The 114,797-nt window shown below is 63.4% G+C and carries 109 protein-coding genes, 3 tRNA genes, 1 pseudogene and 2 riboswitches (2 of these 115 running past the window's edge); of the genes and pseudogenes, 42 read left to right on the top strand and 71 right to left on the bottom strand.

The genetic code is table 11. The annotated features are described in order from the left end of the window. On the top strand, positions 1–84 hold the final stretch of the coding sequence (locus tag AQZ49_RS01510; protein ID WP_067611768.1) for a DNA adenine methylase. Its footprint begins 747 nt before the window's first position; 84 of the gene's 831 nt are visible here — the last part of the coding sequence; its start codon lies beyond the left edge, outside the window; the stop codon is at positions 82–84. Positions 85–290: 206 nt separating this feature from the next. On the opposite strand, the gene AQZ49_RS01505 is transcribed toward AQZ49_RS01510, so the two are convergent. The 3 genes from AQZ49_RS01505 to AQZ49_RS01495 all read right to left on the bottom strand — a co-directional run bounded on the left by AQZ49_RS01505 (position 291) and on the right by AQZ49_RS01495 (position 2,639). After that, the gene (locus AQZ49_RS01505; protein ID WP_067611765.1) at positions 291–1,106 is read right to left on the bottom strand and encodes a hypothetical protein; all 816 of its coding nucleotides are present in this window, start codon (positions 1,104–1,106) and stop codon (positions 291–293) included. Positions 1,107–1,125: 19 nt separating this feature from the next. Further along, on the bottom strand, positions 1,126–2,394 hold the full coding sequence (locus AQZ49_RS01500; protein ID WP_067611762.1) for a tyrosine-type recombinase/integrase: 1,269 nt from the start codon (positions 2,392–2,394) through the stop codon (positions 1,126–1,128). Between the two features lie 155 nt (positions 2,395–2,549). Next, positions 2,550–2,639 (bottom strand) — tRNA-Ser (locus AQZ49_RS01495). A 122-nt stretch (positions 2,640–2,761) separates the two neighbouring features. Here AQZ49_RS01495 and AQZ49_RS01490 point away from each other — a divergent pair. The 9 genes from AQZ49_RS01490 to AQZ49_RS01450 are packed head-to-tail and all read left to right on the top strand — an operon-like array spanning position 2,762 to position 10,956. Then, the gene (locus tag AQZ49_RS01490) at positions 2,762–3,817 is read left to right on the top strand and encodes a lytic murein transglycosylase (RefSeq protein WP_067611759.1); all 1,056 of its coding nucleotides are present in this window, start codon (positions 2,762–2,764) and stop codon (positions 3,815–3,817) included. Further along, positions 3,801–4,817 (top strand): SPOR domain-containing protein, encoded by a 1,017-nt coding sequence (locus AQZ49_RS01485; protein ID WP_067611756.1) that lies wholly within the window; start codon positions 3,801–3,803, stop codon positions 4,815–4,817. Before AQZ49_RS01490 ends, AQZ49_RS01485 begins: the two co-directional genes overlap by 17 nt. Before the next feature lie 39 nt (positions 4,818–4,856). After that, the gene (locus AQZ49_RS01480) at positions 4,857–6,041 is read left to right on the top strand and encodes a D-alanyl-D-alanine carboxypeptidase family protein (RefSeq protein WP_082701251.1); all 1,185 of its coding nucleotides are present in this window, start codon (positions 4,857–4,859) and stop codon (positions 6,039–6,041) included. Further along, positions 6,038–6,658, top strand: coding sequence for a dTMP kinase (gene tmk, locus AQZ49_RS01475; protein ID WP_067611753.1), 621 nt, complete (start codon positions 6,038–6,040; stop codon positions 6,656–6,658). The genes AQZ49_RS01480 and tmk overlap by 4 nt, the downstream gene beginning before the upstream one ends. Next, positions 6,655–7,614, top strand: a complete 960-nt coding sequence (locus tag AQZ49_RS01470) for a DNA polymerase III subunit delta' (protein ID WP_067611750.1) — start codon at positions 6,655–6,657, stop codon at positions 7,612–7,614. The genes tmk and AQZ49_RS01470 overlap by 4 nt, the downstream gene beginning before the upstream one ends. Before the next feature lie 30 nt (positions 7,615–7,644). Continuing rightward, the gene (gene metG, locus AQZ49_RS01465) at positions 7,645–9,216 is read left to right on the top strand and encodes a methionine--tRNA ligase (RefSeq protein WP_067611747.1); all 1,572 of its coding nucleotides are present in this window, start codon (positions 7,645–7,647) and stop codon (positions 9,214–9,216) included. Then, positions 9,216–9,992: a TatD family hydrolase gene (locus tag AQZ49_RS01460; RefSeq protein ID WP_067611744.1), complete on the top strand. Its 777-nt coding sequence runs from the start codon at positions 9,216–9,218 to the stop codon at positions 9,990–9,992. Before metG ends, AQZ49_RS01460 begins: the two co-directional genes overlap by 1 nt. Continuing rightward, positions 9,989–10,756 carry an MBL fold metallo-hydrolase gene (locus AQZ49_RS01455; RefSeq protein WP_067611741.1) on the top strand — a complete coding sequence of 256 codons (768 nt, stop codon included), beginning with the start codon at positions 9,989–9,991 and terminating at the stop codon, positions 10,754–10,756. The genes AQZ49_RS01460 and AQZ49_RS01455 overlap by 4 nt, the downstream gene beginning before the upstream one ends. Continuing rightward, positions 10,753–10,956, top strand: a complete 204-nt coding sequence (locus AQZ49_RS01450; RefSeq protein WP_067611738.1) for a hypothetical protein — start codon at positions 10,753–10,755, stop codon at positions 10,954–10,956. Before AQZ49_RS01455 ends, AQZ49_RS01450 begins: the two co-directional genes overlap by 4 nt. A gap of 9 nt (positions 10,957–10,965) precedes the next feature. On the opposite strand, the gene AQZ49_RS21665 is transcribed toward AQZ49_RS01450, so the two are convergent. The 9 genes from AQZ49_RS21665 to AQZ49_RS01410 form a co-directional block, all read right to left on the bottom strand. Beyond that, positions 10,966–12,792: a WavE lipopolysaccharide synthesis family protein gene (locus tag AQZ49_RS21665; protein ID WP_082701250.1), complete on the bottom strand. Its 1,827-nt coding sequence runs from the start codon at positions 12,790–12,792 to the stop codon at positions 10,966–10,968. Between the two features lie 26 nt (positions 12,793–12,818). After that, positions 12,819–13,535 carry a glycosyltransferase family 2 protein gene (locus AQZ49_RS01440; RefSeq protein WP_067611732.1) on the bottom strand — a complete coding sequence of 239 codons (717 nt, stop codon included), beginning with the start codon at positions 13,533–13,535 and terminating at the stop codon, positions 12,819–12,821. 1 nt (position 13,536) lies between these two features. Then, positions 13,537–15,162: a hypothetical protein gene (locus AQZ49_RS01435; protein ID WP_067611729.1), complete on the bottom strand. Its 1,626-nt coding sequence runs from the start codon at positions 15,160–15,162 to the stop codon at positions 13,537–13,539. Further along, the gene (locus AQZ49_RS21660) at positions 15,159–15,539 is read right to left on the bottom strand and encodes an HAD family hydrolase (RefSeq protein ID WP_082701249.1); all 381 of its coding nucleotides are present in this window, start codon (positions 15,537–15,539) and stop codon (positions 15,159–15,161) included. Before AQZ49_RS21660 ends, AQZ49_RS01435 begins: the two co-directional genes overlap by 4 nt. Before the next feature lie 219 nt (positions 15,540–15,758). Continuing rightward, positions 15,759–17,609 (bottom strand): glycosyltransferase, encoded by a 1,851-nt coding sequence (locus AQZ49_RS01430; RefSeq protein WP_197410875.1) that lies wholly within the window; start codon positions 17,607–17,609, stop codon positions 15,759–15,761. A gap of 34 nt (positions 17,610–17,643) precedes the next feature. After that, positions 17,644–19,878 carry a glycosyltransferase gene (locus AQZ49_RS01425; protein ID WP_231738589.1) on the bottom strand — a complete coding sequence of 745 codons (2,235 nt, stop codon included), beginning with the start codon at positions 19,876–19,878 and terminating at the stop codon, positions 17,644–17,646. A gap of 97 nt (positions 19,879–19,975) precedes the next feature. Next, on the bottom strand, positions 19,976–21,040 hold the full coding sequence (locus tag AQZ49_RS01420; protein ID WP_231738586.1) for a KpsE/RkpR family capsule polysaccharide export protein: 1,065 nt from the start codon (positions 21,038–21,040) through the stop codon (positions 19,976–19,978). Between the two features lie 131 nt (positions 21,041–21,171). Further along, positions 21,172–21,999, bottom strand: coding sequence for an ABC transporter permease (locus AQZ49_RS01415; RefSeq protein WP_197410874.1), 828 nt, complete (start codon positions 21,997–21,999; stop codon positions 21,172–21,174). A 9-nt stretch (positions 22,000–22,008) separates the two neighbouring features. After that, positions 22,009–23,094: a hypothetical protein gene (locus tag AQZ49_RS01410; RefSeq protein ID WP_067611720.1), complete on the bottom strand. Its 1,086-nt coding sequence runs from the start codon at positions 23,092–23,094 to the stop codon at positions 22,009–22,011. A gap of 711 nt (positions 23,095–23,805) precedes the next feature. Here AQZ49_RS01410 and AQZ49_RS01405 point away from each other — a divergent pair. Next, positions 23,806–25,201: pseudogene (locus tag AQZ49_RS01405) on the top strand (ISNCY family transposase). 235 nt (positions 25,202–25,436) lie between these two features. On the opposite strand, the gene AQZ49_RS22045 reads toward AQZ49_RS01405, so the two are convergent. Both AQZ49_RS22045 and AQZ49_RS01400 read right to left on the bottom strand, forming a co-directional pair. Further along, positions 25,437–25,598, bottom strand: coding sequence for a hypothetical protein (locus AQZ49_RS22045; RefSeq protein ID WP_156428064.1), 162 nt, complete (start codon positions 25,596–25,598; stop codon positions 25,437–25,439). 141 nt (positions 25,599–25,739) lie between these two features. Beyond that, a complete protein-coding gene (locus tag AQZ49_RS01400) occupies positions 25,740–26,504 on the bottom strand; it encodes a class I SAM-dependent methyltransferase (protein WP_231738583.1) in 765 nt (254 codons plus the stop codon). Between the two features lie 77 nt (positions 26,505–26,581). Here AQZ49_RS01400 and AQZ49_RS01395 point away from each other — a divergent pair, with 77 nt between their 5' ends. Together AQZ49_RS01395 and mazG are read left to right on the top strand one after the other, a co-directional pair. Beyond that, positions 26,582–27,421, top strand: coding sequence for a helix-turn-helix domain-containing protein (locus tag AQZ49_RS01395; protein ID WP_067611717.1), 840 nt, complete (start codon positions 26,582–26,584; stop codon positions 27,419–27,421). Further along, entirely contained in the window at positions 27,418–28,203 is a 786-nt protein-coding gene (gene mazG, locus AQZ49_RS01390) for a nucleoside triphosphate pyrophosphohydrolase (protein ID WP_067611716.1), read from the top strand. Before AQZ49_RS01395 ends, mazG begins: the two co-directional genes overlap by 4 nt. Here the strand turns inward: mazG and hflX are convergent. The 7 genes from hflX to dusB form a co-directional block, all read right to left on the bottom strand. Further along, entirely contained in the window at positions 28,191–29,537 is a 1,347-nt protein-coding gene (gene hflX, locus AQZ49_RS01385; protein ID WP_067611713.1) for a GTPase HflX, read from the bottom strand. The genes mazG and hflX overlap by 13 nt on opposite strands. A 28-nt stretch (positions 29,538–29,565) precedes the next feature. After that, positions 29,566–30,132 carry an RNA chaperone Hfq gene (gene hfq / locus AQZ49_RS01380; protein ID WP_197410873.1) on the bottom strand — a complete coding sequence of 189 codons (567 nt, stop codon included), beginning with the start codon at positions 30,130–30,132 and terminating at the stop codon, positions 29,566–29,568. Positions 30,133–30,336: 204 nt separating this feature from the next. Beyond that, positions 30,337–31,731, bottom strand: a complete 1,395-nt coding sequence (locus AQZ49_RS01375) for a nitrogen assimilation response regulator NtrX (RefSeq protein WP_067611710.1) — start codon at positions 31,729–31,731, stop codon at positions 30,337–30,339. 13 nt (positions 31,732–31,744) lie between these two features. Then, positions 31,745–34,021, bottom strand: a complete 2,277-nt coding sequence (locus AQZ49_RS01370; protein WP_082701247.1) for a sensor histidine kinase — start codon at positions 34,019–34,021, stop codon at positions 31,745–31,747. Positions 34,022–34,106: 85 nt separating this feature from the next. Then, the gene (locus tag AQZ49_RS01365; protein WP_067611707.1) at positions 34,107–35,540 is read right to left on the bottom strand and encodes a sigma-54-dependent transcriptional regulator; all 1,434 of its coding nucleotides are present in this window, start codon (positions 35,538–35,540) and stop codon (positions 34,107–34,109) included. Then, positions 35,537–36,676, bottom strand: a complete 1,140-nt coding sequence (locus tag AQZ49_RS01360; protein ID WP_067611704.1) for a two-component system sensor histidine kinase NtrB — start codon at positions 36,674–36,676, stop codon at positions 35,537–35,539. Before AQZ49_RS01360 ends, AQZ49_RS01365 begins: the two co-directional genes overlap by 4 nt. After that, on the bottom strand, positions 36,673–37,701 hold the full coding sequence (dusB, locus tag AQZ49_RS01355) for a tRNA dihydrouridine synthase DusB (RefSeq protein WP_067611701.1): 1,029 nt from the start codon (positions 37,699–37,701) through the stop codon (positions 36,673–36,675). Before dusB ends, AQZ49_RS01360 begins: the two co-directional genes overlap by 4 nt. Positions 37,702–37,783: 82 nt before the next feature. On the opposite strand from dusB, the gene AQZ49_RS01350 reads away from it, so the two are divergent. From AQZ49_RS01350 to AQZ49_RS01340, 3 genes are read left to right on the top strand one after another with little or no spacing between them, the layout of a single operon-like run. Further along, entirely contained in the window at positions 37,784–38,953 is a 1,170-nt protein-coding gene (locus AQZ49_RS01350; protein ID WP_067611697.1) for a bifunctional 2-C-methyl-D-erythritol 4-phosphate cytidylyltransferase/2-C-methyl-D-erythritol 2,4-cyclodiphosphate synthase, read from the top strand. After that, positions 38,950–39,552 (top strand): hypothetical protein, encoded by a 603-nt coding sequence (locus AQZ49_RS01345; protein ID WP_067611694.1) that lies wholly within the window; start codon positions 38,950–38,952, stop codon positions 39,550–39,552. Before AQZ49_RS01350 ends, AQZ49_RS01345 begins: the two co-directional genes overlap by 4 nt. A gap of 14 nt (positions 39,553–39,566) precedes the next feature. Then, the gene (locus AQZ49_RS01340; RefSeq protein ID WP_067611690.1) at positions 39,567–40,091 is read left to right on the top strand and encodes a CinA family protein; all 525 of its coding nucleotides are present in this window, start codon (positions 39,567–39,569) and stop codon (positions 40,089–40,091) included. Here AQZ49_RS01340 and AQZ49_RS01335 read toward each other — a convergent pair. Both AQZ49_RS01335 and lipA read right to left on the bottom strand, forming a co-directional pair. Beyond that, on the bottom strand, positions 40,031–40,513 hold the full coding sequence (locus tag AQZ49_RS01335; protein ID WP_067611687.1) for a type II toxin-antitoxin system RatA family toxin: 483 nt from the start codon (positions 40,511–40,513) through the stop codon (positions 40,031–40,033). The two genes, AQZ49_RS01340 and AQZ49_RS01335, sit on opposite strands and share 61 nt — an antisense overlap. A gap of 1 nt (position 40,514) precedes the next feature. Further along, positions 40,515–41,480 carry a lipoyl synthase gene (gene lipA / locus AQZ49_RS01330; protein ID WP_067611684.1) on the bottom strand — a complete coding sequence of 322 codons (966 nt, stop codon included), beginning with the start codon at positions 41,478–41,480 and terminating at the stop codon, positions 40,515–40,517. Positions 41,481–41,590: 110 nt separating this feature from the next. On the opposite strand from lipA, the gene AQZ49_RS01325 reads away from it, so the two are divergent. Further along, positions 41,591–42,244 (top strand): carbonic anhydrase, encoded by a 654-nt coding sequence (locus AQZ49_RS01325; RefSeq protein WP_067611681.1) that lies wholly within the window; start codon positions 41,591–41,593, stop codon positions 42,242–42,244. 40 nt (positions 42,245–42,284) lie between these two features. On the opposite strand, the gene AQZ49_RS01320 is transcribed toward AQZ49_RS01325, so the two are convergent. Beyond that, positions 42,285–43,604, bottom strand: coding sequence for a hypothetical protein (locus tag AQZ49_RS01320; protein WP_067611678.1), 1,320 nt, complete (start codon positions 43,602–43,604; stop codon positions 42,285–42,287). A gap of 340 nt (positions 43,605–43,944) precedes the next feature. Between AQZ49_RS01320 and gyrA the strand changes: the two genes are divergently transcribed. Then, positions 43,945–46,677, top strand: a complete 2,733-nt coding sequence (gene gyrA / locus AQZ49_RS01315) for a DNA gyrase subunit A (RefSeq protein ID WP_067611675.1) — start codon at positions 43,945–43,947, stop codon at positions 46,675–46,677. Further along, on the top strand, positions 46,674–47,042 hold the full coding sequence (locus AQZ49_RS01310; protein ID WP_067611672.1) for a DUF952 domain-containing protein: 369 nt from the start codon (positions 46,674–46,676) through the stop codon (positions 47,040–47,042). The genes gyrA and AQZ49_RS01310 overlap by 4 nt, the downstream gene beginning before the upstream one ends. Here AQZ49_RS01310 and AQZ49_RS01305 read toward each other — a convergent pair. Next, on the bottom strand, positions 46,961–47,653 hold the full coding sequence (locus AQZ49_RS01305; RefSeq protein WP_231738580.1) for a lysoplasmalogenase family protein: 693 nt from the start codon (positions 47,651–47,653) through the stop codon (positions 46,961–46,963). The genes AQZ49_RS01310 and AQZ49_RS01305 overlap by 82 nt on opposite strands. Before the next feature lie 65 nt (positions 47,654–47,718). Between AQZ49_RS01305 and trmFO the strand changes: the two genes are divergently transcribed. Continuing rightward, on the top strand, positions 47,719–49,029 hold the full coding sequence (gene trmFO / locus AQZ49_RS01300; protein WP_067611669.1) for a methylenetetrahydrofolate--tRNA-(uracil(54)-C(5))-methyltransferase (FADH(2)-oxidizing) TrmFO: 1,311 nt from the start codon (positions 47,719–47,721) through the stop codon (positions 49,027–49,029). A 4-nt stretch (positions 49,030–49,033) separates the two neighbouring features. Here trmFO and AQZ49_RS01295 read toward each other — a convergent pair whose 3' ends face one another. The 7 genes from AQZ49_RS01295 to AQZ49_RS01265 form a co-directional block, all read right to left on the bottom strand. Beyond that, the gene (locus tag AQZ49_RS01295) at positions 49,034–49,507 is read right to left on the bottom strand and encodes an EF-hand domain-containing protein (protein WP_067611666.1); all 474 of its coding nucleotides are present in this window, start codon (positions 49,505–49,507) and stop codon (positions 49,034–49,036) included. A 75-nt stretch (positions 49,508–49,582) separates the two neighbouring features. Further along, on the bottom strand, positions 49,583–50,098 hold the full coding sequence (locus AQZ49_RS01290; protein ID WP_231738578.1) for a hypothetical protein: 516 nt from the start codon (positions 50,096–50,098) through the stop codon (positions 49,583–49,585). A gap of 37 nt (positions 50,099–50,135) precedes the next feature. Then, entirely contained in the window at positions 50,136–51,485 is a 1,350-nt protein-coding gene (locus AQZ49_RS01285; protein WP_067611663.1) for a pyruvate dehydrogenase complex E1 component subunit beta, read from the bottom strand. A gap of 1 nt (position 51,486) precedes the next feature. Beyond that, positions 51,487–52,617: a pyruvate dehydrogenase (acetyl-transferring) E1 component subunit alpha gene (gene pdhA, locus AQZ49_RS01280; RefSeq protein ID WP_067611660.1), complete on the bottom strand. Its 1,131-nt coding sequence runs from the start codon at positions 52,615–52,617 to the stop codon at positions 51,487–51,489. A gap of 265 nt (positions 52,618–52,882) precedes the next feature. Beyond that, a tRNA-Arg gene (locus AQZ49_RS01275) sits at positions 52,883–52,959 on the bottom strand. A gap of 71 nt (positions 52,960–53,030) precedes the next feature. Next, positions 53,031–53,107: transfer RNA gene (locus tag AQZ49_RS01270), tRNA-Arg, on the bottom strand. 61 nt (positions 53,108–53,168) lie between these two features. Next, a complete protein-coding gene (locus AQZ49_RS01265; protein WP_067611657.1) occupies positions 53,169–53,609 on the bottom strand; it encodes a (deoxy)nucleoside triphosphate pyrophosphohydrolase in 441 nt (146 codons plus the stop codon). Positions 53,610–53,698: 89 nt separating this feature from the next. Here AQZ49_RS01265 and AQZ49_RS01260 point away from each other — a divergent pair, with 89 nt between their 5' ends. Next, on the top strand, positions 53,699–53,881 hold the full coding sequence (locus AQZ49_RS01260) for a Flp family type IVb pilin (RefSeq protein ID WP_067611654.1): 183 nt from the start codon (positions 53,699–53,701) through the stop codon (positions 53,879–53,881). Positions 53,882–53,989: 108 nt separating this feature from the next. After that, positions 53,990–54,232, top strand: coding sequence for a Flp family type IVb pilin (locus tag AQZ49_RS01255; protein WP_231738575.1), 243 nt, complete (start codon positions 53,990–53,992; stop codon positions 54,230–54,232). Here AQZ49_RS01255 and AQZ49_RS01250 read toward each other — a convergent pair. Genes AQZ49_RS01250 through AQZ49_RS22040 form a run of 4 tightly spaced genes read right to left on the bottom strand, consistent with a single transcriptional unit; the run spans position 54,176 to position 58,123 of the window. Then, a complete protein-coding gene (locus tag AQZ49_RS01250) occupies positions 54,176–55,132 on the bottom strand; it encodes an acetyl-CoA carboxylase carboxyltransferase subunit alpha (protein ID WP_067611651.1) in 957 nt (318 codons plus the stop codon). The two genes, AQZ49_RS01255 and AQZ49_RS01250, sit on opposite strands and share 57 nt — an antisense overlap. 32 nt (positions 55,133–55,164) lie before the next feature. Beyond that, complete coding sequence (locus AQZ49_RS01245) at positions 55,165–56,073, bottom strand: tyrosine recombinase (protein ID WP_255355389.1); 909 nt, start codon at positions 56,071–56,073, stop codon at positions 55,165–55,167. Positions 56,074–56,081: 8 nt separating this feature from the next. Further along, entirely contained in the window at positions 56,082–57,977 is a 1,896-nt protein-coding gene (locus tag AQZ49_RS01240; protein WP_231738573.1) for a hypothetical protein, read from the bottom strand. Next, positions 57,974–58,123 carry a hypothetical protein gene (locus tag AQZ49_RS22040; protein ID WP_156428063.1) on the bottom strand — a complete coding sequence of 50 codons (150 nt, stop codon included), beginning with the start codon at positions 58,121–58,123 and terminating at the stop codon, positions 57,974–57,976. The genes AQZ49_RS01240 and AQZ49_RS22040 overlap by 4 nt, the downstream gene beginning before the upstream one ends. Before the next feature lie 112 nt (positions 58,124–58,235). On the opposite strand from AQZ49_RS22040, the gene AQZ49_RS01235 reads away from it, so the two are divergent. Further along, complete coding sequence (locus AQZ49_RS01235) at positions 58,236–58,805, top strand: shikimate kinase (protein WP_067611648.1); 570 nt, start codon at positions 58,236–58,238, stop codon at positions 58,803–58,805. Further along, positions 58,796–59,917: a 3-dehydroquinate synthase gene (gene aroB, locus AQZ49_RS01230; RefSeq protein ID WP_067611644.1), complete on the top strand. Its 1,122-nt coding sequence runs from the start codon at positions 58,796–58,798 to the stop codon at positions 59,915–59,917. Before AQZ49_RS01235 ends, aroB begins: the two co-directional genes overlap by 10 nt. 492 nt (positions 59,918–60,409) lie before the next feature. Here the strand turns inward: aroB and AQZ49_RS22035 are convergent, their stop codons facing one another. The 9 genes from AQZ49_RS22035 to AQZ49_RS01190 form a co-directional block, all read right to left on the bottom strand. After that, a complete protein-coding gene (locus AQZ49_RS22035; RefSeq protein WP_156428062.1) occupies positions 60,410–60,808 on the bottom strand; it encodes a hypothetical protein in 399 nt (132 codons plus the stop codon). Positions 60,809–60,977: 169 nt separating this feature from the next. Beyond that, entirely contained in the window at positions 60,978–61,448 is a 471-nt protein-coding gene (locus tag AQZ49_RS01225) for a DUF488 domain-containing protein (protein ID WP_067611641.1), read from the bottom strand. Between the two features lie 2 nt (positions 61,449–61,450). Further along, positions 61,451–61,822: a tRNA-binding protein gene (locus AQZ49_RS01220; protein ID WP_067611639.1), complete on the bottom strand. Its 372-nt coding sequence runs from the start codon at positions 61,820–61,822 to the stop codon at positions 61,451–61,453. Positions 61,823–62,203: 381 nt separating this feature from the next. Next, complete coding sequence (locus tag AQZ49_RS01215) at positions 62,204–62,986, bottom strand: enoyl-CoA hydratase-related protein (protein WP_067611637.1); 783 nt, start codon at positions 62,984–62,986, stop codon at positions 62,204–62,206. A 70-nt stretch (positions 62,987–63,056) separates the two neighbouring features. Continuing rightward, positions 63,057–64,025, bottom strand: coding sequence for a glucokinase (locus AQZ49_RS01210; protein ID WP_067611635.1), 969 nt, complete (start codon positions 64,023–64,025; stop codon positions 63,057–63,059). A 21-nt stretch (positions 64,026–64,046) separates the two neighbouring features. Further along, positions 64,047–65,870 carry a phosphogluconate dehydratase gene (gene edd / locus AQZ49_RS01205; RefSeq protein ID WP_067611629.1) on the bottom strand — a complete coding sequence of 608 codons (1,824 nt, stop codon included), beginning with the start codon at positions 65,868–65,870 and terminating at the stop codon, positions 64,047–64,049. After that, the gene (locus AQZ49_RS01200) at positions 65,867–66,478 is read right to left on the bottom strand and encodes a 6-phosphogluconolactonase (RefSeq protein WP_067611626.1); all 612 of its coding nucleotides are present in this window, start codon (positions 66,476–66,478) and stop codon (positions 65,867–65,869) included. Before AQZ49_RS01200 ends, edd begins: the two co-directional genes overlap by 4 nt. Then, on the bottom strand, positions 66,471–67,919 hold the full coding sequence (gene zwf / locus AQZ49_RS01195) for a glucose-6-phosphate dehydrogenase (protein ID WP_067611623.1): 1,449 nt from the start codon (positions 67,917–67,919) through the stop codon (positions 66,471–66,473). The genes AQZ49_RS01200 and zwf overlap by 8 nt, the downstream gene beginning before the upstream one ends. A gap of 127 nt (positions 67,920–68,046) precedes the next feature. After that, the gene (locus AQZ49_RS01190; protein ID WP_067611620.1) at positions 68,047–68,382 is read right to left on the bottom strand and encodes an HNH endonuclease; all 336 of its coding nucleotides are present in this window, start codon (positions 68,380–68,382) and stop codon (positions 68,047–68,049) included. 153 nt (positions 68,383–68,535) lie between these two features. On the opposite strand from AQZ49_RS01190, the gene AQZ49_RS01185 reads away from it, so the two are divergent. Further along, the gene (locus tag AQZ49_RS01185; RefSeq protein WP_067611617.1) at positions 68,536–70,188 is read left to right on the top strand and encodes a hypothetical protein; all 1,653 of its coding nucleotides are present in this window, start codon (positions 68,536–68,538) and stop codon (positions 70,186–70,188) included. Positions 70,189–70,275: 87 nt separating this feature from the next. On the opposite strand, the gene AQZ49_RS01180 is transcribed toward AQZ49_RS01185, so the two are convergent. The 4 genes from AQZ49_RS01180 to AQZ49_RS01165 are packed head-to-tail and all read right to left on the bottom strand — an operon-like array spanning position 70,276 to position 73,739. Continuing rightward, positions 70,276–70,695, bottom strand: a complete 420-nt coding sequence (locus AQZ49_RS01180) for a GtrA family protein (RefSeq protein ID WP_197410872.1) — start codon at positions 70,693–70,695, stop codon at positions 70,276–70,278. 14 nt (positions 70,696–70,709) lie between these two features. Next, positions 70,710–71,651, bottom strand: a complete 942-nt coding sequence (locus tag AQZ49_RS01175) for a glycosyltransferase family 2 protein (RefSeq protein WP_067611614.1) — start codon at positions 71,649–71,651, stop codon at positions 70,710–70,712. Positions 71,652–71,661: 10 nt separating this feature from the next. Next, positions 71,662–72,510, bottom strand: coding sequence for a 2OG-Fe(II) oxygenase (locus tag AQZ49_RS01170; RefSeq protein ID WP_067611611.1), 849 nt, complete (start codon positions 72,508–72,510; stop codon positions 71,662–71,664). Positions 72,511–72,542: 32 nt separating this feature from the next. Beyond that, positions 72,543–73,739: a glycosyltransferase family 2 protein gene (locus AQZ49_RS01165; RefSeq protein WP_231738647.1), complete on the bottom strand. Its 1,197-nt coding sequence runs from the start codon at positions 73,737–73,739 to the stop codon at positions 72,543–72,545. Positions 73,740–74,056: 317 nt separating this feature from the next. Between AQZ49_RS01165 and AQZ49_RS01160 the strand changes: the two genes are divergently transcribed. From AQZ49_RS01160 to AQZ49_RS01145, 4 genes are all read left to right on the top strand, one after another. After that, entirely contained in the window at positions 74,057–75,610 is a 1,554-nt protein-coding gene (locus AQZ49_RS01160) for a hypothetical protein (RefSeq protein ID WP_067611605.1), read from the top strand. Between the two features lie 169 nt (positions 75,611–75,779). Next, complete coding sequence (locus AQZ49_RS01155) at positions 75,780–77,201, top strand: hypothetical protein (protein ID WP_067611597.1); 1,422 nt, start codon at positions 75,780–75,782, stop codon at positions 77,199–77,201. Positions 77,202–77,366: 165 nt separating this feature from the next. Beyond that, positions 77,367–78,878 (top strand): TadA family conjugal transfer-associated ATPase, encoded by a 1,512-nt coding sequence (locus tag AQZ49_RS01150; protein ID WP_197410870.1) that lies wholly within the window; start codon positions 77,367–77,369, stop codon positions 78,876–78,878. A 185-nt stretch (positions 78,879–79,063) separates the two neighbouring features. Then, the gene (locus AQZ49_RS01145; protein ID WP_231738571.1) at positions 79,064–80,032 is read left to right on the top strand and encodes a DMT family transporter; all 969 of its coding nucleotides are present in this window, start codon (positions 79,064–79,066) and stop codon (positions 80,030–80,032) included. A gap of 233 nt (positions 80,033–80,265) precedes the next feature. On the opposite strand, the gene AQZ49_RS22940 is transcribed toward AQZ49_RS01145, so the two are convergent. Then, entirely contained in the window at positions 80,266–81,357 is a 1,092-nt protein-coding gene (locus tag AQZ49_RS22940; RefSeq protein ID WP_369819060.1) for a polymorphic toxin type 43 domain-containing protein, read from the bottom strand. On the opposite strand from AQZ49_RS22940, the gene AQZ49_RS22935 reads away from it, so the two are divergent. Beyond that, the gene (locus AQZ49_RS22935; RefSeq protein WP_369819059.1) at positions 81,340–82,032 is read left to right on the top strand and encodes an alpha/beta hydrolase family protein; all 693 of its coding nucleotides are present in this window, start codon (positions 81,340–81,342) and stop codon (positions 82,030–82,032) included. The two genes, AQZ49_RS22940 and AQZ49_RS22935, sit on opposite strands and share 18 nt — an antisense overlap. Here the strand turns inward: AQZ49_RS22935 and AQZ49_RS01135 are convergent. From AQZ49_RS01135 to AQZ49_RS21655, 12 genes are all read right to left on the bottom strand, one after another. Further along, complete coding sequence (locus AQZ49_RS01135; RefSeq protein ID WP_067611591.1) at positions 82,029–83,585, bottom strand: long-chain-fatty-acid--CoA ligase; 1,557 nt, start codon at positions 83,583–83,585, stop codon at positions 82,029–82,031. The genes AQZ49_RS22935 and AQZ49_RS01135 overlap by 4 nt on opposite strands. Before the next feature lie 66 nt (positions 83,586–83,651). Continuing rightward, positions 83,652–85,184, bottom strand: a complete 1,533-nt coding sequence (gcvPB, locus tag AQZ49_RS01130) for an aminomethyl-transferring glycine dehydrogenase subunit GcvPB (RefSeq protein WP_369819058.1) — start codon at positions 85,182–85,184, stop codon at positions 83,652–83,654. Positions 85,185–85,189: 5 nt separating this feature from the next. Then, complete coding sequence (gene gcvPA / locus AQZ49_RS01125) at positions 85,190–86,548, bottom strand: aminomethyl-transferring glycine dehydrogenase subunit GcvPA (protein WP_067611581.1); 1,359 nt, start codon at positions 86,546–86,548, stop codon at positions 85,190–85,192. Then, positions 86,548–86,919, bottom strand: coding sequence for a glycine cleavage system protein GcvH (gene gcvH, locus AQZ49_RS01120; RefSeq protein WP_067611578.1), 372 nt, complete (start codon positions 86,917–86,919; stop codon positions 86,548–86,550). The genes gcvPA and gcvH overlap by 1 nt, the downstream gene beginning before the upstream one ends. Next, a complete protein-coding gene (gene gcvT / locus AQZ49_RS01115; RefSeq protein ID WP_082701273.1) occupies positions 86,919–88,094 on the bottom strand; it encodes a glycine cleavage system aminomethyltransferase GcvT in 1,176 nt (391 codons plus the stop codon). The genes gcvH and gcvT overlap by 1 nt, the downstream gene beginning before the upstream one ends. 33 nt (positions 88,095–88,127) lie before the next feature. Further along, positions 88,128–88,252, bottom strand: a riboswitch (glycine riboswitch). Beyond that, positions 88,253–88,367: riboswitch (glycine riboswitch) on the bottom strand. A gap of 32 nt (positions 88,368–88,399) precedes the next feature. Then, positions 88,400–89,083: an NAD(P)H-binding protein gene (locus tag AQZ49_RS01110; RefSeq protein ID WP_067611572.1), complete on the bottom strand. Its 684-nt coding sequence runs from the start codon at positions 89,081–89,083 to the stop codon at positions 88,400–88,402. Next, a complete protein-coding gene (locus AQZ49_RS01105; protein WP_067611569.1) occupies positions 89,076–90,245 on the bottom strand; it encodes a deoxyguanosinetriphosphate triphosphohydrolase in 1,170 nt (389 codons plus the stop codon). The genes AQZ49_RS01110 and AQZ49_RS01105 overlap by 8 nt, the downstream gene beginning before the upstream one ends. Before the next feature lie 6 nt (positions 90,246–90,251). Continuing rightward, positions 90,252–91,664, bottom strand: coding sequence for an NAD(P)(+) transhydrogenase (Re/Si-specific) subunit beta (locus AQZ49_RS01100; protein WP_067611566.1), 1,413 nt, complete (start codon positions 91,662–91,664; stop codon positions 90,252–90,254). Continuing rightward, entirely contained in the window at positions 91,664–91,948 is a 285-nt protein-coding gene (locus AQZ49_RS01095) for an NAD(P) transhydrogenase subunit alpha part 2 (protein WP_067611564.1), read from the bottom strand. Before AQZ49_RS01095 ends, AQZ49_RS01100 begins: the two co-directional genes overlap by 1 nt. A 2-nt stretch (positions 91,949–91,950) precedes the next feature. Next, positions 91,951–92,403 carry an endonuclease domain-containing protein gene (locus AQZ49_RS01090; RefSeq protein WP_255355387.1) on the bottom strand — a complete coding sequence of 151 codons (453 nt, stop codon included), beginning with the start codon at positions 92,401–92,403 and terminating at the stop codon, positions 91,951–91,953. Then, complete coding sequence (locus AQZ49_RS01085; RefSeq protein ID WP_067612535.1) at positions 92,400–93,530, bottom strand: NAD(P) transhydrogenase subunit alpha; 1,131 nt, start codon at positions 93,528–93,530, stop codon at positions 92,400–92,402. Before AQZ49_RS01085 ends, AQZ49_RS01090 begins: the two co-directional genes overlap by 4 nt. A gap of 8 nt (positions 93,531–93,538) precedes the next feature. Next, on the bottom strand, positions 93,539–93,661 hold the full coding sequence (locus AQZ49_RS21655) for an aa3-type cytochrome c oxidase subunit IV (protein ID WP_082701245.1): 123 nt from the start codon (positions 93,659–93,661) through the stop codon (positions 93,539–93,541). 219 nt (positions 93,662–93,880) lie between these two features. On the opposite strand from AQZ49_RS21655, the gene AQZ49_RS01080 reads away from it, so the two are divergent. After that, positions 93,881–95,299, top strand: coding sequence for a sigma-54-dependent transcriptional regulator (locus AQZ49_RS01080; RefSeq protein ID WP_067612532.1), 1,419 nt, complete (start codon positions 93,881–93,883; stop codon positions 95,297–95,299). A 9-nt stretch (positions 95,300–95,308) separates the two neighbouring features. On the opposite strand, the gene folP is transcribed toward AQZ49_RS01080, so the two are convergent. The 4 genes from folP to AQZ49_RS01060 all read right to left on the bottom strand — a co-directional run bounded on the left by folP (position 95,309) and on the right by AQZ49_RS01060 (position 98,855). Continuing rightward, a complete protein-coding gene (gene folP / locus AQZ49_RS01075; RefSeq protein WP_067612529.1) occupies positions 95,309–96,421 on the bottom strand; it encodes a dihydropteroate synthase in 1,113 nt (370 codons plus the stop codon). A gap of 8 nt (positions 96,422–96,429) precedes the next feature. Next, positions 96,430–97,557: a site-specific DNA-methyltransferase gene (locus tag AQZ49_RS01070; protein ID WP_067611550.1), complete on the bottom strand. Its 1,128-nt coding sequence runs from the start codon at positions 97,555–97,557 to the stop codon at positions 96,430–96,432. A gap of 208 nt (positions 97,558–97,765) precedes the next feature. Continuing rightward, positions 97,766–98,212: a GFA family protein gene (locus AQZ49_RS01065; protein WP_067611548.1), complete on the bottom strand. Its 447-nt coding sequence runs from the start codon at positions 98,210–98,212 to the stop codon at positions 97,766–97,768. 31 nt (positions 98,213–98,243) lie between these two features. Further along, a complete protein-coding gene (locus AQZ49_RS01060; protein WP_067611547.1) occupies positions 98,244–98,855 on the bottom strand; it encodes a ribonuclease HII in 612 nt (203 codons plus the stop codon). Positions 98,856–98,909: 54 nt separating this feature from the next. On the opposite strand from AQZ49_RS01060, the gene AQZ49_RS01055 reads away from it, so the two are divergent. The 3 genes from AQZ49_RS01055 to AQZ49_RS01045 all read left to right on the top strand — a co-directional run bounded on the left by AQZ49_RS01055 (position 98,910) and on the right by AQZ49_RS01045 (position 101,009). Next, positions 98,910–99,599: a pyrimidine 5'-nucleotidase gene (locus AQZ49_RS01055; RefSeq protein ID WP_067611541.1), complete on the top strand. Its 690-nt coding sequence runs from the start codon at positions 98,910–98,912 to the stop codon at positions 99,597–99,599. 33 nt (positions 99,600–99,632) lie between these two features. Beyond that, entirely contained in the window at positions 99,633–100,469 is an 837-nt protein-coding gene (dapD, locus tag AQZ49_RS01050; RefSeq protein ID WP_067611539.1) for a 2,3,4,5-tetrahydropyridine-2,6-dicarboxylate N-succinyltransferase, read from the top strand. Positions 100,470–100,721: 252 nt separating this feature from the next. Further along, on the top strand, positions 100,722–101,009 hold the full coding sequence (locus tag AQZ49_RS01045) for a hypothetical protein (RefSeq protein ID WP_067611536.1): 288 nt from the start codon (positions 100,722–100,724) through the stop codon (positions 101,007–101,009). Positions 101,010–101,085: 76 nt separating this feature from the next. On the opposite strand, the gene AQZ49_RS01040 is transcribed toward AQZ49_RS01045, so the two are convergent. Next, complete coding sequence (locus tag AQZ49_RS01040) at positions 101,086–102,591, bottom strand: flavin-containing monooxygenase (protein WP_067611533.1); 1,506 nt, start codon at positions 102,589–102,591, stop codon at positions 101,086–101,088. Between the two features lie 255 nt (positions 102,592–102,846). Between AQZ49_RS01040 and crtY the strand changes: the two genes are divergently transcribed. The 7 genes from crtY to AQZ49_RS01005 all read left to right on the top strand — a co-directional run bounded on the left by crtY (position 102,847) and on the right by AQZ49_RS01005 (position 109,363). Next, positions 102,847–104,028: a lycopene beta-cyclase CrtY gene (gene crtY, locus AQZ49_RS01035; protein ID WP_067611529.1), complete on the top strand. Its 1,182-nt coding sequence runs from the start codon at positions 102,847–102,849 to the stop codon at positions 104,026–104,028. 34 nt (positions 104,029–104,062) lie between these two features. Then, positions 104,063–105,541 carry a phytoene desaturase gene (locus tag AQZ49_RS01030; protein WP_067612527.1) on the top strand — a complete coding sequence of 493 codons (1,479 nt, stop codon included), beginning with the start codon at positions 104,063–104,065 and terminating at the stop codon, positions 105,539–105,541. Beyond that, positions 105,538–106,119, top strand: a complete 582-nt coding sequence (locus tag AQZ49_RS01025) for an LOG family protein (protein WP_067611526.1) — start codon at positions 105,538–105,540, stop codon at positions 106,117–106,119. Before AQZ49_RS01030 ends, AQZ49_RS01025 begins: the two co-directional genes overlap by 4 nt. A 7-nt stretch (positions 106,120–106,126) precedes the next feature. Further along, the gene (locus AQZ49_RS01020; protein ID WP_067611523.1) at positions 106,127–107,080 is read left to right on the top strand and encodes a phytoene/squalene synthase family protein; all 954 of its coding nucleotides are present in this window, start codon (positions 106,127–106,129) and stop codon (positions 107,078–107,080) included. 63 nt (positions 107,081–107,143) lie between these two features. Next, a complete protein-coding gene (locus AQZ49_RS01015; RefSeq protein WP_067611521.1) occupies positions 107,144–107,965 on the top strand; it encodes a cytochrome b/b6 domain-containing protein in 822 nt (273 codons plus the stop codon). Next, positions 107,962–108,717, top strand: a complete 756-nt coding sequence (locus AQZ49_RS01010) for a molybdopterin-dependent oxidoreductase (protein ID WP_067611516.1) — start codon at positions 107,962–107,964, stop codon at positions 108,715–108,717. The genes AQZ49_RS01015 and AQZ49_RS01010 overlap by 4 nt, the downstream gene beginning before the upstream one ends. Before the next feature lies 1 nt (position 108,718). After that, positions 108,719–109,363 (top strand): glutathione S-transferase family protein, encoded by a 645-nt coding sequence (locus tag AQZ49_RS01005; protein ID WP_067611513.1) that lies wholly within the window; start codon positions 108,719–108,721, stop codon positions 109,361–109,363. On the opposite strand, the gene AQZ49_RS01000 is transcribed toward AQZ49_RS01005, so the two are convergent. The 4 genes from AQZ49_RS01000 to pgi form a co-directional block, all read right to left on the bottom strand. After that, positions 109,360–110,379 carry an SDR family oxidoreductase gene (locus AQZ49_RS01000; RefSeq protein WP_067611510.1) on the bottom strand — a complete coding sequence of 340 codons (1,020 nt, stop codon included), beginning with the start codon at positions 110,377–110,379 and terminating at the stop codon, positions 109,360–109,362. The two genes, AQZ49_RS01005 and AQZ49_RS01000, sit on opposite strands and share 4 nt — an antisense overlap. A gap of 1 nt (position 110,380) precedes the next feature. Then, complete coding sequence (locus tag AQZ49_RS00995) at positions 110,381–111,103, bottom strand: SDR family oxidoreductase (protein WP_067611509.1); 723 nt, start codon at positions 111,101–111,103, stop codon at positions 110,381–110,383. Positions 111,104–111,168: 65 nt separating this feature from the next. After that, entirely contained in the window at positions 111,169–112,527 is a 1,359-nt protein-coding gene (gene gorA / locus AQZ49_RS00990; RefSeq protein ID WP_067611507.1) for a glutathione-disulfide reductase, read from the bottom strand. Positions 112,528–112,529: 2 nt separating this feature from the next. Then, complete coding sequence (gene pgi / locus AQZ49_RS00985) at positions 112,530–114,050, bottom strand: glucose-6-phosphate isomerase (RefSeq protein WP_067611505.1); 1,521 nt, start codon at positions 114,048–114,050, stop codon at positions 112,530–112,532. Between the two features lie 202 nt (positions 114,051–114,252). On the opposite strand from pgi, the gene lepB reads away from it, so the two are divergent. Beyond that, positions 114,253–114,797 carry the 5' portion of a signal peptidase I gene (lepB, locus tag AQZ49_RS00980; protein ID WP_067612524.1) on the top strand. Its footprint extends 325 nt past the window's final position, so only the first 545 of its 870 coding nucleotides appear in the window; the start codon lies at positions 114,253–114,255; its stop codon lies beyond the right edge, outside the window.

Genomic DNA, 114,797 nt, shown 5'->3' with positions numbered 1-114,797 from the left:
TCGATCGGCACGCTGTCTGCTGGCGACACACGGCGGGGAGAGCTGTTGATCAGCAACTTCCCTCTGCCCGGTCGCGCTGCTTAGGGCGCTGCGCGCGCACCAGGCGCAAGGGTGGTGACCTGGCACAGACCTTGCGCCTCGGCCCCCTGCCGAGCCCCGGGGCGGCCTGCGCCGCCCCGTCTGCCGGTGCCTCCGGCAGTGTTTTTTCATCTTTCGGTGGCATCAGGTCGGGGGTGACGGGGATCAAATCCACGCATCGGGCGACGATGTCGCCCGATTCATCACATGGATCAGAATGATCCCCCGGTTTCTCCATTCCTCCCGGATTCGCGCTCCTGCCGATCGCGCGCATCGAGGAGCGCCGCGATTCGACCGAATTGCTCGCCGCGCAGGCGATCGCCGGCCCAGAAATCCTTGTGGAAATCCGTGGCGGCCAACTGGTCGAGCATGGCCTTCAGGTCGCGCTGCGCGGCCTCGCGCGCGTGGTCGGCGTCATCCGGCGCCGGGCTGTCGCCCAGCAGGCGGCGCGCCAGATCCTCGAACTCCTGAGGCAGCAGCAGCACATAGGCGTTGGTGATCTGTTCCACCTGCGGCCCGGCCTCTCCCTTGTTTTCGGTCGGCCGCGATCGGCGTATCCATTGCAGAAATCCGTGCTGTCGCAATCGCACCAGCGCCTCGTGGATCGCTGAGTACGAATGGCCGACCATGCCTGCGATCGTCGCGATCGCGGGCTCAAGGCGTCCGGTGGCGTAATCGACGATTTCGTACAGCGCCTCCAGGACCTGCACGCCGACTGCACCGAGCGCGCCGTTGCGGGCACCTGGCTGATCCTTTTGCCGTGCCGCGCGCGTGCGCAGCTCGAACGACTTGGCCATCTTGATCGAGATCGCCGCATAGCGCTTGCCCGCACGCCGCGTGCCGCGCGCCCGGCCGACGCCGATCGGCCGCCACAGCCGGTCCTCCAGTTGCCCCTCGGTATAGCTGTTGCGCCATACCGGTTGGCCGCCGCGAAACTCCTTCGACGGCTTCAGGCCTGCGGCGATCTCGCCGAATGACCGCGGTGCGCCGCCCCGCTGCGGCAGTCCCGGGACTGCGGGGGCCGTCATGCGAAGACCCCCGTAACAGTCAGCGCCTGGGTAAATCCAGCAACGAGGCGGCGGGTGCCACGCCCTCCATCAACAGGTCGGCCCAGGCCTGCGCCAGTTCGCGCCGACGCGGCATATAGGCGGCGCGGTTGTACCGCGATTCGACCCCTTCGGGCTCGTGCGCCAGCATCAGATCGATGATCGCACGATCGCCAGGCCGATCCTCGGCGATGGCGCGTTCGTTCATGATGGTCGAAAACGTCGCGCGCCACCCGTGCGGGACATGCCGGCCGGCGATGCCCGGCATCCGGCGATAGGCCGCGTTCAGCGCATTGTCGGTAATCGGCCGACGCGAATGGCGCGCCGACGGGAACAGATAGTTGCGCCCGCGCGAAAGCGCCGCCGCGACCTGGACCACCTGGACCGCCTGGCGCGACAGCGGGACAAGGAACTCGAATTCCTCTTGTTCCGACTTCGCCTTCGACAGCTTCATCTTGGCTGCAGGAATGCGCCACACAGGGTCGCTGCCCTCCAGCCCCTCGAACTCGCCGATCTGGGCGATCCGGATCACGCCGGGTCGTACCGCTGTCAGCGCCAGCAGCCGCGATGCAAGCCTGGTGGTCGGGTGACCTGGCTCCGCCTCGAACGCTGTCAAGAATGCGCGCGCGTCGGCCAGCTTCAGCAGCGCGGGCTGCTTGCCCTTCACCACAGGCCGCAGCGCCGCACTCACCCGCGCCGCCGGATCGACCTCGACCAAATCGTTCGCGATGGCATAGCCAAACACCGCGGAGATCCGCTGCCGGATCCTGTGCGCCGTCTCGATTGCCCCGCGCTGCTGCACCGCGTCGAGCAAATCGCGGATCGCCGCCGGCTTGATCTCGCCGATATCCATCGCGCCGATCACCGGAAACACTTCGGCCGTCAGGCTGGTCAGCACGTCGTGTGCATGCCGCACCTTCCAGAGCGGCGCCTGGTGCGCGTGCCAGCGCTTCGCCACTGTCTCGAACGAGCGCCACGGATCCGCCGATCCATTGCGCCGCGTTGCCCGCCGCCGAAACTCGGCCCCCGGGTCGTGCCCGTCGCGCAAATCCTTGCGCGCATCGAGGCGCATGTCGCGCGCCATGCGCAGCGACACATCGGGGTAGGGGCCGAATACAATCCGCTGCTCTTTGCCGCCAAACCGATATTTCAGCCGCCAGCTTTTGAATCCGGTCGGCGTGACATAGAGATACAGCCCGCGCTCGTCGGCGAGCTTGTACGGCTTCGCCGCCGGCTTCGCCGCGCGGCATTGTTGATCGGTCAGCGCCAAGTGCCCCCACTTTCCCGACACGATGCCCCAAAAGTGCCCCCGCGACCGGCAAGCACTCCTGAGAACAACTGGTAACGTATGAGAAAGCTAAATGGCGGATTTCTGCGGATTGTCCAGCCAGATAAGCACATTTGAGAACACCCAGGAACTTGCCTTGGCGGACAGGGTGGGATTCGAACCCACGGTGAGCTTGCACCCACGGCGGTTTTCAAGACCGCTGCCTTAAACCACTCGGCCACCTGTCCGTTTGCAGGCCGCCGTCGATAGCCGCGCGGGCGATGAAGGCAAGGTCTTTTTCCATCGCGATAGGCCGACCGGGGCACAATGGGGATTCCCAGCCGCGATGCGCTGTGCGACAAGTCGGCGGATGAGCGGAATATTGAAAACGCTGGGGCTGGCGATGGCGATGGTGTCGGGCACGACGTCGGCGGGCGCGCAGGCGGTCGTTCAGCCGGGGCTGACCGCGCCGGACGGCCAGGCGGGGTTTGCCGCCTTTCTGCAAGTGCTGGCGGCGCGCGCGCGGGCCGAAGGGGTGCGCGAGGCGACCATCCATGCGGTGATCGACACGCTGACCTATGATCCCGACGTGGTGTGGCACGATCGCAGTCAACCGGGCGTTTCGACCACCGTGACGCCGCGTTTCGAACCCTATCGCCGCACCCATGTCGATACCGGGCGGATCGCGCGCGGGCGGGCGATCTATAGTGCGTCGCTGCCGTTGATCGAGCAGATCGAGGGCCGCTATGGCGTGCCGGGGCCGATCGTGTTGGCAATCTGGGGCCATGAAACCAATTATGGCAGCTATACCGGCACCTATGATCTGCCGCGATCGATCGCCACGCTTGCCTATGAAGGGCGGCGGCGCACGCTGTTTGCCGATGAATTCATCGCCTTGCTGAAAATGATCGATCGCGGCGTGCCGCGATCGCGGTTGCGCGGCAGTTGGGCCGGGGCGTTCGGCAATCCGCAATTCCTGCCCAGCGTCTATTTGCGTGTGGCACAGGATGCCGACGGCGACGGACTGGCCGATATCTGGACCGACCGCGCGGACACGCTAGCCTCGATCGCCAATTATTTTCGCGACGCCGGCTGGCGGCGCGGCGAACCGTGGGGCGTGTCGGTAACAGTGCCTGCCGGTTTCGACCGGGCCGCGCTGGCCACGCGGCTGGTCTCGCCGCGCTGCCCGCAAGTGTTTGCCCGCCATTCGCGCTGGCGCACGATGGCCGAATGGCGCGCCGCCGGGATCGTGCCGAGCCGGGGCACCTGGCCCGGTGATCGCGTGCAGGCCACGTTGTTCGAACCCGATGGTCCCGGCCACGGCGCCTGGCTGCTAACCGGAAATTATCGAGTCATCCTCGATTACAACTGTTCGAACTTCTATGCTCTTTCGGTAGGATTGCTCGCCGATGAAATCAGTCATTAGCACGGCGGCCCTGGTGGTCGCGCTTGTCGGGCTGGGCCTGTCCCCGACGCTGGCGCATGCCGGGCACCCGGCGGCGCCTGTCAGTACCGGCTATGGTCCAGAGGCGGACTATCCGGTGACCATCGGCGATCCCTATGTGATCGGCGGGGTGACCTATACGCCCGCCGACACGCTCAACTACGATGCGGTCGGTTATGCCCATGCCGGAACCCAGGGCAGCGGGATCAGCGGCGCGCACCATGTGCTGCCGCTGCCCTGCTATGTCGAGGTCACCTCGCTCGACAGCGGACACACCATTCTGGTCCGGCTCGACCGGCGCGGGCCGATGAATGGCAAGCAATTGATCGAACTGTCGCCCGCTGCCTGGGCGCAATTGGGCCTGCCGGCAGGGGCCGATGCGGCGGTGCGCGTGCGCCGGGTCAATCCGCCCGAGCCCGAACGCGCAGCCCTGCGGATGGGCAATCGCGCGCCCGAACGCATGGAAACTCCGCCAGGCCTGCGTACCGCGCTGCGCCGCAGGCTAGTGCAGGCCGCGCCGCGCACACCCGACGAGCCGCCATCGGCCACGCTGTCGGGCAGCGCCAGCCAGACTGCCGCCCACGCCATGCTGACGGCGACAAACCCAGCCCCGCCGCATCCCGTGCCGGCCAGGCCACCGGTTTCTGTGCCCACCCCGACGGCGGTGGCGACGCCAAAGCCTGTCGTGGCAAAGCCTGCCGCCCCCAAACCGGCCCCGCCAACGCCGCCCAAGCCGAAACCCGTGGAAGCACGTGCCGAATCGCACCACGCGGAGGCGAAACACCTGGTCGTGCAAGTCGCCGCCTTTTCATCCCGCGAACACGCCGAAAAGGCCGCCGAGGAAGTGGGTGGCAAAGTCGAGGCAGCCGGAAAGCTGTGGCGTGTACGGATTGTGGCGACCAGCGACGAAGCCGCACAGGCCGCACTGGCGAAGGCCAGGCACTCGGGCTATGCCGGGGCGATCATCCTCCACCACGACTGATTGCGGTCGGGGGTCAGCCGAAGATTGCCACATTTGTCGATGAAAAGCCTGACTTTGCCCGCTTGTGCGGCGTTTGCCCTGATGGCCGGTCCCGCCGTGGCGCGCGGCGGCCACGGCGCGCCGGTCGATCCCGCCGCCATGCCCGTGATCAGCGCGCCGACCGCTTATATGGTCGATGCCAATTCGGGCCGCGTGCTGTTTGCGCGCGATGCCCATCGCCGGTTTGTGCCCGCATCGCTGACCAAGATCATGACCAGCTATGTCGCGTTCGAACTGATCGCACAGGGCAAGCTGTCGCTGAACCAGACATTCGAGATGCGGCCCGAAACCTTTCGCCAGTGGCATGGCGTGGGCAGCACCATGTTCCTTGGCAATCAAAGCCGCACCACCGTGGCCGACCTGCTGGAAGGGATCGTGACCGTTTCGGCCAACGACGGCTGCGTCGTGCTGGCCGAAGGGATCGCCGGATCGGTACCCGGCTTTACCGACATGATGAATGCCAAGGCGCGCGAACTGGGCATGCATGACACGCATTACCACACCCCCAATGGCTGGATGGATCAGGGCCAGACCTATGTTTCGGCCGCGGATCTGACCACGCTGGCCACCGCGCTGATCACCCGCCATCCCGATCTCTACCATCGCTTCTACGGCCACGAACGCGCTGAATTCAACGGGATACAGCAGAACAATCACAATCCGCTTTATGGTCACACACCAGGCGCCGACGGGGTAAAGACCGGGTTTACCGGCGAAGCGGGCTATGGCTTTGTCGGCTCGGTCGCGCGCGACGGACGGCGCATCATCTTTGTGCTGGGCGGCTATCCGCGGCCCAAGGAACGCACCGACGAATCGCGCCGCTTTGCCGAATGGGGCTTTGCCGCGTGGGACACCCGCCCGATCGTCGCCGCCGGCGCCACAGTGGGCACCGCGCACGTGCAGGGCGGGACCGCGCGGTCGGTCGCGCTGATCGCGCCGCGCGGGTTTGGCATCACCGTGCCGCATGGCGAAACCCCGCGTTATACGCTGGCGATCCGCTACAAGGCGCCGTTGACCGCACCGATTGCCAAAGGGCAAGAGGTCGCCAGCCTGATCGTGCGCGCGCCCGGCCAACCGATCGAACATCTGCCGCTGGTGGCCGCGTCCGCAGTGGGCGCGGGCACGATGGTCGATCGCCTGCGCGATGGTTTTGCCGCGCTGACCACCCGGGCCGCAAAACCATGAGCATGGGCAGGTTCATCGCGCTGGAAGGCGGCGAGGGCGTCGGCAAATCGACGCAAGTGCGGCTGCTGGCCGACGCGTTGCGGGCGCGCGGGCACGGCGTGGTCACCACCCGCGAACCCGGCGGCACGCCTGGCGCAGAGGCGATCCGCGCGATGCTGCTCGATCCGGCGGGCGAGGGGTGGGGCCCGCGCGCAGAGGCCCTGCTGTTTGCCGCCGCGCGGGCCGACCATGTCGACCGGCTGATCCGCCCGGCGCTGGCGCGCGGCGAATGGGTGCTGACCGACCGGTATCTCGATTCGAGCCGCGCCTATCAGGGCGGTGGCAGCGGGCTGGACGATACCGATCTGTTGACCCTGCATCGCATCGGCAGCGGGGGGTTGCTGCCCGATCGCACCATTCTGCTCGAACTCCATCCAGACGAGGTGGCGCAACGCCTGGCTGTGCGCGACCGGGGCGTCAGCGATCGGATTGGTGGACGCGATGTTGCCTATCACGCGCGCGTGGCCATGGCCTTTCGCCGGATTGCCGCCGCCGACCCTGCGCGGTTTGCGGTGGTCGAGGCCGGTGGTTCGCCCGACGCCGTGCATGCGCGCGTGCTGGCGGCGGTCGGGGCATGAACGATTGGATCGGCCACGATGCGGTGTGGCGCGAATGGCATGCCGCGCGGGCGGGGCGGCGCATGCACCATGCGTGGATGCTGGTCGGCCGCGAAGGCCTGGGCAAATCCGCCTTTGCGCAGGCCGCCGCGCTGGAACTGGTGGCCGAGCCGGGCACGCATCAGCCGCCGATCGAGCATCATCCCGATATCCTGTGGCTGGCACAATTGCCCGCCAACGACGACGAAGCCAAAAAGCGCGACGATGGCCGCGCCTATGCCACCAAGCGCAACATCAGCGTCGATCAGGTGCGCGAGATGCAGCGTCGTCTGGTGACCCGGCCCACGCTGGGATCGCGGCGCGCGGTGATCCTCGATCCCGCCGATGTGCTGGAAAAGGGCGCCGCCAACGCCTTGCTCAAAAGCCTGGAAGAACCACCCGAAGGCACGTTTTTCCTGCTGGTCGTGCACCAGCCGGGGCGGCTGTTGCCGACGATCCGTTCGCGGTGCCAGGTGCTGCGCTTTCGCACGCTCGATGCCGATGACATGAACCGCGCGCTGGATATCCACGCGCCCGACAGCGATGCGCTGACCCGCGCGGCGGCGATTGCCGTCGGTGCCGGATCGCCCGGCGCGGCGCTGGCGTTTGCCGCGCAGGATCTGGGCAGGGCATGGCAGATCATGCGCCAGATCGTGGCGCAGGGCGATCCCGATCTGGTCTTGCGTGCCGCGCTGGCCGCCGCAATCGGCCAACGCCCCGATCGGGACCGGCAGATGGCGGCGCTGACCGCCGCGCGCATGGTGCTGGTCGATGCGATGGGCACGCACCCGGCGCATGGCGCGCTGGCCGATGCACACACCGCACTGGTGCACCTGGCGCGCGAGGCGCCCACCTACAACTATGATGCCGGGCTGCTGATGCTGGAAATCGGTGCCTTGCTGGCGGGCGTGGCGCATACTAGGGAAGGCGCTCGTTAAAAGCCTATCCATAAGGAAGTGACCGTCCCGATGGGCGAACCTTATTACCTGACCACCGCAATTTCCTATCCCAATGGCCGCCCGCATATCGGGCATGCGTATGAGGCGATTGCCGCCGACACGATCGTGCGGTTCATGCGCTCGATCGGCCGTGACGCGCGGCTGCAGACCGGAACTGACGAACACGGCCTGAAAATGGCGCAAAAGGCGCGCGAACTGGGCGTGACGCCGATCGAGCTTGCCGATGAAATGGCACAGCATTTCAAAGATATGTGCGCGGCACTGCATATCGAACATGATGTGTTCATCCGCACGTCCGAACCGCGCCACCACACCGCGAGCAAGGAATTGTGGCGCCGCATGGAGGCCAATGGCGATCTCTATCTCGATCGTTACGAAGGCTGGTATTCGGTTCGCGACGAAGCCTATTACGACGAAAGCGAACTGGTCGCGGGCGAGGGCGGGGCAAAGTTGTCGCCGCAAGGCACTCCGGTCGAATGGACCGTAGAGGAAAGCTGGTTTTTCCGGCTGTCGAACTATGCTGATCGCCTGCTGGCGCACTATGCGGAAAATCCTGATTTCATCCGGCCCGAAACCCGCCGCAACGAAATTGCGCGGTTTGTCGAGGGCGGCCTGCGCGATCTGTCGGTTTCGCGCACCAGTTTCGACTGGGGCGTCAAAGTGCCCACGGCCGATGGCGATGACGATGCCCATGTGATGTATGTCTGGGTCGATGCACTGACCAATTATCTGACCGGGCTGGGCTGGCCCGACGATACCGAGGAATTCCGGCGGTTCTGGCCGGCCGATCTGCATCTGATCGGCAAGGATATCGTGCGATTCCACACCGTTTATTGGCCCGCCTTCCTGATGAGCTCGGGCCTGCCGCTGCCCAGATCGGTGTTCGGCCACGGGTTCCTGCTCAATCGCGGGCAAAAGGAATCCAAATCGCTGGGCAATGTCACCGATCCGCTCGATCTGGCGGCGCGGTTCGGGGTCGATCCGCTGCGCTATTTCCTGATGCGCGAAGTGGTATTCGGGCAGGACGGATCCTATTCGCCCGAGGCGATCGCCACGCGCTGCAACGCCGAACTTGCCAACAGCTATGGCAATCTGGTGCAGCGCACGCTGTCGATGATTTTCAAGAATTGCGGCGGCGAACTGGGCCTGTTTGCCAGCACCGATGCCGATGATACGCTGCTTGCCACGGTGGCGGCGGCCACGCGTGACGATCTGCCGCGCGAATTTGCCGCGCTGAATTTTACCGCCGGGATCGATGCGTGGATGCGCGCGGTGTTTGCGTGCAACGCCTATGTCGACGAACAGGCGCCCTGGGCCTTGCGCAAGACCGATCCCGAACGGATGCGCGCGGTTCTCTACACGCTGTTCATGGCGATCCGCGACCTGACCATCGCGATTGCCCCGGTGGTACCGTCAACCGCGCACAAAGTGCTCGATCAATTGGGAATTCCGGTTGATCAGCGCCATATTGCCAATTTGGGACAGGCGGACTGGTATATGGCCCGCGTAGCCACTGGCGAACCGCTCGGCGCACCGGTACCCGCCTTTCCGCGCATCGAAATCGATGCCGAGGTTGCCTGATGCTGATCGATTCGCATTGTCATCTCAATTACAAAGGGCTGGTCGAACAGCAGGCGGCGATGCTCGGCCGTGCGCGGGCGCGCGGCGTGCGCGGCTTTCTCAACATTTCGACACGGCAAAGCGAATGGGACGCGGTGATTGCCACCGCCCACCGCGAAAGCGATGTCTGGGCCAGCGTCGGCATTCACCCGCACGAGGCCGATGAACATGCCGATCTGGGCGCGGCTGTGCTCCATGCCGCGACGCAGGACCCGCGCGTGATCGCGATCGGCGAAACCGGGCTCGATTATTACTATGATCATTCCGATCGCCAGGTGCAGCAGGCGCTGTTCCGCACCCATATCGGCGTGGCGCGCGACACCGGCCTGCCGCTGATCATCCACACTCGCGATGCAGAGGCCGACACACTGACGATCCTGGCCGATGAAATGGGGAAGGGGGCGTTTCCCGCGCTGATCCACTGTTTCACCGCCTCGCCCGAATTTGGCCGCGCGGTGCTCGATCTGGGGCTGACGATTTCGCTGTCGGGCATTGTCACGTTCAAAAGCGCCAGGGACTTGGCGGCGTTTGCTGCGGAAATACCCGAGAATCGTCTGCTGGTCGAAACCGATGCGCCGTTTCTGGCGCCAGTGCCCCACCGAGGCAAGACGTGTGAGCCCGCTTTTGTGGCCGACACGCTGGCCCATGTGGCAGATTTGCGCGGGGTGACCAGCGCGGACCTGGCCGAAACCACCGGTGCCAATTTCCGCGCGTTGTTTGCGAAAGCCGGTCTGTGAAGCTGATCATGCTCGGATCGGGCACATCGACCGGTGTGCCGCGCATCGGCAACGACTGGGGGGAATGCGACCCGGCCGAACCGCGCAACCGCCGCACCCGCGTGGCGATCGTGGTGGAGGGCGACGACGGCGCGCGACTGCTGGTGGATACGCCGCCCGATCTGCGCACACAGTTGCTGGCCACCAACATCGGCCGCATCGATGCCGTGCTGTGGACACACGATCACGCCGACCATACCCATGGCATCGACGATCTGCGCGCCCTACGGATGGGCCGCGCCGCGCCACTGCCGGCCTATGCCGCCGATGAAACGGTGCGCCGCCTGCGCATGCGCTTTGGCTATGTGTTTGCCGGGCAACATGGCTATCCTACGATCTGCAACATCGACAATCTGGATCGCGTGCGAATTGTTGCGGGCATCGGCGTCAGCCACTGCGAAATGCCCCACGGCCCCGCGCAATCGACCGCCTATCGCTTTGAACAGGGCGGCAAATCAATCGGTTACGCAACAGACTTCAGCGAAATTACCGAACCGATGGTCGAACTGTTCTATCGGGTCGACGTGCTGGTGGTCGATGCACTGCGCCGCAACCCGCACCCCACGCACGCGCATCTGGCGATGGCACTCGACCTGGCCGAACGCACACGCGCCGGCCGCGCCATCCTGACCCATCTCGACAAGTCGATGGATTACCACGCCCTGTGCGAAGAACTGCCATCGCACATCGAGCCCGGCTACGATGGTTTGGAACGCCTGGTATGACCGGCCTGACCACCGACGACTGGGTCCGCGTGCTCGGTATCCTGATGGCGCTGACCGTGGTAATCGGCACCGGCATGACACGCGGATTTCGCATGCCCCGCGCAAACTGGATCGCGCTGGCCTGGATGGCACTGGTCTGGGCAGCCATCATCGCCACCGCCGCACTGGCGTTCCGCCACTTCAGACCCGGCGGGATGTAGTCGTTCGCGTCAGTATTGCCGCAACTCTATGGCTCCGATCACGAAATCGGCGCTCGCATCCGCCTGTATCCGGAACTCGACAGCTTCAGTCATTGCTTTCAACAGGAATGGGACTTCAAAAAATCCATTCTGACAGTCTTGTCTTGTGATGAAATATTTTGGAGCGCAGCGACGATTCTTGCTGCCCACAACCTCCAGATAGGCTTTCCCCGATGATACGACTTTGGGCAAGTTAACGCGCAGGATGTAACGACCTGCATCCAACGCAATATAGGGGCCGAATAAAAGATGTCCTGCCCGACCTGATGTCGCAAGACCGAGTTCACACTTTTGCCCCACGATCGTCTTCAGTGGCGGCATTGCGGGCGATAGGAGCATGCTGGACTTGGGTGCAGCGCGCTCCTCTCGCTTAACAACCGTAACGTCTTTGATTTCTGCAAATTGGAAGGCAGGAACATCGACAACAACTTCAAATTGCTTGCCAGATTCAACCTGAACGTCAAAGTCGATTTCGATATTGCAACCTTCACAATCTTTTACAAATACTTGACGTGAAGCTAGCTTTCGCGCGCCTTCTTCAAGCGTCAAGTGAATATTGATCAATCCATGGCCTTCGATCCGGATAATTTCGACGATAGCGGTATAACTACCGCGCGGAAGAATATCGTAGGGCCCATGGACCAAAATACCGGACTTGCCATGGGCAATGATTGTTCCGCGCTCGACCCTCCCAATCTTTGTTCTTAACGCAATTCCCGGATAATGCCGGGGGAAGGGCGCCAACACCGGTTCGCGCGCAATTCGCCCCTTCTCAAGCAAGAATGCTTCACGCTCAGCCGGCGCGGACAGCGTCAAGGTTCGCCAATCTTCTGGCGGGATGCAGTGCAGTCGCTTCGCCGGATTTTCAAAATCCATAGCATATTTATCAAATATGCACTTTGCTTTGATCAAATCGCAAACGATGAAATTATCACAAAGAACATCTATAGATTTTTTTCGCTGCGATAGGTCGTTATGATAATCCAGTGACACCTCACTATTAAGTTTTACGAGTGCATTAAAGGTAATATGCTGCTCTACTGCTCTCTTGGTTAAAACCAAGCGCTCTTGATGGTTGGAATATTCGGCATACGGGTGCGTCTTATAGAAAGTTGCATCCGCGAGAGTGACGAACGGCACGTCCCAAAGGGCGCGAACGTCCTCAGCCAACCCAAAATGGAACCAGTCGCTGTAGTGGTATGGCATCCGTTCAAATGTATAGGGATTGAGCGTATACAGGTAAGAGATCAAAACCCGCTTGCGCAACAATTGATGGTCGCCACGTTGAAGGCCGTTACCATCAATCCACTGGCCAATGAAGCTGTCGTCCGCAAATATCAAGTCGGCGCGCGTGCGCAGAATATGGGTGCCGGTTGCAGCAGCAAGCCCGGCCTGCGCAGCAGATATCTGTAAATTGCCATTGTTGGGGCCAGGAGAGTCCGTTTTGATCGGAGGCAGCGGCAACGCGCCTTGGGCTTGGACAACTTTGTCGCAAGACGTTTTGATGAGCGCAAGAGCGATCTTTGCAAGATTACGATCTCTTACAGGCCCGGCGAGGGTGAGGTCATCTGTCGAACCGTCGGCATGCGTACCCCTGATGACATCCGGGGTAGATATGGACAAAATGATCTCTGCATCGGGAAAAATGTCCCGCCAATGCCTGCAATGGATGGCCACCATCGACAGTGTATCCTGACTGACGCCGCCCTGCATGACCACGCTCAATCGAGATCGACTGTCATTCGAAAAGAGTTCGTCAGAATATCGATGACGAGGGGCTTGATGAAGCGAGGTCATATTATCAATCTCTGTGCAAAATCGTATCAGGAAATCAACGCTTCATATTCGCTGGGCACGCCGCAAAATACGACTTCGGAACGTGCAATTTCATGGAAATGGATTTTTCCACCATCGGCAATGATATGATTGTACAATGGCGCAACAAATAGCTCCTTTGACGACGGCGCCATACGTTCGCGCTGCAGGGCCACGCGGAAATCTCCGGCCCGCGCAAAGTGATAAAGTCCGGTGCAGCACAAGTCCGAAATCGGTCGTTTTTCTGCCACCTCCAGTGCCAAATTGCCGGCTCCTTCTGCTGGGCGAACATACGACCAGTTGTCTCCGCTTCCGCGAAACACTTCGAGATAGCCCGCTGCGCCATCCATCCACGAATCTGTGGGAAAGGAAAATCCTGGCCTGAACGTGTCGATGTTAAAGATCGTCAGCGCCGCATCGTCTCCAATATCTGCACCGTCAATGGCAAGGCTGACGGTTTCAGCCTGTCCATCGGTTGGTGCATCGAGCGTTACGACATGAAAATCGGCAATACCCAACGCACGGCACCGCTCGGTCACAAAATCCCGCGTGCCCATCACGTCACGCACGGCCAGGACAAATGTCTGGTCAGTAAAATACTTCGAAAAACTCTTGAGTGCCGAATCGAACACGGTTCCGCCGTCGAGTGGCAGCATGTACTTGGGCAAAGTGTAGCCAGCTTCAGCAAACCGGCGCGAGAGGCCTGCCATTGGAATGATAATCATCTCAGGAACGCTCCTTGAACAAGCGTAGGGCATTGGCAATAAACGCTTGCTGACGGTCTGGGCGATCAGCATGCAAAGGCAGCATGGATAAAAACAACCCAGTCATAATCGCGTTGACTTCTTCACTACAAAGGTATTGGCCATCGATGCAAATGCCGCCAAATACATCTGCGATCCAGGTGCGAATTTCTGTGCTTTCAAAATCGAGCGAAAACGCATTCGCACCAAGTCGGTCACAACGATAACGGCCACCAATGATTAGATCATAGTAACCGATCGCCGAATGTGCGAGCTTTGCCATATCATAACGCGTATCGCCAAAATGAGTAAAGTCTCCTTCTCGGACATATCCACGAGGATCGATGACGCGTACACGCCTTGCGCGCGTATTATAAAAAATATTGCTGAAGCAAAAGTCACCATGCATGACTTTTTGCTTGCGTGGCTCATCCAGATTTATGCGCGCTTGAACCTGCTCCGCAATCTGCATCAGCGAGGGCAGAGGTTTTCCATCGAGATGGTTTGGCGTAGTTATGTCAAAACCAGTTTCTGTAGCGAAGCGCTCAAGCCGACCATACATGTTGTTGGTCAATTGGCGAAGATCGGCATGACCGGTCTCGCCGCCTTCAACGGAGGCAAGCGCTTCGAGAAAATCACTACAGGCACTGACTATTCGTGTCCATCCCGACCGGCTGATATTGCCAAACAGGTAAAGTTCCGACAGCGTCAGCATGTATTCATATTCGGTTTCGTAATATGGCCCTTCCGGCCCCTCTCCACTGTCGATCACGCGGCTACAGAACGGCTTTGTTACTGCTGGCGCGTTGGACAACCAATGCGTTTCAGCCCTGATCTTTTGGGCATTGGATAGACTCGACTTGCGTACCGTGTATTGGCCAAGCTGCACTTCGTTGAAGGCGCGCGCTGTCGAGACGCTGCGCCGGGACTGGAAAAAAGTTTGGATGTGGCCAAAATCCAGCCATTCCTCCACAGTCGAGGCTGTCAATGGGCGTTGGTTGGCATACTCTTGCAAACCAGCGATGAAGCGGCCTTTAGCGAAAATGATCGAGCGCAGAAGCGTCGAGCAGGATGAGCAAGCGAAATAACCGCATGCCACCAGACGGTCTGCGCCGTTGGTGGCAGCCGGTCCGGTCTTGATGGATTTGACAATGTTGTCGGCCACCGTGACATCAGCCCATTGGTAGTCATCGTTGCTGATGGCAACCGCAATCACATCTTCGCCGGCAGGCAGATCGCGAATAAGTGTATCGCCATGCAGAATACGCGCAGGTGTGTTGCCTGCACCAATATAATTGAATGCATAGACCACTGCCGTACCAAGCGTCAGCCCTTCGGGCATCGGCACAATCTGAACGCCACGCTCGCTCAGGCGGCGCAAGTCCTCGATCGGCGGCGTATATTGGGCGGGCAGCGCCATATACACGCGGTCATTTGGGCCGATCGTATCGAGTTGCATTTCATAAAGGCGTTTGTTTCCGACCGGTATCATCGCTGGTGGCAACTGCCCCAGTTCAAACGCCAATTCCTGGCCCACATAAGTGCCAGACATGATCAGCCAGATTGCGGCGCCTTCTGGCGGCGTCGCCTTGAGATCGTTCACCGTCATTGGGCATCACCTTCGCCAAGCAGAACAGCAATCTGCTGGCGACTCATGGACACAAATTCGCTAGGCCGAATAGCGCGATCATCAACATAGAAACCCTCAGTGCCACACCATGGCTTCCCGATATGGATTTCATCATAAGGAATTCCGTGCCGGTTCAGCCATTCAATCACAACGGGCAGGGTATGCGCGGTTATTTTTCCTACCGAATTGTTATATGTACGCATGTTACGCGCTGTCTGAATAATTATTTCAAAGCCGTCGTCATGATATTCTTTCAACCGCGCCACTACCGCCATGTCCGGTGCTTTTTGGTCATAAGACGTTCCCGGATCATCGACGGTCAGCGTGCCGTCAAGATCAATCACAAGTCGTTTCATCAAAGACTCCTGCCCTCATTGGCGTAGATAGCCTCGGCAGAGGCCAACAATCTTCCCTGGAAATTGCTGCTAGATTTCCTGTCGCTCATCGTCACACGAAACTCGCCAGCGCGCCCCCCGTGCACGACGGTTGGCTGGCCTGGTTCGATGCGAGCGATCGGGCATATGCATCTGGCGGCCGCTTCACCACAAATTGCAGGTCAATCATGCCGTTTTTGTTCACCCGTGAAACAATTGTATCCTGACAACGTCCTCCGAAAGACCGAGATTTTCGAGCTCGCGTTTGGCATGAACGTTGGATTTGTCGTAAACCAACGACCGGCGATAACAGTGGGTCGTCTGATCCAGATCACCGCGCAGTTTGTTGAGATGGCCGATCTGGAGATAGAGGTCAGAATTGAATGGCATCAAGTGCGTGGCGCGCCCGTAAGCGGCCTCGGCGTCCGAAAATGCACCCGCTTCCTTGTATGCATGCCCCAGTTGCACCCAGATGCCGCCCAGCTTGGGATTAATGTCCAGCGCTTTGGTATAGTGCGTGATGGCTTCCGGCCAGTTCCGGCAATTTCTCGCAGCATTGCCCTTTGCGATCGGACCGCGTGCCGGCCCGAAGACGTAGGCGCGTTTGCTCGCCAGTTCACGCGCAAAGCGAAGCGCCCGCCGCAATCGGCCATGTGCCGGGCCAAGCCAGCGCAAGGGCGTCCTACGATCCTCGATCTGCAGATCGACGCACAATGTATCGACCGCATGGTGGGTACTGGCGCCGGCTGTGCTTTGGGCAAACGATCGGTCAGGGGAGGGGACGGGGACCACTGGCTGGCGCCTTGTGCGCCGTTGGTCAGCGTGCGCCTGGGCGGCCTGGCCGACCACCGCGCCAAGCACTGCCTGGTCGAACCGATGCGCCATCGTCGCACCCGGCACATAAGTTTGCGCATCGGCCAAGGCTTGCCTCATCGTCTCGTCCCAGCTTGCCGTCGGTTGCAACAGCGTGTCGAAGTGTTCGACCATGCGGTTGACATAGCTTTCACGCGTATAGGTCCGGGCGTGGTCGGTGGCCATTACGTGCCAATCCTCTGGGGGGAACACCCCGCGGTCGCACGCAATCATGCCGGTGCCGTGTGACACCACAAAGTCTTGCAACACGCGGGCTAGTTCGGCGGCATCGCCGGCAGGAAACGTCAGCGCAAATCCCCCCGCAACCTCTGGCAGGGCACCCGCATCGGAGCAGACCACCGGGGTTCCGGCGATCAGGGCCTCGGTCACGGTCATGCCAAACCCTTCATGCAGCGATGGCAGCACGAACGCGTCGGCCTGGGCAAACAGCGGACGGATCGCATCCGGTTCCAGATCAAACGCAAACCGCACCGTGGTCGTGGCGGGCAGGCGCGCGGCCTCGATCCGCAGCGTGTCGATATAGTCGGCATCGGAATACTGCGTCTGCCCGGCCAGGGTGAGTTCGATCGGGTGGGGCAGGGATGTGCCTAGCGCGTTGAGCGCGTCAATCAGCGTTGCCACGCCTTTGCTCGACACGAACCTGCCACAATAGAGCAGGTGCAAGGGCCTGTCGGTATCGATCGGGTGCGGGGCCTCCACCGGCGCATCGGGCGCGTTGGGGCCGAACAGGGGAACCACTGTCACGGGCCTGTCCAGATCGTATCCGGCCAGTTGCCGTGCCGAAAACGCGGACGCGGTGAGCACGAGATCGGCCGTGCGGAAATTCCGGATCTGCCGGTACGAGGCGTGAATCAGCGCTTCATCGGTGGCTGCGCAATATTGCGGTTGGGTAATGTTGTGGAAAAACACCACGACTTTGGCATCGCGGCGCACGTGATGCATCAGGTGGTGCATGTCGCTGTAGATACCGAAGTGAAAACAATAGACGTCCGACGTTCTGAAGTGTTCGTCGGCCAGAACATTGCGCCAATCGCGCGTGACATGAATGCGGGTGTCTTCACACCAGGATTCCATGCAGAAGATCTGCACGTCGAGATTGCGGCGCTGTTGTCTGCGCAGCCGGTCGATCGCGGCGACATCGGCCAACAGCGTTTCGCTGATGGCGTCTCCGGGGTTCACGATCCCGGTTATGAACGATATGCGCGGGGTGTAATTATGCAGGGGCATCGGCAAACTTCAGCGCTTCGAGGGTTGCATCGATAACCACGTCATTTTCAAACCGGCGTTCATAGCGGTCGCGTCCCGCCAGTCCCATGCGGTGGCGGCGGGGCCGGTCGGTGACAAGGTCTCCCAGAAGATCGGCCAACGGTTGGGTCTCTTCGCCATGGGCCAGCAGCCCGGTCACGCCATGTTCGACAATATCGCGCGCGCCACCCACATCGAGCGTGACCACCGGCAGGCCATAGCGCATCGCTTCCACGAAAATGATGCCGAAAGATTCATAGCGCGAGGGGACGAAAAATATGTCCGCACGCCGGTACAGATCAGCCAGCATCGCGTCGGTCACTTCGCCATGCCGCACAAAGCGGGTGCCGAAATCGCGGGCGAGGTCGGACAGGATGGCATCATAGCCTTGCGCGTCGCCGTCCTGATAGGAATCGCGGCCGGCCATTTCAAAAATGACATCGGGGTGTTGTTTCAGCACCTGCGCGGCGACCGCCAGGAAAATATCGGTGCCCTTGCGCCGTTCAAGCCTGCTGACATAGAGCACCCTGACCGGATCGCCCGACTGGCTGCGCCGATGCGCGATGTTCTGCCGAATCGCGGGATCGATATCGGTAACGCCGTGCGGCACCTCGACAATCCTGGCAGCCGCGTCGAGCGGAAAGTCGTGGCGCAGATGCGCCGTGGAAGATGCCGAATTGGAAAGGAAATACCCCGCGTTGCGAATATAGGCCTGCTCCAGCGCTGCCAATTCGCGCTGGGTGCTGCGGTCGATCCGATCCGTTTCGATCGTGGCATAGCGGTGAAACGTGGTGTTCATCGAAATCACCGTGTCGAGCCGCCGGTCGAGCGCGCAATAGAGGCCTTCCTGATCCCACACCGGGGCGATGACCTGATCGATGTAGCGATCCTGCCGCAGCCGCAACACCTCACCATGCGCGGCCTTTGCCCAGGCGGTGTTCATGCGCGCCGCAGACGACAGCAGCGGCGAGGCGGCATCGCCAAGATGCGGGTTGGAGCCGGGTGAAACCAGTTCGCCGCGCGAAAGATGGCGTATCCACAGACCGTCGGCAAATTCGATGGCCGAAGGCCCGTCGGTCAGGGTGATCAGGTGCGTTTCGTGCCCGCGCTGCGCAAAACCTGTCGCCAGGTCCCAGATATAGCGGGAAATGCCATTGGGCGCGTGGCGGGGAATATAGCGCGAGATGAAGCAGAATGTCTTGCGCCCGTCCTTGGGCGATCTGGTGGGGAAGACGACGGGACTGGCATGGTGTGCCGGGCGCACAACGATCGATTTGCGCGCCTGCGTTGCCGCGCGCACCTGTCCGTCATGTGCCCCCCGCTCAAGATCGGACACGAAGGAATCGTATTCCTTGCGGGTGATCTTGCCGTCGGCCAAGTGCGATTTGGCTTCGCTGACAAGGCCTGCGCGCCAGGTGTCACAGGCGTTCATATATTCCGCCCAGTTGCCGCCTTTGCGCTGGCAATCAGACAGGCACACGTAATATTTGTTTTTGACCACCGGATAGGGATGGGTCAGCAGTCGGCGTTCATCGCGCGTAACGCCGGCGGCGAACTGGTGGTGAACGCTGGCCCCGGCATTGATGAAGCGGATCTTGTAGCCTTGCTCCACCACACGGCGGCACATTTCTGACTCATCGAGAAAATACTCGATCTCTTCGTCAAAGCCACCAATTCTGGCCAGGGCCTCTCGGGTAAAGGAACTCGATGCGCCCAAAATATGCGGGATCGTGTCGGAGTCAGCATATTCGAACGCCCATAGCGGCGGTTCGCGATGGAAATTCGGCGAATAGAACTTGTCGATCAGAAAGGGATTGGTCTGCCAACGGAAACCGGTGTGATCATGCACGCGTGTCCCCACGCCCCCAATGTCCGGACTGTCATATCCGGAAACCACGTTGGCGATCCAGTCCGGCTCGGCAAAGGCGTCATCGTCGAGAAACAAAACCAGTTCGCCCGACGATGCGTTGATCCCCTTGTTTCGTGATTTCGAAAGGTTGGCCTCGTCGATGACGTCATAGACCAGCTCACCGCGATATTTTTGGCAAACCGCATCGGTGTCGTCGCCAGAAGGGCCGTTGACGACCACGACCTCGAAATTTCCGTAGTTCTGAAATTCAAGCGAGGTTAGAGTCTTTTCAAGCAATCGGGCGCGATTGAGCGTCGAAATCACAACGCTGACCGCCGGCATTTTTGATGACAAGGCCGCGTTCTGCATAGATCCTCTAAGAGTTGTGGCCACCGGCCGCCCATGGTGCCCTCACGGCTGAGGCACCATGGGCCGATCTGGCCGGGCAGTCTTACAGCCCGTGTTCCTTCACCCCAGCCAACAGCAACCAGCCAATAGCATAGGCAAAAACGAGCGCGCCAAACAGGGTAAGGATCAGTTGGCCGCGTTGTGGGAATTCCGATTTTACCGGTAAGTTGGGTTCGACCACGCGGATAAGATAGAGCTTTTTGCGCTTGGCCTCTTCCTTGGCCTGGGTTAATTGCCCCGCTGCAACAGCGTAGACTTGCGCCACTTCCTGCCGCCTGATCACAAGCTTGTCGTAGTCGCCCAGGCGATTTGCGATCGAGTGGTCATCGCCGACAATTTTGGCGGATTGGCCGTTGACTTGCGCTTCCAACGTCCTGACTTGACGCTCCATCGCCCTATATTGGGGGCTGGATTCGCTAATCACGCCGTGCATCGCGTTGAGCCGCGCGCGCGCCGCAACCAAATTTGGCGTGAGGCCGGCAACCATTGTCACTTGCGCCTTGCCCGTATCGGCGGGATCCACGTCCTTGTGAATCTGGCGATAGGCAGTCAATTCCGCCTCGATGGTATTCAACTCGTGACTGGCCTCGTCGTACGCCCGCTGCGCGCTCGCGATTTGATCGAGCGAGGTCCGCTGATTGATCGCATTGACTTGCTGTTCACCCATTACCAGCAGTTTTGTAGCGAGCGTTTGGGCATCGGCAGGCCGAAATGCATGCACCGTAAGGTGGGTGATCCCTGTCTCTTCGTCGGCCCGCACGGTGACCATCTTGCGATAATACGTTAGCAGACGCTCGGGTGTGGGCGATGCAAACCACAGTCGGCTTAACCAGTCAGTGCCATCCCGGGTGAAAACACCGACAAGATCGTTTTCCGATCGCAAGCGCGCCACCGCATCGTGCGACAGCAAATAGGCCTGGACGATTGACGCATCGCCCTCGCTTCCGTCCGAGCCCAGGGAAAATCCAAGCAATTGGCCAACATCGACGGGCGACTTGGCCGCATCGGCGCGGCGCACCACAAAGTCAGCACTGCTTTCATACTGATTCGATGCAAACAGTCCCAAATAGATGGCGAAGACCAACGTTGGCGCAATGACCAGCGTCAAGAATGCCCGGCTGGACCATGCAAAGGCCTTGGCCCTCGACCACAGGCCACCATGGAGTCCAGCCTCTGGCCGGGTCGAGTTGGGAAGAAGAACGCCGCTCACCTTGGTCAATATTCCTGTTACTTGAAAATTTATGAGACGTGAATACGCGTCCGGATGCGACGGATTTCGAGCAGCCCCCAATACGTCAGGACGACATTGATCTTGACGACATAAGCAATGAAAAAATATTTCGTCGATGCATTCTTGAACTGGCCGTATCGTGCCATTTCAAAGATCGAAACCATCGGATTCCATGACAGGAAATGGTGAGTCCACATAGGCAGGATGCTCATGGACACGAATGCCCCGCTGACCGGGAGCGCAAAATAGGCAAACGGATGCGCCAATCGCCCAACCAATGGATAGAGATAGCCATAAGCGGCCACGATCATCGACATGGCAAAGGCCATCCAGGCGAACAGCGAAACGGCCCCCATCAGATAGAGCGGGCGGAACGGCAGTTCCGATACCCCCAGCATGATTCCCACCGTTTGCAGAACCACCAGCGCGGATACGCAGCCAATCGTTTCAACCAGTGACTTGCATGCCACGATATCAAACGGGGTGATCATGCCGTGATAGAACAGATTGTCCGACTGGTGCAGCGAACTTTCCGCACGATTGAAGGAGTTGCGAAAGATGATGTAGATACTGTAGCCGGTCAACATGAAGGTAAACGGGCTGCTTTCGCCACTGCCGCTCTTGCTGACCGCCGCGTGCAGCAGGGTGATGACCGATGCGAGCATCATCGGTTCAGCCACGACCCAGAGATAGCCGATGTTATCCCGGCCAAAGCGCTGTTGCAATTCGCGCAAAGACATCGCCTTGATCACGGCGGCCTGCGTGGCCAGGCCGCGCAGGAACACCGAACCGCCGGATTGCTGGGCATGGGCACCACTCATCTGATCAAACCCCATCGCACCGTATCATATCCGTTTCGCAATCAGCGCAAAGCGGGCAAGGCCATCCGCGTCAAGCACAAGATCATCCGCAGCGGAGAATGCCAGCGGTGCCACGGAATATCCGTCGCCGATCAATCGCAAAGCCCACCGGCCGATCTCGTTCTGGTTGATGTTGCGCGCGGCAGTGTTGCTGGCGCTCGGAATCTCGTTTGGACGATAGCGGCAAGTTATCATACCCAAGCCGCCGATCTTCAGTCGGGCGAACCAGCCTTTCACCGTCTCCCACCGTTGCGCGGCGTCGTCAATTTCCCCAAGCCCTTGCGGCCAGACCATAAAATCGCCGAACAAGCCGAAATCGGGCGGTGGAACTGGTTCCGCAGGAACCTCCACTATGGAAAATCGCGCGTCGGTCAATGCTGTGCAAAACTGTTGCGAGCAGGGCCCAACGACCACACCTTCGAGCGCAGGAACAGTCACGCCAAATGCTTTCAGCGCGTTCAACGCCAATGCTTCGGCCCATTCGTCAGCGCTTTCGCCATGCCCGCTCGCTTTGAGTTCACGTTGCTGGATCCGGGTGAAATCCTGCGACACAGGCGCGGTCAGGCGCGGGGGCACGACATGGATAAGCGCGTTGGCCGGACGAACTTCACGTTTCATCTGCTGAGATGCCAGAATCGAACGCGGTGGTTCGATGTAGTCGCCCGCTTCCCCATCGGATTCATGCAAGACGACCTTGACGCCATCGGCGCGCATGTCGGAACCTTGGTCAAAATAGCCGTAGAGTGCATATTGAACGTTGCGTAACGCAAAAAATGCAATCGTAGCATGCAAATCCGAGGGCTTGTCAGTCACAACGTCGACCCTGCTGCCAGCAACCAGGCTGGCATTTTCGTCAGAATCGCGGCGCTGGGCATGGACGCACAACATCAGCTCGCCAAACGAGGCACGGACATTGTGCATTTGGACTTCGAACTTCGCTGGCCCTGCCTGCATGTCCATATAGTACGTGTGCAGACAATATAGCGGGTTCGGCGACAGTTCTCCGCCACCAAACCCTCCAATGGCGCTCGCATGGTGCGCATAATAGGCAAAGGGATCGACTTCACGCATAAGTCAACTGCCTGACCTCATGGTCTGCCGCATAATGCCGCGGTTCATTGCCCTTGTTTCCCGACTCGAGGTCTGTGGCCTTGCCAGTCGGCCAACCGACCGTTTTCGCGTTGGCAAAGGAAGCTGGGGGGGGCCATACTCCACGCATCTAACGGTCTGAAGTGGAATCACAACGCTCCTGTGCGCGGAACTGGACGAGAAAAATCTGTCGTGCATACTCCATGCGCGCATTGTTAGCGCAGGCTCGAATGGCAATCCAGTGGCCTGGTGGAAGAAACCCGTCGGTTGCAGCCAACGCCAAGCCACGCGAAAACCAGACCAATTTTGGGTGGCGCTTCGCGGTTTGGATCATTTGGATGGCCAGGATTCGCGCCACACAGAGGGCTACCGCGATGAGGCTAAAAGGTCCGGGTGGCCGCGAATGGATGCAACGCTCGCTTCGCAAGCTTGGGGATAAGGTTGCTCAGTTCAAATGCTTTTCGAGGATAGGGCATCGAAGCGGGAGATGCCGCGAGGGCATGTGAGGCTATGCCGATCGACGCCCCAAACCCTGTTCACACCGTCAATTTAACATAATCATTATTATCGAACTTGCATTGTGTAAGCCCCAGATAGAAATGACACACCTCCGCTAGATAGAAATGACACACTGTGTCGTGGATTGCGGAGCGACGGTGGCATGGTTCTCCCTGCGAGACGGGAGAACGCATGATGGTGGTGCTTGCGATGAGCCACGGTGAGCTTTCGCGGTTTGACACGATGATGCGCGTGGAGCGCGGCGAGCTTCGGGTCCCGGATGCGGCGGCGCTGCTCGGGCTCAAGCGTCGGCCAGGTTTATCGCTTGCTGGACCGGGTGCGAGAAGACGGTGCCGAAGGCATGATTTCGCGCAAACGCAGTCGACCGGGCAACCGGCGGCACAGCGACGCGCTGCGTGACCGGATTGTCGCGATCGTGCGCGAACATTATCACGATTTCGGCCCGACGCTGGCGCGCGAATATCTGATCGAGCGGCATGGCATCCGGGTTTCGTGCGAGGCGCTGCGCCAGATGATGATCCAGGCGGGCCTGTGGCATGACCGCGCAGCGCGGCGCCCTCGTCCGTATCAACCCCGTTATCGGCGCGAATGCCGCGGCGAACTGATCCAGGTCGATGGCTCGAAGCACTGGTGGTTCGAGGATCGCGGGCCGCAGTGCACGCTGCTGGTCTATATCGATGATGCGACCAGCGAGCTGATGCACCTGAAGATGGTCGAGAGCGAGAGCACCTTCGCTTACATGGACGCGACGCGCGAATATATCGAAGCGCACGGCAAGCCGGTGGCACTTTACTCGGACAAACACACGGTTTTCCGCAATCCGAAGGCATCGGCGCTGGGCGATGGCATGTCGCATTTCGGGCGGGCCATGGAAGCGCTGAATATCGAGATTATCTGCGCCAACTCGCCACAGGCCAAGGGTCGCGTCGAGCGGGCGAATGCGACTTTGCAGGATCGGTTGGTCAAGGCGATGCGACTTGAGGGCATTGCGACGATTGCACAGGCCAATGCGTTTCTGCCCGCGTACGTAGCACAGCATAATGCGCGGTTTGCCAAGCCTGCGTTTGATGCGCGAGACCTTCACCGCCCCCTCGCCTCGCATGATGACTTGCGCGTTGTGATGGTCTGGCGCGAGGAGCGTTCGGTAACGCGCGCGCTGACGTTGCATTACAACAAGATACTGTTCATCCTGGAGCCTGGTCCGATCAGCAACGCATTGGCGGGCAAGCGTGTGGATGTGTGCGAATATCCTGACGGCAGCCTGGAGATCAGACACGGCGATCACGTGCTGCCATATCGGGTGTTCGACAAGATCCGGCAGGTGAACCAGGCAGCGATCGTCGAGAACAAGCATCTGGATGCCGCGCTGATGATGGCCAAGCTGATGCAGGAGCAGCTGCCGCCAAGGAAGCGCAACAACAACTCACCGGGTCGCAGGTCGCAGGGGGCTCATATGTTTGCGGTGCCGGAACCGAATTCCTTGCCTCCGGTCAAACGCAAGCGCGGACGCCCTCCCCTGCGCCAATTGACGGCTGAAGAGAAAGCAGCTCGGGTGATGGCGATGGCGTGAGCGGGCCCACTGCTGACGCAGCGGGTCCAGGGTGCGTCCATGCCAACCCAGCGCATCAGCAGGGTCTGCGCTGCACAATCTGGAGGGTTCCGCGCAGCCCCTGCTGGAACGATCTGTGTCTTTTCTATTTGGCGGAAATTGTGTCTTCTCTAAATGGCGGGAACACATTGCGATCAAGCACGAGCGTTACGACCGTCGGCGGATCAGGCTCCCCTGCGTGGGCGCCAAGGCCGGATCAGTCGTTGTTGGCTGCTTTGCGCAACGAATTGCGTGCCTCGTCCACTTTCGCCGCCGCGATCAGCAGATCTTCGCCATCGAGGATGGTCAAGGCCTGATCGAGCAGTTCGAGCGCGTGTTCCACCGAGTCTCCGATGTGGAGCGTCGTTGCGTTGTCCATCGCCGGATCTCCCTGGGCGAAATGTGCGATTCCCGTTGCCGGAACAAGACGCCCAAATCGCCCGGAATTCGAGGGCAACTCCTTCCAAAATGAGCGCGAAAGCGCAGATATGCGACCATTATGGGTGTGTGCGGTGCAGCATTACACCGCCTCGATCAGCACCGTATCAAGCGTGAACGAGCCATCCGGCTCGATCGCAAAATGGTGTGCGACTTCGGCGGGGGCCAGCGCCTGCACCGCGCGGATCGCGGCGGCTTGTACAGGTGGCGTGCGCTGGCGGGCGGTCCATTCGGCAAAATCCATGCGCAGCTGCGCGGGAACGATCGCGGTGATGGCAAATCCGGCCTCGGCCAGCATCGCCTGCCACTCGCGCACGGTGAAGTCTCGCACGTGCGAGGGATCGCGCAACAGCTCGACCGTCTGCAGGTGGGTGTCTGCGGCAGGCGCGGCCGGGGCGATCACATCGACAAACACTGCCGGTCCGCCGGGCCGCAACACGCGGCGCGCCTGGGCCAGGCCCGCCGCCGGGTCGCGCCAGTGATGCAGCGAAAACCGGCAGGCCACCATGTCGCACGCTGCGTCGGCCATCGGCAGATCACCCACCGATGCGGCCAGCGTGGCGATTGTGGGCAGGCCACGCCGTACCGCTTCATCGGCCACCACCGCCAGCATGGCCTCGGACAAGTCGCAGGCGGTTACCCGTGTGGCGTGCGGCGCCAGGGCATAGGCGACATGCCCGCCCCCGGTGCCCAGATCGAGCGCATGTTCGGGCCGGATCTTGGCGGCGATGGCCGCGATCCGCGCCAGATCGGCGCCACCGGCATGCACCGGGCTGGTCACATAGTCGGCGGCGGCGGCACCGAACTGGCGCTGGATAACATGGTCCTGATCGGGTGTGGTCATCATCGGTCTCCTTGGCCAGTATGGTGCACGCGCCGATTGCCTGTTACCATGGACAAAGTTATCCTGGTATAAGGCATGCCATGAACGATGAGGAACAGCGCCGCCAATTGGGTGCCTTTGTACGCGCACGGCGCGAAAGCATGACCCCTGCCCTGGCGGGCGGACGGCGCCGCACGCCCGGCCTGCGCCGCGAGGAGCTGGCTGAGCGTGCCGGCATCGGCGCGACCTGGGTGACATGGATCGAACAGGGTCGCGCGGTGCGACCTTCGGCAACGACGTTTGCGCGGCTTGCCGATGCGCTCAATCTCGGCCCGGCGGAGCGGACGTATCTGTTCACGCTGGCGGCGCGGCACGATCCTGCCGATCCGTTCGGGCGGTCGGCGCAACGCGCGCCCGATGCCATCGCGGCCATCGTCGCGGCACTGGCCTGCCCCGCCTACGGCCTCGATCCCGCATGGGATGTGGTGGTCGCCAATGCGGCGGCACAACGCCTGTTCGTCGGGCTGTTCGATCACGATGCTGCGCCCAACTTGTTGCGTTATGTGTTTACCCATCCCGCCGCCCGCGCGCTCCTGCCCGATTGGGAAGGGCGTTGCGCACGGGTTCTGGCCGAATTTCGCCGCGATTATGGGCGCGGCCTGCATGATCCGCGCGTGCGGGGGGTGGTCGATTGGCTGACTCGCGAAAGCCCGCTGTTCGCCACGTTGTGGGCGCGGCAGGGCGTGCTCGGTCGCGAGGGCGGGCAACGGCGGTTTGACCATCCCGCGCAAGGCCCCCTGGCATTTGACCAGCATGTGCTGGCCGACGTGGCGCGCGGCGATTTTCGCCTGATTGCGCTGGTTCCCGCCGACACGGGCTTGCCAAGCCTGTCCGAACTTGCCAGCGCAGACGCGAAGACAGCAGCACGGGGCCAGCCATGACCACAACGTCCGATCCGCTTTCCCGCCTCCTGACGATCATGGCGCGGCTGCGCGATCCCGACCATGGCTGCGAATGGGATCTAGCGCAAAGTTTTGCGACGATCGCGCCCTATACGATCGAGGAAGCCTATGAAGTGGCCGATGCGATCGAGCGTGACGACATGGCCGCCTTGCGCGAAGAACTTGGCGATCTGCTGCTGCAAGTGGTGTTTCACAGCCGCATCGCCGAAGAGGCCGGGCAATTCGCGTTTGGCGATGTGGCCGACGCCATCTCCGCCAAGATGGAGGCACGCCACCCGCATATCTTTGGCGGCGCCGACGATGAGGGACAATCGCGCGAGGAACGCTGGGAAAACACCAAGGCCGCCGAACGTGCCGCCAAGGGCGCACAGAGCGCGCTCGATGGGGTCGCCACCGCCCTGCCCGCGCTGATGCGCGCCGAAAAGCTGCAAAAACGCGCGGCTCGGGTCGGATTCGACTGGCCCGATCCGGCCGGCCCGGAGGCCAAACTGGTCGAGGAAACCGCCGAACTCGCCGCCGCGACGACCGAGGCGGATCGTTTTGAGGAAGCCGGCGACTTGCTGTTTGCGGCGGCAAACCTGGTGCGCGCGCACGGCATCGCCCCCGAAGACGCGCTGCGCTATGCCAATGCCAAGTTCCAACGCCGGTTTCAGGCCATGGAGGCGCTGGCCGGTGGCAGCATCGCCGGGCGCGATCTCAATTCGCAAGAGGCGCTGTGGCAGGCGGTGAAGGCCGCCGAACGCGCCGGTCAGAGCGCGTAGAACCGCCCGAGTTCGCGCGGTGTCAGCCGTACGCGCAGATGCGCGGCGGGTTGGCCCTGCTGGTCTTGCGCCGCCTCTTCCAGCAAGACTTCGCCATGGGCGTGCAGCCAGGCCAGTTTCTGGCCATCGTGCATCGGCACGGTCAGATCGAGTGTCTGTGCCTCTCCAGTCAGCATCACGCCAAGCCGTTCGATCAGCGCGTCGACCCCCTCGCCCGTCACGGCCGAGATCGGCACGACCGGGCGATCGGCGATATCATGTGCGATCAGGTCTTCGCGCATCGCCCGATCGTCGGGCGGCAGCAGGTCGATCTTGTTCCACGCCTCGATAATCGGAATCGCAGGGCCGTCTTCGCCGCCCACGCCCAGATCGGCCAGGATGGCTTCAACTTCGCGTTTCTGTTCGGCGCTGGCAGGGTTCGCAACATCGCGCACATGCACGATCACGTCGGCGGCGGTCACTTCTTCGAGCGTGGCGCGAAACGCTGCGACAAGTTGCGTCGGCAAGTCGGAGATGAACCCGACAGTGTCGGACAGGATTGCCTTGTCGACCGCCGGCAGGCGGATCGCACGCATCGTCGGATCGAGCGTGGCGAACAGCAAGTCCTGCGCCATCACGTCGGCGCCGGTCAGGCGGTTGAACAGCGTCGATTTGCCCGCGTTGGTATAGCCGACCAGCGCGATCACCGGCCACGGCGCGCGCTGGCGCCGTTCGCGATGCAGCCCGCGCGTGCGGCGCACCTGATCCAGTTCGCGGCGGATGCGCGCCATGCGCCCGCGAATCAGGCGACGGTCGGCTTCGATCTGGGTTTCGCCAGGGCCGCCCAGAAAGCCGAAGCCGCCGCGTTGCCGTTCGAGGTGGGTCCATGACCGCACCAGTCGCCCGGCCTGGTAATCGAGGTGGGCCAATTCGACTTGCAGCCGCCCTTCGGCGGTGGCGGCGCGTTCGCCAAAGATTTCGAGGATCAGCCCGGTGCGATCGATCACCTTGCGCCCAAGCCGGGTTTCCAGATTGCGCTGCTGAATTGCCGACAGCGCGCCGTCGACAATCACCAGATCGGCGCCCGATTGTTCGCAGGCCACCGCGATCTTGTCGACCTGGCCTTCGCCAAACAGCGTCGCCGGGCGGATTGCGCGGATCGGCAACGCAAAGCTGTCGACCACGTCCAGTCCGATCGCGCGTGCCAGGCCCTCGGCCTCTTCCAGCCGTGATTCGGCATCGAGACCGAGGTTGCCCTTCTGACGGACATCGGGCAGCGCCACGAGCACTTTCGCGCCGCGCGTCACTTCGCCCTTCAAATCCTCCGGATTGCGTCCGAATTCAAAGCCGGTCATGCAGACCGGCCATTTTTATGGTTGGAAATCAAGCGGTCTCACCGTCCCAATCGCCCGACAGATCGACATGCCCGGCGGGCTGAATGGTCGAAACCGCGTGCTTGTAGGCCAATTGCACATAGCCTTCGCGTTCCAGCAACATGCAGAACAGGTCATAAGCGGCGACTTTGCCTTGCAGCATCACACCGTTGACCAGGAACATCGTCACTTGCACGCCGGCATCGCGCACGCTCGACAGGAACACTTCCTGCAACAGGCGCTTGCGGTTGGATTCGTCGGCCGGGGCCTGGAAATGCGCCACCGAAAGCTGCTGCCCGGGCATGATCGTGCTGATCGCGTGCTTGTAGACAAGCTGCGACTGCCCGTCGCGGCGCAACAGGATCGAAAAATTGTCAAACCAGGTGACGATGCCCTGCAGCTTGACGCCCTTCACCAGGAACATCGTGACGGGAATCTTGTTCTTGCGCAAATGGTTGAGGAACACGTCCTGCAAATTCTGCCCTTTGGCACCGGTCGGCATCGGCAGCGCAGAGGCTTCCAATTCGGGCTCGGCCTTGGTTGCGCGCGGGCGTGCGGTGAGTGTGCGTCCGGTCACGTGTTTGACTCCTTTTGTTTTGGCTGGGCACGATCATGCAACGCGTGTGTTGCATCTGTGCCTTCGCGATCTGGCGCAACGACGACCCGTGGCGGGGGGTGGTCGACATCACGCCGCTGTTTTTTGCTCTATAACGGCCAATGCCCCTCCGCGTAAACCGCGAACTGGGCTGGTCGTCACCTTTGCAAGAAATTCTCTAGTTAATCAGTTGATCTCTTCCTCTTCCTCGTCCTCGCGACGGTCGGCCATGCCAAGCAGCTTCAGTTTGCGATGAAGGGCCGACCGTTCCATGCCGATGAAGCTGGCAGTCTTGGAAATATTGCCCGAAAAGCGCCGAATCTGCACACGCAAGTATTCGCGTTCAAAGTTTTCGCGCGCCTCGCGCAGCGGCGCACCCATCAGGGCCGCGGTGTTGCTGTCGCCCACCAGCGGCGTGCTGAGAATTTCGGTCGGCAACATGTCGCCCTCGATTCTGGCGAGGCGACCACGCGGGGCCAGGATCATCGTGCGTTCGACGACATTGCGCAATTGGCGAACATTGCCCGGCCAGTCATAGCTTTGCAGTGCCGCCATCGCTTCAGAGGCAACTGCCGGCGCGGGCAAGCCCTGTTCGCTGGCAAAGCGCGCAAAGAAATGGTCGATCAGCGCGGGGATATCGTCGCGCCGGTCTGACAACGGAGGGATCGCCACCGGCACGACATTGAGCCGATAGTACAAGTCCTCGCGAAAGCGCCGTTCGGCAATTTCCTTTTCGAGTGGGCGCGAACTCGATGACACCACGCGCACATCGACGCGGATCTGACGGTGCCCGCCCACCCGCACAAAGGCCTGTTCGGTCAGCACGCGCAAGATGCGCGCCTGGCTCGACGCGGGCATGTCGGCCACTTCATCGAGGAACAGCGTGCCGCCATCGGCCATTTCGAGCAGGCCCGCGCGCACCAGCTTGCCATCGGCTTCTTCGCCAAACAGTTCCTGTTCAAACCGTTCGGGGGTGATCCGCGCCGAATTGACCGTGACAAACGGGCTGTCGTTGCGGGTGCTCCAGCTATGCAGCAACCGCGCCGCGACTTCCTTGCCCGAACCGGCCGGGCCGGTGATCAGCACCCGGCTGCCGGTGTGGGCCACGCGCTTGAGCGTGGCGCGCACAGTGTTGATCGACGAGGAATTGCCGGTGAATTCGTCGGACATCACGAAATCGCGCCGCAACCGGGCATTTTCGCGCCGCAACCGCTCGGTTTCGGTGGCGCGTTCGACCAGCAGCAGCAGGCGTTCGGCCTCGAACGGCTTTTCGATGAAATCCATCGCGCCCCGGCTGATCGCCGAAACCGCAGTATCGATATTACCGTGGCCCGAAAAGATCAGCACCGGCAATTCGGGTTCACGTTTCTTGATTTCGTCCAGCACTTCAAGCCCGTCCATCGGGCTGCCGTGCAGCCACACGTCGAGCAGCACCAGGCTGGGGCGGCGTTCGTCGATCGCGGCGAGCGCGCCCACGCTGTCGCCCGCCAGGCGACACGAATACCCTTCGTCGCTCAGCACACCCGCGACGAGTTCGCGGATATCGCGCTCATCATCGACGATCAGGATATCAAGAGCCATGGGTAATCGTCCTTCAACGCGTCGGTTCGGATGCGGGGGCCGTGTGGGCCAGGCGGTTCGGTTCGGCGGATTCGGCGGATGACATCACCGGTGCGCGCGCAAACCGCATGGTCATGCGCGTGCCGCCACCCGGTTCGGGGGCAAAGGTCATTTCCCCGCCGTGCTCCTCGACAATCTTGTTGACGATGGCGAGGCCAAGACCGGTGCCTTTTTCCCGTGTGGTGACATAGGGTTCGAGGATGCGGTCGCGTTCGGCGGGCAAGCCGATGCCGTTGTCGACCACGTGGATGGTAATTGCCTCGCCATCGGCGATCAGGTGCACGGCGATCCGCCCCTTGTAATCGATATCCTCGTTGCGCGCGCGCGCCTCGACTGCCTCGACCGCGTTTTTCAGGACATTGGTCATTGCCTGGCCAAACTGATGACGATCGGCCTCGAACGGTTCGTTGGTCGGCCCCTCGAACGTGAAGGCAATGCGGGTATGCGCGATTTCCTGCAGAAAAATCGCCTGGCGCACCAGTTCACCCGCGTCCTCGGGGCGAAACACCGGCTTTGGCAGGCGCGCGAACGACGAGAATTCATCGACCATCTTGCGCAAGTCACCCACCTGCCGGATGATTGTGGCGGTCAATTCCTCGAACAGTTCGGGATCGGTGGTGATCTGGCGCAGATAGCGGCGCTTCAGCCGCTCGGTGGCGAGCTGGATCGGTGTCAGCGGGTTCTTGATTTCGTGCGCGATGCGGCGCGCGACATCGGACCATGCCGCGCGACGCTGGTCGACCAGTTGCCGGGTGATGTCTTCGAACGTCACCACATAGCCATTGGGATCGGCCGCGACTTTCACCGCCAGGGTCAACAGATCGCCCGCCTTTGCATAGTGCACGATCCCGCTCGGATCGCCCGATTGCACGAGCTGGTGCAGTTGCGGGGCAAACGTGGCGAGCGGGGTGCCGGTGACATCGCTGGCGCCGTCGCCCAGCAGTTTCTGCGCCGAACTGTTGATCAGCCTGATGTTGCCGTCGCGGTCGATTGAAACGATCCCGGCCGTGATCGATTCGATAACCGCCTCGATAAATGCGCGGCGCACATCGAGCTGGGCATTGGCGTTCACCAGCGCCTGGGTCTGGGTTTCCAGTTGCGCAGTCATACGGTTGAACGCGCGCGCCAGCATGCCGACTTCGTCGGCGCCCCGCCCCGATTGCACGCGCATCGCAAAATTGCCGCTGCCGACCTTGCGCGCGGCGGATACCAGTTCGATCAATGGAGCAACTTGCCGATCGGCAATGCGCAGCGCGGCCCACACCGCCAGCATGACCAGCGCCAGTGATATCACCAGTAGCGCCAGATTGAACCGCACCTGCAGTGCGCGCGCGCGCCGGGTGAGCATGTCATAGGCGGCCACCACGGATTCGGCCCGCTTCCACTGGCTGAACGCCAGCGGGTCGGAATTGCGCGCGGTATAGAGATAGATCCCGCGCGCCGGATCGATGGTGGTGACCGCCTCGATCTTGGCCGCCGACGCGTTGACGACAACTTGTTCGCCGCGCGCCAGTCGTTGCACTTCGTCATTGGTCACGCGCTGACGCTGATCGTTGCGGTTGGGATCGACAATCGCGTCTGTGCGCAAAGTGCCGTCTTCGCCACGTTCGACGATCGCGGATTCATCCAGCTTGCGCGTGATCACCTGCCAGGCATAGCCCTCGCGGAAATCCTGGCTCGTGATCGGCGACTGGCCCAGATACGTGCGGATATCGCCCGCCATGGCGATGCTTTCCTTGCCCACGTCGCGCAATTTGTCGTCATAATAGCCTTTGGCCAGGCTGTTGGCGTTTTCCAGCATGCCGCGCGAATTGTCGGAAAACCAGAATTCCACCCCCTGCTGGAACAACAGCGAGGCAAAGATCGCCACCAGCAGTGTCGGCACAGCCGCGATCAGCGAAAACAGCCAGACCAGCCGCACATGCAGGCGGCCATTGCTGGCCAGCGCATCGCGCGCCGCGCGGGCCAGGGCGATGCGCCGTCCGAACAGCACGATCAGCGCCAGCGCGGGCACCAGCGTGCCGATCAGCAAAGTCGACGTCAGCTTGGCCGGCAGCAGTTGATCGCCCGGCGTATGCTGCGGGTTCAGTTTGTACCAACTGAGCGTGACCATCATCACCAGCGCAATCGCGCAGGCGGTCTCGACCAACAGGAAAACGTTTGCACGACGCAGGATTACCAACAGGCGCCGCCACCACCGCGGCAGGCGTCGGGCCCGCTGGGGCGAGTGACCTGCTGATTGATCGACCATAGTTGCCGTTTAACAACACCCCTGTTGCCCGAATGCAAGGGAATTTACGCAGATTTCGCGCAAATGCACGATGGGCCGAGCGCAATCAGGCCCGAATGGTGGCATCTTCGGGATGAATGCCCAGATCCGACAGCCGTTTGCGCAGCGTATTGCGGTTGATGCCCAGAATCTGTGCGGCACGCAGTTGGTTGCCACCAGTCTGGCCGAGCAGGTACAGGAACAGCGGTCGTTCGAACGCCGCCAGCGCCTCGTCATAGATCCGCCCCGGCGCCGGGTTGTTGTCGGTCAGCCATTGTTCGAGCGCCGCGCCAATGTCGGCCCTTGGCGGCGGCCCCTCAACCGTGCGCAAGGCCCCGCCCGGCCCACTGGCCAGCATCGGTTCGATCGCGCTGACATCGATCGCTTCATCGCGCGCCATCAGCGCCAGGCGATAGATCAGGTTGCGCAATTCGCGCACATTGCCCCGCCAGGGCTGGCGCGCCAGCAACGCGGCCCCCGCCGGGGTCAATTGCCGACGTGGCAGGCCTTCGCTGGCCGCGGCGGCGAGGAAATGGCGCGACAGGGCCTCGATATCTTCGGCGCGGTCGCGCAAGGGGGGCAATTCGATTGGCACGACGGCCAGGCGATAATAGAGATCCTCGCGAAACAGGCCGGCCGCGATCATCGGCAGAAGATCGCGGTTGGTGGCGGCAATGATCCGGCAATCGAGGCGGATTTCCTCGGCCCCACCAACCCGGCGGATGCGTCCCGATTGCAACGCGCGCAGCAGCCGCGTCTGGGCCTCGATCGGCATGTCGCCGATTTCGTCAAGAAACAGCGTACCGCCTGCAGCCTGTTCGAACTTGCCGACATGGCGCGCGATCGCCCCGGTAAAGGCGCCTTTTTCGTGGCCGAACAGTTCGCTTTCGATCAGGTCGTGGGGGATTGCGGCGGCGTTGACGGCAACGAACGGCCCGCTGCCGCGATTGCCCAACTGGTGGATCGCTTCGGCCACCAGTTCCTTGCCAGTGCCGGATTCGCCCAGGATCAGCACCGTCAGATCGTTGCGCAATACGCGCGTGATCATGCGATAGACCGCCTGCATCGGTGCGCTGCGCCCGACCAGCGGCAGGCCCTGCGGCACCATATCGGCGGGTTCATCGCGGTCGCCGGTGCTGGCCTGATCGATGCCCTGATGGACCGCCGCAACCAGTTCATCGAGGTCAAACGGTTTGGGGAAATATTCGAACGCGCCGGTGTCGCTGGCGCGTACGGCAGTGTCGAGCGTGTTCTGCGCCGACAGGATGATCACCGGCATTTGCGCAAACCGTGCGTGCACCGCCGCCAGAGTCTCGATGCCATCACCGTCGGTAAGCACGACATCGGTAAGCATCAGCGCATAGCTGCGCTGTTCGAGCAGGCGGTCACGCCCGGCCACCGAATCGGTGCGCGCCACTGCAAACCCTTCGGCCTCGAGCGCGGCGGTGATCACCGTGGCGATCGATTCGTCGTCTTCGACCAGCAGAATTGTGCGGGTCATGTGCGCGCCCCCTGTGGTACCGATCCGGCCACCGGCAGGTGTAACCGGAAATGCGTAAGGCCCTTGGCCTCATCACGGTCGTGCGTCACCCGCCCGTTCATTTCGCGCACCAGTTTCTGCACCAGTGCCAGCCCCAACCCCTGCCCGCTTTTCTTGTTTGACACAAACGGCTCGAAAATATGATCGCGCAACGCCGGTGGCACGCCCGGCCCATTGTCGCTGACGCGCAGTTCGATCGGCAGGCGCAAGGCCTTGCCCCCCGCCCCGACATGCACCTGAATCCCGCTGGCGAATCGCGTGCGCACGATGATCCTTGGCTTTTCAAGTGCTTCACAGGCATCCCTGGCATTGGCCAGCAAGTTCAGCAGCACCTGGACAAGCGCATCAGGGTTGGCAGTGACGGTCGGCAGACTGGGGTCGAATTCCTCTTCGACCACAAACCGCCCGGCCCGACCGGCGGCGTGCCCGGCGGCCAGGATGGCCTGCGCATGGCGGGCCGCCTCATGCAGATTGCATTCGGTCGCCGGTTCGATGCTGCGGCGGCTGAGCGATTGCATCTGATCGATCAGCTTGGCGATTCGATCGACTTCGGTGGTGATCAACCCGGTCAGCGCGCGATCGGCATCGCTGATCCGCCGGTCGAGCAATTGCGCCGCGCCGCGAATCCCCGCCAGCGGGTTCTTGATCTCGTGCGCCAGCACGTCGGGTGCGCGCAGGGCCACCCCCGCATCGTCGCCGGCGCCGGCCATGCCCATGGTCAATGCCTCGACCCCGACTGGTTCGTGCAGCACCAAAATCTGCCAGCCGGGGTAATGCAGCACGGGCGCGGTCACCACATCGATCGGCCGTGCAGGCTGTTCAAAAATGCGCACCAGCGCGCCGGGCGCCACCAGATGCGCCTCGCGGTCGGCCAGACGTTCGAGAATCAGTGGCTCTTCAAACACGAACACATCGTGGACAACCCGTCCGAGCAACCGGCTGGCGCCCTGCCCGACCAGTTGTTCCGCCGCCGGATTGACCGAGGCGATGGTCAGATCGGGCGCCAGCAGGACAAAGCCCTGCGGCAGGCTGGCGATCAGCCGTTTGGGGTCCGGTCGACCGGTCTCGCCGCGCCGCCAGTCGAACGGATTGTTCACGCAGCCGCCCGCCGCTGCGCCGCCGGATCGAACCGCGCATAGAATTCCGCCAGGCTGGCCAGCACTGCACGATGGTCATCGATGAAATTGACGGTGTTGCGAAACTCCGCCGAACCATGCAGCCCCTTGGTGTACCAGCCCAGGTGCTTGCGCGCCATGTTGACCCCGGTTACATTGCCGTAGATTTCGAGCATGTCGTGATAATGCTCTACAATTACTTGATATTGTTCGCCAATGGTGGGGTCTTCCAGCAAGTCGCCAGTGGCCAGCCAATGCATCACCTGGCCCAGCAGCCACGGGCGGCCATAGGCCCCGCGCCCGATCATCACGCCATCGGCGCCGCTTTGTGCAATCGCGGTGGCAACATCCTCGACCGAACAGATATCGCCGTTGACGATGACCGGAATATCGACCGCGTCCTTGACCCGGCGAACAAACGCCCAGTCTGCCGACCCCTTGTACATCTGGTTGCGCGTACGCCCGTGGACAGTGATCATCCGCGCGCCCAGATCCTGGGCAATCCGCGCCAGTTCGGGCGCGTTCAGGCTGTCGTGGCACCAGCCCATGCGCATCTTTACCGTCACCGGCACCGACACCGCCTTGACCGTTGCCTCGATCAATGCCGCCGCCAGCGGCACATCGCGCATCAGCGCCGATCCGGCATCGCCGTTGACCACCTTGCGCACCGGGCAGCCCATGTTGATATCGATGATCGCCGCGCCGCGATCTTCCGACAGTTTGGCCGCCTCGGCCATCTGCGCGGGTTCACACCCGACCAGTTGCATCGACACCGGTTCCTCGATCGGGTCCCACGCCGCCTTTTGAATCGACTGGCGCGTTTCGCGGATCGCCGCGGGGCTGGCGATCATCTCGGTGACATTGAGCCCCGACCCATAGCGGCGCACCACGCGGCGAAACGGCAGATCCGACACCCCCGTCATCGGCGCCAGCACGACCGGGCAATCGATCCGCACGGGGCCGACGGCAATGGGGCCAAGAACAGGAGGTTTGGGTACAATGCTCATTTGTGTATCGCTCGATGCCTAAAAAACAGGCAGGGGTTAGCCAATTGTCGGGACGCGGGCAAGTTTGTAAGGGCCATGCCTGATGATTGATCCCGCACCTGTACCGCCGGCCCCGTTTGCCGCTGTTGTCGTTGCCGCCGGAAAAGGGCTGCGCGCGGGCGGCACCGTGCCCAAACAGTTTGCCCCGTGGCGCGGCCTGCCGCTGGTGCGCCACAGTGTCGAACGCCTGATCGCCGCCGGTGCGGCGCCAGTGGTGGTGGCCATCCCCGCCGATTGCCGGGCCGAGGCTGAAACGGCGCTGGCGGGCCTTGGTCCGCTGGTGCTGGTGCCGGGCGGCGTGACTCGGCAGGGGTCAGTCTGTGCCGCGCTCGATCATCTGGCCGCGCAGGGCGGAATCGATCGCGTGCTGATCCACGATGCCGCGCGACCCGACCTGCCGCTCGCGGTGATTGCCGCGCTGGTCCATGCGCTCGATACGGTGCCCGGCGCGATCCCCGTGCTGCCGGTGGTCGACAGCGTGGTGCGCGGTGCCGAGGGCCTGCGCGTGGCCGCCGTGGCACGCGACGGGCTCTATCGCGTGCAGACCCCGCAGGCGTTCCGCTTTGCCCCCATTCTGGCCGCCCACCACGCCTGGGCCCAGGCGCACGAAGCCACCGACGATGCCTCTGTGGCCGAAGCGGCGGGGCTTGCCATCGCGCTCGTTTCGGGCGACGAGCGGCTGCGCAAAGTGACGTTCGCCAGCGATTTCAAGGATGAAGCTATGATCTGCCGCACCGGAACGGGATTCGATGTGCATCGCCTTGCCGATGGCGAAGAGCTGTGGCTGTGCGGCGTGAAGATCGACCATCCGCAGGGGTTGGCCGGGCACAGCGACGCCGATGTCGCGATCCACGCGCTCGTCGATGCCTTGCTCGGCGCGATTGCGGCGGGCGATATCGGGGATCATTTTCCGCCCAGTGACCCGCAGTGGAAAGGCGCCGCCTCCGACCGGTTTCTTGCCCATGCGATGGCACTGGTGCGCGCATCGGGCCATGCCCTGGCCAATGTCGATGTGACGATCATCTGTGAAGCCCCGCGCATCGGCCCGCACAAACTGACGATGCGCGAACGGCTGGCCGCGATCATGGACGTTCCGCTCGATCTGGTCAGCGTCAAGGCAACCACCACCGAGCGACTGGGGCTGACCGGTCGGGGTGAAGGCATTGCCGCGCAAGCCGTCGCCACCGTCATGCGTGCGCAGGAGGTTGCATGATCGTCACCCGCAAAAGTCTGGCGGCGACACTGGCACTGATCGCGCTGACATCGGCAACCGGCGCGCGCGCCGCGCAGGATGCGTGCCTGACACCGTCGGATCTCGACGCGGTGTTCGCTTATGCCCTGCCCACGGTGATCGATTCGGCCGCGCAGGCCTGCCGCCCGGTGCTGGCGCCCGACGGATATCTGGCGAGCCAGGGCGCGGACATGGCCGCACGTTATCGCATGGGCCAGGCTGCGGCCTGGCCGCTGGCCAAAGCTGCGGTGCTGAAAGTCGGCGTCGGGGCGTTCGGCGGCAAGGGCGCCGGGGGGCTGGGCAAATTTGCGTCGATGTTGCCTGATGGGGCGCTGCAGGGTTTTGCCTCGGGCTTTGTCAGCCAGTTCGTGATACAAGCGGTGCATCCGGGTGATTGCCGGGATATCGAATTCGCCTTGCGCATGATCGCGCCCTTGCCGCCGGAAAATGCCGCCGGGCTGATCACGCTTGTGGTCGAACGGCTGGAACACCATCATGCCGAAACCGGCCAGACCGGTCACCGTCTGACATTGCCGTTGTGCCCGGTACACCCCGTTGCCCCGCCGCCAGCAGACCATTGAAGGATCGCGTTGCCATGGATAGCCTGCTTCCCGCCGATCTGGTCGGCTTGGCCGCGCGTGTCATCGCCGCCAACGCGGCGATCGGCCGCACCGTGGCCGTGGCCGAAAGCTGCACCGGCGGCCTGGTCGCCGCCGCACTGACCGAAATCGCCGGCAGTTCGGCGGTGGTCGATCGCGGCTTTGTAACATATTCGAACGCCGCCAAGATCGAGATGCTGGGCGTACCCGAAGATCTGATCGATACGTTCGGCGCGGTATCGGTGGCAGTGGCCTGGTCGATGGCGCAAGGCGCGCTGGCGCATTCGTCCGCCGATGTCGCGGTGGCGATTACCGGGATTGCCGGACCCGATGGTGGATCGGCACAGAAACCGGTGGGCACCGTGATCTTTGCAGTGGCCCGGCGCGGGCAGGACATGGAAGATGCCGAGGCGGAAATGAAGCTGTTTACCGGCGCCCTCAGCCGCGCTGAAGTGCGGCGTCAGGCCGCGCTGGTCGCGCTCGAACTGCTGTTGCCGGCGCCAGACCCTTCCGCACCGTAAAGCTTGGCAGCGCGCGTTTCGAACGCGCCGACCATCTTGCGAAAGGCGCGGTCGAGGTATTGCCCGGCCAGCTTTTCGAACAAGGCATTGCGAAAGCTGAAGTCGCACACAAAATCGATGCGGCACCCGCCGTCTTCGCCGGGCGAGAAATGCCACACGTTCGACAGGCTTTTCATCGGCCCGTCGAGGTATTCCACGGTGATCGCGCCCGGGCGGTGCTTGTGCACTTTGCTGGTGAACTTTTCGCGCAAGGCGCTGAACCCCACCAGCATGTCGGCGACCATCTGTTCGCCATCGTCTGACCGGATGCGCGTGCCGACCACCCAGGGCAGGAATTCGCCATAGCGCTTCACGTCCGCCACCAGATCGAACATCTGTTCGGGCGACCACGGCAACAGGCGCGTTTCGGCGATATGCGCCATCTCAGCGCGCCGCTTTGGCCAGTTGCGCCTCGCGCGCGGCACGCATCTGCGCAAAATCGTCGCCCGCGTGATAGCTTGACCGAGTCAGCGGGCTGGCCGCGACTTGCAGAAAGCCTTTGGCCCGCGCGATCGCGCCATAGGCGGAAAACGCCTTGGGATTGACGAATTCGATCACTTTGGTGTGCTTGGGCGTGGGCTGCAGATATTGCCCCATGGTCAGGAAGTCGATCCCCGCCGAACGCATGTCGTCCATCACCTGGTGCACTTCGAGCCGCGCCTCGCCCAGCCCGAGCATGATGCCCGATTTGGTGAACACGCGCGGGTCCTGGCGCTTGACTTCCTCCAGCAGGCGCAAGGACGCGTAATAGCGCGCGCCGGGCCGGATGGTCGGATAGAGCCGGGGCACGGTTTCCAGATTGTGGTTATAGACATCGGGCCCGGCGGCAACGATCGCTTCGACCGCGGCCGCCATCTTGCCCCGGAAATCGGGGGTGAGAATTTCGATCGTGGTGTTGGGCGTCATTTCGCGCAGGGCGCGGATCACCTTGACGAACTGCCCCGCCCCGCCATCGGGCAGATCGTCGCGATCGACCGAAGTGATCACGATATGCTCCAGCCCCAGCTTGGCCGCCGCCTCGGCAACATGGCCCGGTTCGGTGGCATCGACCGCGCGCGGCATGCCGGTTTTGACGTTGCAGAACGCACAGGCGCGCGTGCACACATCGCCCAGGATCATCACCGTGGCGTGCTTCTTGGTCCAGCATTCGCCGATATTGGGGCACGCGGCCTCTTCACACACGGTGTTGAGCTTCAGGTCGCGCATCAGTTGCCGCGTTTCGCCATAGCCCTTGCTGGTCGGCGCCTTGACGCGAATCCAGTCCGGTTTGCGCTGGCGGGCGGGCGCGGCCCCGGCCTCCGCTGAAGACGGTTCGACAGACAGGGCGGGCGCGGTGGAAAGTTCGCTCATGGCAAGCCAGATAGGCGTTTGGCGCGAGAAATTCCACCCCTCTCGGGACACTTGCACCCGCAGGCGCTTGGCGTCATGGGAACCGCGAAGTGGATGAGGGAGAATATTCCATGCCAGATTCGCCATCCCCCGAACTCGATCATCTGATCGCGGGCTATCGCCGTTTTCGTGAACAGGGCTGGACGCCAAAGCTCGAACGCTGGCGCGAACTGGGTGAAGGTCAGCATCCCAAAGTGATGATCATCGCCTGTTCCGACAGCCGGGTCGATCCGGCGCAGATCTTCGACACCGATCCGGGTGAAATGTTCGTGGTCCGCAATGTCGCCGCGATGGTCCCGCCGTTCGAAACCGCACCGGGGTTGCACGGTGTGTCGGCCGCGCTGGAATTTGCGGTACAAGTGCTCAAGGTCCGCGAAATTGTCGTGCTGGGCCATGGCATGTGCGGCGGCTGTCAGGCCGCGCTGTCGCAAAATCTGCAGGGCAGCGAGCCGGGCCATGGCGGGTTTATCGCCAACTGGATCGCGTTGCTTGATGAGGCGCGCGGGCCGGTTGTCGCGCAATATGGCACCACCGGGCGCGAGGCAGAGCGCGCGATGGAACACGCCGGGGTGCGCACCAGTCTGGCCAATCTGCGCACATTCCCCTGCGTGGCGCAAAAGGAAGAACGCGGATCGTTGCGGCTGACCGGGGCGTTTTTCGCGATCAGCGACGGCGTGCTGCACGTGATGGACGAAACGACCGGCGCGTTCGCACCGGTCGTCTGATCAGAGATTTGCCTCCCCGCGCTGCGGGGAGGCAAATGGCTTACTTGCCGGCGGCTTTCTGGTCGGCATAGACCGTCCACAACTGGGCAATCGGCACGCGCACTCCGCCAACTTTGGCCAGCGTCGCCTTGGCATCGGCATATTTGCCTTCTTCGACCTGGGCCATCCCGAGACGGGTCAGCGCACGGTCCTTGTCGGCATCGATGCCGCCCTTGCTCAGCGCCAGCGTGTAAAGTTCGTCGGCCTTCGCCGCATCGCCATACGACAGGAAGGTGTCAGCGGCAGCCAGCGCCACTTTGCCCGTCGGCGCCGCAGCGGCATCCTTGGCCAGACCGGGCAGCGAGGCCTTGTCGGCGGCAACGCGCGGACGGGCCTGTGCCAGCGCATCCTTGACGAAAGTGTCTTCGGCCTTGAGCGCGCCGGTGGCGATGCCCTGCTCGGCAATCCGCACCGCTTCGCCGGGATAGCGGCGGGGATCGATCAACTGGACATAGGCGACAAACTTGCGGTCGGTATATTTGGGTTCGAGCTTGAGCGAACCGGTCGCTTCCATCAGGCGATAGACGTCGAGTTCTTCCTGGCTGGTGAAGTTGGTCTGGTTGAACAGCACCAGCTCGGTCGCGCTCAGCCAGTTGAGCGGGGTCGGGCTGGCCTGAACCAGCAACAGGCCCCATTCGACCGATTCGGCCGGCAGCTTCGCGTTATAGGCGATCAGCTTGCCACGGTTGTACCAATCGTCGGGAATGGCGACATTGGCCGCCTTGCGCGCGGCGATCGCGGATTTGAGCGAATCGAGGCCCTGCTTGGCCTGACCGGTCGAGGCATAGGCTTCGGCAACCATTTCCGGCACGACATCCTGCACCGCGGTGTTGGTGACCAGCGGGCCCAGAATCTTGATCGCGCCCGCCCAATCCTTGCTGGCATAGGCGGTCTGGCCCAGGATTGAGCTGACCAGGAGGACTTTGTCGGGCGGCAACTGGCCGCTGTCGAGCATGTTCTGCATACCCTTGGTCGTCACAGCCTGATCACCCGCCATGTTGCCCACGGCATAGAGCCACTGGCCATAGATGATGCGATCGAGCGGGGTTTTCACCGAGGCTTCCATCGTAGCAAGCTGCGGCAGCAGCGCGCTGGCCTTCGCCTTGAGGTCGTCGGGCGCCAGCTTGGCCTTTTGCGCGTCGAGATCCATCAGGGTCTTTTGAAAGGGCCCTGCGACTTTGCTGAATTCGGGCGAATTGGTCACCTTTGGCGGCGGCGCATCCTTGGCCATGACCGGCGACACGGCGACCAGCGATGCCCCGATGGCAAGCGCGACGGCGGCGACGGTGGACCGGCCGAATGAAGCAAAACTGACCCGCATTGTCCTAAATCTCCTGTTCGGACCCGGGACGCGCGATGCAAAGGACAATCGCCCTCGTCACCCCTCGCCCCCGTGTTTGTTCTGTCGCTCGTGTGGCGCGATTTGGGCCCGTTTGCAACGTCTTCCAATTGGCCCCGGCGCGCCGAACCGCAATTGCGCGCCGTTTCACCGCAATGGGCAGCGAAATGTGGAAAAACCGGGCCGAATGCGGCCACTCCGACTGGTCTTCCCCGGATCGAGGGTCTAGGGCCAAAGGCTTGATCAGACCGGGACGCGCGCCTTTGGGCCCGTAAAGACGCGCGAGCGCCCCGGACATTCCAGTAGCGAAAGCGCCGATACCGTGAGCGACGACAACACGCCGATCGATCCCACCAACCCCACGGGGGTTCCGGAATTTCAACGGATCGACATCGTCGATGAAATGAAGTCCAGCTATCTCGATTACGCGATGAGCGTGATCGTCAGCCGCGCGCTGCCCGATGTGCGCGACGGGCTGAAGCCGGTGCACCGGCGCATCTTGTGGACCAGCCACGAAAACGGTTTCACCGCGGGCAAGCCCTATCGCAAATCGGCGCGCATCGTCGGCGATTGCATGGGCAAATACCATCCGCACGGCGATTCCGCGATCTATGACGCGCTGGCGCGCATGACGCAGGATTGGTCGATGCGGCTGCCGCTGATCGACGGCCAGGGCAATTTCGGCTCGATGGACCCCGATCCGCCAGCCTCGATGCGCTATACCGAGGCGCGTCTGGCCAAAGTCGCCGATGCGCTGCTGGGTGATATCGAAAAAGACACGGTCGATTTCCAGCCCAACTATGACGGCGCGGAAAACGAGCCGCAAGTGCTGCCCGCACGCTTTCCCAATCTGCTGGTCAACGGCGCGGGCGGGATTGCGGTGGGCATGGCCACCAACATCCCGCCGCACAATCTGGGCGAAGTGATCGACGGCTGTTTCGCCTATATGGACAACCCGCTGATCAGCATCGACGAGCTGATCCGCATCATTCCGGGCCCCGATTTCCCCACCGCACCGCTGATCCTGGGCACGGCCGGCGCACGCAAGGCCTATACCGAAGGGCGCGGGTCAATCATCATGCGGGCCCGCCACGCCATCGAGGATGCGCGCGGGCGCCGCTCGATCGTGCTGACATCGATCCCCTATCAGGTTGGCAAATCCAACCTGGTCGAAAAGATCGCCGAAGCGGCCAAGGACAAGCGGATCGAAGGCGTTGCCGACATCCGCGATGAATCCAACCGCGAAGGCGTGCGCGTGGTGATCGACCTCAAGCGCGACGCCACGCCCGAAGTCGTGCTCAACCAGTTGTGGCGCAACACCCCGGCGCAGTCGAATTTCCCCGCCAACATGCTGGCCATTCGCGGCGGTCGGCCCGAAACGCTCAGCCTGAAGGATATCATCGAATGCTTCGTGCGCTTCCGCGAGGAAGTGATCACGCGGCGCACCAAGTTCGAACTGATGAAGGCGCGCGATCGCGCCCACATCCTGCTCGGGCTGGTGATCGCGGTTACCAATCTGGACGAAGTGGTGCGGATCATCCGCGGTTCGGCCAATCCCGGCATCGCGCGCGAGGCCTTGCTGACGCGCGAATGGCCGATCCAGGAAATCGCCTCTTACATCAAGCTGGTCGAGGCGATCGAGGACGACGAACTGGAAGACACGCTGACCTATCGGTTGTCGGAAACCCAGGTGCGCGCGATACTCGATCTGCGCCTGCACCGGCTTACCGCGCTGGGCCGCGATGAAATCGGCGGCGAGCTGGAAACGCTGGCCAAGGCAATTGCCGAATACCTGTCGATCCTGGCTGACCGCGAAAAGCTGTATGGCGTGATGCGCGACGAACTGATGGCGGTGCGCACGCAATTTGCCACGCCACGCCTGTCGGAAATCACCGCGCCTGCCGATGGCATCGAAGACGAAGACCTGATCGAGCGCGAAGACATGGTCGTGACGATCACGCTCGACGGCTATATCAAGCGCACCCCGCTTTCGACGTTCCGCGCGCAGAACCGGGGCGGCAAGGGCCGCTCGGGCATGGCCACCAAGGATGAAGACGCAGTCGGCACGATGTTCGTCGCCAGCACGCATACCCCCGTGCTGTTCTTCTCCACCGCGGGCAAAGTCTATCGTCTGAAAGTGTGGCGTCTGCCAGAAGGCGGCGCCGCCACGCGCGGCCGCCCGGTGGTCAACCTGTTGCCCGCGCTCGACCAGGGCGAAACCATCGCCGCCGTGCTCGCTCTGCCCGAGGACGAGGCCGAATGGGGCAAGCTGGACGTGATGTTCGCCACGGCGCTGGGCAATGTGCGGCGCAACGCGATGGACGCCTTTGCCAATATCCCGTCGAACGGCAAATATGCGATGCGGTTCGAAGAAGGCGATGAAGATCGCCTGATCGGTGTCGCGTTGTTGTCCGAAGGCGACGATGTGCTGCTGGCCAGTCGTCAGGGCAAGGCGATCCGTTTTGCCGCCGACGATGTGCGCGAATTCCAGAGCCGCACCTCGACCGGGGTGCGCGGCATGCTGCTGAAGGATGGCGACGAAGTGATTTCGCTGTCGATCCTGCACCGCACCAGCTTGCGCGATCAGGACGAACGCGACGAATATCTGCGCTTTGCCCCGTGGAAAGCCGAACGCGAGGGCGAACCTGGCATCGATCCGGCACGGTTTGCCGAATTGGCCGAGGGCGAACAGTTCATCCTGACGGTCTGTGCCAATGGCTATGGCAAATTGTCGTCGGCCTATGAATATCGCCGCACCGGGCGCGGTGGCCAGGGCATCACCAATATCGACAATATCGAACGCAACGGTCCGGTGGTTGCCAGCTTCCCCGCCGTGCAGGCCGACCAGTTGATGCTGGTGACCGATCAGGCCAAGCTTATCCGCCTGCCACTGACCACCTTGCGCGTGATCGGGCGCGGCAGCGCCGGGGTGCGGCTGTTCAACGTGTCCGACAGCGAACACGTGGTCAGCGCCGCGCGTCTCGACGAACCCGAGGAAGAGGAAACCACCGAAGCCACCGCCAGCGATGATGGCGTGGACACCGCGGGCGAATGAGCGCGCCGGACCACGCCGACGCGGCCGGGCGCGATCGGGTCGCCTACAAGATCCTGACTGCGCCGCAGTGGGCGCAATGGCAGGCTGCCGGGGTGTTCACCGGCGCGCCGGTCGATCTGACCGACGGCTATATCCACTTGTCGACGGCCGATCAGGTGACCGAAACCGCCAACAAGCACTTCGCCGGGCAAAGCGACCTGTTTGTGGTCGCGGTCGATCTGGTTGCGCTGGGCGATCTGGTGCGGTGGGAACCGTCACGCGGCGGTGCGCTGTTTCCCCATGTCTATGGCGCCCTGCCACTTTCGGTGGCGATCGCCACCCGTCCGCTGACACGCGATGCCCGCGACGCGGTGATCATCAACTGAGGGCGGTTGACCACGCCATCGACGATCAGCACCTGGCCGAAATAATACAGCGGCCAGACCAGCAATCCGGGAACGACGCTGCCTGCCAAGGGCCCGAGATGCGCAAACAACAGCAAGTCCGACACCGCGAACAGCACGGCGCCGGCTGCCACGCGGTCGCGGCGAAACCGGCTGATCCACGCGCCCACAGTCATCGCCGCCAGCCCGCAGGCATAGGCCAGCACCCCGGTCCGTTCGGGAAGCAACAGCGCGGTCAACGCCGGAATGCCGATCAGCAACGCGGCCCCGACCGGCGCATCGACCCAGCGCAGGCGGCGACGGTTGGTGACATAGAACCAGCAGGCAAAACAGTGCCCGCACAGGAATGCCAGCGCCCCGATCTCCAGGTCGATCTCGATCAGCACATCGCCGAGCGCGCCGAACACCATCACCATTGCTATCGGCCGGCTGACGCTGTTGGCGCGTTCGAACGCGAACACCGCCAACGCAGCGACCGCACAGCCCTTCACCGCCATATGCCACGGCCCATCGGGGATCAGCCAACCCAGCAGCCAGAACCCGATCCCGAATGCCAGACTGACGACCAGCCACCGATATTTGCGTGCACCCATCGTCCTGCCCCCCAAAGCCCCGGCCCATCTTGCCGATTCGTTCCCCCGGTGCCAAGGCCTTAACTATGCAACATCAGGTACACATTATCGGCGGCGGAATGGCCGGCACCGAGGCAGCATGGCAACTGGCGCGGCGCGGCATTCGCGTGCGTCTGTCCGAAATGCGCGGCAGCGGCGACACCACGCCCGCACATCAGGGCATCGGCCTTGCCGAACTGGTCTGTTCAAATTCATTCCGGTCGGATGACGATACCGCCAACGCGGTGGGTTTGCTGCATCATGACATGCGCCGCTGCGACAGCGTGATAATGGCCGCCGCCGCACAGGCGCAAGTGCCTGCCGGATCGGCGCTGGCGGTCGATCGCGACGTGTTTTCCGCCACTGTCGAGGCAATGCTGGCCAGCCTGCCCAATTTGACCGTGGTGCGCGAACGCATCGACGCGATCCCGCCCGAAGGCCATGTCATCATTGCCACCGGGCCGCTGACCGCGCCCGCGCTGGCGGGGGCGATCGGTGCAGCCACCGGCGCCGACGCGCTGGCCTTTTTCGACGCGATTGCGCCGATCGTGCATCACGACAGCATCGATATGGACGTGTGCTGGAAAGCCTCGCGCTGGGACAAGGGCGAGGCCGACTACATCAACTGCCCGATGACCGAAGAACAATACCGCGCGTTTCACCAGGGCCTGCTCGACGGCGAAAAGACCGAATTTCGCGAATGGGAAGCCAACACCCCCTATTTCGAGGGCTGCATGCCGATCGAGGTGATGGCGGCGCGCGGGCTGGATACCTTGCGGTTTGGCCCGATGAAGCCGGTCGGGCTCGACAATCCGCGCACCGGGCGCTGGCCCCATGCCGTGGTGCAATTGCGCCAGGACAACAAGCTGGGCACATTGTGGAACATTGTCGGGTTTCAGACCAAGCTGAAGCATGCCGAACAAGTCCGCCTGTTCCGTACCATTCCGGGACTCGAACGCGCAGAATTTGCCCGGCTCGGCGGACTGCATCGCAACACCTTCATCCAGTCGCCGCGCGTGCTCGACCATCAGTTGCGACTGCTGCGCGATCCACGCCTGCGCTTTGCCGGACAGATCACCGGGTGCGAAGGCTATGTCGAAAGCGCGGCGATCGGCCTGCTGGCAGGGCTGATGACAGCCGCCGAACTGGCTGGCCAGGACTGGGCCCCGCCCCCGCGCACGACCGCGCTGGGTGCACTGCTGGCGCATGTCACGGGCGATGCCGAAGTCGAAACCTATCAGCCGATGAACGTCAATTTCGGCCTGTTTCCGCCACTCGGCCCCGATGTGAAGAAAAAGCAGCGCAAAGAGGCCTATACCTCGCGCGGCAAGGCCGACCTGACGGCGTGGCTGGGGTAGCGCGCTATTTGCACTGACATTTGGGCGCCTTGGGCTTGGCGCGGGTGGTCGCGAAATCTGCGCGCGTCAGATAACCCTTGCCGTCTTTGTCGGCGGCCTTGAACTTGTTGATCGTGCGCACCGCCCATTCGTCGAACGTCAGCAGATTGTTGCCATCCACATCCAGCTTGCGGAATTCGCGTGCGCGCGGGGCCAGCATTTCGGGCAGACTGATCTTGCCGTCGCGATTGCGATCGAGCCGGTCAAACCGTTTCTGCTCCTTCGTTTCCTCGGGCACTTCGGGCAAGTCGGCGCCGATCGCATCGCCCGCGTCGGTTTCGGGCAGATCGTCGGCCGCGCTGTCGCTGGCTTGTGGCGCGGCCGGTTGCAGTTGCGGCACCGGCGGCGCATTGTCGGTGGCGGCGCGCCCCTGCCACCAGAACACCCCCGCCGCCACGAGCAGCAGTGCACCAAGCGCGCCAAGGATCACCCTGTTCATCGCCCGCGAGGGTAGGCTCGCAGTACCGGCCTGACGAGGCGGAGATCATGCCGATTTGGCGTGACCAGCCCGCGCTCAGGCGCCGAACCAGCCCTTGCGAATGGCCCCGAGCATGACCCGCCAGGGCGGCTGATCCGTTCCGTTTTCAAAGTGTTGCAGCAGCACCAGCGGGCGCAGCGCGCGCGGCAGCGTGGTCTGGACCGCGCGGCCTTCCGCCCAATCGGTGGCGGCGGCGATCACCGCCGGGCTATCGCCCAGACCTGCCATCCGCGCCAGCGCCATGATCGCACCCGCGCGCGCACGATCGAGCGCAACGCCGCCATCTTCGCCCACCACTTGCGCTTCCCACCCGTCGACCAACGCGGTCAACGCCGGACGCTCGCTGTCCCACACGCCAAGCGTGGCCAGCAGCGGTTCTCCGCGCGGCCATTTGGCGGCAGGTTCGGCCAGGCGATCGCGCCACCACGCCAGTCGCAACTGGATCATGATGGCATCGCGCCCCGCTCGCGCCGCATCGGCCAGGCGATGGTCTAGCGCCAGCAGCCCGGTCCACGCGGGGCGCAGCCGGGCCGGGGCATAGGCTATCGCCAACCGCTCGGGCGGCGACAGCCATTCCTGCGCAACCGGATCAGCGATAGCACACCTTGCGCACCGCCGCGGCGATCCGCTCTGCGTCGATCAGCGCCAGCTTTTCCAGATTGGCCGCGTAAGGCAGCGGCACGTCTTCGTCGCACACGCGCAGCACAGGAGCGTCGAGATAGTCGAAGCCTTCTTCCATCGCGATGGCGATGATTTCCGACGCGATCGAACAGACCGGAAAACCTTCCTCGGCCACAACCATGCGATTGGTGCGCGACAGGCTTTCCAGCACGGTTGCCTTGTCGAGCGGACGCAGCGTGCGCAGATCGATCACTTCGGCATCGATCCCTTCGGCGGCCAGCGTCGCGGCGGCTTCGAGCGCCAGGCCGACCCCGATCGAATAAGTCACGATGGTCACGTCCTTGCCGGGACGTACGATCCGCGCCTTGCCGATCGGCAGCACGAAATCATCGACTTGCGGCACGTCGAAGCTGCGCCCGTAGACCAGTTCGTTTTCCAGGAACACCACCGGATCGTCGCTGCGGATCGCCGCCTTGAGCAGGCCCTTGGCGTCGGCGGCATCATAAGGCGCGATCACCACCAGACCGGGGACCGCGGCATACCACGGGCCATAGTTCTGGCTGTGCTGTGCCCCCACGCGCGCGGCGGCGCCGTTAGGACCGCGAAACACGATCGGACACCGCATCTGGCCGCCCGACATATAGTTCGTCTTGGCCGCCGAGTTGATGATGTGGTCGATCGCCTGCATGGCAAAGTTGAACGTCATGAATTCGACCACCGGGCGCAGACCGCCCATCGCCGCGCCCGTGCCGATCCCGGCAAAGCCATATTCGGTGATCGGCGTGTCGATCACGCGGCGCGGTCCGAATTCTTCGAGCAGGCCCTGGGTCACTTTGTAGGCGCCCTGGTATTCGGCGACTTCTTCGCCCATCACGAACACGCGATCGTCAGCGCGCATTTCTTCGGCCATGGCGTCGCGCAAGGCTTCGCGCACCGTGGTGGCAACCAGCGCGGTTCCGGCGGGCACTTCGGGCTCGGTCGGGCGCACCGTTGCCACCGGTGCAGCAACCGGCGTGGCAGCGACAGGCGCGGGAGCCGGAGCGGCAACCGGCTGCGGCGCGGGGGCGGCGTCTTCGCCCTCGCCTTGCAGGGTGGCGATGATCGTGCCGACTTTAACCCCTTCGGTTCCTTCGGCAACCAGCAGCGCACCAATCACGCCTTCGTCGACGGCTTCGAATTCCATCGTCGCCTTGTCTGTTTCAATCTCGGCCAGAATGTCGCCGGATTTCACTTCGTCGCCGGGCTTGACCAGCCACTTGGCCAGGGTGCCTTCCTCCATGGTCGGGGAAAGCGCGGGCATTTTCAGATCGATCGCCATCTCAGTAAGTTCCCACCAGCACATCGGTGTAAAGCTCGGCATGGGCCGGCTCGGGCGAATTTTCGGCAAAGTCGGCAGCTTCGGCCACGGTCTGCCGGATCTTCTTGTCGATATCCTTCAGCGCATCTTCGCTGACACCGCGTTTCAGCAGTTCCAGCTTGGCCGCTTCGATCGGATCGTGCTTTTCGCGCATTTCCTGCACTTCTTCACGGCTGCGGTATTTGGCCGGGTCAGACATCGAATGGCCGCGATAGCGATAGGTGTTCAGTTCCATCAGCACCGGGCCATTGCCCGCGCGGACGAAATCGAGCGCCACTTCGGTGGCCTGGCGCACTTCGAGCACGTCCATCCCGTTGACATCCATGCCGGGGATGCGGAACCCCGTGCCGCGCCGATAGAAATGCGTTTCGGCCGACCCGCGCTTGACCGCGGTGCCCATGGCATAACCGTTGTTTTCGACCACAAACACGATCGGCAGCTTCCACAGCGCGGCCATGTTGAACGTCTCGTAGACCTGGCCCTGGTTGGCCGCGCCATCACCGAAATAGGCGACGCACACGCCGCCATCGTCGCGATACTTGTGCCCGAACGCCAAGCCGGCGCCCAGCGGCACTTGCGCGCCGACGATGCCGTGCCCGCCAAAGAATTTGTGCTCGGTCGAGAACATGTGCATCGACCCGCCCTTGCCGTGCGAGATGCCCGCCTGGCGCCCGGTCAGTTCGGCCATGATCACGCGCGGATCGATGCCATAGGCCAGCATGTGGCCATGGTCGCGATAGCCGGTGATCACGCTGTCGTGCCCGGCGTTCAGGGCCGACTGCACACCGACTGCAACCGCTTCCTGACCGATGTAAAGATGGCAGAACCCGCCAATCAACCCGAGCCCGTAAAGCTGCCCCGCGCGTTCCTCGAACCGGCGGATCAGCACCATCTGCTCATAGAAATGCAGCAGTTCGGCATCGCTGGCGTCATAGCGGCGGTTGTTGGCATGGGCCTGTTGCAGGCTGCGCAGCGCAAACACCGCCTCTTCTTCGCCGGCGATCGTATCGGTTTCGATGATCGCGGGCGTGGCAGGGGTAGACGTGGCGGGTTTCGCGGCTCTGGGTGCACGCGGCCGGGCGGGTTTGGCCAAGGTGGGGAGTCCCTTTCTTCTGGCAGCCTCTGGTCGTGCGCGCGATTGTCGCGGGCATCGGACCACTGCCCTGCTCTATAAGGCGAAGCATCGGGCGCGCGCAACGTGCAACGCATGCCCTGCGGGGCCAATGGATAGCTATTCCCTGATTTAACCAAACTAACCAAACGTCATAATCGAATTGGCGATAAGCTGAGGCTCAGCGCATTTTCGGCAGGCAAAGCCGCAATGCAGCACAGCGCGATCTCCTGCGCCGGCATGGCAATGGTGCGCCCGGAACGATTCGAACGTCCGACCCTCAGATTCGTAGTCTGATGCTCTATCCAGCTGAGCTACGGGCGCATGGCCATTGCCCCGACCATCAAGGTCGGATCCCCCGCATATTACCCGGCACCAATCTTGGTGCGGGGTAATGGTGCGCCCGGAACGATTCGAACGTCCGACCCTCAGATTCGTAGTCTGATGCTCTATCCAGCTGAGCTACGGGCGCCGGGGAGACGCGCACTTAGGGGCGCGTGCAGAGCTTGGCAAGAGGTTTTCGAACCTGATTGCTAGACTTGTGCAAAACTGTGCAGCAGTTGCGCCAGAGGCACGTCGAGGGGCGGCATCGGCACGCCGGCAAGGTCTCCGGGATCGTACCACTGGCACCGTGCCCCTTCCTGGCTGACCGGCTGTCCTTGCCATGTGCGGCAACCATAGAGCAGCAAAACCACCGGCCTGGCCCCTGCATGCCCCTCGCTCGCCGCGAAGCCCAGCGGGACAAGTGCCTGTGGGTCCACGACAATAGCCAATTCCTCGATCAGTTCGCGCACCAGCGCAGTGGCCGGGCCCTCACCGGGCTCCAGCTTGCCGCCGGGGAATTCCCACAGCCCGCCATGCTGGCGCGACAGCGGGCGTTGCTGCATCAGCACGCGGCCTGCGCGATCAACCAGCGCCGCCGCGACGACGAGCAGTGCCGGGGCATCGACACGGTCAATAGGGGTTTGTGGCATGTGCGGGTATGTCCGGAATGCGAAGCCTAACGTTTTGTTAGGCGCGTTGCCCTAGTCTAATCTCGGGCTGTTATAATGGGAAATCGCGGGTGCAAAAGTACTGCCAAAGGCTGCTGCACGACCGCACGGGGGCAACCGCGATCGAATATGGCATGATCATCGGCCTGATCGCTGCCGCTGTCGTGTTTGGCCTAAGCGATTTTTCGAACCAGCTGGTCAACACCTATCTGATCGTCAACACCTTTACGAGCGATGCCCAGGGCAGTCACTAGCGCATCGCCAAACACCGAAACACTAAGACTAATTTAGGGGCTATGGGCGTAACAGCGTGTGGTTCGGGAACGTCGGAGCCATGATCGGCCCCGACAAGGGAGACGGCAATGAAGCTGCTGCGTGCATTGATGGCCGACCGCCAGGCGGCCACCGCCGTCGAATATGGCCTGCTCGCGGCGCCGGTGTCGGTCGCGGCGCTGACCGCGATCGGCCGATGCCCTGTCGAACACGTTTGTCGCGGTGGCCAACGATATGAGCAACGCGTCGGACGGATCGCTGTAACCCGTCGCGGATCAGGCGCCGATCCGCAGGAACCGTTCTTCGCGCATCGTCCGCAACGCCTGCGGTGACTGCCCCGCCAGCGCATCCAGCTCTTCGCCAATCGCCTGACCCAGTGCAATCGCCATCGTGCCGGGATTGCGGTGCGCGCCACCGATCGGTTCGGCAATGATGCGGTCGATCACGCCCAGTTGCAGCAAGTCCTGCGCGGTCACTTTCATCGCCTCGGCCGCATCGGCAGCCTTTTCAGAGGTGCGCCACAGGATCGAGGCACACCCTTCGGGCGAAATCACCGAATAGACTGCATGTTCCAGCATCAGCACGCGTTCGGCGCTGGCCAGCGCCACCGCGCCGCCCGAACCGCCCTCGCCCACGATCGTCGCGACCATTGGCACACCCAGCGCGAGGCAGGCCTCGGTCGACCGCGCGATCGCCTCGGCCTGGCCGCGCTCTTCGGCCTCGACCCCCGGAAACGCACCCGATGTATCGACCAGCGTAACCACCGGCAGGCCAAACCGGCTGGCCATTTCCATCAGGCGCACCGCCTTGCGATACCCTTCGGGTTTGCCCATGCCGAAATTGTGGCGGATGCGGCTTTGCGTATCGTTGCCCTTTTCATGGCCGATCAGCATCACGCGCCGGTCGCCGAGCCGCGCCAGCCCGCCGACAATCGCCTGGTCTTCACCAAAGCAGCGATCGCCGCCCAGCGGCACAAAGTCGGCAAAGGCGCGCGCGACATAATCGCGAAAATGCGGCCGCGACGGATGGCGGGCGACTTGCGTCTTTTGCCACGGGCTGAGCGAACGGTAGGTCTGCGCCAGCAGTTCGGCCGACTTGGCCTCCAGCTTGCGCACTTCGGAGCCGATATCGAGATCACCGGCAAAGTCCGCGGCCTCTGCCGTGTCGCGCAATTCGGCGATGCGCGCATCGAGTGCGGCGATCGGCTTTTCGAATTCGAGATAGGAAATCATGCCGTCCGCGCTAGGCAAGCGCGCGGATTTGGTCAATGGGAACTGTTGCTGGCGAGCGGATGACGCTGATTGACCAATGCCACCAGCCTTGCCCCGTCAACATGGGTATAGATCTGGGTGGTGGCGATATCGGCATGCCCCAACAGCGTCTGCAACACGCGCAGATCGGCCCCGCCTTCGAGCAGATGCGTCGCAAAGGCATGGCGCAGCACGTGCGGACTAACCTTTTCGGGATCGAGCCCTGCGCGCAAGGCCAGATCGCGCAGCAGTTGAAACAGCCGCACCCGCGACAGATGCCCGCCACGCGGGCTGGGAAACACATGCCGCCCCCCGGCCGGCCGCACGCGCAACCACTGCCGCAGCGCCGCACCCGCGCGTTCGCCCACCGGCACCATGCGCTGTTGCCCGCCTTTGCCGGTGATGGTCAGAAACGGGGCATCGCGCGGCACGGCCGCCATGGCCAGCGACACCAGCTCCGTCGCGCGCAAGCCCGATCCATAGAGCAATTCGATCAGCGCGAGCAGGCGGATCGCCGCCGGATCACCCGTTGCAGCATCATTTTCCGCCAGCGCAAACAACGCCGCCAGGTCCTGGTGTCCCAACAGGCGCGGCAACGGTCGGCGCGGGCGCAGGCGCGGCAGCGCATCGCCGGGATCGTCGGCGCGCCGCCCGTCGGCAACCAGAAAGCCATAGAACTGGCGCAACGCCGAGGCCTTGCGCGCCAGGCTCGATGGTGCAAGCCCGGCCCAGGCCTCGCCCAGCCGCGCCAATGCGGTGCGATCGGCCAGGGTAAGATCGCCGATCAGCGCCGCTGCTCCGGTCAGATCGCGGGCATAGGCGCTCAGCGTGTTGGCCGCTGCGCCGCGTTCGGCCGACAGCATTGCCAGAAATGCGGCAATCGCCGGATCGCTGACCAGTCCGGGCCGGGCCGCGCCAGCCACCGCGCCGCTCAGGTCCGCGCCACGGCCTCGGCCGCGATCATCCGGGCCTCGGCATCGAGCCCGACCTGCCGCAGCGCGCCGATGATGTGATAGAGGTGCATCGGCGTCATGCGATGCCAGCCCGATCCTTGCATGCCATAGCCCGCCAGCATCGCCACCAGTGCCGGATTGTTCGACGCGGCGGCGGCATCGATAGCATCGCTCCACCGGCTGCGGCGGGCCAGATCGATCCCCAGCTTGCCTGCGAAGCCTTGCCCGGTTTGCGGATCGATGCGGCCCAGCCCCATCAGCCCGGCGAGCAGCAGGCCAGAGCGCAAGGTCCCGTCGCTGGTGTCGGACGATTTGAACGCAGCCAGCGCATCCCCGCCAACCGGCGCCAGTTTGGCCGGTGACGCCACCGCCAGAATGCCCCAGGCCTGGCTGCCGACCGCGACATAGGGCGCCCAACGCACCGCATTGCGATCGAGCCCGGCGCTGAGCATCGAGGTCAGCAAGGCCGCCGCATCGCTATCAAGCGCAGCCGAAGGTTCGATCCGAGCGGCGGCATAGGCTGTCAACACCTGGCGCGAAACCTGGCGCACCGGATCGCTGCTATCGCCCCACAACGCCTTGATCGCGCTCAGCCGGTCGGCGGCGCTCGCCGCGACATAGGCATTGTGCAATTGCGTGGCGAGCGGGCCCCAGGTCGCGTCGGGTTCCTGCAATGTCGCAATCTCGGCATAGAGATCGACCATCGCTGCACTCGACAGCACGCCCATCGCCGCGCTCTGGTCTGCCGCCGTCGCGCGCGAGGCCAGCCCGAGCATCGGCGCGCGGGTCGCCAGCAGCGCATAATTGCCCCAGTCTTTGCGCCGCAGGCTTTCGGGCGGTTCGATGCCGCTGGCAAAGGCCAGCCCGGTGCGCCACGGCGTCAGGCTGTCGACATCGCCCCATTCAATCTGCACCGCGCGATGCGTGGTGTTGGCGGACCCTGCAAATTTCTGCGCCAGCAGCACGTCGAGCTTGTTGATCTGCCCGGCCTTCAGATCGTGGTCGAGTTGCGCCAGTGCGGGTGATCCTTCGCTGCCGTTGAAGGCGAGGCAGATCGATCGCGACAGATCCCAGTTCCATTCCACACGGTCCGCCGCTGTCAGCGCATCGATCGGGCACAAGCCTGCCGGATCGGCCGTCGCCAGATAGCTGTCCATCGCCGCGTCTTCGAGCTGGCGGGTATAGAAACCGCTGTCGACTTCCTGCACCAGCGCGCGCGCCGCATCGGCCTCGTCCATGCGCAGCAGCAGTGCCGCCCGCAGCGCCGCCCAATCCGCGCCGTTCATCCCGACCGGGGTATCCAGCCGACTGGCCAGCACCCGCCGCATCAGGATATGGCCCCAACGCGACACCAGCGGGCCCTGCATCTTGCCCAGCAGCGCCGCGACATAATCGCCGCTGAGATAATGCGTGGAAACCGCAGGGAAACCGCCATCCATTTCGGCCAGAACGCCGACCCGATCGAGGCTGCGCCGCGCGGACAGCGGAATGTCGAATTTGGGCGCCGATTTCTGCACCAGCAGGTCGATCACCGCCGGATCGATGGCATCGATCGGATCGACCTCAGGCGCTGCCGCCGGTGCAGGCGTGCCGGCGGTAACCGCCGTATCTTCGGGCAGGGTCGCGCGGGTGGGCACGGCCAGCGCAGGATGGGCGGGCGCCGCAGAGGCGTGCGGCACAGGCGCCGTGGCGTGCGCTGCCGGGGCACTGGTCGGGTGTGCGGTCGGGCGCGGACTGGGCGTTGCACGTGGGCGCGGCGCGGGGCGCTCGTCAAATCCGGGCGGCAACAGCGATTCCTGTGCAGCCAGTGCACCGGTCAGCCCGGCAGACAGCGCCAGGCCGATCACGATCAGGCGAAACCGGGGCCGCATCATGCGCCGCCCGCCTGCGGGGTGGCGATCTGAACCGGAATTTCCACCATCTGCGCCGGCTGCACGCCGCCCCTGACCCATGCCACCACCATGATCGCCAATGCCAGAACGATCACCAGTCCGGCGGCCAATGCAATCCCGATCTTCACCAGTCGCCTTTTCGTTCGCTCGCCGTGCCAAACGGGGTGCCACATCGCTGTGGCGTTGCGCGTGCGCTGCCCTGCTTGCATCTGCCCTAGCGCAAGTATAGGCGACCCGGCAATGGAGCACGACACCCTCTCGCACACGCAGATCCAGCGGATCGCCGGACGGCTCGACCGTTCGGTGGTGCTGGTGGGCATGATGGGGGTCGGCAAGACCACGGTCGGGCGCAAGCTGGCCGGGCTGCTCGGCCTGTCGTTTGTCGATGCGGACGAGGAAATCGAACGCGCCGCGCATATGACCATCCCCGACATCTTTGCCCAATACGGCGAACCTTATTTTCGTGATGGCGAACGCCGGGTGATCGCGCGGCTGGTCGGCAACAGCGAAACGCACCAAGTGCTGGCAACCGGTGGCGGGGCGTTTGTCGATCCCGCCACGCGGCAATTGATTCTCGACCGCGCGATCGCGGTGTGGATCGACAGCGATCTCGACACGCTGGTCGAACGGGTCGGCCGCAAGGACAATCGCCCCTTGTTGCGGGGCGGCAATCCGCGCGAGATCCTGGCGCGGCTGCACGCCGAACGCGCGCCGCTCTATGCCCATGCGCCGATCCGCGTAATCAGCGCGCACCAACCCCACGGTGTGACCGCACACATGATCCTGAAGGCAATCGACGCATGGCTGTAACCCCGTCCGAACAGATCCGCGTAGATATTGCCGGGGCGCCCTATGACGTGCGCATCGCGCCAGGCCTGATCGATCGGCTGGGCAAGGAAGTGCGGCCGTTTGTGCGCAAGGACAGCCTGCCGATCGTGACCGATGTCCACGTCGCGGCGGCGTGGCGCCCGCGAGTCGATGCGGCGCTGGGTGCGGCCGGGATCACCGGCCACTGGCTGGTGCTGCCTGCGGGCGAATCCACCAAATCGTGGGCGTTTTTGGCCCAGGTGGCCGATTTCCTGATTGCCCACGATATCGAACGGCGCGACCGCGTGCTGGCGCTGGGGGGCGGGGTGATCGGCGATCTGACCGGATTTGCCGCATCGATGGTCAAGCGCGGCTGCGGCTTTATCCAGGTGCCGACGACCTTGCTCGCGCAAGTCGATTCGAGCGTCGGAGGCAAGACCGCGATCAACACCGCAGCGGGCAAGAACCTGGTGGGCGCGTTCCACCAGCCCGCGCTGGTGCTGGCCGACCCTGCCACGCTCGATACCCTGCCCCTGCGCGAAGTGCGCGCGGGCTATGCCGAAGTGATCAAATATGGCCTGATCGACGATGCCGATTTCTTCGACTGGTGCGAAGTCCACGGCCCCGCACTGATCGCGGGCGATCCGCAGGCCCGCGTCAGCGCCATCGCGCGCAGCGTGGCGGCCAAGGCGCGGATCGTCGCCGCCGACGAAAAGGAGCTGACCGGGGTGCGCGCGCTGCTCAACCTCGGCCACACGTTCGGCCATGCGCTGGAAGCCGAAACCGGCTTTTCCGACCGCCTGCTGCATGGCGAGGGCGTCGCGCTGGGGATGATGCTGGCGGCGCGCTATTCGGTGCGCCGGGGATTGATGCACGGGCAGGATGCGCAGCGCCTTGTCGCGCACCTGGCCGCGGTGGGCCTGCCATCATCGCTCGGCGCGCTGAACCTGGGCTGCACTGGCCAGCGCCTGGCCGATCACATGCTCCACGACAAGAAGATGGACGCAGGCACCCTGCCCTTTCTGCTGTTGCGCGGTATCGGGCAGACCTTTCTGGCCAAGGATGTCGATCTGGCCGATGTCGCCGCGTTCCTCGACGCGGAACTGGCGCGTTAGGGAATATTGCATTCTGTGCGGTCGCCTCTGCAGTCTCAAGAGCTGCCTGCGCCGCACTCAACGCATTTTGAGCTGCCGTGACAGCCCCTTGAGCCGCGTTCCACGCTGTGCTTACTGCACTTACGGCGCCGTTGATCGCAACTTGCGCAGCCTCATATACGCCTTCCAGCACCTTATTGATCGCTGCTTCAAATGCAGAACTCGCAATAATATTAGCGTTGTTGGGCGTCGTGTCGTCTTGCGCTGCTGATTGCGCCGCAGCTCCGGCGGTTGTGGCCGCGAAACCTAGCATTTGACTTAGAGAGCTGCCTAATCCAGGAATAATCTGCGTGACGGCACCGATACTGGAAAATGCAGACGAAAATCTTGTGGCGAGCTCATCGATGTTAAAGTTACTTTCGACGGCCGCTGGCCAATCTTGGACAAAAAATGACCACCAGGATTTTCCGTTATTTTGCCAACTCACCACAAATCCTTTCATAAAATTATTAATTATTGATAATATACATTTTTTTCAATATACGCCACGAAACAATTCCCATCGTAACAATTAAAATCCACCAGATCATTTCCAACTCTAAAATAATTTATTTCTCGTAGATATAACAACCCATAACTTCTTATCAAATCATCAGGTACTTTATCCACGCCGCACAAACTCGAAATTTTATCGCCGGCTTGATAATTTTCTTTTGCACAACCTAAAGGCCAAATAAATTTATCCGCCCTTATATGAGGATGATGATTTACGACTTTATATTTATAAGAAATATTATGGAAAATCAACACAATTGACAGTAAAAAAAGTCCAAACAACCTAGCGCGAAACGTATCAGCAAATATAAAATCTTTAATGCCTGTAATATATTTTGATATTTTCGACGAACTCATTTCGATTTCCAACTACAGAGAATATCCGGTAGGAAATGTCCGGATATCCGAGGCCAATGGCATGTCAATTGAGACTGTCGTAACACTTTAGCGAACCTCCAAGCGCGCAGAGCCATCGTGTCCATCTCTCGGCACAAGAGAACTGCTCCGATAGAACGATTTCTCCAGATCATTCACACACCCCCACTGCGCAACTCCATTGACCATCGCCCACAAGGTCTATCGCCGTAAAATCGGGCAACGCCGCCGCGCGCAGCAGCGTCCTGTGGCACCCGCAGGCATCGCGCTCGAAACACAGCAAGGCGGTGCGCCGGGTGTTGGCCAGATCGGCCAGTTGCGCCATCGCGGCCATCGCCTCGGGCAGTTCCAGTTGCCCGGCATAGACCCGTTCGAGCGTTGCCTGATCGTGCCGCCGCGCCGCCGCGCGCCCCTCTGGCGGGGTGCCCAGCGCGCGCAAATGGGTATAGCCAATACCGGCCTCGGCCAGATTGGCCGCCAGGGCAGACTTCGAAAAGCCTGGCCGCCGCGACAGCGGCAACGCGCGCACGTCCGCCACCACTTCGACCTCCGCCCCGGTCAGCGCAGCCAGAAATGCGCCCATCGTCGTTTGTTCATAGCCGATCGTCCACACCATGCGCATGATCAAAACAACCGCGATCCGTTGGGCACCGGGCGATCCGGGGCGAACAGCACGACATTCCCCGCCTCGTCGGCAAACCCCACGGTCAGCACTTCGGACATGAACTTGCCGATCTGTCGTGGCGGAAAATTGACCACGGCGGCAACCTGCCGCCCGATCAGGCTGTCGGGATCATACAGCACCGCGATCTGCGCGCTCGATTTCCTCTCGCCAATGCCCGGCCCGAAATCGATGCGCAGCTTCACGCTGGGCTTGCGCGCCTCCGGATAGGGCTCGGCAGCGACAATCGTGCCGATGCGGATATCGACCCTGAGGAAATCGTCAAAGCCAATGGTGCCCGCAGGCGGTGCGGCAGGATCATGATCAAGATGCATGACCACATTGGACCACGATCCCCACCCCAAAACAAGCATTCCTCCCCGATTCGGGGCTACGGCATACACACATCTTGGTTCGGCACTCGATTTGCCCGACGTACAAGACCAATCGGCATCGACTTCAAGAATGGCGCGCGATGGAGTCGATCGGTGCGACACATAATTTAACATATTGATATTAATAGAATTTCACTCATCCTGAGCCTGTCGAAGGATGCGCGCCGACGTCCGCTCCGGGCGCCAGCAGTACGCCCTTTGGGCAAGTGCCGCGCGCATCCTTCGACAGGCTCAGGATGAACGGATCTTACTGATATTACTGACTTAAATTAAGACCGATGCTCTTGCCTGAATCCCGTAGGATGCGGGGAGGATTTTGGGTTAGTGGCCACTGAACTGCGTCTTGCGCTTTTCCAGAAAGGCGGCGATGCCTTCGGCGGCGTCGGCGCTGTCGCCTGCCTTGCGCTGGCCTTCCGCCTCGATCAGCAGCGTGGTGGCAAGGTCGCTTTCGAGCGCGCGGGCCAGATTCTGGCGCAATGTGCCAAGCGCCACGGTGGGGCCGTTGGCCAGGCGTGTCGCCAGTGCCAGCGCTTCATCCTGCAAGGCGGCATCATCGACCGCCTTGTAGATCAGGCCCCAGTCTTCGGCCTGTTCAGCGCCGATGCGTTCGCCCAGCATCATCATCTGCACCGCGCGCGCCTTGCCGATCAGGCGCGGCAGGATCCATGTCGATCCGCCATCGGGCACCAGGCCGATGTTGACGAAGGCTTGCAGAAAATAGGCACTTTTGGCGGCAAACGTGAAATCGCCCGACAGCGCCAGCGAACAGCCGACCCCGGCCGCAGGGCCATTGACCGCCACCACCACCGGCACCGGCAGGCGCGAAAGCTTGAGAATCAAGGGGTTGTACGCCTCGGTCAACGCCTTGTAGCTGCCCGCGCCGCCGGTGATGCTGCGCGCGCCGGCGGCGGCCAGATCGGCGCCCGAACAGAACGCGCGGCCCTCGCCCGTCAGCAAAACCGCGCGCGCATCGCCCAGCATCGACAGCGCATCGGATATTTCGACCGCCATACCCGGCGGGCAGGCGTTCAGCCGTTCGGGCCGGTTGAGCACGATCTTCGCCACCGGGCCGACGTGTTCCAGACGGATGGTTTCGAAACTCACGGGCGCGCACTCCTGCCTTAATCGTTCGGTTAAGACGGAGCTATCGCGCGCTTGCCGCTTTGGCAAGCGTTCAATCCCGATAGCTTTGCGCAAACGCTGCCGCCGCGCCGAACAGGCCCGGTTGCGGATGGGTGATCAGCTTGACCGGCATGGCGGCCATCATCGCATCGAACCGGCCTTTGGCGCGAAACCGGTCGGCAAAGCCCGAGGCGACCAGATTGTCGCGGATGCGAAAGCCCAACCCTCCCGCCAGCACCAGCGCCTTTGACCCGTGCGCCAGCGCCAGATCGCCTGCCACACTGCCCAGCGACAGGCAGAATCGGTCGACCGCGGCAGCGGCCAGCGGATCGCTGCCATCCATCCCCGCCGCCCAGATCGCCTTGTCATCGCGGTGCGGGATCGCGCGATCCTCGATCGACGCAAGCGTTTCATAGATATCGACGATGCCGGGCCCCGCCACCACGCGTTCGACCGACACGCGGCGATGGCGTTTGCGCAGACGAGCCAGGATCTGGTCCTCGATCCGGTCGAGCGGGGCATAATCGATATGCCCGCCCTCGGTCGGTTGCACGTGATAGCCATGCGCGTGGCGCAACAGCACCGCAACGCCCAGCCCGGTGCCGGGCCCCACCACGCTGATCGCGCCTTCGTCGGGCAGCGCGGTTTCGGGGCCGCAGACATGCAGGAAATGCGCGTCATCGGCCTGCGCCACCGAATGGGCCACGGCAGCAAAGTCGTTAACCACGACATAGCGTTCGGCGCCCAGCTTTTCCGGGATCAGCGTGGGGCGGATGATCCACGGGTTGTTGGTGAACCGGATGATATCGCCGCCCACCGGCCCGGCCACCGCGATCGCCGCCGCAGGTGGCAACGCGCCGCCGCTGATGCGTTCGAATTCCTGCCAGGCAAGCTGGAAACTGGCATGCTCGGCGGTCTTGAGCGTGACCGCCTCGCCCAGTGCGACCACTTTGCCCCCGGTCACTTCGGCCATGGCAAAGCGCGCGTGGGTGCCCCCGATATCGACCGCAACCAGCCGCATGCCCTGTCCCCCTGCCCGCTTTTACAATCCGGCCGCAGCCAGCATCGCCGAACCGCCGCGTTCGGCATCATCGGCATGCGCGCGCATCAGCGCAAACAGTTCGCGCCCCACACCCCAGGCTTCGGCCGGGGCCGGAACCGGCGTGCGCGCGGCCCATTCGGCGGGATCGACCAGCGCGGTCAATTGCCCGGTTTCGGCACAGACCCGCACGATATCGCCATCGCGCAGCAGGGCGAGCGCACCGCCGCGCTTGGCCTCGGGCGACACGTGGATCGCCGCGGGCACTTTGCCCGATGCGCCCGACATGCGCCCGTCGGTGACCAGCGCCACGCGAAACCCGCGATCCTGCAACACGCCGAGCGACGGGGTCAGCTTGTGCAGTTCGGGCATGCCGTTGGCCGCCGGGCCCTGGAAGCGCACGACCACCACCACATCGCGTTCCAGTTCGCCCGCCTTGAACGCGCGGATTACGTCATCCTGGTCGGAAAACACGCGCGCCGGGGCCTCGATCGTCCAGCGCGACCGATCGACCGCGCTGGTCTTGATCGTGCCGCGCCCCAGATTGCCCTGCAACAGCGCGAAACCGCCTTCGGGCTGGAACGGCGCGGCGACCGGGCGCAACAGCGCATCGTTGCCGCTGACCACCGGCGCCGGGGTCCAGCGCAAGGCTTCGTCTTCGAGCACCGGTTGCTGCGCGCCTTCGGCCAGCGAGGCGCCATAGACGGTGCGGATATCGCCATGGGCCAGCCCGGCCCCGACCAGTTCGCCGATGACATAGGGCATGCCGCCCGCATCGGCAAAGGCGTTCACATCGCCCGCGCCGTTGGGATAGACGCTGGCCACCAGCGGCACCGCGCGCGACAGGTCGTCCATGTCGGTCCAGTCGATCTGGATGCCGGCGGCACGCGCGATGGCGGGCAGATGGATCACATGGTTGGTCGATCCGCCGGTGGCGAGCAGGCCGACGATGGCGTTGACGATCGCCTTTTCATCAACGCAGACGCCAAGCGGCCGATAATCGTCGCCGTCCCAGCCGATCTGCGCGATGCGATGGGTGGCCGCGCGGGTCAGTTCCTGGCGCAATTTGGTGTTGGGATGGACAAAGCTGGCGCCCGGCATGTGCAGGCCCATCATTTCCATCATCATCTGGTTGGAATTGGCGGTGCCATAGAATGTGCAGGTGCCCGCCGAATGATAGCTGGCGCTTTCGCTTTCCAGCAATTCGTCGCGGCCCACCTTGCCTTCGGCATAGAGCTGGCGGATGCGCACTTTTTCCTTGTTGGGCAGGCCCGAGGGCATCGGCCCGGCCGGAACCAGGATCGTCGGCAGATGGCCGAAGCGCAAGGCGCCGATCAACAGCCCCGGCACGATCTTGTCGCAGATGCCCAGCAACAGCGCGCCTTCGAACATGGCATGGCTGAGCGCGACGGCGGTGCCCATCGCGATCGTGTCGCGGCTGAACAGCGACAGTTCCATCGAGGGCTGGCCCTGCGTCACCCCGTCGCACATCGCCGGCACCCCGCCCGCGACTTGCGCGGTGGCGCCGATCTCGCGCGCGAACAGCTTGATCTGTTCGGGATAGCGGCCATAGGGCTGATGCGCCGACAGCATGTCGTTATAGGCGGTGACGATGCCGATGTTCATCGCCTTGCCGCCACGGATCGCGGCCTTGTCCTCGCCCGACGCGGCAAAGCCGTGGGCCAGATTGCCGCACGACAGCTTTGGCCGGTCCAGCCCGTCGAACCGCGCGCGGGTGATCAGATCGAGATAGGCCGCGCGCGTCGCGGCAGAGCGCGCGACGATGCGATCGGTGACTTTGGCGACAACAGGATGAAGAGCCATCATTCGCTCCAGTAAATGGTAACCGGCGGCCCATCGCCGCGCAGGAATTCGGACACAGGATAATCGCTAAACCCTGCCATGACACGCTCGATCAGCGCGCGCTTTGACGCGCCGGTCACCACCAGAATGATGCCCTTGCTGGCCTTGAGCGCCCGCTGATTGAGCGTCAGACGGTCGAACGGCGCCTCGGGCGGCAGCGGGATCGGGGTGGTGGCGATCACCGTTGGCCCGGGGCGCAGTTCGGCGCGCATATGCGGAAACAACGAGGCGACATGGCCATCCTCGCCCATGCCAAGCCAGACCAGATCGAACGGCGCCACCGGCGCGCCCTCGACCAGCCGTTCGAACCGGGCCCCACTGGTGCCAAGCGCGGCATGGATCTTGCCGAAATTCGACGCCGGATGATCGTCGGGCACGCGACGATCATCGGTCAGCGCGATCGTCACCTCCGACCAGTCGAGCGCGCGGGTGGCCAGCAGCGCCAGCACCTTGAGCGGGGTCGATCCGCCGGTAAAGGCAAACCGCTTTGGGCCCGGCCGCGCCAGTTCGGCGGCGATCCGGTCGGCCACCGCGGTGGCATCGCCCGGCTCGGCCCAGCGGACGTCAGTCATTCCAGCTTCTCCCGTCGCGCTCGGTCAGCGCGATCGCGGCGTTCGGGCCCCAGCCACCGGCAGCATAGGCCTTGACCTCTTCATCGCCGCTGGCCCAGACGCTGCGGATCGCATCGATCCAGCGCCACTGCGCCTCCACTTCGTCGCGGCGCACGAACAGCGTCTGTTCGCCCTCGATCAGATCGAGCAGCAGGCGTTCATAGGCGATGCGGCGGCGCGCCTTGGCAAAGGCAGTGGTCAGCGACAAGTCAAGATTGACCTCGCGCAGCACGATCCCGCCGCGATCGAGCCCAGGCTCCTTGGCCATGACCTGCAGGCGCACATATTCTTCGGGTTGCAGGCGGATCACCAGCCGGTTGGCGCGCGGGCGCCCGCCCCGGTCGGCAAAGATGTTGTGCGGCACGTCCTTGAACTGCACGACAATTTCGCTGCGCCGTTCGGCCAGCCGTTTGCCATGGCGCAGATAGAACGGCACGCCCTGCCAGCGCCAGTTGTCGACATGCGCCTTGATCGCCACAAACGTTTCGGTATCGGAATCCGTACCCAGATCCTCGGCATAGCCAGTGACAGTGTGCCCGAGCACCGCGCCCGCGCGATACTGCCCACGCACCATCTCTTCGGATTTGACCGGGCGCAGCGCGCGCAGCAGCTTGACCTTTTCATCGCGGATCGAGGTGGCGTCGTATTCGCGCGGCGGTTCCATCGCGATCATCGCCAGCAATTGCAGCATGTGGTTCTGCACCATGTCGCGCAACGCGCCGGTGTCGTCGTAGAACCCCTTGCGCCCTTCCAGCCCAACCGTTTCGCTGACGGTGATCTGCACGTGGTCGATATGCGCCGCGTTCCACAACGGTTCGAACAGCACATTGCCAAAGCGCAGCGCCATCAGGTTCTGCACGGTTTCCTTGCCCAGATAATGATCGATGCGGAAAATCTGGTGTTCGGCAAACCCCGCCGCGACCGCATCGTTGATCCGCGCGCTCGATGCCAGATCGTTGCCCAGCGGCTTTTCCAGCCCGATGCGCACCCCCGCATGGGCGAGCCCCGCATGGCGCAACCCGTTGATGGTCGCTTCGAACAACGCTGGCGCGGTCGACAGGAAAATCGCCAGGCCACAGGACGTGTCGCCCAGCTTTTCGGCCAGCGCAGCGAAGCCTTCGACATTCGACGCATCGAGCGACTGGTAATGCAGCCGGTCGAGAAATCCGCTCAGCCGCGCCGGATCCTTGCGATCGGCAGGCAGGAATTCATCGAGCGCCGCCTGCGCAAAGGCGCGAAACCCTGCATCGTCGAGATCCGAGCGCGCGGTGCCGACAATGCGCAAATCCGGCGAGATCAGATCGTCTTCATGCAGCGCGAACAGCGAAGGCAACAGCATGCGGCGGGACAGGTCGCCCGTTGCGCCAAACAGCAGCAGGGCGGAACAACTGGTCGCGGCCATTGGTGGATTCTCCAAACGTCTGGCCCCACGGGGCTGCACCTGCCCTAGGAGCGAAATGCCATGCATTAAACATGCATAAGTATGCAGCTTACGACACCTTGCGGTTCATAGCTATGCGCGGGCCGCGCTACCGCTTGCGGCGCGGTGCGGTCGGCGCGTCGAAATCGGGCGCCTTTTCGGCCACCCAGCCCAGAAACCGCACGATCTCGGGATGATCAACCAGCTTTGCCCGATCCCCCGCACTGCGTGCGAGTTCGGCATTGGTGAACACGCTTTCGATCGTGCGCCGACAGATCGGATGCACCGCCACTGTCGCCCGCCCGCCCCGGCTTTTGGGAACGGGATGATACTGATCGACGCTGTCGCCCAGCACCCGCCCGCACAGCCAGCAAGTCGGAGGCGGCGCGGGGGGCTGATCGTCATCGAGATCGAACGCGAATTTTCGGCGATCATGTCGGGCCATTAAGCAGGTGCTAACCTTGTTTTGCGATGGCGCCAGTGCGGAAATGCACGCTGCGCTCGGGGGCTTATGACTACTGCACCACAAGACACTGCGGCAAGCTCCGAAACGGCAAAGCAAGCAGAAGGTGCGCTTGCTGCGAGACTGGTGCGGGTCATGTGTTGTGCGGTTGCGGCCGCGTTCGTGCTGTCACTGACGTTTCGGCCGGTCAGCAATGTATCGGCGTTCATGCTCCATCGCCAGGATCGCTGGCTGTTGCTGGTGGCGGTTGTGCTCGCATTGATCTGCCGCGTCCGGTTGCCCCGGCGATGCCGCCTGCCGCAAGTGGGTTACGGCACTTTGCTGCTGGTTGCGCTCGGTCTGCTCTCAATTACCTATCTCGGCCATTTCCTGGTACTTTGCGGTTATGATCTGAGCCGCGACGAACAAATGGCCAGCTTTGACGCGGAGGTGTTCGGACAGGGGCATCTGGTGGGACCACTCCCCGCATTCTGGCGCGATCACGCCGATGCCCTCAACACGCTATTCATGGTGCCCGCGGGCCATCGCGCAGCATGGATTTCGGATTATCTTCCGATCAATGCCGGGCTGCGTGCGATCGTCGGGCTGATCGGCATGCCATATCTGGTCGGGCCATCGATGACCGCAATCGGGGCAATTGCGTTATGGGGTTGCGTACGGCGCTTGTGGCCAGCGGATCGCGAGGCGGTGCTGGTCGCTCTGCTGCTCTATGTCGGTTCGGCACAAGTGCTGTTTGCCGGGATGACGAGCTATGCCATGCCCGACCACCTTGCGCTCAATCTGGTCTGGCTTTGGCTGTTCCTGCACCGTACACGAGTGGCGGACTTGGCTGCACTGGTGGTCGGCTTTGCCGCCAATGCACTGCATCAGCCATTGTTTCATCCGATCTTCGTTGTTCCGTTCATGCTTGTGCTGGTGCACGAACGGCGATGGGACCGATTGGGGCTCTATGCCTGTGGCTATGCCGCGATCGTCGGTTTCTGGGCGTGGTGGCCGGGCTGGGTCTGGTCGCTGGTGCAGGCAGGTCCCGACGCACCGCGCCCGCACGACGCCAACTACATCGCGCACGTGGCTGCGATGGTGCGCGATCGCGATCCGATGGGCATGGCCGATATGGTTGCCAATCTGCTGCGCTTCGTGGCGTGGCAGCATCTTCTGCTGGTTCCTCTGATGCTGATCGGTGCGCGCCTCTATCGCAAGGACCCGATGACTGCCGCGCTGGCGGGCGGACTGGTGCTGGCGACGCTGGTCATGGCGCTGATCCTGCCCTATCAGGGTCACGGCTTTGGCTATCGATACCTCCACGGGATGATCGGCAACGCCATTCTGCTGGCGATCCATGGCTGGAAATCGCTGGATGACCGTACAGGACAATCGCGCGCGCTCTTGCTGCGTACGAGCGCGGTCGGCATGCTGGTACTGATCCCGATGCAAGCCTGGATGTCGCACGTGTTCTATGCTCCGTCAGCGGAGGTATCCGCCAGACTTGACAAGATCGACGCCGATTACCTGGTGATCGGTGGCGACGATGTGCCAACCGCGCGCGACGTTGTGCTGAACCGACCCGCGCTGGACCGGCGCCCCCTGCGCCTGCTGCGTGAAAAGCTCGATCCCGCGACGATCGCAGCAATCTGCGCAAGTCACCCCCGTGTTGCACTGATCGGCAACACCGTGCTTGACCCGATCGGCAAGTATTACGCGCTGGGACACTGGCCGGTCGATGCGATCAACCGGGATTTCGCACCGGGCCTTGCCAGTGCCGGATGTGCAGTGCGTATTGTGGGCTAGACCTTATGCAAAACAGCGGGGATATGCCAACCCACCCGCTGCTGTTCGCTATCGCGGATCTGTGGCAGGGCAGTCTTGTGCGGCGGGTTAGCGATGGCTGATCAACCGGCCGACGATGGCCAATCGGGCAAAACCATAATTGTATAGCATCATCATCACTGTGCTGGTCGGCGAGGCGATCCACATCGGCAGACCAAGCAATGTTACCAGCACAGCCAACGTCACGACCGCGAGAGGTATGCCGACAGAAGTTCCGCACAGAAACTGCCCATAGGCGCGCCAAGTCTTGCGCCTGCGAAAACTGTAATGTGCGTGCAGGCCATAAGCGATCGAACCGCTGATGAACGATGACAACACGGTCAGCCAGACATAGGAATATCCTAGCCGGTTCCCACCGATCAGCACCACATTGTTGATGACCGCACAAATCCCGCCGATGAAGATGTAGCGGACCTGTTCGCGTTCGATCGCCGTGCGAACAAGCCTTGTCGGCACGGAACGGACCATGCCCGGCGCCCGGATCAAAGCGCGCCTGCCCGCGCCAGCGCCAGACGCGGACGCAATCGGTCGATCAGCGCGGTCTCGGCAAGACACCGTCGCGCGCCCCATGGCCCAAGCGCCGCAAGCCGCAACAATGCGCTGAGCAGTCCGGCCCTGCGCCCTTGCGCGGCGGCCGCGAGGGCGCAGTTCATCGCAATACTGGCCCGCGCGCGGCGCAGCGTGCTGCCGTCCACCGGCGCCAGCGCCGCACTATGCCGCGCCAGCACTATTTCGTGTTGCGCACGATAGTCAGCGATGTTGCGACTGCCCGTCATCGTCAGCGACCCACCATGAACGCGAAACGCGGTCGTTGCCTGTGGCCGTACCACCACATCGCCCAACACCGCCAGTTTCAGATAGAAATCCCAGTCTGCGGAGAACCACAATTCGTTGTCGAGACCGCCGGTTTCAAGCCAGGCACTGCGCTTTATCACCGGGCTTGGTATGGCAATCGAGTTCTGTACGACCAGCGTATTTGCAAGCGACCGCCCGTCTTGGCGTCCAGCCGCAAATGGCAAGCGCCAGGCGCCCAGGTCCCTTCCGTCCGGCCCGATAAAGCGCGACGGCGCGATTGACATGACGGCATCGGGGTTTTCGACAATCGCCGCGCGCACGGCAACGAGGTGACCCGGCAGCCAGACATCGTCCTGATGCAGCATGACGACATGCGGCGCACAGGCTTCGCCCACCCCCAGATTGGTCTTTGCGGTCCACGGCTTGCAACCCGGCGTCTCTTGCCAGACGATGTCGATCCGATCCGCAAATTCGCGCGCGACAGCCCGGGCCGCACCGCCGTCGTCGCCCGAATTGTACATCCTGAATTCAACGCCGTCGGGCTGTTCGGCGGCGACACTGGCCAGCGTCGCGCCGAGCAACGCCGCACCGCCGTGGACCGGCATGATCACGCTGAGCCAGTTGCTCATGACAGACCCGTCACGCCGACCGGTCGTAGCGGTGTGGATTCGTGTAAAGCCGGTTCCCGGTCAGCTTGAGCACGGCGGTGCGCACGCTGTTGTCGATCCTCATGACGACATCGGCAAGCCCCGCGCAATGTTCCGCGCGAAATGACGTGGCGTGGAAATAGGGCTGCCGATCGGGCGACTGTTCGGAAAAATAATAGTTCGACACGCATTGCCGAACCCCTTGTCCGACGACCTCGTTCACCGAATGCCATGAACAGCGGTCGGTCGCCATCAGTGCCAGACGGTTGAATTTGCTGGCGATGGTGCGCGGCGCTCCTTTCGGGCCGTTATCCCAAAGTTGCAGCGAACCGCCATCGGCTTCCTGCCAACCGGGCGTCACATAATATAGCAGGTTGAGCACGCGATATCGTTGCCGCCGCGCATCGTGAGAGTTGTCGAGATGCGGACGTAGGAAATTCCCAGGCGCCATGGCGCTGATGCCGCCCGCGTAGAGATCCGCGTCAGGTTCGATCGCGCGGAGCCCGGTGATCTCGGCGACCAAAGCGATGACCCGCGCATCCTGAAAGGCGAAGACCGCCTCTTCGAGCAAGGGGCTATAGCGGTTCATCTGCGCGCCAACATATTTGCGTTCGCGGATGGATCCTTTGGCTGTCATCGCATCGAGCGACGGAAACGCCGAACCGATCGCCAGCGCAAGCGGTTCCGGCAAAAGTTCGTCGATAACAGCAGAGCGGACCGCATGGCCCGCGCGCCATTGCCCCCTGGCCTCGTCGAGAGTCTCGGTCAAGCGCGCGACAATGCCATCGGCAATTTCTTTCCGTTGTGGAAGCGGTGCCGCAGTGATCCTCGTCTCGAGCATTGTTCGGTCCTTTGAGGTTACGCGTGGGTCGATCACCAGATCGATCTTGCGGACAAAGCCAGCAGTTGCGTCGAAATCGCGTTGTCCGGGCAGAACTGCGCATCGTGTCCGGCGATGATCGAAAGCAAAAACCCACCCAGCGCGGTTTGCATCCCGGTCACACCCAACACCACCGAGATCAGCAAGGGCAGAGTCGTGGGCAGCGCCTGAAAATCGAGCGAAGTCCACCAATAGATGACCGCGCCAAACGACAGGATCGATGCGATGATCGCGCCACCGCCCGCGATCAGTGCGTTTTCAAGCGTGAGAACGGGTGACAGGCGGCGCAGGATCGGTCGCAACGGGCGATATCCCTGACGCACGCCATAGCAATGGGTTGCCAATGCCATCACTGCAGCAAAGTGCCCGGTGGTCAACAGAAACGCACCGACGATCCCCCAACTGACCCCCAGCCGCGGTTCACCCGGCAAAAGGTGTAAGGTGAACAATGTCAGCAACACGAAAATGAGCGCGCCTGCCCCCATCATCAGCGCGGCCGGCACCCCGAATGCCCAGGTCGGGCTCAGCATGAACAGATAGCGTAAATGGCGCCACCCATCGCGCCACGGCCGCAGATGCGGGGCACGATCACGCAGATCCCGCGACAGCGTGGCGGGAACCTGTTCGATCACCATGCTCAGCAACGAGGCCTTGATGACCATTTCGCTGGCGAATTCCATACCGTCGCTAGTCAATCCCAGCCGGGCATAGCAATCCTTGCGAATCGCGCGCAACCCGCAATGGGCATCGTCGATGCCCGACCGGAAAAACAGGTTGAGCACACCTGTCAGCACGGGATTGCCGATATAGCGGTTTTTCCACGGCATCGCGCCTGGTGCGATGCCGCCCTTGAACCGCGATCCCATGCACAGATCGCCGCCCTCGACGAGGCGTGTGACCATCGCCACTGCGTCGTTGAAATCATAACTGCCATCGCAGTCGCCCATTACCAGATAGCGCCCGTAGGCAGCATCGAAACCGCCGATAATTGCGGCGCCATACCCCTTGCGGCTGACATTCACCACCCGCGCACCGAGCGCAGCGGCCAGAGCCTGGCTGCCGTCGGTGGAACCGTTGTCGGCAATCACCACTTCGCCGGAGAGTCCATGAACTGCGTGGATTCGGTCAAGCGCCTCAAGCGCATTGGCTATGCAATGACGCAATGACTGGACTTCGTTCAGGCATGGCATGACGATCGATACATCCAGGGGCACGATCGCCTCGCCGAATGATTGAGCGGTTCGCAGTTCCATTTCGCCCCCAAAACCTCGCCAGTTCATTGCTGGGGATTAAGTCAAAATGGTTAGTAACCGGTTATCCGTCCCTCGGCTTTGCGTCTCGACAGAAGCGGCTGCGCCCTTACGATCGCGTGGGAGCGCATCGCCTGCCATTAATGTTGTGCTAACCTTGATTTGCGAACCAACGAAGCGGTCATCAATGCCCGGATGGTCAGGATGATGCTACAAAAGCGGTTTGGGAATACCCATGACAAGGTGGTCAACATAACATGAACGTGCGCGCAATCGGACCGGCCATCGCGTCCAAGGCACGCGACCGCGTCGCCATCGACTGGCGTTGGTTCGCGCTGTTTGGGTTTGCCGCGTGGGTCCTGATTGTCGGTAGCCATCACGAGCCGTGGTTCGACGAAGCCCAGGCATGGTTGCTGGCGCGTGATAGCGGGTTCCGGACGCTGCTGACGCAACGCGTACGTTACGAAGGCACGCCGGGACTGTGGCACGCCCTGTTGTGGCTAGCCATCCGCGCCGGCCTGCCGTTCAGCGACCTGTTTGTCCTGCCCGCCGTCTGTGCGATCACCGGGGCGGCGCTGATCCTTTGGCGATCGCCATTTCCCGCCGGTGTCCGTCTGGGCCTGCTTGGCTCGTATTTCTACGGCTTCCAATTCTCGGTCGTGGCCCGCAGCTATTCGACGGATCTCGTGCTGATGCCGCTGGCCGCAACGTGGTTTGCCACGCGGGTCGACAAGCCGGTCCGCTATGCGCTCGTGCTGGGGCTGATCGCCAACGGCAATGCCCACGGTTTTCTGCTTGCATGCGTGCTTGCGCTCGAACTGGCCTGGCAGATTGCCGCCACCGGGCGCACAGGTCGATCTGCTGCAATAGGTGCGATAGGGGTGGGCGCGGCCATGATCCTGTTTGCGCTGTTCTGCGCTTGGCCTGCTGCAGACAACGAATATTCTCAACTTCGTCTGCGTGGCACGCCGCTGCTCAACGTGATCGATTACTACAGCAACGCGTTTGTCGACCGTCTGGACGTATGGTCCTGGAATCCGCCGGGGAAATTTGACAATTTTGTGCGTGTCGTCCTGTCGTTCGGATTGCTGGAGCCTTTGGCACGGTTGATTGCGGCCGGGCGAAACCGCGCCTTGTCGCTGGCAATTTTCGGGGTGCTGACCCTTTTTTCCGCTTTGGTCTATGCGCGCGAATGGCATGCCGGCATTCTGTTTCTGGCGTGGATGTTCGTGTTCTGGACGCAATGGAGCAACCCGGTTTCGGCCCGCGTGCGGCGCAACGCGGTTGCGGCGATGTCGGTCATTTTGGCGTTGCAGGCTGTAGAGACCGTTCGCACGGGCATCTGGGATATTGGCCATGTCTTTTCTCCCGGTCGGCAGGCTGCCGCAGCCGTATTGGCATTCCGATCCGAACATCCTCATGCCCGCATCGACGGGTACGGCGATTTTGCGTTCAACATACAGCCTTGGCTGGATGGCAATGTCTTTGCTGATTACCACCACGGTGCGAAATCGATGTCTTATGTGCGATGGGATCGGGAGGAACCGTGGATGGCCGGATCGTGGCAAGCAAACACCCATCTGGCGTTTTGGCATTCGGTTCTCGCCGATCGCCCCGGTCTGATCGTTGCCTCGCCGCTCAACCGATTTTCGGTTGGCGGCTATCGCGCGGATCTTGTGCCGGAAGCGTGCGCGGCGGGCTATGGCCTGCGCGCCGCTTTCGGCGGCACCATCGTGTGGCGTGGCGTACCGGACGGCGATGAAACGCTCTACCTGTTCGAGCCCAATGATCGCGGTCCCTGTGGCCGATAGGAATTCCACTTTGCAGGCCCTTGGGGAAAAAAAGACGGTGTCACGACAGGCCAACATGGGCGCTGCGTCCCGTGGCAAACGCGAACAGGCGTGCCGATGGGGCCTCGGCCTTGTCGTGGTGACCTATATCTTCGCTGCATGCGTCCGCATCAGCCATGCTCCCTTGTGGATGGACGAAGTTCTTGCGGTGACAGCCGCCCGGCAGCCAAGCCTTGCGGGTGTTTGGCAGACGATCTGGACCGGCACCGACTTTTCACCACCGACCTATCATTTCGGCCTCCACTTTCTGCCAGGACTGGACGCGCACACGCTGGCGGTGTCGCGCCTGCCGTCGGTCGTCGCCGCCCTGTGTGCGGCGATGTGCATCCATTCCATCGCCTTGCGGCGGTTCTCCCCGCCGGTTGCCATGATCGCTTGCGGCGCGACGCTGGCTTCGCCCTTGCTGGATTTTGCGGTGCAGGCCCGGCCATATGCGCTGACCACTGCACTGTTCGCGGCCACCCTGGCAATTTGGGACACATTGCCGACGGCCACCCGGGATCGCAAGGCCGCGCTATTCGGCCTGTGGGCGGCCTTGTCGTGCTGTGTCAGCCTGCATTTTTATGGCGTTATCGCTGTCGGAAGCTTGATTGTGTGTGAAGCGCTGTGGACCGTTGGCAACCGCGCGCTGCGCTGGCCGGTGTGGGGTGCGCTTGCCGCAGTCGGGCCGGTGTTTCTGGCTTGGCTGCCATTGGCATCGCATTTGCACGCGATCAGCGCGATCGATCAACGGGCGCCCGGTTTCTATGGCAGGCCGACCCTGGGCGGGCTCTACTATGCCTATACAGGTCTCCTGATCGGCAATACCGCGCAAGCTCTTGTCCTTGCCGGTGTCGTGGCCAGTCTGGCGGTGACCGGCTTGCTTGCCGCAAGCAAACCGGCACAGGCATCCGGGGGCAGCTTCCACTCCGTTGGAGCCGACCGCAATCTTGCGATCATGATGATCGGGTTGGCAGTGATCCCGCTCGGCGCCTTTGCACTGGCTGCGGTGGCAACCGGGTCGTTCGTGCCGCGCTATGCCGTGGGGGTTACGCTCTTGCCTGGCCTGGCGATTGCTACGATCATCGCCGCATCGCCCCGGGCGGGATTGGTCGCACTGCTGATGGTGCCGTTTGTCGAGGCCAGCCTACTCGGCCAGACCGCCGACATAGACCAGGCGCCACCGATCCTGTCCGCGCTGAAAATCCTGGACCGCACGCCAGACCATGCACCCGTGCTGATGGGTGACGGACTGCTCTATATCGAAACGGTTGAGGCGGCGCCGGCGGATGTTCGGGTGCGGCTAGGCTATATCGCCAGACCCGCCGATCAGCCCACCCCCGATCCGACCAACGAGAACGAGGTGCTGCGACTGTCAACACTCGATGGACGGTTTCGCGTTACCCCGTTCGATCGGGCGATGCATGCCAGGGTCGGCTTTTATCTTCTAAAAACGATTTCCGAACAGGATGATAGAGCATTCGTTGCGGCGCTGCAGCGCGGGGCGACGGCGACGCTGGTCACGTCCTATGGCGTGACGCAGCTCTATCACGTTTCGCCAAGGCCGCAGTGAGCCCTTATCGCCGCCAAGGCCCCGCGAAAAGGTGGGTATGGCGCAGAACATTTCGGTCTGTTTAGCAAATTCTAAGCATTTTTATGTCTAGTGACGGTTATCAATCCGACAGATTTGCCCGTGGGGATTGATCATGCGGGCACCAGGCAGACGGGATCGTTAGGGATGAGCGCATTTGGTCGCAAGGCTGGTACCGCCGGGGGGGGCGCCGCGATGCGTCCTTCGTTCGGCGTTGCACGACCGATGAAGGGCAATGACAGTGCGCCACCGCTCAGCCCAACGGTGCCCCTGCCCGGCAATGACGGTCGTGGCGGCTATGACGGCAACGACGGTTCGTCGAAGAACACCGATGCGATGGCCCGGCTGGCCGATCGCGCCAACCAGGTGGTGGAAAACCAGCACCACGCCGAAGGGTTCGAGGCCTCGGTCCACAAGATCAAGGAACAGGTGCTGCCGCATCTGCTCGAACGCGTCGATCCCGAAGCCGCCGCCACGCTGACCAAGGAAGAGCTGTCGGAAGAGTTCCGCCCGATCATCATGGAAGTGCTGGGCGAACTGAAAGTCACGCTCAACCGCCGCGAACAGTTCGCGCTGGAAAAAGTGCTGATCGACGAATTGCTCGGTTTCGGGCCGCTGGAAGAACTGCTCAACGACCCCGACGTGTCGGATATCATGGTCAACGGCCCCGACCAGACTTATATTGAAAAGAAGGGCAAGCTGACGCTGGCACCGATCCGGTTCCGCGACGAAAGCCACTTGTTCCAGATCGCGCAGCGCATCGTCAACCAGGTTGGCCGCCGGGTCGACCAGACCACGCCGCTGGCCGACGCGCGCCTGAAAGACGGCAGCCGCGTCAACGTGATCGTGCCGCCGCTCAGTTTGCGCGGCACCGCTATCTCGATCCGCAAATTTTCCGAAAAGCCGATCACGCTCGACATGCTGCGCGATTTCGGTTCAATGAGCGACAAGATGTGCACCGCGCTGAAAATCGCCGGGGCCTGCCGCATGAACGTGGTGATTTCGGGCGGTACCGGCTCGGGCAAGACGACCATGCTCAATGCGCTGTCGAAAATGATCGATCCGGGCGAACGCGTGCTGACGATCGAAGACGCCGCCGAACTGCGGCTGCAACAGCCGCACTGGCTGCCGCTCGAAACACGCCCGCCCAACCTTGAAGGCCAGGGCGCGATTACCATCGGCGATCTGGTCAAGAACGCGCTGCGTATGCGCCCCGACCGCATCATCCTGGGCGAAATTCGTGGCGCGGAATGTTTCGACCTGCTGGCGGCGATGAACACCGGCCACGACGGTTCGATGTGCACGCTCCACGCGAACAGCCCGCGCGAATGCCTGGGCCGTATGGAAAACATGATCCTGATGGGCGACATCAAGATCCCCAAGGAAGCGATCAGCCGCCAGATCGCCGAATCAGTCGATCTGATCGTGCAGGTGAAACGCCTGCGCGACGGGTCGCGCCGCACCACCAACATCACCGAAGTGATCGGGATGGAAGGCGACGTGATCGTCACGCAGGAACTGTTCAAGTTCGAATATCTTGACGAAAGTGACGACGGCAAGATCATCGGCGAATTCCGCGCCGCGGGCCTGCGGCCCTATACGCTGGAAAAGGCGCGCCAGTTCGGGTTTGACCAGGCCTTTCTCGAAGCCTGCCTGTAAAAGCCTGGTTCGAAAGTCGCCTTTCGGCGACTTTGTGCCACCCACCACCCCGCACCCCCGGCCCAACCACCCACAGGGTACCTTAAATGGGCGGTTGGGCCGGGGGTGCGGGGTGGTGGGTGGCACTTTCGAAACAGACTCTAAAACTTGATCTGCGCGCCGCATCGCCCCAAGGCGGTGGTGCCATGTCTGCCGACAGCAATCACCATCTGCGCGCGCTCCATCGCGGAGCGCCGGTCACACAGCGCCCGATGCTGGCGCTGGGATTGCGGCTGGCCTCGGCGCTGCTCTTTTCGATCGTGCTGCTGCTGGTCAAGCTGAGCGGCGATCACGGGCTGTGGTTTCCCGAAACGCTGGTGCTGCGCCAGGTTGTGCCCACAGTACTGCTGTTCGGCTGGCTGGCCGCGCGCGGGCAATTGCACCGGTTGCGCACCGCGCGCCCGCTGGCCCATGCCCGGCGCGGGATCATCGGCGCCGCCACGATGTTCCTGACCCTGGGCGTGGTGCTGTTGCTGCCGCTGGCGGAAGCGACCGTGCTCGGGTTTACCGCGCCGATCTTTGCTGTCGTGCTGTCGGTAGTGCTGTTGCACGAACGGGTTGGCCCCTGGCGGATCGGCGCGGTGGTGCTCGGACTGATCGGGGTGGTGATCATGGCCAATCCCAGCCATTCGCATCTGCCGCTGTTCGGGCTGGCGGTGGGCATCGCGGCGGCGTTCATGGTGGCGTTGATATCGATCCAGTTGCGCGATCTGGGCCGCACCGAGGAACCGGTGACCATCGTGTTCTATTTTTCGGCGATCAGCGTGCCGCTGCTCGCGCTGGCGTTGCCGTTCGCGCCGGCCGGTTATGATCGTGTGTTCCACCACGATCTGATCGGCTGGCTGATGATCGGCGGCATCGGGGGGTTCGGGCTGTTTTCGCAACTGCTGCAAACCACCGCGCTGCGGTATGGCCGGGTATCGAGCGTGATCGTGATGGATTATGCGCAATTCGGCTGGTCGTTGCTGTGGGGCTGGCTGGTGTTCGGCCACTTGCCCCCGGCCAGCACCTGGCTGGGCGCCCCGGCGATCATCGCCGCAGGCGCGATCATCGCACGGCGCGAACACCTGCGCGCCAACCGCACCGATGTCGCCTTGTCGACCGTCACAAATTGACGAAGACGCGCAAATCCCACACCAACGCGGCCTGACGCTCGAGTCCGGGATCCTGCTGCATGTCTTTGATTGCCCTTGCCCTCGCTCTCTCTGCGGCCCCCGCTGCGGATGCCCCCACGCGCCGCGTGTTCGCCGGGCTGACGCTGGCACCGGCCGGTGATCGCCTGGCCGTGATCGAATCCGATCAGGCCGACAACGCTGCTGCCGAACCGCACAAGCGCGTGGTGGTCCGTTCAGCCACCACCGGCGCAGTGCTGGCAACCTTCGACCCTTGCACCACGTGCGATTATCAGGACCCGGTGTTTTCGCCCGATGGGCATCGATTGGCGTTCATCGCCCATGACCGCAAGGCGGGGACCACCACGGTTTACCAGGTCAGCGATGGCGCGCCGGTGGCCCGGGCGGTGATCGCGGGGGTGGCGGAACGCCCGCGCTTTTCCCCCGATGGCAAGACGCTGGCGGTGCTGGCAGTGATCGGCGCGCACAAGGAGGTGGGCGCAACGCAGGCTGCCGCGCCGCAAGTGGGCGATATCGGCGAAGTGTTCGACGAACAGCGCATCGCGGTGATCGCTGCCGATGGCCCTGCCCCTGCGCTGCGCACTGTCTCGCCCGCCGACACATTCGTCTATGAATACGACTGGACCCCCGACGGCCGGGGCTTTGTCGCGACTGCTGCCAAAGGCGATGGCGACAACAACTGGTGGGTGGCAGAGCTTGACCATGTTGATCTGGCCAGTGGCGCACTGACGCGGATCGCCACGCCCAAGGATCAACTCAATTTTCCGCGCGTGGCGCCCGACGGCAAAATGGTCGCCTATATCGGCGGACTGATGAGCGATTTCGGCTCGGTCGGCGGCGATCTGTGGCTGGTTCCCGCAACGGGCGGCGCACCACGCAATATCACCCCCGATTTTACGGGCACGTTCACCTCGATCGTGTGGCGCGGCAACCGGTTGGTGGCCACTGCGCTGATCGGTGACAAGATGACCATCCTGACGGTCGATCCGGCCAGCGGCGCGCTGCACACCGTGTGGGCCGCGCCCGCCACCATTCGCGCGGGCGACGGCGCAATCGCGCTCGATGCGCGGGGCGAACGCGCCGCGACGCTGATCGAGGACTATACCCATGCGCAGGACATCACCGCCGGCCCGATCGGCAAACTGGGCGTCGACAATCCGCTGACTCGCGAAAACGCCGCGCTGGTCGCCGCCGGAACCGCGCGCAGCGTCACCTGGACCAGCGAAGGCCACACCGTGCAGGGCTGGTTGCTGGCCCCGAAAACCATCGAACCGGGCAAGACCTATCCGATGGTGGTCGATGTGCATGGCGGGCCAAGCGCGGCCTCAACACCTGCGTTTTTCGCCAACGATTTTCGCGGCGGGCTGCCCCGTGCCTTGCTGAGCCACGGCTATTTCGTGTTCTATCCGAATCCGCGCGGCAGCTATGGCCAGGGTGAGGCGTTCACCCGGGCCAATGTGCGCGATTTCGGCGGGGGCGACTTGCGCGACATTCTGGCCGGGATCGACGCGGTGGAAAAGATCGCGCCGGTCGATGATCGGCGGCTGGGGCTGTTCGGCCATTCCTATGGCGGGTTCATGGCGATGTGGACGGTCACCCACAGCCAGCGGTTCCATGCGGTGGTGGCTGGCGCGGGCGTTGCCAACTGGATCAGCTATTACGGCGAAAACGGCATCGATCGCTGGATGATCCCGTTCTTTGGCGCATCGGCCTATGACGATCCGGCGATCTATCGCCAACTATCCCCGCTCGAAACGATCAAGCAGGCCAGAACGCCGACCTTCATCTATGTCGGCGAACGCGATGTCGAATGCCCCACCCCGCAATCGGTCGAATTCTGGCACGCGCTCAACGCGATGGGGGTCAAGACGCGGCTGCTCATCCTCGAAGGCGAAGGCCACGGCATCCGCAAACCCGACCACGTGCGCCAGATCAACGACGGCGCTCTGGCATGGTATGATACCTACCTCAAGGCCGACTAATTGACCTGACGCTCCATCGCCGCCCAGTAAGGTTCGCGCAAACTCCGCCGCATGATCTTGCCGGTGGGGTTGCGCGGCAGGGCGTCGATCACGTCGATCGATTTGGGCACCTTGAACCCGGCAATGCGCGCCCGGGCCCAGGCGATCACGCTGTCGGGATCGATCGTGTGGCCGGGCCGGGGCACCACGCAGGCCTTCACAGCCTCGCCCCAGCGCGCATCGGGCACGCCGATCACCGCCACTTCGGCAATGTCTGGATGGCCATAGATCGCGCTTTCGACTTCGGCGGGATAGACGTTTTCACCGCCGGTGATGATCATGTCCTTGATCCGGTCCTGGATGAACACATAGCCATCGTCATCCATATAGGCGGCATCGCCGGTGCGCACCCAGCCCTCGCCATCCATCGTTTTGGCGGTGGCGTCGGGCAGGTTCCAGTAATGCAGCATATTGTTGGAACTGCGCGTGGAAATCTCGCCCACCGTGCCGCGCGGCACTTCGCGGCCCGCGCCATCGACAATGCGAATTTCCACCCCCGGCACCGCGTGCCCGGCCGATCGCATGCGCGCATTGCCCGCCATGTCGTGATCCCATGGCGGCAACACACAGATCGTGCCGGTGGTTTCAGTCATGCCATAGCACTGCATGAACTGCGCATTGGGGATCGTGGTCACCGCCTCGCGCAGCAAGTCGAGCGGGATCGGCGCCGCGCCATAGAGCACATAGCGCAGCCGCGAAAAATCGGTCTGCTGCGCCAGCGGATGCTGGATCAGCATCTGCAGCGCGGCCGGCACGATGAAAAAGCGCGTGATCCCCTGCGCCACCCCGGCCAGCGCGCCTTCGGCACTGAATTCGCTCTGGATGATCGCGCGCACCCCGCCGCTGAACGCCATCACGCCCAACCCGGTGCCACCAATATGCGCGCAGGGCATGCACACCAGGATCGCCTCGTCGTCCGACCATTCGGCCCAGGGCAGCCCGGCGTCCAGCGCGGGTTTGCGCAAGCCGAAGAAATTGCGCTGGCACAGCACCGCCCCCTTGGGATGGCCGGTGGTGCCCGAGGTATAAAGCTGCAACGCGGCATCGTCCGGCCCCGCCGGGGTGATCGCGATGGCCGGGCAGCCCGCAATGGCTTCGCCCGCGGCCTCTTCGTCCAGCACATGGGTCACGCGGGGCGCCAGCGCCCGCAAATCACGCACCACATCGCCAAAACCATTGCCCGCAAACACCACCCGTGCGCCGGTATCGTTGAGGATATAGGCCATTTCCGCCGGGGCCAGCCGCCACCCGATCGGCGCCATGACCACGCCGATGCGCGCGGCGGCATAGAAGATCTGGAAATAGAGATCGGCGTTCTTGCCGATCCAGGCAATCCGATCGCCCTTGTTTACCCCCAATTCACCCAGAAACGCGGCGATCTGGCGCGACCGCACTTCCATTTCGGCAAATGTGGTGGTGCGATCGCCTTCCTGATGGGCAATCGCATCGCCGCGTTGGTGCGACCAATGGTGAAAGAATTCGTCGAACGTCGCAAAGCCGCTTGTTTCGCGCATGACTTGTCCCCGGCAATCCTCTTAATCGAATGATTAAAAGGATTGCCGGGAAGCGCAAGCGCCGAATTAGCCGCGCCAGACCAGACGGGGTTTGCGCGCGGCCAACGTTTCATCCAGCCGCCGCCGGGGCGCATGGCGGGGTGCCGCACGCAGGGCCGGATCACCCGCCCGCGCCCGCACCGCCAGGCTGCGCATCGCGCCCAGGAACTGATCGAGCGCAGCCCTGCTTTCGGTCTCGGTCGGTTCGATCAGCATCGCGCCGTGGACCACCAGCGGGAAATAGACCGTCATCGGGTGAAACCCTTCGTCGATCAGGCCCTTGGCCAGATCGAGTGTGGAAAACCCTTCGGCAAAGCCGTGATCGCTGAACAGCGCCTCGTGCATGCACGGGCCGCTGCCAGCGAACGGCGCGTCGAGCACATCGCGCAGGCTGGCCAGGACATAATTGGCATTCAGCACGGCATCGTCGGACACCTGGCGCAAGCCATCGGCGCCATGCGTCAGGATATAGGCCAACGCGCGGGTGAACATGCCCATCTGGCCGTGGAACGCACACATCCGTCCGAACGCCTGCGGCAGATCGGCCGCCGCCTCTACCAGACGCACGCCCGTTTCATCGCCCACCACATGCGGACGCGGCGCATAGTCGGCCAGCGCCGCCGACAACACCACTGGCCCCGAACCCGGCCCGCCGCCGCCATGCGGGGTGGAAAAGGTCTTGTGCAGATTGATGTGCATCGCATCGATGCCCAGATCGCCCGGACGCACCCGCCCGACGATGGCGTTGAAGTTCGCCCCGTCGCAATAGACATAGCCCCCGGCGGCATGCACCGCATCGGCAATCGTCTTGATGTCGCGTTCGAACAGACCGCACGTGTTGGGATTGGTGATCATCACCCCCGCCACATCGGACCCGAGCCGTGCCAGCAGCGCGGCCAGATCGATCCGCCCGTCGGGCCCGGCGGGAATGCCCGCGACCGCAAACCCGGCGAATGCCGCCGTGGCGGGATTGGTGCCATGCGCGCTTTCGGGCACCAGGATCACCCGGCGGGTGTCGCCTTCGCCGCGCGCATCGAGCGCGGCGTGGATCGCCATCAGCCCGCACAGTTCGCCATGCGCCCCGGCCTTGGGGCTCATTGCCACCGCCGCCATGCCGGTCAGTCGCACCAGCCAGTCGGCCAGTTCGGCGATCACGGTCAGCGCACCGCGCACGCTCGATTGCGGTTGCAACGGATGGACCGCGGCAAAGCCCGGCATCCGCGCCACTTTCTCGTTAAGGCGGGGATTGTGCTTCATCGTGCACGACCCCAGCGGAAACAGCCCGAGATCGATCGCATAGTTCTGCCGCGACAGGCGGGTATAATGCCGCACGCATTCGGGTTCCGACAGGCCGGGCAGATCGACCCGCGCGGCCCGGCGCGGCAGGGTCGGCAGCACGTCGGGTTCCACGTCGTCGAAATCGACCCCGCTGCGATCGGCATGGCCGATTTCGAACAACAGTGGTTCCTGCAAGTCGAGCGCGCGGTTGCCGGTAACCGTGTCGGGCAACGCAGCCCCATCGATGGTGCCGAGCGAGGGCCGCCATCCGGCGGTGTTGATGTCGTTCACGCCAAAACCTCCCCAAGCGCGGCGGCCAGCGCCGCAATATCGTGCATATCGGTGCATTCGGTCGCCGCGATCAGCAGCACATCGGCCAGATCGGCGCGATCAGGACAGAGCCGCGACAACGGCACCCCGCCCAGAATGCCCCGCGCGGCCAGCGCCTCGACCACGTCGGCCGCCGGGCGCGGCAGACGCAGCGCAAATTCGTTGAACCAGGTGTGGTTGATCACCGACACCCCGGCCACGGCGCCCAGCGCGCGCGCCGTGGCGACCGCGCGGCTGTGGCTGATGGACGCCATGCGTTCAAGCCCGCTGCCCCCCAGCAAGCTAAGATGGATGCTGAAGGCCAGCGCACAAAGCCCTGAATTGGTGCAGATGTTCGATGTCGCCTTTTCGCGCCGGATATGCTGTTCGCGGGTCGACAGGGTCAGCACGAAACCGCGCTTGCCATCGGCATCGACGGTTTCGCCGCACAGGCGCCCCGGCATCTGGCGCAGGAATTTTTCCGAACAGGCAAACAGGCCCAGATAAGGCCCGCCGAATTGCAGGCCGACGCCCAGCGCCTGCCCCTCGCCCACCACCACATCGGCACCGAGCGCGCCGGGGCTTTCGATCAGGCCCAAGGCGACCGGTTCGGTCACCACCGCGATCAGCAGCGCGCCTTGCGCATGCGCGGCGGCGGCGATCGCGGCCAGATCGGGAATGCGGCCCATGACATCGGGGTATTGCACCACTACGGCGGCGGTCTGCCCATCGATCGCGGCGATCACGGCGGCATCGTCGCTGTCGGCTTCGGCCCGCGTGGGCAGCATGCACAGATCATCCCCGGCGAACCGGGCCATCGTCGCGGCGGTTTCGGCATAGTGCGGGTGCAGCCCGCCCGACAGCACCGCGCGGTTGCGCCGCGTCACCCGTGTGGCCATCGCGATCGCCTCCCAGCACGCGGTCGACCCGTCGTAGAGCGAGGCATTGGCAACATCGCACCCGAACAGCCGCGCCACCTGGGTCTGGAATTCGAACAGCACCTGCAACGTGCCTTGCGCGATTTCGGGCTGATAGGGGGTATAAGCGGTCAGGAATTCCCCGCGCTGGATCAGGTGATCGACGCTGGCGGGGATATGGTGGCGATAGGCCCCCGCGCCGCAGAAGAACGGCGCCTGTTCGGCGGTGAGGTTCTGCGCCGACAGCGCGGCCATATGGCGTTCGACCGCGCGTTCGCTGGCATGCAGCGGCAGACCCGGGATCGGCCCGTGCAGCACCGCCTCGGCCGGCACATCGACGAACAGATCATCGATCGCTTGCGCGCCGATCGTCGCCAGCATCGCGGCGCGATCCGCCGCACCCAGTGGCAACATCCGCATCACAGCGCCGCCACCAGATCGGCATAGGCCTGCGCATCGAGCAGATCGTCAAGCTCGGTCGGGTCGGCCAGATCCATGTCCCACAGCCAGCCATCGCCTTCGGGCGCGGAATTGACCAGATCGGGCGCCTCTTCCAGCGCGGGATTGATCGCGGTGACCGTGCCGCCGACCGGGGCATAGACATCGCTGGCCGCCTTGACCGAATCGATCACCGACGCGCTGTCGCCGCGCACCAGCACCGCGCCCACGGCGGGCACTTCGACAAAGGTGATGTCGCCCAACTGGCTTTGCGCATAATGCGTGATCCCGACCCGGGCGGCGGCGCCATCAACTTCGATCCATTCATGGTCGCGCGTGAAATAGCGGGGCATCAGGCAACTCCTTTGCGATGATAACGGTGGGGAACGAAGGGCATCGGCACGACGCGCGCGGCAATCGCCCGCCCGCGCATGTCGATGGAAAGCGGGGTGCCGGGCGCGGCATGGGCCGCATCGATCAACGCCATGGCGATCGGATGGCCCAGACTGGGGGCAAAGCCGCCCGAGGTGACCGTGCCGACCGGCGTGCTGCCAGCCAGGACCATGGCGCCTTCGCGCGCAGCAAGCCGCCCGTCGATGATCAACCCGACACGGCGCCGCGCGGGGCCCCCGGCCAACGCAGCGACGATTTTGGCATGGCCGGGAAAGCCGCCCTCGGCGCGGCGACGCCGCGCGATGGCAAAGCCCAACCCGGCCTCGACCGGATCGATATCGGGCGTCAGATCATGGCCATAGAGCGGCAACCCCGCCTCCAGCCGCAGCGAATCGCGCGCGCCCAGCCCGACCGGACGCACCGCCGGATGCGCCGCCAGTGCGTCGGCAAAGGCGGCAATGGCCGCCACCGGCACCGCGATTTCATAGCCATCTTCGCCCGAATAGCCCGAGCGGCTGACATGGAGATCGGCCCCGTTCCAGCGATAGGGCCCGGCGGCCATGAACCACAACCGTTCGACCGGCACGATCTGCGGCTGCGCCGGTTCCAGCCCCAGCGAGGCCAGTGCCTCGGCGGCGCGGGGGCCTTGCAGGGCCAGCAGACCGTGATCGCTGCGCTCGGTCAGCGTAACGCCAGCGGGCAGATGCGCGGCGATATGGGTCACATCGGCGGCGCGGGTGGCGCCATTGACCACCAGGAAAAAGCCGCCCGGCCAGCGAGTGATCATCAGATCGTCGAGAATCCCACCGCGGTCATCGAGCAGCAACGAATAGCGCTGGGCGCCAAGATCCAGACTGGCCAGATCTGCGGGCAGCAAGGCTTCGAGGGCCAGTCGCGCGGGCGTCTGGTCGGCACCGGGCGCCGCGATCAGCAACTGGCCCATGTGCGACACATCGAACAGCCCGGCATTGCGCCGCGTCCACAGATGTTCGGCGATGATGCCTTCGAATTGCACCGGCATCGCGTGCCCGGCAAAGGGCACCATCCGGCCGCCGCGCGCGCGGTGCCAGGCATCCAGCGGCAAGGCCCGCAGGGTTTCGGCCCGATTCGTATCAGTATCGTGTGTAAGGCTCACAATCACAGGCTCCGCGCTTTGAGGGCGTCAAACGGAGCCCCCTCTGTCACGGAACCTGAGAGTTTTCCCCAAGGCCGGCGCAGTGAGAATGCGGCGGCGGGGTTACCCCTTCGGCGGCACCGAGCCCAAGGGCCGGTGCTCTTTCCAGAGCATCACTGTTGATCCACGCGGTCCTTGGTGCCTGAGAGTTTCCGGGGCGGTTGCTCCTTCGGCGTCCTTGCGACCCGGCCCCGGTGGGGGCCGATTCGCGCAGAACTCTCCCGCGTCGATCAGCGACGCTTATCGCACTGCATCATTTTGGTTATTCAGGTCAAGCCTTGGCGTGCCAGCCTGTGGATATCGGGCGAGCCATGGACATGGCGCCCCCGCCCCGGCTGCCCTGCCAGCGCCAGGATCGCGGCGGCCACTTCGCGCGCGTGAACCGATCGGTATTTCGCCAGATTCCCGCGCAACAGCGGATCGATCAGCGGCGCCAGCACTTGTCCCAGGCGTTCGGCCGGGCGTGGCGCGCCCATGCGTCGCCCACGCAACAGGCCGGGCCGCAGCACATCGAACCGCGCGAAATTGAGCGCGCCAAGCGCGGCTTCCGTCTCGCCCTTGACCGACAGATAGAAATTGCGCGACACGGCATCGGCGCCGACCGAGGACACCAGAATCGCCTGCCGCGTGCCTGCCGCGCGGGCGGCGCGCGCAACGGCGCAGACCAGATCGTGATCGACTGCACGAAACGCCTGCCGGTCGCCGCCCACCGCCGCAATCGTCGTGCCCAGCGCCAGGATCAGCACGTGCGGGCGTGCGCGTGCAATCGCGGCGGGCCAGTCGGCGGGATCGGCCACCAGCATTTCCAGCCGCGCGCCGGGCGGCAGCGGCGCCTCGCGGCGGGCAAGCGCGGCCAGATGGACATCGGGTTGCGTGGCAGTCGCGGCAATCACCGCCGCGCCGATCAGCCCGGTTGCCCCCACCAGCAACAGCGGCACGCCCTCAGACATTGCGCAGCCCTTCGGGCGTTTCGCCGGTCAGGCGGGCAAAAGTCTCGATCGCGAAACGGTCGGTCATCCCGGCGATATAGTCGGCAATTACCCGCGCGCGGCCCGGATTGCCCGACGGCAGGCGTTGTTGCCAGCCCGGCGGCAACAGCGCCGGATTGTCGGCAAATGCGGCAAACAGCCGCGCCACCACATCACGTGCCACCCCGGCCACCGCGACCTGATCGGGGTGAAGATAGAGCCGCGCATACATGAACTGTTTGAGCCTGCGCTCTTCGCCGCGCATCTGGGCCGAAAACCCGCACAGCGTCTGCCCCGCCGCGCGCACCTCGCCGGCGCTGGCCACACCGCTGGCGGCAATCCGCGCACGGGTTTCGTCCAGCACATCGTTGACCATCCGCCCGATCTGCCCGCGCACCAGCTCGCGCAACAGCCGGTCGCGCTGGCCTCCGGGAAACCGCGCCTCGATCGCATACCACTGTTCGGCCAGCGAGGGCAGTTCGAGCAAGTGATCGAGCGTCAGGAACCCGGCGCGCAAACCATCGTCGATATCGTGGTTGTCATAGGCGATATCGTCGGAAATCGCCGCGACTTGCGCCTCCAGCGAGGCATGGCTGCCCAGATCAAGTGGAAAGGCGGCATCGAGTTCCGCCAGCGCCCAGGGCGCGTCGGTCACCGGCCCGTTGTGCTTGGCCAGGCCTTCGAGCATGTCCCAGGTCAGATTGAGCCCGTCATGTTCGACATAAGGGCTTTCCAGCCGCATCAGCACGCGCAAGGTGTTGGCATTGTGGCAAAACCCGCCATGGTCGGCCAGCGCCGCCTGCAACGCGTCCTCACCCGCATGGCCAAATGGCGGATGGCCGATATCGTGTGCCAGACACAGAGCCTCGGTCAGGTCTTCGTCGAGCCCCAGCGCACGCGCGATCACCCGGCCGATCTGTGCAACCTCCAGACTGTGGGTCAGGCGCACGCGATAGTGATCGCCATCGGGTGCGACGAACACTTGCGTCTTGTGGCGCAGGCGGCGGAACGCGATCGAATGGATGATCCGGTCGCGATCGCGCTGGAACACGCTGCGCGGACCGCGTGCGCTCGATGCCTCCACACCGAATTCCCGCCCGCGCGACCGTTGCGGGTCGCTGGCGTATCGTGCCCTTTCCGTCATCAGGTTCTAGTGCGCCAGAGCCTTGACGATGTCTTCAACCATTTTCTTGGCATCGGCCAGCAACATCATGGTTTGGTCCATATAAAACACATCGTTGTCGACCCCGGCATAGCCGACCCCGCCCATCGAGCGTTTCACAAAGAAAATCGTCTTGGCCTTGTCCACATCGAACACCGGCATGCCATAGATCGGGGATGACTTGTCGGTCTTGGCCGCCGGGTTGACCACGTCGTTGGCGCCGATGATGAAGGCGACATCGGCCTGCGCGAATTCGCCGTTGATGTCTTCGAGTTCGAACACTTCGTCATAGGGCACGTTGGCCTCGGCCAGCAGCACGTTCATGTGGCCCGGCATGCGGCCCGCGACCGGGTGGATGGCGTATTTCACGCTGACCCCCAGCGCCTTCAACTGGTCGCCCATTTCGCGCAGCACATGCTGCGCCTGGCTGACCGCCATGCCATAGCCGGGGATGATGATGACGGTTTCGGCCTCTTTCATGATATAGGCCGCGTCTTCGGCGCTGCCGCGTTTCCACGGGCGCTGTTCCTTGGCCGGGCCGCCGCTGGCTGCCGCTTCGGCGCCAAACCCGCCCGCGATCACCGACAGAAACCCGCGGTTCATCGCCTTGCACATGATATACGACAGGATCGCACCCGACGATCCGACCAGCGCGCCGGTGATGATCATCGCCGTGTTGTGCAGCGTAAAGCCCATCGCGGCCGCCGCCCAGCCCGAATAGGAATTGAGCATCGAGACGACCACCGGCATGTCGGCCCCGCCGATCGGGATGATCAGCAGGAACCCGATGGCGAACGACAGCGCGGTGATCGCGGCGATCACCCACAAGTCCTGATCCTGGGTAAAGCACCCGACCAGTCCGATGATCAGCGCCAAAGTGCCCAGATTGAGCGCATGACGCCCGGGCAGCAGGATCGGCGACCCGCTCATCTTGCCGGCCAGTTTCAGAAACGCGATGATCGAGCCCGAGAACGTGATCGCGCCGATCGCGATGCCCAGGCCCATTTCGACCCGGCTCTGCGTCTCGATGACACCATCGGCCCCGGCAATCCCGAACGCCACCGGATTGAGATAGGCGGCAAGCCCCACCAGCACCGCCGCCAGCCCGACCAGCGAGTGGAAAGCAGCGACCAGTTGCGGCATGTCGGTCATCTTGATGCGGCGCGCGGTGACAAAGCCGATCCCGCCGCCGATCGCAATCGCGCCCGCGATCTCGGGCAGGCTGGCAATGCCGTGGGTGATCAGCGTGGTGACCATCGCAATGGTCATGCCGATCATGCCATAGCGATTGCCTGCGCGCGAAGACGCCGGGCTCGACAGCCCGCGCAACGCCATGATGAACAGCACACCTGCGACCAGATAGGCCAGCGGCACCCAGGCTGAAGAAGCGGACAATTCCATCACTTCTTGTCCTTCTTCTTGTACATCGCCAGCATCCGCTCGGTCACCGCAAATCCGCCAAAGATGTTGACACTGGCCAGCACCACCGCCGCCAGCCCCAGCCATTTCGACACGACCGACCCTTGCGCCGCCCCCGCGATCAAGGCGCCCACGACGATCACCGAGGAAATCGCATTGGTCACCGCCATCAACGGCGTGTGCAGCGCCGGAGTGACCGACCACACCACGTAATAGCCCACAAAACACGCCATCACGAAAATCGACAGAATGCTAACAAAGTCCATACTCAATCCTCCCCGGCACGGGGAGGGGGACCGCCCGCAGGGTGGTGGAGGGGCCAGGCCCCACACCCCACGATCGCCCCAGCCGCACCAACCGCATCCGCCATAACCTGCACCGCAGGAAGCCGGATCACCCTGTACCCGTTGTCTTGCAAAAACCGTGTTCTGATCGTGTCTCGCGCGGCCCGTTCCGCGGTGTCGTGCGCGAAGCCGTCGATTTCGACGGCCGGTTTTGACGTCAGGCAGCAGAAGTCCACCACATAAGGCCCGATCGGGTGCTGGCGGCGGAATTTCAGGCCGTTTGGGCGCAGTCTCAACTGTTGCCACAATAGCACTTCGGGCAAACTCATCGCCCTGCGCAATTCTCGGGCGTGCTTTACCGCCGGGCGTATCGTGTGGGGCGAGGCCCCTCCACCACGCTTCGCGTGGTCCCCCTCCCCGGGACGGGGAGGATTCAAGGGTGGAGCCTTTCGTGGACAATCTTGCCGCCCTGGGTCAGGCGGATGGCGTTGCCGATTTCCTCGTCGAGGACCGGGCGGCCTGCGTCCTTGTCCCAGAAGGCGTTGAGGAAGTTGAACAAGTTGCGAGAATAGAGCGCCGAGGCGTCGGCGGGCAATTGCGCGGGGGTGTTGCTAAAGCCCACGATTTTCACCCCGTGGCGTTCAACCACCTGATCGGGCACCGATCCTTCGACATTGCCGCCTTGTGCCACGGCCAGGTCATAGATCACGCTGCCGGGCTTCATCGTGGCGATCTGCGCGTCGCTGATCAGGCGCGGCGCGGCGCGCCCGGGGATCAGCGCGGTGGTGATCACGATATCCTGCTTGGCGATATGGCTGGACACCAGCTCGGCCTGCGCCTTCTGGTATTCGGGGCTCATTTCGGTCGCATAGCCGCCCGCGCCCTCGCCCTCGATCCCCGCGACGTTTTCAACGAAGATTGGCTTGGCGCCCAGCGACTGGATCTGTTCCCTGGTGGCGGATCGCACGTCGGTGGCCGACACTTGCGCGCCAAGCCGCCGCGCGGTGGCAATCGCCTGCAACCCGGCGACGCCCACACCCATCACAAACGCCTTGGCCGCGCTGACCGTGCCGGCCGCCGTCATCATCATCGGAAAGGCCCGGCCATAGAGATTGGCGGCGATCAGCACCGCCTTGTACCCTGACAGATTGGCCTGGCTCGACAGGATATCCATCGATTGCGCGCGGGTGATGCGTGGCATGAATTCCATCGCCAGCGCTTCCAGTCCGGCGGCGGCATAGCCCTCCACCCGGTCGCGTCGCCCGAACGGATCGAGCCCGGCCACCACCCATGCGCCGGGATTGGCCCCGGCCAGCACGTCGATCTCCGGCCCCTGCACGCCGAACACGATATCGGCGCCCTGCGCCGCCGCGCTTTCGGCAATGCGTGCCCCGGCAGCGGCATAGTCGGCATCGGCAATCGACGCGGCCAAGCCTGCCTCTGCCTCGACCGTGACCGTGGCGCCCAGCGCAGTCAGCTTTTTCACCGTTTCCGGCGTTGCCGCGACGCGCGTTTCCCCCGCCGCCCGCTCACGCAGGACGGCGATCGCGACCGATTGCGCCACCTGCGGCGTCAATGAATCAGATAGACGACAAAGGCGACGATCACGGCAATCACCGGGACCGAAATCTTGATCAGACCGATGAAGCCTTCATACGTTTCGCGCGCGGCCTTGATGTCGTTTGCCGATCCCATGTCATACCCCTCAAAGTCTGGTTGCCATGCCTTGCTGGCACGCCACTGTCTGCCATGCTGTATCGTCCCGCAAGCGCCTGCTCAAGCGGCAACAGCAATTTGCGGCCTTAATCCGGTTTTTACCCAATCTGACTATCACCTGTTGATCAAGACCCGTGCCGCAGTCGGCTTTTCGACGATTTCGGCACCGAATGTTTGAGCAACCGGACCGGATGGCGCATGTCTGACATCGAAGATCGCCTGTTGATGCTGATCGATGACGAACCGGCGCAAATCCGGCTCGTTTCGGCGCTGGCCGCGCGCGAAGGGTGGCGCACGGTGGTCGCACGCGATTCGGAAACCGCGATTGCCACGCTCGGCACGCGCCAGGGCATGCGGCTGGGGGCGATCATTCTCGATCAATGGGTGCCGGGCGATCAGGCGTGCGATCTGATTGCCGAACTCAAGGCGCGCCGTCCGGGCCTGCCGATCCTGATGCTGACGACCAGTTCCTCACCCTTGCTCGCCGTCGAAGCGATGCGCGCCGGGGCGACCGATTACCTGATCAAGCCGATCGCGCCCGACCGCCTCGTCCAGGCCCTGCGTGCCGCGACCGCGCCCGAAGTGCAAAGTTCCGAACTGCACCCGCTGACCGAAAAGCTGGGCGCGGCGCTCGATTTCGATTCGATGATCGGCGCCGCCCCCTCGTTTCGCGCCGCGCTGGCAGTGGCGGCCAAGGCCGCGCGTACCCATGCGCATGTGCTGATCGAAGGCGAATGCGGCACCGGCAAGGAAATGCTGGTGCGCGCGATGCACGCCGCCAGCGCGCGCGCCAAGTTGCCGCTGCGCATCGTCAATGCTGGCGGGATCGCGCCCAACCAGATGGAATCGGTGCTGTTCGGGCATGAAAAGGGCGCCTTTGCCGGGGCCTTTGAACGTCATGTCGGCGCGTTGCAGCATGCCGATGGCGGCACGCTGGTGATCGACGAGATCGACCGCCTGCCCCCGCCAGTGCAGGCGCGGCTGAGCCAGTTTGTCGAACGCGGTGATGTGCAGCCGATCGGCGCACGCCATTCGTTCAGGCTCGACGTGCGCCTGATCGTGTGCAGCAATGCCCCGTTGAAGGTGCTGGTCGAGGCTGGGCTGTTCGATGCCGACCTGTTTGCGCGGCTGTCGATGACGCAAGTACGCCTGCCCGCCTTGCGCGAACGCGCCGGGGATATTTCGGCGCTGGCGCGCCACTTTCTGGCGCGGATCGGTGAACAGCCGGGCCTGCGCCCGCTGGGGATCACCGATGGCGCCCTGTCGCTGCTGGCGGCCTATGACTGGCCGGGCAATGTGCGGCAATTGCAGGCCACGCTGTTCCGCGCCGCGGTGTTCTGCGACGGCGAAGCGTTGACCGCCGCCGATTTTCCCAAGCTGGCCAACATGGTGGGCGAAACAGTGCGCCTGCCGCAACAGATCAGCGATGGCGCGGGCGTCATGCTGTTTGGTCCCGACGGCAACCTGCGCCCGCTTGAAGAAATCGAGGCCGATGTGATCCGCCTGGCCATCGGCCACTATCGCGGGCGCATGACCGAAGTTGCGCGGCGGCTGGGGATCGGGCGTTCGACGCTCTATCGCAAACTGTCGGAACTGGGCATCGACAACGCGGCCTGACGTCGCAACTTAATCCGCGATCTGGCTGAAATCGGTCAGCGCCGCATCGCGCAGCCCGCGCCACACCTGCATCGCCTGCACCGTTTCGGGCACATCATGCACGCGCAGGATATGCGCGCCTGCCTGCGCCGCCTGCACCGCCAGCATCAGCGAGCCCGGCATGCGCCGGTGCGCAGGCACTTCACCGGCCAGCGCCCCGATCAGGCGTTTGCGGCTGGCGCCAAACAGGATCGGTTGCCCCAGCGCGTGGAAGATCGGCAGCGCGTTAACCAATGCCAGATTTTCGGCCAGCGTCTTGCCGAAACCGATGCCCGGATCGATCAGGATACGGTTCCGCGCAATCCCCGCCGCCAGCGCGGCGTCGCGGCTATCGCGCAGCATGTCGAACACGTCGAGCACAACATCGCGATAGGTGCCATCATCGTGCAGATCGCTGGCATCGCCCGGTGCATGCATCAGCACCACCGGCACCCCGCTTTGCGCCACCAGCGCGGGCGTGCGCGGATCGTGGCGCATCGCCGACACATCGTTGACCACATGCGCCCCGGCCCGCAAGGCGGCACCGATCACGCTCGCGCGGCGGCTGTCGATCGAAATCGCCGCGCCCGCCGCCGCCAGGTGTTCGATCACCGGCACGACCCGGCGTTCCTCATCGCCTTCCCATACCGCCGCCGCACCCGGCCGGGTGGATTCGCCACCGACATCGATGATCGCTGCGCCCGCCTCCAGCATGGCGTGCGCGTGTTCGAGCGCGGTTTCGGGCTTGTCGAGAAACTTGCCACCGTCGGAAAAACTGTCGGGCGTGACGTTGAGAATGCCCATCACCAGCGGCTGATCGAGCCGCAACACGCGCCCCCCGCATTGCAGGGGTGGATGCACGCGCGCCAGATCGGCCCATTGCGCCTGTGCCTCGGCGGCCAGACCCGCCGGCAGCGCATCGATCGCGCCCGGCACGTCGCGCGCTCCCAGCCGTTGGCGCGATACGATCCTGCCATCGCGCCGGTGGATCAGCGCAAACCGGCTGGCCCAGGCCAGACTGCCACCCAGCCGGATCGCCCCGCCCTCCTCGCTCTGCGGGCTTTCCGCCAGCGCGATCGGGCGAATATAGATCGTATCGGTCATTGTGCCGATCAATCCTCGGTGGCGAGCAGGTACAACTGGCGCAAGGCGTCGAGCGGTTTCACTTCGCCCTCGTGCAGCACATGCCAGAAGGTCCAGCCATTGCACGACGGTGCGCCTTGCACTGCCGCGCCGATGCCGTGGATCGAGCCCGGCTCTGCCCCCGCCTCGATCGAGCCATCGGCACGCACCGCGGCGCGGAAGCGGCCCTTGCGGTCGACCAGTTCGGCACCGGGGCGGATCCAGCCCGCTTCGACCAGCGCGCCGAATGCCACGCGCGGCGCGGTCTTGCGGCTCTGCATCGTTTTCAGCGCGGATTCATCGAGCGGCAGCGCGGATTCGATGCGTTCCTCGGCCACCGCGATATAGCCCTCGTCGCGTTCGCAGCCGATCCAGTCGCGCCCCAGCCGCCGCGCCACCGCGCCGGTGGTGCCCGTGCCAAAGAACGGATCCAGCACGACGTCTCCGGGATTGGTGGTGGCCAGCAGCACGCGATAGAGCAGCGCCTCGGGCTTTTGCGTGGGGTGCGCCTTCACGCCGCCCTTGCGGATGCGCTCGCCACCCGAACAGATCGGCAGCACCCAGTCGCTGCGCATCTGCAATTCGTCGTTGAGCGTCTTCATCGCGCGATAGTTGAAGGTGTATTTCGACTTCTCGCTCTTCGACGCCCAGATCAGCGTTTCGTGCGCGTTGGTGAACCGTGTGCCCTTGAAATTGGGCATCGGGTTGGATTTGCGCCAGACGATGTCGTTGAGAATCCAGAACCCCATGTCCTGCAACATGGCGCCGACGCGAAAGATGTTGTGATAGCTGCCGATCACCCAGATCGATCCGTTGGGCTTGAGCAGGCGATGCGCCTCGCCCAGCCATTCGCGAGTAAACGCGTCATACGTGGCAAAACTGGTGAACTTGTCCCAGTCCTGCGTCACCGCATCGACATGGCTGCCATCGGGGCGCGCCAGATCGCCGCCCAGTTGCAGATTGTACGGCGGATCGGCAAAGATCATGTCGATCGATGCGCTGGGCAGTGCGCGCATGGATTCGATGCAATCGCCGCGCAGGATGCGGTTGAGCGGCAGTTCGGGCCTCGCGACTGGCGCAGGCTTCGCGCGTGTCCGTTCCTTTACCAAGACTGCCATGATCAAAACCCTATGCCTGAAATTGAGCCCCGATTCTGAATCATCCGGGACTCGCCGTCAAGGCGCGACTCGTGGAAAATCCACGAGTCGCCATGAGTCCGAAGGGTGAACGAAACGAGTCCGGCCGGCATATCTTGAGTCCCCCGCCATGGTTTGCCACCAGATATGGTGGTGGGGCGATTGGCAAATTTTTCCGATGCGCGGCGGCTCAGGCGAAATTGGGCGCGAACACCTGCATGATCCGATCGACCGGGATCGCCCCATCATAGGCTTCGGCATCGGAAGAAAGACCGATCCACGGCTGGCGGCGGCTGGCCCACATATGCACGGCCGGGACAATCGTGTCGCTGTTATCCAGCGTGCCCGCGCGCACCAGCACGATGCCTGGCCGCCCGGTGTTGGTGCTGTAGAGGCGGGTCAGACATTGCGTGCAATAGACTTGCGTGGTCACCGCGCCACGCGAATTGGGCGCCGATCGGTCGACCCGTTCACCGGTTACGGACAGGCACGCCTCGGGGATCATCGCCTGCAACACAAAGCCGCCGCCGGTCGCCGTCTGGCAATCGCGGCAATGGCACGCGTAGATCACCGGGATCGCGGGATAATCCAGCGAATAGCGGCACGCACCGCAACGGCATCCTCCGGTCACAGGCATCGCCACTCCCCGATCCAGCCGCGGCAGGCTATCAGATCAGCGTGACTTGCGCCACCGGGCCAAAGCTGCGGCGGTGCAACGGGCACGGGCCATGGCGTTGCAGCGCTTCGAGATGTTCGCGCGTGCCGTACCCCGCGTTGCGGTCCCAGCCATAGTGCGGCCATTGGCACGCGGCGGCATGCATGATCGCGTCGCGGTGCTGTTTAGCCAGGATCGAAGCGGCGGAAATCGCCGGTTCGCTGGCATCACCGCCGACAATAGCGCGCGCGGGCCAGCACCATTCGGGCACGCGGCCCTGCGGCGTCTTGTTGCCGTCGATCAACACCATGGCAACATCGCCCGGCCCATCGAGCAGCGCAGCCACCGCCAGCGTCATGGCCTTCATCGTGGCGGCAAAGATGTTGATGCGGTCGATCTCATGGGCCTCCACCACGCCGATGCCCCAGCGGCAAGTCGCGCGGATCAGTGGATCGAGCGCGGCGCGGCGCTTTGCCGACAGCACCTTGGAATCCGCAAGGCCGCCGGGCGCATCGGGGCCCAGCGCCACGGCAGCGGCCACCACCGGCCCCGCCAAAGGCCCGCGCCCGGCCTCATCAACCCCGATGATCAACGCGCCGGTCGGCAAGATGGATGGACAGGACATGGCCCCTGCCCCTATCGCGCGAAGGCCACCTCCAGCAAGCAGAGATCCCGCCCAATGCCGTTCGATCCCACCCGCGTCGATTGCTGGATCTTCGATCTCGACTACACGCTCTATCCGCCCAGCGCCAACCTGTTCAGCCAGATCGACGTGCTGATGGGCCGGTTCATCGCCGAACTGCTCGGTTGCGACCTGGCCGAGGCACGGCGCGTACAAAAGATGTATTTTCATGATCATGGCACCACGCTCGCCGGTCTGATGCATTATCACGCGATCAACCCGCGCGAATTCCTGGCCTATGTGCACAATATCGACGTGTCGGTGCTGTCGGGCGTGCCGCGCCTGGCCGATCGCCTGCTTGCGCTGCCGGGGCGACGGTTGCTGTTCACCAACGGCGATGTCGATTATGCCACACGCGTGCTCGATGCGCTGGACCTGGCCGATTGTTTCGAGGGGATGTGGGACATCCATGCGATGAACTATCGACCAAAGCCCGAAGCCGATGCCTATGCCGGGATGATCGCGGCCTTCGGGATCGACCCGGCCCGCGCAGTGTTTGTCGAGGATTCGGCGCGCAACCTGACACCGGCCAAGCATCTGGGCATGCAGACGGTATGGATCGACGTGGGCAGCGAATGGGGGCATCGCGCCAAGGATGACAGCGCCATCGATGTGCGGATCACCGACATGGCCGATTGGCTCGACAACGTTCTGGCCGAACTTGCCCAAGCGCCCCGGCTGGGCTAGTCGGCGCGCGGAACCTAGCCGAAAGACCGAGTGATGACCGAACAGCTTGCCGCCGCCATCGAACAGGCCTGGGATGCCCGCGCCGACGTCACCCCGGCCAGCCACGCCGTACGCGAAGTGGTAGAGGCCGCACTCGAACTGCTGGACAGCGGCAAAGTGCGCGTGGCGGAAAAGATCGACGGCGAATGGCGCGTCAACCAGTGGCTGAAAAAGGCAGTGCTGCTGTCGTTCCGGCTGAACGACAACGCGGTGATCGAACAGGGCGCGGGCGGCGCCCCGGCCTATGACAAAGTGCCCTCGAAATTCGCCGGCTGGGGCGAAAACCGGTTTCGCGAAGCGGGGTTCCGCGTGGTGCCCGGCGCGGTGGCCCGGCGCGGCGCGCATATTGCCAAAGGCGTCGTGCTGATGCCCAGCTTTGTCAACATCGGCGCCTTTGTCGATGAGGGCACGATGATCGATACCTGGGCGACCGTCGGATCATGCGCTCAGATCGGCAAGAATGTGCACATTTCGGGCGGCGCCGGGATCGGCGGCGTGCTCGAGCCGTTGCAGGCCGGGCCGGTGATCATCGAAGATGGCGCGTTTGTCGGCGCCCGTTCCGAAGTGGCCGAAGGCGTGATCGTCGGCCAGGGCGCAGTGCTGTCGATGGGCGTGTTCCTGGGCGCGTCGACCAAGATCGTCGATCGCGCCACCGGTGAAGTGCATATCGGTCGTGTGCCACCTTATGCAGTGGTCGTGCCGGGTTCGCTGCCGGGCAAGCCGCTGCCCGATGGCACGCCGGGGCCTTCGCTCTATTGCGCGGTGATCGTCAAGACGGTCGACGCACAGACCCGCAGCAAGACCGGGATCAACGAGCTGTTGCGCGACTGACCGGCGCATTTTTGCGCAGCGCAGCATTGCAAATTCTGCACCTTTGAGACCGAAATGCCGCTCCAATGGGAGATAAGTTGCATTTTGCATCTTATAAAGGCAATATATTTCAATATTTTTGCAGTTTTTGCAACTTGCTGCGCGCGGAAAGCATTTGCGGGTTCGCAGCCGCAGCATAAATTGGTGATCAATCAGGACGCACCGGGACAATCCCACAAGGCTAAAATCCCACAAGGTTCAGGAGTACTCACCATGATCAAGTTCGCGCTGCTCGCCGCTACCCTGCTGACCGCCGCTGCTCCGACGCTGGCGCTTGCCGCCGGCAACGACTCCGGTCAGTTCACCGTCAAGGGTGTTGATTACAAGTACACCACCGAAGAAAAGTCGGGCGACCAGATCGTTCGCGGCACCGCCTATGCCGGCAAAGTGCCCTTCGAACTGCACATCCACAAAAAGACCGTGACCGGCACGTTCAACGACAAGCCCGTTGAATTCCAGCTTTCGGACGTGAAGAAGATGGGCATCGACGTCGGCAACTGAGCCTTCGCACCAATCCCTCTGAAAGAGGCCCCCGCGCACTGCCCGGGGGCCTTTTTTCATGGCCGTTGCAATCTGCTCATTCTGCGGCTTGCAAGGCGTTACGGTCGGCGCGCTGACCATCATAGACGAATTCCGCCCCGTCGAGATCGATCGCGGGAATCTCCTCGCGTTCGCGCCAGTAATCCTGGTTGTGGCGCCATTCGGGCTTGTCGCCACGCCGGGGCATCTGGTCGAGCCCGCGCTGGAGATAGCCAGGATTGAAATTGTCGGATTCGATCCACGGCAGGATCGCCATGTCGCGATCTTCGGGCCGTAACGTCACTTCGACTTTGGCGACCCCCAGCGCATCCATGTGCCGCAACAGCTTGCACACGAAATCGCCCAGCAGATCGACGCGCAAGGTCCAGCTCGCGCGGAAATAGCCCATCACCCACACCAGATTGGGCACGCCGGTGAACATCATCCCGCGATAATTGACCGTATCGTGCCAGGCCACCGCCTGGCCATCGACGGCAAACGGAATGTCACCCATCACCGTCAGGCGAAAACCGGTGCAAGCGACAATGATGTCGGCCTCCAGCACTTCGCCGCTGGCAGTCAGCACCCCGGTGGGCGTGAAACGGTCGATCGTGTCGGTGACCACCGTCACGTTACCCGCCGCCGCATGGCGGAACAGATCGCCATCGGGGCAGAACGCCAGGCGCTGTTGCCACGGGCGATACCGCGGGGTGAAGTGCGGTTCGAACGCGAAATCGTCGCCCGCATAGGCGCGCACCAGCGTCTTGAGGTCTTCGAACACCGCATCGGGTTCCTCGACACAGCGGCGGTTGAGCACGTCCTGGTCATACATCACTTGCGCACGCACCACGCGGTGCACAGTCGGCTCGTCAATGCCGATCTGGCGCAGGCGGTCGGCCAGTTCGTTCTGGTTGGGATGGCAATAGAAATAGGTGGGTGACCGTTGCAGCATCGTCACCTGTGCGCCCGCGTCGCAGAACGCCGGCACCACAGTCGCCGCCGTTGCGCCCGATCCGATCACCAGCACGCGCTTGCCCGCAACTTGCGTTGCCGGGTCCCACACCTGGGCATGGACAAACTGGCCGCGATAGTCCGACAGCCCTTTCCAGTCGGGCACATAGGGCGTCTGGTGGTCGTAATAGCCCTGGCACATCCACAGGAAGCGACAGGTCAGCACCTGATCCGCCGCATCGCCTTCGCGCCGTGTCGTTACGGTCCACAGATTGTCCGCGCTCGACCATGCGCACGACACGATGCGCGTGCCGTAACGGATATGGCGATCGATGCCGTTCTCCGCGATCACTTCGCCCATGTATTTCAGGATTTCGGCGGCGCTGGCGATCGGCGCGCCGATCCATGGCTTGAAGCGATAGCCGAACGTGTAAAGGTCGGAATCCGACCGCACACCGGGATACTTGTGGGTGTCCCAGGTGCCGCCAAACGTGGACTTGGCCTCGATCACGGCATAAGTCTTGTCCGGGCACTGGTCCTGCAGGTGATAGGCCGAACCGATACCGGAAATGCCCGCACCCACGATCAGCACGTCAAAATGCGCGTCTGCCATGCCTGTTTCCCATCCTCTGTCCACCGGTCGGCGTTATGTCCGATCGCACGATTCGCGCGCGGCTCGCCCTGATGTCCGGTCTGGTTATCCCCCGACAGAAAACCTTGATACATCTCAAATGGCAACTGGTTTTCGTGCAAGCGGCGGGTTTTTGGGCCAGTTACGCGACGGTCGTTACGCGACGCAGGGTCTGTCACCGGCTTTCCCGAAAGGGTTTGTTGCGCGCATCTCTGCTTGCCCCTAACCGAACAGGCTATGGGCGTGGCACAGGCTGACATCGCGATCCTCGGTGGCGGACTGGCAGGCGGGCTGGTCGCGCTGGCGCTGTCGCGCCTGCGCCCGGACCTGTCGCTGGTGCTGGTCGAACGTGATCACACCCTTGGCGGCAACCACGTCTGGTCGTTTTTTGCCAGTGACCTGCCCCAGGGTGGCGAGGCGTTGATCGCGCCGCTGATCGACGCCGCCTGGCCGGCTTATGACGTGCGCTTTCCCGGCTATCGGCGCACACTCGAAACGCCATATCACGCCACCACGTCGCACCGGCTTGATCAGGCACTGCGGCTGGCACTGCCACCCGCGGCGATCATCACCGGGGCGGAAGTTGCCACCTGTACCGGCACCACGGCCACCCTGACCGATGGCACGCAGATTACCGCCGGGGCCGTGATCGACGCGCGTGGTGTGGCAGATTTTAATTCTATAACAGGCGGTTGGCAAAAGTTTGTAGGGCAACGTCTGAAGTTGGCGGCGCCGCACGGGCTGCCTCGACCGACGGTGATGGACGCGACAGTGGCGCAACACGACGGCTATCGCTTTGTCTATTGCCTGCCGTTTGCCCGCGACGAGATCTTTGTCGAAGACACCTATTATGCTGATGGGCCTGATCTCGACCGCGATCTGCTGGTGCAGCGCATTGCCGACTATGCCAAGGCGCAAGGGTGGCAGGTGGTGGGCGTGCTGGCCGAGGAACAAGGCGTGCTGCCGGTGGTTGCAGGCGGCGATTTTACGCGTTTGCGCAGTTCGGTCGATGGCGGCGCCGTGCTGGCGGGCGCGCGCGCCGGGCTGTTCCATCCGCTGACCAGCTATTCACTGCCCGATGCCCTGCGGTTTGCGCTCGCTCTGGCAGCGGAGCCCGATCTGGGCGCGCAATCGCTTGCGAAATTTTCTGAACATTATGCCAGAACCCATTGGAACAATGGATGGTATTATCGCAAATTGACCGCGCTGCTGTTTGCCGCGGCACAACCCGATCAGCGCTATCGCGTGATGCAGCGGTTCTACAGCCTCAATCCGCGCCTGATCGAACGCTTTTACGCCGGGCAATCGACATTGATCGACCGGTTTCGTATTCTCGCAGGCATTCCGCCAGTGCCGGTCAGCGCAGCGCTGGGGGTGCTGACCGGGCTTGGTGCGCGCCCCAAGGCGCTGGGGGCGTAACGTGACACAGTCGCATAACAAGGAAACGGGTACGATGAAGCGGGCATGTGTCATCGGATCCGGATTTGGCGGGCTGGCGCTCGCCATTCGTCTGCAATCGGCCGGCATCGCCACCACGGTGATCGAGGCGCGCGACAAGCCGGGCGGGCGGGCCTATTATTGGGAACGCGACGGCTTTGTGTTCGACGCCGGGCCAACGGTGATCACCGATCCCCCGTGCCTGGAGGAACTGTGGGCGCTGACCGGCCATAGACTGGCCGAAGATGTTGAATTGATGCCGGTTGCGCCGTTCTACCGGCTCAACTGGCCCGATGGCACCAATTTCGATTACACCAACGACGAACCCACGCTGCGCGCCGAAATCGCCAAGATCAATCCGCGTGACGTTGCGGGCTATGAAGAGTTTCTCGACTATTCGGCCGGGGTCTTCCGCGAAGGCTATGTGAAGCTTGGCGCCGTGCCGTTTCTCGACTTTGCCAGCATGATCAAGGCGGCGCCCGCCCTCGCCCGCTATCAGGCGTGGCGTTCGGTCTATTCGATCGTGTCAAAATACATCGAAAGCGAAAAACTGCGCGAAGCGTTCAGTTTTCACTCGCTGCTGGTCGGCGGCAATCCGATGACCACCAGCGCGATCTATGCCCTGATTCACAAGCTGGAAAAGGACGGCGGGGTGTGGTGGGCCAAAGGCGGCACCAACCGGCTGATCGCGGGGATGGTGCGCCACTTCGAACGGATCGGCGGCACCGTGCGCACGGGCGATGCCGTCACCCGGATCGAAACACTGGGCAACCGGGTGACCGGGGTGACCACGGCCAGCGGCTGGCACGGCAATTTCGATGCAGTGGCATCGAACGGCGACCTGGTGCATTCCTATCGCGATCTGCTGACCGGCAACCTCTATGCGCAGCGCCATGCCAAGTCGCTGATGCGCAAACGGTTTTCACCAAGCCTCTTTGTCGTCCATTTCGGCGTGCAGGGCACCTGGCCGGGGATCGCACACCACATGATCCTGTTCGGGCCGCGCTACAAAGGCCTGCTCGACGACATCTACAAATATGGCGTGCTGCCCGAGGATTTCTCGATCTATCTGCACCACCCGACCGTGACCGACCCGAGCATGGCGCCCGAGGGGATGAGCACGTTCTATGCCCTCGTGCCGGTCGCCAACCAGGGCAAATTGCCGGTTGACTGGGACGAAATCGGGCCGATCCTGGAAAAGCGCGTGCTCGATGAAGTAGGCCGGCGCCTGATCCCCGACATTCACAGCCGTATCGTCACAAAATTCCACTACACCCCGGCGGACTTCACCCACGACCTGTCCGCGCATCTGGGCAGCGCATTCAGCCTGGAGCCGCTGTTGACGCAAAGTGCATTTTTCCGCGCACACAACCGTGACGATGCCATCCCCAACCTCTATCTGGTCGGCGCCGGCACCCATCCCGGGGCGGGCATTCCGGGTGTGGTCGGCAGTGCCAAGGCGACCGCCAAACTGATGCTGGAGGATCTGGCTTGAAACGGATCGCCGTCTATTGCGGATCGGCCACCCCCGCCGACGAACGTTACATCACGCTGGCGCGCACGGTCGGTGAGACGCTGGCCCGGCGCAATATCGGGGTGGTCTATGGCGGCGGCATGCGCGGGCTGATGGGCGCGGTCGCCCAGGGCGCGCTCGAAGCCGATGGCGAAGTGATTGGAATTATCCCCGAGGCGCTGGCGGTGGCCGAAATCGCGCATCCCGGCTGCACCGATCTGCGTGTGGTAACGGGCATGCATGCGCGCAAACAGGCGTTCACCGATCTGTCCGACGGCTTTCTTACGCTGCCCGGCGGGGTCGGCACGATGGACGAATTGTGGGAAGCAGTCAGTTGGGCGCAACTGGGCTATCATGCAAAGCCGGTCGGTCTGCTCAATGCCTATGGCTTTTACGACCACCTGCTGGCGTTCAACCGGCACATGGTCGAAACCGGGTTTGTGCGCCAGGCGCATGCCGGGATCATCATCGCCGAACCCGATCTTGACCTGTTGCTGGCGCGCATGGCCGCGCACGAGCCGCATGTGCCGATTTTCGCGATGAAGGCAGCGGACCTCTAATCGCAGCATGGATCGGCGCGCCCGTCTCGTTACGACCGCCGCGGCGATGATCGGCAAAGGGTCCAAGAGCTTTGCCGCGGCCAGCCGGCTGTTTGACCGCACCACGCGCGAACGGGTGTGGATGCTCTATGCGTGGTGCCGCCGGTGCGACGATCTGATCGACGGACAGGATCTGGGCGGCACGCTGGGCGACCAGTCGGCTGTTACGGCACGGCTGGCAGACGTCCGCGCGCTGACCGCGCTGGCGCTGACCGGCGCCGATACCGGCGATACGGCGTTCGATTGCCTGGGCGTGGTGGCGGCCGAAACCGGGCTGACCCAGGCGATGGCGGATGCGGTGATTGCCGGGTTTGCACTCGATGCGATCGAATGGCACCCGCGCAGCGAGGCTGATCTGATGCGCTATTGCTGGCATGTCGCGGGCGCGGTGGGGGTGATGATGGCGGTGGTGATGGGGGTCGATCCCGCCGATGATGAAACGCTTGAACGCGCCTGCGATCTGGGGCTGGCGTTTCAACTGGCCAATATCGCGCGCGATCTGGCCGAAGACCATGCCGCGCAGCGGTGCTATCTGCCCGCCGAATGGCTGGCAGAGGCCGACATTCCCCCCGGCGAAGAGCTGAAACCGCCGTTCCGTAACGCACTCGCAGGCCTGGCCGGGCGGCTGTGCCGTCTGGCGGCGGCGCATGAAAGCTCGGCCCGGATCGGTGCACAACGGCTCAATCTGCGCCAGCGCTGGGCGATCCTGGCCGCGGCGGGGATCTATGGCGACATCGCCCGGCTGGTCGAACGACGCGGCACCCGCGCGTGGGACAGCCGCACCGTCGTGAGTAACGGGCGCAAGCTGTGGTGGATTATCCGCGCGCTGGCGCAGACGTCGTTACCTGTGCGGTCGCGCCATGCGCGCGCGGCCGGATCACGGCGCTATACCTATCGTGATTTGGCGGCCTCTCCGGTGTAACCGGATGGCGCAGAGCCACGAAATACGGGATACTGCCGCGTTACAAACGAAAGAGCGTGCCCCATGTCCGATGCCGACCCGCCCGCCGACCTGGTCTATCGCACACGCCTGCCCGTGCGCCTGTGGCACTGGACCAATGCGCTGACGATTTTCATCATGCTGATGACCGGGATGATGATCTTCAACGCGCATCCCCGGCTCTATTGGGGCGCCTATGGCGCCAATTTCGATCATGCCTGGCTGGAAATCGGCAATCGCGGGACGCATGGCTATCTGACCGTGCTTGGCGTCGAGGTCCCCACCACCGGCGTGCTCGGCTATGCCATGCACACCGATGAGGCGTTTCCGCCGCTGGTCACCCTGCCCGGCCAATACAATGTGCCGGTGGCACGCATCTGGCATTTCTTCTTTGCCTGGGTGCTGGTGATCGGGTGGTTGGGATTTGCAGGTTATGCTCTGCTTTCCAGGCATTTGTGGAACGATCTTCTGTTGAAACGGGAAGAACTGCGGCCCGCGTCGCTGTGGCACGATATCAAGGCCCATGCGCGGCTGCACTTGCCCAGAGGCGAAGCCGCGCGGCATTACAATCCCTTGCAGAAACTGGCCTATCTGGGTGTCCTGCTGATCGGCCTGCCGCTGATGGTGCTGTCCGGGCTGACCATGTCGCCGGCGATGGATGCGGCCTGGCCCTGGCTGCTGGTGCTGTTCGACGGTCGCCAGTCGGCGCGATCGGTGCATTTCATCGTTGCGGCCGGGCTGGCGCTGTTCATTGTCGTGCATCTGGCCATGGTCGTGCTGGCCGGGCCGTTCAACGAACTGCGCTCGATGATCACCGGCTGGTATCGCCTGCCCCCCGAGCGCCCGACGACGGAGGACCGGCCATGACCGCGATTGTCACGCGCCGTTCGCTCCTGATCGGTTCGGGCAGCCTGCTGTTGGCAGGGTGCGACAAACTGACCACCGCGCCGCAGACCCTCGATGTGCTGTCACTTGGCGAAAAAGCCTCGCGCAGCGCGCAACGCTGGCTGGTCGCCGATCGCCAGGCGCTGGCCCCCGAATTCACCCGTGCCGAGATGTCGCCGGTGTTCCGCGTCAACGGATCGACCAATCCGCGCGATGCCGGATATGTCGCGCATGCGGCCAACGGGTTTGCCGATTGGCGGCTGCTGATCGACGGGCTGGTTGCAACGCCGATGGCGCTGACCCTGCCGCAACTGCGCGCCGCGCCCTCGCGCACGCAGATTACCCGCCACGATTGCGTCGAAGGGTGGAGCGCGATCGGGCAATGGACCGGGGTGCCCCTGGGGCTGTTGCTGCGCCGGGCGGGGCTGTCGTCGAACGCGCGCTATATCGTGTTCCATTGCGCCGACACCCTGCTGGGCAAGCCCTATTACGAAAGCATCGATCTGGTCGATGCGTTCCACCCGCAGACCATTCTGGCGCACAGCATGAACGGCGCCCCGCTGTCGATCGGCCACGGCGCGCCACTGCGCCTGCGTGTCGAACGGCAGTTGGGCTATAAACAGGCGAAATACGTGATGCGGATCGAGGCGGTGGCCAGCCTGGCCCCGCTGCACGGTGGCAAGGGCGGGTTCTGGGAAGACAACCACAATTACCAGTGGTATGCCGGGATCTGACATGGCCGCGACGATCACCGCCTTTGACCATTCGCCTGATCGCGGCCGGGGTCTGGCGCGCGACATGCGGGTGCGCTGGGCGCTGGAGGAAGTCGGTCAGCCCTACACGGTACTGTCGGTGCCATGGGCGGCGATGAAACACCCCGACCATCGCGCGCGCAACCCGTTTGGCCAGATCCCGACCTTTCACGAGGGCGATCTTGCGCTATTCGAATCCGGGGCGATCGTGCTGCATATCGCTGAACGGCATGGCGGCCTCCTGCCCGACGATGCGTCGGCGCGTGCGCGTGCAATCGCGTGGATGTTCGCCGCGCTGAACACCGTCGAACCACCGGTCGTCGAACTGAGCATGGCGTTCCTGGTCGAACGCGATCAACCCTGGTACGAGGCGCGGCGACCGATGCTGGTGGAACGGGTGCAAGCCCGCCTGCGCGAACTGTCCGATCATCTGGGCAATGCCGATTGGCTCGATGGCGCGTTCAGCGCGGGCGACCTGCTGATGGTGACCGTGCTGCGACGGTTGGGCAGCACCGGCCTGCTCGATGGCTATCCGACGCTGGCCGCCTATATCGCGCGGGCAGAGGCCAGACCGGCCTATGCCCGCGCATTTGCCGCACAATTGGCGGCATTCAACGCCGCTTCCTAAACTTTCACCACACCCAGATCGATCAGGCTGCGCGCGCAATCGACAATCGACTGGTCGACCGGGCGCGTCTGCCAGCCCAGCACGGCGAGCGCATGGCTGGCGTCGGTGTCGCGCACATTGCCCAGTTCGCCGGTGATCTGGCGGATCATCGGATTGAACACAGCGGCGATCCGCACCAGCCAGTCGGGCAGGCGACGCGTCGGCACTTTGCGCGCCTCGCCCGGCAGCTCTGCCTTGAGAATACGCGCCACGTCGATCAATTTCAGGAACGGGCCCGCAGCGATGAAGCGTTCGCCTGCCAGACCGGGCGCAGTCAGCGCGCGCACATGCAGATCGGCCACATCGCGCACATCGACGATGCCGAACCCGAGATCGGGACAGCCCGGCAACAGACCGCCCAGCAATTGCCGTACCGTCTCGATCGAGGGAGAAAAATCCGCGCTCCACACCGGCCCCAGCACCGCCGAGGGATTGACCGAGACGAATTCCAGCGCTCCGCCTTCGGCCGCCACCCAGTCGCGCGCGGCGCGTTCGGCAATCGTCTTGGATTTCACATAAGCATAGACGCCCGGCCCGGCGAGGTCGGTCCAGTCCGCCTCGGTATAGCGGCGCATGGTCCCGCGCGGATGGCCATAGGCGATGGCAGCTACGGACGATGTCTGGACAAACCGGGTCACGCCCGCCGCACGGGCAAAGCGCAGCGCGCGCAGCACGCCGTCGCGCGCGGGAACGATCAGTTCGTCTTCGTGCCGGGGCGCGGTGGTGCTGAAGGGCGAGGCGACATGCGCGACATGGCTGCATCCGGCCATCGCCTCGGCCCAGCCCGCGTCGGCGGTTAGGTCGGCCACGAAAAACCGCAGGCGATCGGCATCGCCGCCCAACAAAGGCCGTAACGCCGCCTCGCGCGCGGGATTGCGCACGGTGGTGTGGACACGCCAGCCTTCGGCCAGCAACTGGCGGATCAGGAACCCGGCGATATAGCCGCTGCCGCCAGTGACCAGAACGGTGTCGGTCATGTCAAAATCCGATCATGATGCGGCGCGCCAGCCAGGGCGCGACCTGATGAACCGCCTTCAGGATGCGCACCATGCCAACATTGGCTTCATCGGCATTGGCGCGCATCGCCGCGATGATCTGCCGCGCGCATTCCTGCGGCGACAGCTTGCGGCCCCCGCGCGTGCGGGTCATCGCGGTATCGACCACCGGTGGCAAGGCTTCGAGCACATGGATCTGCGTGCCCGCCAGTTGTGCCCGCAGCGACTGGGTATAGCTGCGCAAGGCCGCCTTGGTCGCGCAATAGACCGGCGCCCCGGCGCTCGGCGCAATCGCCAGCCCCGAAGTGACATTGACGATCATCGCCTCGGGCCGGGTTTTCAGGGTGGACATCAGTGCGACGATCAGTCGGATCGGTGCGTGCAGATTGAGCCACAGGCTTTGCTCGTCGCCGTTCTGGTCAGGCAGGGCGATGCGAAAATCGTGCTCGGTGCCCATCCCGGCGTTGTTGATCAGCACATCGACCGAGCGCCCGGCCAGACCGCGCAGCACCGCCTCGATGCCATCGGGCCCGGTCAGGTCGGCAGCAATCGCGGTCATGCCTTCGCCGCGCGCGCGGGTCAGGCGGGCGGCATCGCGCCCGGTGATCACCACATCGGCCCCCGCCGCCTGCAATTGCAGCGCCAGTTCGCGCCCTATGCCGTCGGTCCCGCCGGTAATCAGCACCGTCTTGCCCGTGATCTGCATCCTGCCCCCGAATATGCTTGTTATTGGCCGCATGGATAACGGTTCGGGGGCGGGATGCAACCGGATCAGCGCATCAGCACCAGTTCTTCGGCCATCGAGGGATGCAGCGCGACGGTGGCGTCGAAATCGGCCTTGGTCAGCCCGGCTTTCACCGCAATCGCGGCCGCTTGCAGGATTTCCGGGGCATCGGGCCCGATCATGTGCAGGCCCAGCACGCGATCGGTCGTTTCATCTACCACAAGTTTATAAAAACCACGTTCAACACGTTGATTGAATATGTTTTTCATTGGCCTGAAATCCGATGTGAAGACCTTGATCGCACCGTATTCCGCCTGTGCTTCGGCCTCGGTCAGGCCAACCGCGGCCAAGGGCGGTTGCGAAAACACCGCGCTGGGGATTGCCTCGTAGGACAGTTGGGTCGATTTGCCCGCATAGCGCGCATCGGCAAAGGCATGGCCTTCTCGGATCGCAATCGGGGTCAATTGCACCCGGTCGGTCACATCGCCGACGGCATAGACGCTGGGACACGTGGTGCGGCCTTCGCCATCAACCAGGATTTCACCACGCGCACCAGTGGCGACCCCGACGGTGTCCAACCCCAGCCCGGTGGTGTTGGCAAACCGCCCGGTCGCCACCAGCACGACATCGGCGGCGACCGGTTCGCCGCCATCGCGCAGATGCACCAGCAACGATCCGTCTTGCTGTTTGTCAACGCGCTCGATCGGGGCATCGAAACGATAGGCGATGCCGCGCGCCCGTGTGATCGCCAAAAGGCGCTCGCGCAGATCGATATCGTAACTGCGCAAGATCGCGTTGCTGCGATTGACCACGGTCACCGCACTACCCAGCGCATTGAACACCCCGGCAAATTCCATCGCGATATAGCCGGCGCCCGCGATCACCACGCGTTCGGGCAGCGTTTCGAGATGAAACACCTCGTTGGAGGTGATGGTGTGTTCGGCGCCGGGAAATGTCGGCGTTACGGGCCAGGCGCCGGTGGCAACAAGGATGGTCTCGGCAGTGACGATCTGCCCGGATGATTTCAGGCGAACGCTGTGCGGGCCGGTAATCTCTGCGCGATCAAGGAATTGCGCGACCTTGTTGGAGGACAGTGTGGTGATATAGGCCTTGTTCAGCCGGTCGACATCGCGCGCGACGGCATCGCGCAAGGTGGGCCAGTCGAACTGCGCGCCGGCGATGGTCCAGCCATAGTCGGCGGCATGGCCCAGATCCTCGGCAAATTGCGAGGCATAGACCAGCAGTTTCTTGGGCACACAGCCGCGAATAACACAGGTGCCGCCGATGCGGAATTCCTCGGCCACCGCGACCCGCGCGCCATGGCTGGCGGCGATGCGGCTGGCGCGGACCCCGCCGGACCCCGCGCCGATCACGAACAGGTCATAATCATAGGCCGTCTGCGTCATGGTCAGGCTCCGATTCCGGCCGAGGCCAGCAAAGCTTCGGTCGACGGGTCAAACCCTTCGCCGCCGCCCGCGTCGATCTGCTTGGCGATCGCCTTGCCCAGTTCGACGCCGAACTGGTCGAACGGGTTGATGCCCAGCATCGCCGCCGACACAAACGTGCGGTGTTCGTGAAACGCGATCAGCGCGCCGAGCGTGGCGGGATTGAGATCATCGACCAGGATCGTCGCCGAAGGACGGTTGCCCGGATAGGCGCGCGCACCATCATCCGACGCCTTGCCCGCCATCAGCGCCGCCCCTTGCGCAAAGCAGTTCGACAGCAGGATCTTGTGGTGCAGCGGGTCGAGATCGTGGCCGGGAATCTTCACCGCCAGAAAATCGACCGGAATCAGATGCGTGCCCTGATGCAGCAACTGGAACACCGCATGCTGGGCATCGGTGCCCACCCCGCCCCAGGTGACCGGCGCGCTGGGCCGGGTCAGTGGCTGGCCGTCGGCGGTCACGCGCTTGCCGTTCGATTCCATTTCAAGCTGTTGCAGGTAATCGGGCAACAGCGCGAGCCGTTCGTCATAGGCAAACACTGCGCGGGTCTGGCACCCCAGCGCCTGGGCATAGATCAGGTCGGTAAAGGCCGCGCGCACCACCACATTGGCGGCCAGCGAGGTTTCCAGGAAATGCAGGTCGATTGCCGCCGCTCCGGCCAGAAATTCGGCAAACCCGGCAAAGCCCAGTGCCAGCGCGATCGGAAAACCGATCGACGACCACAGCGAATAGCGCCCGCCGACGCTTTCGGCGAACGGCAGCACGCGGGTGTCATCGACGCCCCATTCAACCGCCTTTTCGGGCGCGGCGGTCAGCGCGACCACGCGCCCGAACGGATCTTCCACCCCGCCGGCGCGCAACCAGTCGAGCGCAGAGGCGGCATTGGTCATCGTTTCGGTGGTGGTGAAGGTCTTGGACGCGACCGCGATCATCGTGGTGGCCGGATCGCAGTGGCGGAATGCGGCTTCGAGCGCGCAACCGTCGATGTTCGACACCACATGCACCGCCACGCGCGCGCCATCGCGGGTCAGCGCATCGATCGCCAGCGCGGGGCCGAGCGCCGATCCGCCAATGCCGATGTGGATCAGCGAGCGCACTTCGCCGAACGCGCCTTCGTGGATCGCCTCGACCAGCGCCTCCATCCGCGCGTGCAGCGCCTCGGCCTCGACCACGCTGGCGGGCGAACCTACGCCGCGCTGGGCGGTGTGTTCCGCGGCGCGGCCTTCGGTGTTGTTGATCGGTTCGCCGTCAAACAGTTGGCGGCGCTTTTCGATCAGGCCCTGATGGTCGGCAATCCGCGTCAGGATCGCTTCGGCGGCGGGATGAAGATGGGTCTTGGACCAGTCGAAGCGAATCGGACCGCCCGGCAGATCGAGCGTGGTGGCATGGCGCCCAAGCCGGTCGGGGGCTTCGAACAGCGCCGCCAGCGTCGGAAACTCGACGGCCTCCAGCTCGGTCCACAGCGCCGCAAGGGTATCGGTCATCACTCACTCCTGGTTCGCGTCGTTCGTTCGATCGCGTGGCCCTTGTGCCCGCTCGCGGCAATTCCGCCAAGCGTCGGCACGCATCGACGAACGTGTTTCGCATTGCTATGCGCGGGCGGCAATCCTCGCTATGGCGCGCTAATCCGTTGTTCATGCCAGAACCTGCTTGACGCAACGCTCCCCGCCCAACATGAGCGCGAAAATGACCGATACGTCTGACCAGAGCCCGAAAAAAGGCGATCCCGCCGCGCAAATTGCTGCCAGCATCGTGCGTGGCGAAAAAACCGCCAAGCCTAAGGAAGAGGAAAATTTCTTCATCTTCCTGATCAAGCTGGTGCTGATTGTGGGCATTTTCCGCAGCTTCATCTTCTCTCCGTTCAACATCCCCTCGGAATCGATGCTGCCCCGGCTCGAAAACGGCGACTATCTGCTGGCCGCCAAATGGCCCTACGGCTTTTCGAAATATTCGATGCCGTTCAGCCTGCCGCTGATCCCCGGACGCATTCTGGCCGGCCAGCCCAAGCGCGGCGACGTGGTGATCTTCAAGGCGCCGCCGGGTAACGATGTCGATTATATCAAGCGCGTGATCGGCCTGCCGGGCGACACCGTGCAGATGAAGGGCGGCGTGCTGTTCCTCAACGGCAAGGCCGTGCCAAAAGTGCGCCAGAGCGATTTCGTCATCCGCATCTCGCCCAACACCGGCTGCGTATCGCCCGAATTCGAGGCGGTTGAAAAGGATGGCGCGCC

It is taken from the genome of Novosphingobium sp. FSW06-99 (genome assembly GCF_001519065.1).
Taxonomy (GTDB): Bacteria; Pseudomonadota; Alphaproteobacteria; order Sphingomonadales; family Sphingomonadaceae; genus Novosphingobium.
This window is presented reverse-complemented; position numbering and strand designations above follow the sequence as displayed.

Coding starts and splice junctions, on each gene's coding strand:
- AQZ49_RS01505 (WP_067611765.1), bottom strand. CDS start 1,106: ATGACGGCCCCCGCAGTCCCGGGACTGCCGCAGCGGGGCGGCGCACCG.
- AQZ49_RS01490 (WP_067611759.1), top strand. CDS start 2,762: ATGAGCGGAATATTGAAAACGCTGGGGCTGGCGATGGCGATGGTGTCG.
- AQZ49_RS01485 (WP_067611756.1), top strand. CDS start 3,801: ATGAAATCAGTCATTAGCACGGCGGCCCTGGTGGTCGCGCTTGTCGGG.
- AQZ49_RS01480 (WP_082701251.1), top strand. CDS start 4,857: ATGAAAAGCCTGACTTTGCCCGCTTGTGCGGCGTTTGCCCTGATGGCC.
- tmk (WP_067611753.1), top strand. CDS start 6,038: ATGAGCATGGGCAGGTTCATCGCGCTGGAAGGCGGCGAGGGCGTCGGC.
- AQZ49_RS01470 (WP_067611750.1), top strand. CDS start 6,655: ATGAACGATTGGATCGGCCACGATGCGGTGTGGCGCGAATGGCATGCC.
- metG (WP_067611747.1), top strand. CDS start 7,645: ATGGGCGAACCTTATTACCTGACCACCGCAATTTCCTATCCCAATGGC.
- AQZ49_RS01460 (WP_067611744.1), top strand. CDS start 9,216: ATGCTGATCGATTCGCATTGTCATCTCAATTACAAAGGGCTGGTCGAA.
- AQZ49_RS01450 (WP_067611738.1), top strand. CDS start 10,753: ATGACCGGCCTGACCACCGACGACTGGGTCCGCGTGCTCGGTATCCTG.
- AQZ49_RS21665 (WP_082701250.1), bottom strand. CDS start 12,792: ATGACCTCGCTTCATCAAGCCCCTCGTCATCGATATTCTGACGAACTC.
- AQZ49_RS01440 (WP_067611732.1), bottom strand. CDS start 13,535: ATGATTATCATTCCAATGGCAGGCCTCTCGCGCCGGTTTGCTGAAGCT.
- AQZ49_RS01435 (WP_067611729.1), bottom strand. CDS start 15,162: ATGACGGTGAACGATCTCAAGGCGACGCCGCCAGAAGGCGCCGCAATC.
- AQZ49_RS21660 (WP_082701249.1), bottom strand. CDS start 15,539: ATGAAACGACTTGTGATTGATCTTGACGGCACGCTGACCGTCGATGAT.
- AQZ49_RS01415 (WP_197410874.1), bottom strand. CDS start 21,999: ATGGGGTTTGATCAGATGAGTGGTGCCCATGCCCAGCAATCCGGCGGT.
- AQZ49_RS01410 (WP_067611720.1), bottom strand. CDS start 23,094: ATGCGTGAAGTCGATCCCTTTGCCTATTATGCGCACCATGCGAGCGCC.
- AQZ49_RS22045 (WP_156428064.1), bottom strand. CDS start 25,598: ATGGACAACGCAACGACGCTCCACATCGGAGACTCGGTGGAACACGCG.
- AQZ49_RS01400 (WP_231738583.1), bottom strand. CDS start 26,504: ATGATGACCACACCCGATCAGGACCATGTTATCCAGCGCCAGTTCGGT.
- AQZ49_RS01395 (WP_067611717.1), top strand. CDS start 26,582: ATGAACGATGAGGAACAGCGCCGCCAATTGGGTGCCTTTGTACGCGCA.
- mazG (WP_067611716.1), top strand. CDS start 27,418: ATGACCACAACGTCCGATCCGCTTTCCCGCCTCCTGACGATCATGGCG.
- hflX (WP_067611713.1), bottom strand. CDS start 29,537: ATGACCGGCTTTGAATTCGGACGCAATCCGGAGGATTTGAAGGGCGAA.
- AQZ49_RS01375 (WP_067611710.1), bottom strand. CDS start 31,731: ATGGCTCTTGATATCCTGATCGTCGATGATGAGCGCGATATCCGCGAA.
- AQZ49_RS01370 (WP_082701247.1), bottom strand. CDS start 34,021: ATGGTCGATCAATCAGCAGGTCACTCGCCCCAGCGGGCCCGACGCCTG.
- AQZ49_RS01365 (WP_067611707.1), bottom strand. CDS start 35,540: ATGACCCGCACAATTCTGCTGGTCGAAGACGACGAATCGATCGCCACG.
- dusB (WP_067611701.1), bottom strand. CDS start 37,701: ATGAGCATTGTACCCAAACCTCCTGTTCTTGGCCCCATTGCCGTCGGC.
- AQZ49_RS01350 (WP_067611697.1), top strand. CDS start 37,784: ATGATTGATCCCGCACCTGTACCGCCGGCCCCGTTTGCCGCTGTTGTC.
- AQZ49_RS01345 (WP_067611694.1), top strand. CDS start 38,950: ATGATCGTCACCCGCAAAAGTCTGGCGGCGACACTGGCACTGATCGCG.
- AQZ49_RS01340 (WP_067611690.1), top strand. CDS start 39,567: ATGGATAGCCTGCTTCCCGCCGATCTGGTCGGCTTGGCCGCGCGTGTC.
- AQZ49_RS01335 (WP_067611687.1), bottom strand. CDS start 40,513: ATGGCGCATATCGCCGAAACGCGCCTGTTGCCGTGGTCGCCCGAACAG.
- lipA (WP_067611684.1), bottom strand. CDS start 41,480: ATGAGCGAACTTTCCACCGCGCCCGCCCTGTCTGTCGAACCGTCTTCA.
- AQZ49_RS01325 (WP_067611681.1), top strand. CDS start 41,591: ATGCCAGATTCGCCATCCCCCGAACTCGATCATCTGATCGCGGGCTAT.
- AQZ49_RS01320 (WP_067611678.1), bottom strand. CDS start 43,604: ATGCGGGTCAGTTTTGCTTCATTCGGCCGGTCCACCGTCGCCGCCGTC.
- AQZ49_RS01310 (WP_067611672.1), top strand. CDS start 46,674: ATGAGCGCGCCGGACCACGCCGACGCGGCCGGGCGCGATCGGGTCGCC.
- AQZ49_RS01305 (WP_231738580.1), bottom strand. CDS start 47,653: ATGGGTGCACGCAAATATCGGTGGCTGGTCGTCAGTCTGGCATTCGGG.
- trmFO (WP_067611669.1), top strand. CDS start 47,719: ATGCAACATCAGGTACACATTATCGGCGGCGGAATGGCCGGCACCGAG.
- AQZ49_RS01295 (WP_067611666.1), bottom strand. CDS start 49,507: ATGAACAGGGTGATCCTTGGCGCGCTTGGTGCACTGCTGCTCGTGGCG.
- AQZ49_RS01285 (WP_067611663.1), bottom strand. CDS start 51,485: ATGGCGATCGATCTGAAAATGCCCGCGCTTTCCCCGACCATGGAGGAA.
- AQZ49_RS01265 (WP_067611657.1), bottom strand. CDS start 53,609: ATGCCACAAACCCCTATTGACCGTGTCGATGCCCCGGCACTGCTCGTC.
- AQZ49_RS01255 (WP_231738575.1), top strand. CDS start 53,990: ATGAAGCTGCTGCGTGCATTGATGGCCGACCGCCAGGCGGCCACCGCC.
- AQZ49_RS01250 (WP_067611651.1), bottom strand. CDS start 55,132: ATGATTTCCTATCTCGAATTCGAAAAGCCGATCGCCGCACTCGATGCG.
- AQZ49_RS01240 (WP_231738573.1), bottom strand. CDS start 57,977: ATGATGCGGCCCCGGTTTCGCCTGATCGTGATCGGCCTGGCGCTGTCT.
- AQZ49_RS01235 (WP_067611648.1), top strand. CDS start 58,236: ATGGAGCACGACACCCTCTCGCACACGCAGATCCAGCGGATCGCCGGA.
- aroB (WP_067611644.1), top strand. CDS start 58,796: ATGGCTGTAACCCCGTCCGAACAGATCCGCGTAGATATTGCCGGGGCG.
- AQZ49_RS22035 (WP_156428062.1), bottom strand. CDS start 60,808: ATGAGTTCGTCGAAAATATCAAAATATATTACAGGCATTAAAGATTTT.
- AQZ49_RS01225 (WP_067611641.1), bottom strand. CDS start 61,448: ATGCGCATGGTGTGGACGATCGGCTATGAACAAACGACGATGGGCGCA.
- AQZ49_RS01220 (WP_067611639.1), bottom strand. CDS start 61,822: ATGCATCTTGATCATGATCCTGCCGCACCGCCTGCGGGCACCATTGGC.
- AQZ49_RS01210 (WP_067611635.1), bottom strand. CDS start 64,025: ATGCGGCTGGTTGCGGTCGATATCGGGGGCACCCACGCGCGCTTTGCC.
- edd (WP_067611629.1), bottom strand. CDS start 65,870: ATGATGGCTCTTCATCCTGTTGTCGCCAAAGTCACCGATCGCATCGTC.
- AQZ49_RS01200 (WP_067611626.1), bottom strand. CDS start 66,478: ATGACTGACGTCCGCTGGGCCGAGCCGGGCGATGCCACCGCGGTGGCC.
- zwf (WP_067611623.1), bottom strand. CDS start 67,919: ATGGCCGCGACCAGTTGTTCCGCCCTGCTGCTGTTTGGCGCAACGGGC.
- AQZ49_RS01190 (WP_067611620.1), bottom strand. CDS start 68,382: ATGGCCCGACATGATCGCCGAAAATTCGCGTTCGATCTCGATGACGAT.
- AQZ49_RS01185 (WP_067611617.1), top strand. CDS start 68,536: ATGTGTTGTGCGGTTGCGGCCGCGTTCGTGCTGTCACTGACGTTTCGG.
- AQZ49_RS01180 (WP_197410872.1), bottom strand. CDS start 70,695: ATGGTCCGTTCCGTGCCGACAAGGCTTGTTCGCACGGCGATCGAACGC.
- AQZ49_RS01175 (WP_067611614.1), bottom strand. CDS start 71,651: ATGAGCAACTGGCTCAGCGTGATCATGCCGGTCCACGGCGGTGCGGCG.
- AQZ49_RS01170 (WP_067611611.1), bottom strand. CDS start 72,510: ATGCTCGAGACGAGGATCACTGCGGCACCGCTTCCACAACGGAAAGAA.
- AQZ49_RS01165 (WP_231738647.1), bottom strand. CDS start 73,739: ATGCCATGCCTGAACGAAGTCCAGTCATTGCGTCATTGCATAGCCAAT.
- AQZ49_RS01160 (WP_067611605.1), top strand. CDS start 74,057: ATGAACGTGCGCGCAATCGGACCGGCCATCGCGTCCAAGGCACGCGAC.
- AQZ49_RS01155 (WP_067611597.1), top strand. CDS start 75,780: ATGGACGAAGTTCTTGCGGTGACAGCCGCCCGGCAGCCAAGCCTTGCG.
- AQZ49_RS01150 (WP_197410870.1), top strand. CDS start 77,367: ATGAGCGCATTTGGTCGCAAGGCTGGTACCGCCGGGGGGGGCGCCGCG.
- AQZ49_RS01145 (WP_231738571.1), top strand. CDS start 79,064: ATGTCTGCCGACAGCAATCACCATCTGCGCGCGCTCCATCGCGGAGCG.
- AQZ49_RS22935 (WP_369819059.1), top strand. CDS start 81,340: ATGGTGGTCGATGTGCATGGCGGGCCAAGCGCGGCCTCAACACCTGCG.
- AQZ49_RS22940 (WP_369819060.1), bottom strand. CDS start 81,357: ATGCACATCGACCACCATCGGATAGGTCTTGCCCGGTTCGATGGTTTT.
- AQZ49_RS01135 (WP_067611591.1), bottom strand. CDS start 83,585: ATGCGCGAAACAAGCGGCTTTGCGACGTTCGACGAATTCTTTCACCAT.
- gcvPA (WP_067611581.1), bottom strand. CDS start 86,548: ATGCGGATGTTGCCACTGGGTGCGGCGGATCGCGCCGCGATGCTGGCG.
- gcvH (WP_067611578.1), bottom strand. CDS start 86,919: ATGCCCCGCTATTTCACGCGCGACCATGAATGGATCGAAGTTGATGGC.
- AQZ49_RS01110 (WP_067611572.1), bottom strand. CDS start 89,083: ATGTCTGAGGGCGTGCCGCTGTTGCTGGTGGGGGCAACCGGGCTGATC.
- AQZ49_RS01105 (WP_067611569.1), bottom strand. CDS start 90,245: ATGACGGAAAGGGCACGATACGCCAGCGACCCGCAACGGTCGCGCGGG.
- AQZ49_RS01100 (WP_067611566.1), bottom strand. CDS start 91,664: ATGGAATTGTCCGCTTCTTCAGCCTGGGTGCCGCTGGCCTATCTGGTC.
- AQZ49_RS01095 (WP_067611564.1), bottom strand. CDS start 91,948: ATGGACTTTGTTAGCATTCTGTCGATTTTCGTGATGGCGTGTTTTGTG.
- AQZ49_RS21655 (WP_082701245.1), bottom strand. CDS start 93,661: ATGGGATCGGCAAACGACATCAAGGCCGCGCGCGAAACGTATGAAGGC.
- AQZ49_RS01080 (WP_067612532.1), top strand. CDS start 93,881: ATGTCTGACATCGAAGATCGCCTGTTGATGCTGATCGATGACGAACCG.
- folP (WP_067612529.1), bottom strand. CDS start 96,421: ATGACCGATACGATCTATATTCGCCCGATCGCGCTGGCGGAAAGCCCG.
- AQZ49_RS01070 (WP_067611550.1), bottom strand. CDS start 97,557: ATGGCAGTCTTGGTAAAGGAACGGACACGCGCGAAGCCTGCGCCAGTC.
- AQZ49_RS01065 (WP_067611548.1), bottom strand. CDS start 98,212: ATGCCTGTGACCGGAGGATGCCGTTGCGGTGCGTGCCGCTATTCGCTG.
- AQZ49_RS01060 (WP_067611547.1), bottom strand. CDS start 98,855: ATGTCCTGTCCATCCATCTTGCCGACCGGCGCGTTGATCATCGGGGTT.
- AQZ49_RS01055 (WP_067611541.1), top strand. CDS start 98,910: ATGCCGTTCGATCCCACCCGCGTCGATTGCTGGATCTTCGATCTCGAC.
- dapD (WP_067611539.1), top strand. CDS start 99,633: ATGACCGAACAGCTTGCCGCCGCCATCGAACAGGCCTGGGATGCCCGC.
- AQZ49_RS01045 (WP_067611536.1), top strand. CDS start 100,722: ATGATCAAGTTCGCGCTGCTCGCCGCTACCCTGCTGACCGCCGCTGCT.
- AQZ49_RS01040 (WP_067611533.1), bottom strand. CDS start 102,591: ATGGCAGACGCGCATTTTGACGTGCTGATCGTGGGTGCGGGCATTTCC.
- crtY (WP_067611529.1), top strand. CDS start 102,847: ATGGGCGTGGCACAGGCTGACATCGCGATCCTCGGTGGCGGACTGGCA.
- AQZ49_RS01030 (WP_067612527.1), top strand. CDS start 104,063: ATGAAGCGGGCATGTGTCATCGGATCCGGATTTGGCGGGCTGGCGCTC.
- AQZ49_RS01020 (WP_067611523.1), top strand. CDS start 106,127: ATGGATCGGCGCGCCCGTCTCGTTACGACCGCCGCGGCGATGATCGGC.
- AQZ49_RS01015 (WP_067611521.1), top strand. CDS start 107,144: ATGTCCGATGCCGACCCGCCCGCCGACCTGGTCTATCGCACACGCCTG.
- AQZ49_RS01010 (WP_067611516.1), top strand. CDS start 107,962: ATGACCGCGATTGTCACGCGCCGTTCGCTCCTGATCGGTTCGGGCAGC.
- AQZ49_RS01005 (WP_067611513.1), top strand. CDS start 108,719: ATGGCCGCGACGATCACCGCCTTTGACCATTCGCCTGATCGCGGCCGG.
- AQZ49_RS01000 (WP_067611510.1), bottom strand. CDS start 110,379: ATGACCGACACCGTTCTGGTCACTGGCGGCAGCGGCTATATCGCCGGG.
- AQZ49_RS00995 (WP_067611509.1), bottom strand. CDS start 111,103: ATGCAGATCACGGGCAAGACGGTGCTGATTACCGGCGGGACCGACGGC.
- gorA (WP_067611507.1), bottom strand. CDS start 112,527: ATGACGCAGACGGCCTATGATTATGACCTGTTCGTGATCGGCGCGGGG.
- pgi (WP_067611505.1), bottom strand. CDS start 114,050: ATGACCGATACCCTTGCGGCGCTGTGGACCGAGCTGGAGGCCGTCGAG.